This is a genomic window from Bradyrhizobium sp. AC87j1 (assembly GCF_002936975.1).
Taxonomy (GTDB): domain Bacteria; phylum Pseudomonadota; class Alphaproteobacteria; order Rhizobiales; family Xanthobacteraceae; genus Bradyrhizobium; species Bradyrhizobium shewense.
Window position 1 is genome coordinate 57,672 of the sequence record NZ_PTFE01000008.1, and the last position, 81,198, is coordinate 138,869.

The window sequence follows — 81,198 nt, forward strand, 5'->3', positions numbered from 1 at the left end:
AAGTGCCGTACTGCTCACCGAATATGTGCGCTCCGTTCTGAAGCGGCAGATCTGTCACCGCTATGCCAACGCCCATCGTGTTGTGGCGGCCTTTATCGTCGAGCGTGAGACCGAGGATATCGTGCGAGGTGCGGTGCGCGAGACCGCTGTCGGTCCCTACCTCGTTTTGGAGGATCGGCAAAGCGAGATGCTACTTGCACAATTTCGCCAGATCCATTCGAGCATCGCGCGCAGTCAGAACCAGCCAGTTATCCTGGGCTCGATGGATATCCGGCGCTTCGTCCGCGGCTTTCTCACCCGCAATGGAATAGATCTACCTGTTCTCTCGTATCAGGATCTCGCCTCGGATTTCACCGTCCAGCCGATTGGCTCCGTCAAACTTGCGCCTGGCAAGGACAAGACTCCTACAGGCGGGCATCGTGACCTCCTCCCTGCGGCCGGCTGACGAGCAGGTGTGGGGTCGTGAGATCGCTTATGAATTCATGTAAGATTAATGTTCTGCGGCGCTGGCGTAACTTTCGTCGCCATTCGTGCTCGGCCTTTCTCCCCATGCTTGCCATTGTGCTGCTCGCGGGTTGCGCTAACTCGCACACGTCGGGTCTTTCACAGCAGCCGACGTCTCCGGCAGAGCTGGTTAGGGCCAAGGAGGTCGATCCAGCTATGCGCGAGCGCATTTCTCACGCCCTCGGTCGCGATGCTGACGAGAAGGCTTTGCGCGATGCGCTGAAGCAACGACCGGACAATGTCGATGCGGCGATTCCTCTTGCGCGGGGCCTGCTGATGCGTGAAAGCCCTGATGAGGCGCTTGAAGTGCTCGACAACATCTTGCTTGCAGCACCCGGCGACGTGCGCGCACTGAACGCCAAAGGTGTTGTGCTCGATCACGAGGGCCGCCATCACGAGGCGCAAACGCTATACCGCCAAGCCCTGGCAACTGACCCAGAAAATCCGATGTTGAGCAACAATCTCAAGCTGTCGCTCGCCCTTGAAGGGACGAGGCAGAACGGCAATGCCGACCCACAACTGCAAGCGGATGGCCGGCACGCACCGTACCGTTAGAGGTAGTCAACGAACAAGAGCGGATCGCAGTTTCTCGGTGCCTGTCTGTCAGCTTACCGACAGCTAGCCGATTATCAGCCGCCGTGGAGGCTCAAGACTTAAATTCCCTGCGAAGCGACATCGTTCGTACAATCAAGCCGACATGTATAACCAGGATCAGTAACCCAACCACACGCCAAGTGTATCCGCGACGGATGAATGAGACGACCCACGAACAATGGCTCGTACTGAACTGATAATCAAACGTTTCAAAGGACATAGTCTCTACTAAGAATTCGGCGCCATCGAATTCTTCCTCCGGGTCAATCTTCGATGGCAATCCCGCCGTACTCGCTCATTTCCAAGCCGCCAGTGGTTGATATCTCAAAGTCTTGAGTTTGCTGGATGAGATGAAAGCACCTCGACGATACAGCGTCACTCATCCGCTGAGCGAGAGCGCACATGCGCCAGCCCATCGTTCATTCCCTAAAGGTTCTTCTGAACCCGCACCACGCAGCGTCATCGCCGAAATCTGCGCCAAGACAAAGATCACCGGTTCCGGTCGCTCGACGCCGGCTTCTTTTGACGGAGCGTCCTCGATATCGCTTCGCCACCGATGTTGAGCCGTCGGCCGCGCCCCCGCTCACCCTTCGATCTTGTTCTCCATGACACGTTAACCTCGCCTTGGCGCGAGCAGATGCATGCTTGCTATTTGCGTCACCAGCCCGCTTCAGCGCCCGCATATCTCGATATTCTTCAGCCGAGTGAGAGCTCGTCGTTCGGGGGGCATCCCTCGGTAATTGACGAGCCACTTCGCTATCTGCCGAAAAGACGATCTGATCCAGCACACCTTTGATCTGCCAAGCCACAGCCGAACCGCGTAGCACCGCCTTCATTGCGTTTCCACCGAGCTCGCAGTCTGACGCTACGTAAGATTCGGTCGCTTCATGCAATCTAGATAGCGGCACCGATGGATAACCTATGGCAATCGCAACGACCACCACAGACAGACAGTTGATTCGTGGTGGTGCATTTCCAGTTGCCCACAATCCTCACGTAGATCACCAGCACAAGTGATTTACTCCCCAATCTCAGCCTGCATCGTCGTTGCGATCCAACGACGTCACTTACTTGATGTTGAAAAAGTTCATCAGTTGCAGAGCTCTCGCATCGAAGGTTCATTGCCCCTTCTTTCTGCCATGTTCGCACCCAAAGCAGAGACGCGCCGGTTGCGCACTTTGCGCGCGGCAATAGCGAGTATCTCAGGAGATTTCCATGGTGAAGCCAGTTGTAATTGTGGTCGGCGCGGACAAGGGAGGAGTCGGCAAGACGACCGTATCACGAACGCTACTGGACTACTTCAGCGTCAACAACGTGCAAATACGCGCATTCGACACGGAGTCGCCGCGGGGAACGCTGAAGCGCTTTTATCCCGAGATCACCGAGATCGTCGACATGACGACGACGGCTGACCAGATGAAGATCTTCGATACCCTGAACTCAGGGCTGTCCGTCACTGTGATCGATGCTCGCGCAGGATTACTGTCCTCTGCGTTGGCTTCCTTGCGCGACATCGGATTTCTGGACTCGGCGCGGTCTGGCCAGATCACGTTTGCCGTGTTTCATATCCTGGGATCATCCATCGCTTCGCTAGACGAGATCGCGGAAACCGCGACCTTCATGAGCGGCGCAAAGTACTATCTGGTCAAGAACTTCATCAACGACACTCAATTCTTCCAGTGGGATCAAGCGACCTATAATTCCTACTTTCACCGCATCAAACATGCGACTGAGTTGGTCATACCGAAGCTTAACGAGATGGCTTATGAGCAGGTGGAAGTCGCATCCGTCCCATTCATAGACTTCGTCGCAAACAAGGGGCGGAACGATGAACCCGCGAACAACTCTTTCGTGCTGCGCGGCTATGTACGGCACTGGCTGGCAAACGTCTGGAGCGAGTTTGATCGCATCAACTTGACGGAATTGGCCGGCGCCAAGTCCGCAACCCGGGCCGGCGAGAAGTAGTCGCTTATTCGGCGAGCTCAGGTCGGGCCCACGTACGAAACAAAATTGATCTGCTGGCTATGTTAGCGACCCCCATCTACATCATCTGCTCTCCTAGCCCGCAGGTCGGTAAAACTCTCATCGCTCGGGCCATGAGCGAGTTCTTGTTGCTGAAAAACGGCACAACGCTGTCGTTTGATGTCAACTTGAAAGAGCCGTCGTTGCTCGACTACCTCCCCAATATCACGGAGACCGCGGATGTGATCGACACTTACGGCAAGATGCAGCTGATGGACCCCCTTGTCATCCACGATCGGGTACCCAAGGTAATCGATCTCGGCTTTCACGCCTTCGACGAATTCTTTAAGATGTGCGATGAGATCGGCTTCATGAAGGAGACGGCGCGCTGCTATGTCGCCCCTATCATCCTCTTCGTCGCGGGCGCTGACCGCATCTCGTTTCGCGGTTATGAAATGCTGCGGCGGCGAATTCCGCCGGCGTCGCTGGTCACCGTCCACAATGAATTCGTGCTGCGCGGCGAATTACCTGAAGCGATGGATGGCGAGCGGGTGCTTCGGATTCCCGCGCTTCCGCTGTTCCTCAAGAGATATATAGACCGGCTTAGCTTTTCCTTCACTGGATATCTGCGCAACGAGAAGGACTGGTCCACCGAGCTGCATCAATGGATCCGACGGAACTACAGCATGTTTCGCGATCTGGATTCGAGTGTGATGCTGCAAAAGGCCTATCGATCTCGAGGCACGGATATCGACAGCCTACGTTCCACAAGGGCTACTTGAGATTCCGATCTGCTTGCCAGCTATTCGTCCGGCTATGAGCAGTCTTCAATAGCGTGCTCAACGGGACGCGAACGCATGAATTGCGGCGTACGAATCTGCAGTGGATTGCCCATCTTTACCGTGATCGTCCGCACCGATCACGCGACCGGCAGTGACGGCAGCTCATTCGCCGAATAGCGCATGCAGACACGCCCGTCCTCGAAAGGATCGATGACTGTCTTCACCTTGTGAGCGGCTAGGCGGATCGACAGGCCCTTCCATCAGAGGACGCTCATAGATCAAGGCCGAGCTTCCCGAGCACCTGGTGCATGACCGCGCTTTTGATCTCGCGGGCGATCTCGTTTCGGATCTGGGCGCCGAGCACCCGCTCGGCATCGGCATTGCCTGTCAAACCTTCCTCGGCCAGTTGGAGACTCAGACGGGTTTGAAACTCTTCGCCCATAGCGTCGACGAGCCGCTCCTGCATGGCAGCATAATCTTCGGGCGCGATGCGCCTCGTCACGCTTTCCCACGGTTGCCAGCGCGTTGCCAGATAATCGGCAAATTCCGCCGCTTCCTGATTCCGCACCGATGCCCCAGCGCTGGCCACATCGTCCTCGGTCACGTGAGAGACGTTCATGAAGCGCATGTCGGGAGCCATGTGCCGCAGCTCGAGCGGGTCGCGCAGCTGGGTCTGGTAGGCAAGGTAGACCTCGATTTCATCGACGTCCGCGTCGGGATCGGCACGACGAAGCGAGTTGACCCTCTCGCGCGCGATTTCGTCTAGCGCTTCCAAGCGAAACATGACGCGGCCGTGCTGGAGCAGTTCGCCCAGTCTCCCGTCATAGACGCCGTCCTCGACATCAGCGTTCAGGCGTGCGGTCTGCATGCCGTTCCAGGCCAAAGTAATGCGATCCTCGCAGCTCGCGTTCGCTCCCGAAGCCAACTCGAAATATTGCTCGCGCAAACGCGGCCTGACGGCTGCCTGCCGCAAATCTTCGGCGACCGCCTGGCGGAACGCCTCGTTGCCATAGTTCACGGTGCCACGGAGCCTGTCGAGGAAGCGTGCATAGTCCGCGGCCCCCGCTTCATGGCCGAAGTGCTGCCAAGTGGCCATTGCCATGGGCTCGTCCTCGAGCCAGTCCGCGGCAACCTCTTGCAGGGACCGCGGCTGAATTTCCACCGCTCCGTCCGTCGTCGAGAAGAAAACCTGCGGGCCGGCATAGTGTCCGGCATGCATCGCTGTTGCAAGGCCGGCCTGCACCCAATCGGCGAGCGGATTATTCTCCAGATCAACGCTCGAGTCACGACTTAGCTGCGTCAGCAGGGTCTCGGGCACACTGGTCAGCTGGTTGTTGCTGGCGCCGAGCCACAGCAGCTCGGGCGGGACCGTCTCAGGCAGGCTGGTCAGCCAGTTGTGGCTGGCGCTGAGCCATTCGAGCTCGGCCGGAAGAGGCTCGGGCAGGTCCGTCAGCTGATTGTAGTCGACGTTCAGACGCTGGAGCCCGGCTGGAAGCCCGGGCAGGTGGGTCAGGCGGTTGCCGCTGACGTCCAACTCCTGAAGCGTTGCTGGAAGGCGTTCGGGCAAGCTGGTCAGCTGATTGTTGTCGACATTCAGCCGCCGCAATCCCGGCGGCAGCTCTGCGGGCAGGCGCGTCAGCCCATTGCTGATGGCATAGAGCCGCCGCAGCCCAGGTGGAAGCTCGGGTAGGCTGGTCAGCCGATTATTGCTGGCGTAGAGCCGTTGGAGGCTCGCCGGAAGGGTCTCGGGCAAGCTGTTAAGCTGATTATCGTCGACATTCAGGCGGCGCAACCCGGCCGGAATGGACGCCGACAAGGCGGTCAGGGACAGAGACGACAGATCTAACGGCTCATTGAGATCGCCCGCGCCCCGCCAAGCCCTCGTTACCGCCTGTTGCCGATCCTCATGTTGCCCCTGCCCGTTTTCGGCAGCCCAGTCCGTCAACATCTCGTCCTGCGAGGCAGCCGCCTCGGCAGCGGACGCCTGAACGTCCATTAAGGCCTCTCCCCATTGCGATGCGGCCGGAGAGCCCGGTTCGGAGCTTTCCGAATCGGACGTTGCGGAAGGAGTACCAGCGCCGAGCTGTTCTGCATTCATCGATGTCGTCTCTTCGGTAGCAAAATGAAGCAAACGCGCCGGGGCGGCGCATCTTAGAACTGGTTACCGGCCATGGAGAACGCTCCACCGGCTAACTGCAATGAGGTGCGATCACACAGCGGGGCCGTCACGCACCGCTGGCGCGAATACGCTGGCGAGTGCTACCGAGTAACTTCAGACGGGGCAGCGAACCCAGGCGAAGTCTCGCTCGTGGATCAGTTGATATTGGAGTCTATCCCGGTGGCCCCTGCCAGATCTAGCCCTTTGAGCCGGCTCTGCCAGCGATTAGCGATGTTCATGATACGAGAGCCAGCTGTCGATAAGCTGACAGACTGCGGAGCGACGAAATTGGACGGCTCCCATCAATTACCCGACCTTAGGCTCAGCGCGACGCAGATGAATTACATCGAGCTGGGTCGACTGGTGCCGGATGCCGGCACCCTGGCAGCGGGACGCTTAGGCTGGCAACTTTTCTGTCGCTTGCGGAGGCGGCCCCACTTCCCCCTGCGTTCAAACGCTTATGCTAAATAGCTGAGCTAAAAAGCTTGCAGCCCATCGCGCCTAATGCCGCTCGGCCTTCTACGAGACGCGGCGTGCATGCGATGTTAAGAACACGGGCTCGCTCAATTTCTCCGTTGCGAGTTCCCAGCCATTGACATGGCCATAAAGACCGGCCCTCCCCCCTCGGCTCACCGTCGCAGATCTCGACGGGCAAGCGCTGATGAGACGGCACTTGACCCGTACGCGTTCGACTGAATGATCGAACAGCTGCATCTGCACTGGTGCGAAGAATTTCTGTATGCCGAGCTCAATTTAGTCGATCCGCGCCGCGATCAATGAACTCGAGCATCGACTGCGCCTCGTTGATCTCGCGTGAAACACGTTTCAATATCCGTATTGCCATCTCCTCCGTCGCGATCAGTCCTGCTCTCTCGCAGGCTAGCCCAAAATGATGCATCACCTGCTCGTCAGAGGGCGCGATACGGTTCTGCAACAAGCTGGTCGTCAATGACGAGAGCATGTGCTCGACGACGTCATTCTCCGCCTGGATCAAGATCCTGATTTTCTTTTCGAATGGTCGACGTTGCGCAGTTTCTTGTCGCGCGTGACCACCACTATTGAGAATGCAACGATGTCGCTGGCGCGATCGATTTTGCCTAGCGCCCCCGTGAGGCTGGTTTGAATGGACATAACGACCTTCCGAGCTTTCACCGCAGCGCTCTGTGCGGCCATCAGTGCTGCCGGTCATCGCCTCTGGCCGGATATGAATAGTCTATTCGGTTGAAGTATTTGCTTGCGAGCGCGGGCTGTTCACCCAGCGTGCTTTCGCTGGACCGCTAAAAACGCGATAACGGCTGGGGTCAGCCATATTCTGCTGCCTGTATCGTTCCACGATCCAGGCCATCTCGCGACTCCAACTGGTCGGTGTACCTTAGCCCGACGTCCCGTGCAGACGATGCAAATGGCTCCCTGGCCATCGCCCGCAAGCGAGAAAACTGGCAATCGGCACGCCGTCCCCATCGGTCTCCACTTGCGATGCGCCATCAACGCCTGCCAAGCGGGCCTTTATCTTTTACGCATCAGCAAGCCTACAACCTGTCGCAGCGTGAGTTTCAAGCTATCAAATTGGTCTTCTGAGGCGGACTGTGCACAGCGGATGTCGATAGCAAGATTGTCCATGGAATGCTCATTTGGCTCGACACTGCGTCTAGCCGACATTTGCATCAGATTGCCAAGATCCCAATCCCGACGCATGCGTCTGTTTCATTGGATGGCGCCTGTCGGGGATCGCAGCCAGGCTGGCTCGTCTTCCTAGAACAATCGTCCCCATGGCTTTCTCATGTTGTTGATGTGGTCCACCTCGCTCATAATTTATTCATCGGGTAAGCGATTGCGAATGCCGGGTACCACCGCGGGACTGACCAGCATCAGAGAAGAGGCGTTCGCAAGAAGACGCCGCCGCTTTACGCCGCTTGGGCCGCTAGAGCTCGACATCGCTACGGTCCGACTCGCGAGCTGTGGCCCAAGTCAGGCCGCGCCCAGCGACTCAACAGGCAACGAAGCCGTCAAGCCCTTGCAAGTTCCACCGCCATCGACCATGGGGACATGCGTTATGCGTTAATAGTTCCTGCTTGAGCCGTGTGCGTGTCGTACATGAATTTAACTGCTCCGGTTCTCGGTGTTTCTTCGCGCACCAATCAATCCTGTGGAGCGCAGGAATTGTGCAAGGCACACGATCGCAGCGCCGTGAAAACGCGAGGATCTGCCTCGAATTCTCGTCGCGCGCGCGGTGTAGGGTGATATCGATGATAAGAGTGGCATACATCGAACTGCTCGCCGAAAGACGGGCGTGAAGTCGCAAGTCCTCGGATGCGGTTGTTCGGCAGGAATGCGGGGCCAAGGAATGGCCGCTCGATGACGATCACCATAATTGATGCTCCAGGGACGAAGTGAACTATATCTGTGATGACTTCAATTGATGATACATTGAGTGAGATTAGATGGCTGCGGAACGAAATCTGGCGCTGCCGTCGATTCCTTAAAAGGGACCTACCTGGCACGGAGCGCAAGGCCGTCGAGAAGCGTCTGCTTGAACAGCTTTCTGCCTTTGAACGGCTCTTGTCGACGGCGTTTCCTTTGACCTTGAGCCCTAAAGTGTATTCGGCCAAGAGCACCACGATCGGGCGAAGCGACTCCCCTGAAGCGCCCATCGAGAACGCCGCAATGGCATCAAGCGGTTCCTTCGAGAAGCCGATGGGCGGCTAAAAAAAGAGATTTCCTAGCTCAATCTGTACCTTGAGCCCGGCACTCGAGACCAAGCTAGTCCCCAGCTGAGAAATCTGAGGAAGACCGCGACGGAACAAACGTCCAACGCTAACATTCCGGCGATCTTTTGCCAGTTATAGCGATTTAGCCACCTGACGGAAAATACCTGGTTGCTGACCACAACGCCCTAGATTGATGGGCAGCACGGATTCCTGCAGATGTCCGGCCGTAACCACCACAGTTTGCGCAGATTGTCCTTCCGACCAGTTACAGTGAGCCGATGGCAATCTCACGACGGCCTCAAAGTCGGCGAATGACTGCAGCGCTGAATAAAGCGCAACTGCTGCAGTACGAAATAGAAGTTCAGAGCGCATTACAACCTCGTAACACGCGTCGGCGCACTATTGATCGGTGATCGAGGCCAGTCGATGCACGGAGCTCAGTCCCCCTGATAGATGAACTGCGCTCAGCAGCTTCCAGCGCGATCGACTTTCGGCCACCAAGCTGGCCAAATTCCGGCGCCGTCAGTCTGAACACCTCACTGTCGCTCGATTTCTGCAACTGCTGCTCGGACGCTTCACTCTCGATGGAGGACGATCGGAAGCCTGTTGAGACGTCGTCTCGGTCCGTCGCTTCTCTCCGCCGCGGTTGGCATCATGCGGCGGCATTCGCCGCGCAAGTTCTTGAAGTTGTCCCTAAGACAAAACATGGCTACGTCCACATCGCTACGCCCTGTAAAGTGGTCACAGAAGCGCTTCACGTCTGGTCTGCACGACGTGAAGACTTCCTCGGCCCGCCGATCCCGCGCACGAGCGTGTCCTGTGCACCACGTGGCTGCGATCGCGATCACGATCGCAGCTAGGGCGGCTGCACAGCGGTGCGCGTTGCAAATCCAGCTCATTCCCCGCTCTCGATTCACCAAACCTGTCTTAAGCCGCATATCCTTCACTATTATTCTTCGCCCCGCGAGCGTACTCTGTTTACCGGATGGGCGCCTCGGGAGCCACTGTCGCTGTTGCGGGGTAGCCGCAATGATGACGGCCTCTCGAATCATCTTCCCGCAACGCGCAACACGCTCATTGCGAAGAGCGAGATACAACGGAGATTGGCCGTTTAGCGCTTGTGTGGCGACTGGCTCCCAATATGGTGTTCTGCTACGCAATGCCTACAACCTGACGCTACGGTCGATTCAAGCACTTTGAGCGTCCGGCATGTGTGAATACGTTCTGAGACGGGCATACCCAGTAGGGCAGTAAGACGAACTCCCGACAACTGCAGGCCTGACCGGCTGCCCCGGGTAGGAAGGTCACCGATGTTGGTGGATGACGCTTGGCCTAGTGTAGGGTTTGAAGGCGAAAAGGGCACGCATCGAGACGATCGGCGACAAGCTGCGTCGACGCAGCTCGCTTTGTTCGCGTCCGAATCAGGCCTTGACGTGCAGAGTCAAAGAGATCGGTACGATGGGTTTCCGAGAAGCACAGAGGTTTGGACCGACAGGTCACGATACCGTAGCTGGATGGTGATTGCGGCAACCGTCACGTACCGTCGATTCGACAGCCTCAAACCGCCTGCTGCTGTTCACGGTGCGCAATTGCTTCAAACCAGCTCAGCAGCTTCTGCCTTGAGCCGCGCTGTCATGCCGGTTGCTACTAACACCGGCAGCGCGTAAGCCTGGGTTCAGCCTAGCCGGAACTCGGAAGACACCATTTGTCGTTGACTGCTGCAGGTCTTTCTGCGGACGGACGCGGACGCGCGCTATGTTCACGATTCCACTAGGACAGAAAGCGAGACTTCACATGAGGAAACTGTCGGTACGCGAGCTTTCCTTGGCCCGCAGCTTAAGTGTTGTGGCCGCAGCCATTCTGGTTTCGCCAGCAGCAGGCGCCGATGAGGATTTGATGAGCGCCGCCAAGCGGATTTTCAAGTCGATTCCCTCAATCGTTCCAGCGATGAAGGACAATCCTATAACCCATGAAAAGGTCACACTTCGCAAATCCTTGTTTTTCGATCCGAGGCTATCGGCGATGGAGACGGATATGCTCTCACTGAACAGCAAAAGCCGGGCTGAAGCTACGAAAAGGGATGCTCCTCTTGCCACAACGGAATCAACGTCGGTCGACAGGACTACTTCCCGTTCGGCATGATTGAAAGGCCAGCCGAAAGCTTGCTTCAGAGGGAGGATAAGGGTCGTTTTGCCGCAACCAAGGATCTTGGCGACGAGTATGTTTTCCGCTCGGCGCCGTTGCGCAACGTCGCATTGCGTCTCCCCTACTTCCATTCTGGTCAGGTTTGGAGTCTTAAGCAAGCGGTTGACGTGATGAGTGAGGTTCAGCCTGGCGCGAAGCTCAGCGATGAAGAAGCTGACGAGATTGTCGCCTTTCTGAATTCGCTCACCGGCCAGCTGCCAAAGGTCGATTACCCGGATACTGCCCACCCGGACCGTTGCAACCCCAAAGCGCTCCTTAGACAAATAGGCCTTCACGATAGCGGACACGCTTGTTGTGATTAGCGAGGAAGATAGCGCTGCCGCAGCGAAATCAGGCGATATCGCGGTCCAAGCTGGAGCATTCAGCAGACCCACATTGCGAGCCTCGAGCCCCAACCCGTTCGTCGGTGACGCAAGAATTCCTTAGGGGCCTGTCAAATTATCCATCTTGGGCAGCTCAATCCTGGGTCACCTCGCGTTGCAACGAAAGGCCCGTGCGCCCTGAAATGCGCCAGCAACCGGTGCTGCGAGGAAGACGCTCTTCCCTAGCTCGAGGGCACAGCATATCACCTCAGATCAGCCCTTTTTTCCAAGCGCCCGGCAGCCGACCTTCTCCTGCGCGCACATCGGAAGGTTCGCCAAATCGGATGGCATGGATTTGTGCATCATTGACGAGTTTTACGGCCGCGTGTTCGCCAAAGCACCATCTCCAATGCAAGAGGGGATGGATCTCCTCAGTTTCCATCTCCTAGATCCTGCATGTGCGGTTGGTGACGCGAGCGTACAAACCCCTACAATAAGATGCGGCGATTTAAGACGTCCGGTGGAAACCGTTACAAAGCCCCCCTTGCCGCTAGACGCGCAGATATTCCTTGAAACGGCACGCGGATTGCTGGGTAACGATGACCCAGTTGCCGCGAAGGAAGCGGCCGCGGCGGAGCCGGAGTTCCAATGAGGCTTATCCGATTCATCCTGATCGATCTGGCTTTGACGCTGCTCGCACCCGAGAATGCAGAGGCCATGACCATGGCTACCGGCGCAAACTTCAAATCGGCTACCAAAGCTGTGGGATCCTCGATGCAAATTTCCGGCTGCGAGCCAGTATTCAGCTCTGGCGTGAGCCGACATGTTTACCGTCAAACCTCTCAAGCCGCGCCATTTGGACATTCAGCAGAAGCCCTCCGCCCGGAGGAGCAGGCTCAGAACCTCGCGCTGCTGGACAGGCGCTTTGCCTCTCATTGGCAAGCGCACTGGGCAGCGTCCGATTGTCAAGATCCGCGCGGCGCGGGGATACTCAACAAGCCTCTGGTCTTAACACCGATCTGCAGTCCGCCGCCGCACCTTATACCCTCACGCGAGCAGAGACGCCGTTCTTGAGCGGCACAGACTGGATTGTCGGAGGCATGGCCATCATCTGCATTGCAGCGATTGTGTTCGTAACTTGGATAGGACGATACAGCACAGGCGCAGGTTCATGAGAGAAGCAAAAACGGGCTATATTGAGGTTGCGTTCAATGACCCTCTCGCAAATATCCCGCTTGATGCGCAATTCAGGCTACCCGCCAAAGGCGTCACAGCGATTTTTGGTCCGCCCGGGTGCGGCAAGACCACACTCGCGCGCTGCATCGCTGGCGTGCAGCGTCTGCCCAGCGGATTTTGTGCGGTCGATGGAGAGATTTGGCAGGATGAGACGACGTTTCGACCGCCTCATCTGCGTCCCGTCGCATATGTATTCCAGCTATCAATTCTTCCTTCTCATTGGTCTGTACGGCGCACCCTCCTATATAAGGCGTCAAAATCGACACCGACACTGATCGATTTTGATGGTGTGGTCGAATTGCTCGCCTTGGCGCCACTGCTCGAGCGCTCCCCATCACATCTTTCCGTGGCCGAGCGACAGCGACTTGCCCTTGGCAGCGCGCTGTTAGGCCAGCCTCGGCTACTTCTGCTGGACGATCCACTCATTGTGCTCGACCGCTCCGCCAAATGCGAGATCCTGCCATTTCTCGAGCGCATGCGGGAAAAGCTCCCATTGCCGATGATCTACATCAGTCATGATCTCGCTGATATCGAGCGCTTTGCCGATCATCTTGTCATGATGAAAGATGGCTTCGTGAGTGCGGCCGGGCCGCTCAATGTCGTTCAGAGCGATCCGGCGCTTGCCAGGCGCGGCGAAGCGGCAGTCTGTCTTGATACCTTGGTCGGCGGCTATGACGGACGCTATGGGCTGATCACGCTCCGCCTCAACGGGGCACGCCTTCTGATACCTGGAGTGCCGCTTAGACCGGGCGCGCAGCTGCGGCTGCGCATCGCAGCCAGCGATGTCAGCATCGCGTGCGAACCTCCACGTGCAAGCTCTATCCTCAATGTATTTCCGGCACGCATCAAAGCCTCTCTGCCGTTCGACGAGGCGGAGGTCACCTTGGTTCTGGCTCTTGAAACTGGCCGTTCTGGCGTGCCGCTTTTGGCGCGCATCACGCGCCGCTCCTTTGATGCGCTACGGCTCAGCAATGGAGCGGACGTTTTTGCGGAGGTCGCGCGCGCCGTTCCGCTCGGGGCTGCCGAGCGGTGCTTGCAACGCGTGCCATGATCAGCATGAGAGCGTTCGACAGCTATGCCCCGATACGAGAAACACATCAACAGGAACCCCGCCGTGATCGATAATCTGGATGAGATAGATCCGAATAGTGTGGGGGCTATTCTCTACCGTCCAAAAGATGATGTCGATAGGCTACTGGCCGATTTCGCTCGGGATATCGCGCAGCAAGGCGTACGCATCGGCGGCATCGTGCAGCGAAACTCGAGGTGCGCAAATGGCACGCATGTCATGCTCGCAATCGACGTTGCGACGGGACAAGAGATCTCGATTTCTCAGCCACTCGGCAGCGGAGCTATGTCCTGTAATCTCGATACAAATGGGCTTGCCAAGGCCGCAGCTGTCGTTTCCCAGGCACTTCGCAACGAGATCGATCTTCTCGTGATCAACAAATTCGCCAAACAAGAAGCAGCCGGCCGCGGCCTGCGCGCCGAATTCGTTGACGCGATCACCCGAGGCGTACCAGTCCTGACAGCCGTTCCGAAACAATGCCTTGCCGAGTGGCGAACCTTCACCGCGGGCGTTGGCACGCTGCTGCCTTGCGATCGTCAATCCTTGGAGCAGTTGGTGGCGCGATATTTCAACGCGCGTCGCGCGCAGCGGGGCCTTCAGCCCCAGCTGCGGTTATTTGGCGACGACGATACCGGACCGACGACAGTCAGACTGTCGAGCACGTCGTCTCCGACATCGCCAATCAAACTCTTCCACCACCTCCAAAAACAGCCTTAGCTCTGGCGTTCGCTCCGACGCTCTGTGCCACGTGACGCCTCGCGAACGGCCGATTGCGGACCTTCAATGGCCAGACGTCGCAGTTCAACCAGCCGCGCGCGCTAACCAGTTCAAGCCGACATCAACCCCTCAGTCGGTTCTGCAGTGCCTGCCGGTCGACTACGAGATTGCTAAGGTCCAGGTCTGGCTGTCGTCTCCCCGCCAACCGCCTGGCCAGCCCCGCGCACCGTCGAGCACGAAGACACCGCCATCGTAGCCGTTCCTCTGCTGGCGTATGGAGGCGTTTTGCAGGTTGGCCCCCACACGTTGTGCGAGCATGGCTGCAGGGCTATCATTGTGCCCCTTGGCGCAGTGGTAGTGGTTGGCTACGGGATTGTTGCGATCGCGGCGGTCCACCAGCAGCAGCGACCAACGGGCCGCGGTGATTGAGGTCCGTAGCGCTGGCATCGTCCACGGGCATGAAGAGGAAGTCCGCTGTATCCTTCCCATTCCGATCATCGTCAATGCGATGGAATGCGCGGAGCACATCCGCCTCGGCCCGTTCTCCCTTGATGACCTAACTCTTCATAGCCGCCCAGAGCCACACGCCGGTGCACCGTCCACAAGAGCCTCCAGCGCAAAAAAAGCCGGCCGACGAGTTGGATGCCTGAACAAAAGAGACCCCCATCGCACCGAGCTCGCGCATTACACACACTTGCCCAACCTTGCCTGCTGCAGCAGAGCGCCCGCCCCTGAGCGGCATCGCTAAAACGTCAGTCCAAGAGAAACGAAAGCCAACTTGCCTCATCCCGAAGAGCAACGGCGTTCGCGTACTCTCCCGGGCAAGGTCGAATGAGGCACATCGGGATCGAAATTGGGCTGATCCATCGCCGTTGGAAGAGCTACCGGGATTTGATACTTGCAACGCAACGTTCTGCTTCGCATTCGATTCTTCACGTTAATGCCCTCACATCCGCGACAAACCGCGTCAAGCCTGCACAGCCACATACCCTAAGATCTTGAGACATTGAGGTCTCTCACTTGACCATAAAGCTTCAGAGTGTTCGCCGCATGTATGCTCCGGACTGTACAACCTGACGCTACGTAGAGTCCAAGCCCCAATCGCCGCCGACGGCGAGCCTGGTTGGCTTTCAAGCGTTTCAGGATCCGGCAAACCCTCGAGCCTGGTGATCTACCGCCCCTTCAAGCGCCTCAATGCGCGAGGCGCCGTAGCCTATGATTACTCGCACCTTATTTGGCAACGGGGAGCATCTGACCTTACTAGCGCAATCTGTTGTCGCGGAGATACAGCCACTCTTGTTTGCGCCAGATGCTACGCACTGCACGCTTCGTCAGGTTCAGTATTTCCATTGGATCTCGGCAGGCCCACAGTCATTTGGCACGTTGATGGCGAGACGAGGCAGTTTGCTCTGAGGGACGCAGAACGGGCTCAGACCAAACGCTTGCAAGCGAACATCTCAGGCGGTCGCGCAAAGCAAGACTGTTTTCATGAATTCTGCCAAGGAATCGCTTGGCTACAGATTTTTCGCCGATCGACGCTCTAAGCGCGCGGGCTTGCCTGTATCAAAGCCGCTGGAATCCACTCCTGAGAACGGATGGCATATAGCTTGCTTCAACAGTGAAGTCACCTTCCAGAAAGCAAATTTGTGAGGACAGCATGCTCGGAATTGGAAGTCAGTTGCCGCCGTTCGAAATCACAGGAGTGAAGCCCGGTTTTCAAGCGCAGGAGGAACGAGGACAGAGTGCATTCGAGACGCTGACCGAAGCGAGCTTTCCAGAAAAATGGAAGATCATCTTCTTCTACCCGAAGGATTTTACCTTCGTCTGCCCGACAGAGATCGCTGAGTTTGCCCGGCTTTCCAAGGATTTCGCCGACCGCGATGCGGTTGTACTGGGTGGTTCGACTGACAACGAGTTCTGCAAGCTCGCTTGGCGGCGCTCACACGTCGATCTGCATAATCTACCTATATGGCAGTTTGCCGACACAAAGGGAACGCTCGTCGATGGTCTTGGGGTGCGTTCACCCGAAGGGGTTGCCTATCGTTATACCTTTATTGTTGACCCCCAAAACACGATCCAGCACGTCTATGCGACCAACCTCAGTGTCGGGCGCAGCCCTAAGGACACGCTCCGCGTTCTGGACGCGCTGCAAACCGACGAGCTCTGTCCCTGCAACCGCGAAATCGGCGGCGAAACATTGAAGGTTGCTTGAGGCATGTTGTCGATCGAACAAATAAGCGACAGGATTCCCGATTTCGCGAAGGACGTCAGGCTTAACTTGACCTCGTTGGTGGCCGATGAAACGCTTTCGCCGCAACGAAAATACGGGTTGCTGCTGGCGAGCGCGATTGCCACCCGCAATGCAGCCCTCATTGCCGCGATCGAAGCGGCTGCGTCCGCCGTGATGACGTCTGTGGCGATCGCCGCAGCGAAAGCCGCTGCCTCCGTGATGACAATGAACAACGTCTACTACCGCTTCGCTCACCTTGTTTCCAACCCGGAATACAAGATGATGCCTCCACGGCTTCATATGAACGTGATCGGCAATCCCGGCGTGGACAAGTCCGATTTCGAGCTGTGGTCGCTTGCGGTCTCCGCCATAAACGGCTGCGGCGCCTGCATCGACGCACATGAGAAAACACTGAGAGCCGCGGGCGTCAATGTCGAAGCGATCCAGACCGCCGTGCGCTTTGCCGCGATCACGCAGTCAGTGGCGATCGCAATCGAGGCCGCTGGGCCCAACCCTCTCAAGCGGGAGACTGATCCTTCCTCTCCCATCCGATCGACTGCGTTGTGACGCCACTCGGTGACGCCACAACCAGTCCTTCGTGGCTTCCGAAAGAGCCGGACATCGGCAAGTCATGTCTTGCCTGGCGTGCCCATGAAGAGTGTCTTGCTCGAATCCCAGGCGCCGTGCATGTGACGCGGAATGCGCTACAGATACGGTGAGATCCGGTCGCTTAACTCGGTCGCACCATGGCCCTTCGTTCCACCATCACCCAAACTTGAACAGCACTCCATATCCGCCGCGCGGATGGCTCCATTGGATGTCGCCGGTGGGCTCGGCGATCACGCGGCAGGTACCGCACTCGATGCAGCCGTCAACTGTTATCTCGACCCGGCCGTCATCGTTGAGCTCGTAGCACCGCGCGGGGCAGGCTTTCAAAAGTGCAAGTAGCTGCGGCGATGGCGTCGTGTGCGCCCGGACCTTGACGTGAGGGTAACCGACGTCAACAAGATAGCGGTTGTAATACAGCTTGTCTTCGACGCGCACCGGGGGTTCGACATTCATGCTTTGATCTTCCATTGTTGGACTTCACACACTGTTGCGATCAGCGCCAGGCCCGGGCGAAACGACAAGCATCGCCGAACAGACCTGTCCATGACCGCGCCTTGACAAAGGATTTCAGGGTCGCCTTCTCCTTCTCAGCCTTCGGCGTACCATCGACGCGCACAAAGTCTTGCATCGCCTTGGAGATGAGCTGCGGATAGGTGAGAAAGAAGTTTTGTGAGTGAGTATGCATCAGGGGCGGCAAATCCTTGTACTTCTTTAGATCTTTGACGACGAAGGAATCGTCCAGCATCTTCTTGTAGATCGACAGATTTGTTGCACTCATTGGCTCGCCGCGCGATTTCACCAGACCTATCGCTTCGGCGGCGATGCGGCCGGAAGTCATCGCTAGATTGGAGCCCTCACGATGAACGGCATTGTTGAGTTGGGCCGCATCGCCCACGACCACCCAGCCCTCCCCATAAAGCTGCGGGATCGACTTATAACCGCCTTCAGGAATGAGATGGGCCGAATATTCCTTGACTTCGGATCCTGCTATCAGGGGCACCACAGAGGGATGCCTCTTGAATCGATCGAGCAGGCCGTAGGGCGTCTGGCCCGTGCGCTGGAAGTCGGCGACGAGACAACCTATGCCGAGCGAAATGCACTCTTTGTTGGCATAGATGAAACCCATTCCGGTCATGCCGCGGGAAATGGTACCGGCAGCCTCAATCACGACGCCTTCATCGCCCTTGAGATTGAAGCGTTCCTCGATAGTCTCGCGAGGCAAGAAGTGCATCTCCTTTACCGCGAGCGCAACATTATCTGGTGTCGGGCGCGCGCGCAGCCCCGCGCGCGTCCCGAGCAGGCCATTGACCCCTTCGGCCAGCACGACGACATCGGCGTGTATTTCGCCGTCTCCGCGATCTGTACGAACACCGACGATCCTTTCACGCTCGTCCCGTGCGAGCTCGGTGACGGTCGTCTCGCACAGCACGGTCGCGCCAGCCTCCCGCACCTTGGAAGAGAACCATTTGTCAAACTGGGCGCGTATAATCGTGTAGCGGTTCGGCCGTTCCTCGTTGAAGTCCTCCGAGCGGTAATGCATGCCGACATGGGAGTGATCGTCCATCATCCAGAACCGCTGCTCGATCAGGTGACGTTCGAGCGGCGCCTCCTCTCGAAACTCGGGGACCAGCTTCTCCATCATGTCGGCGTAGAGGATGGCGCCCTGCACATTCTTCGATCCGGGATATTCGCCCCGCTCGAGCTGCAGCACCTTCATGCCGCGTTTAGCCATGGTCAATGCCGCCGCGTTGCCGGCCATACCGGCGCCCACCACGATCGCATCGAATCTCTCTTCAATCATCATCATCTCCTCTAGACTGCGATACGGGCGCGCGAATTCGGCAAAAGCCGGGCACGAAATGCGGCCGTCAGCGCCGGTAGCAATTGCATGGCGTCACTGACGATCGCGAGATGGGCGAAGTCGAAGATCGGAGCGTTCTTGTCAGTATTGACGGCGACGATCAGATCCGCGCCCTCCACGCCAACCCGGTGCTGGATCGCGCCGGAAATGCCGGCGGCAATATAGAGCTTCGGCCGAATGGTTTTGCCCGTCTGGCCGATTTGCCGGTCAGACGTAACCCACCCTTTTTGCACGAGAGGACGCGAGCAGCCATATTCAGCGCCAAGCAGAGTTGCGAGCTCGCGCACCAACCGAAAGTTCTCAGGCGATCCCAATCCTAGGCCGCCCGCAACCACTACATCGGCATAGGCCAGATTGGACGTTTCTGCATCGCGGTCGGGAAGGAACGACAATACTTTTGTTACAATATCATCTTCGACAATACCGAGCGGATGGACGATGATACGAGCGGCATCGCGTACGACGCGCTCAGGCATCGGCATGACCCGCGGGCGTACGGTTGCCATCTGCGGACGATAATTCAAGGTATAGATCGTGCAGAGCAGCGAGCCACCAAAGGTTGGACGCGTCGCCGCAAGAGAACCATCGGCGTCGACCTCCAGCGCGGTGCAGTCGGCAGTGAGCCCCGTCGACAGGGTCGTCGCCACGGAACCTGCGAGATCGCGACCGAGGGTCGTCGCCCCCAACAGTAGGATTTCGGGTTTGTAGGTGTTGACGAGTTCGGTTAGCGCTTTGGTATAGGATTCGTTGCGGTAATCCGACAAAACATTGTCGCTCACGAGATAAGCCAGATCGGCGCCATAGCAAAATGCGTCAAGCGCGGCGTTACGTGTGTGCTGCCCCTCCGGACCGATAACGACAGCGGCAAGGTTCACCTTTAGCCTATCGGCAAGCCTGCGGCCCGCACCCATGAGCTCCCAGGAAACCGGATGCACCTGGCCACGCTCCAGCTCGACGAAGACCCAGACGTGCTTGTACGCCTTAAAGTGCTCCGGCAGTTCTTTTTTGGCTGCTGCGCGGCCGGCCGCCGCCGGCATGGCCGTTCTGGTGACATTGCTCATGCTCTAAATTCCCCTCGAAAATAGGCGCGCCCGCGCCACACGTTGCTTTTTAGGTTCGTTAACTGAAGATCACTTTGGGTCAGCAAGTGGCCGGCTGCTCTGCCCCGTCTGCTTGGTCCGACCGGCCTCACAACAAGACGCGTCGTCGCGATAGACGTACCGGTCCCGCCGGATTTGGATAGGCCTTCCACGCTAGAGCCTTGCGCGCGAGTTTCGACGGGCGCCACCGCGGCGGCCAGGGCGTCGCGGTGATTCTGACCGGTCGCTTCTATGCCTGAGTTGACGAGTCCGTTCGCTGCGCAATACCTGCGCCTCACTTTCGGCCCAGCGGCACCACATCGACTGTGACGACGAGGGCGATCCTCGCAACGCACCTGTCACGCGATCCATGCCGAGCCTCCAGCGCGGACAGCCCGTATGGGCCGACGTTGGCCCTCTTCCTGACGCATGTTGCAATCCGCCATGAGATGGATACAAATCTGAGCGGAATCCGGGGCCGATTTGATGCGGACGACGCTGTGCATACCCTCTCCAGGTGTAGCGCGAACGGGCGACTTATCCATTGACCACCATCTCACCGTTCATACGGAGCCTTGATCGCGTCAAAGACAGTTTCGAACGGACCTGGCGCGATCGTATGCCACGAGATGATGGCGCAGGGCTCGGCAGGCATTAAAAGCAGCATCATGGGTCTTCCTTTAATCTCATCTCGGACGACTACCATCTATCGGCATCGATGATCGGATCGGCAGGACAACAGCAAGTGTCGTACCAGTTGCAAAAAACACTGAATGTCAGTCGAAAGTAATGGTTTGGCAGACACTTGAATATCCGCTGATACCGTGGACACGACCAGTCCAGACATGGGTCGGGAATACGACAGCCGCCGCTCGGGTGATAGCTGCAGAGAGTTGACCCGGAGAAAGACGAAGGCCGCACATCGGGTTGCCACGGTGCCCCGTCGGGCACACCTTGCTTGCAGTGGAACGCTAGATCACTTCAGCTCGCTCAATGGGACGAAGGCCGCCGCCTTCTTAGGGTCTGCGACCGCCGCCTTCAAAACCTTGAACACTCGCTGGTCGATCGGTGACGATGCCACGAAATCGGCATAGGCCTGCTCCAGCATCGCCTTGCACCGAGCTCTAATTTCCGGTTCTGCGGCACCAGCAAATTGCTCTTTTGCAAAATATTGTCCCATGCGCTTTAAGATGTGAAGGCGCGCGACATTCACGATTTTAGGGTCGTAATCGACGTCAAGTAGCGAAAAAAAATCCTCTGCCGACGAGGCCTTGCTGAGCCGATCCAGGATACCGGCTGCCGGGGATGAGTTGATCATGGAAAATCTCCTTCGGATTAGCTCTCGACGGTAAATGAGATGGGGTTGTCCCTGTTGACTGCTGCTGTCCTGCCTCGCACAGCTGGTGCACATCGCCAAAGCCTGACTCCGGAAAACGAGCCATCAACTTCGCTGCCCGATCAGCAGGTCCGCCGGTGACGACGTCGGTCCCGATGAAGATTTGGGATCAATGGCCAGACCACGATCGAGGTTGACGCTCGTCAGGCCGGTCGCCGGACCGGAAATCAGCCGCGCGAGAAGACGCCGATTGGCAGTCCGGGGACGGCTCGCCGTTGGGTAAGAGATCACAGCATGTATGGCGGAACGGCAAGTAAGATCTGGAGGTGAGATGGCGCCAGAGGATCTGACGTGCGAAAGCTGGACGCCGTTCGCGCCCATCAGCGATATCGAACACCGTCCTTGCGGCGCGTCGGTTTGCGAGTGGTCGACGCAAATATTGTTGGACACGGCTTTTCACGCGGGGTGGTTTGCCAGGCATCCGCACACGTCGCGCCAGATCGCCGCCACGGTTTCGCGCGCGACCGGCCGCTTGTGCTCGATGGCATATTTGCGGACTTGCGACAGAATCTGTCTGGCTTGATCGGGGCTGGCGACGAGCTTCAGTTCATCGAGTAACGCGGTGATCGCCCCAAGTCCGGAATGCTTGCCGATCACAAAGCGGTTGCAGCGACCAAGCAAAACGGGATCAAGCGATTGATAGGTGCGTTGATCCTTCAAAAGGCCATCGACATGGATGCCGGATTCGTGCGTAAATACATGCTCCCCGACGATGGCCTTGTTCGTAGGAATCGCACGTGCGGCCGCGGCTGCTACCACCGCGGCGACGTTCTCGAGCTCCGGGAGTATGATGCCGGTCTCGCGCCCGTAGAGCTGCTTGAGTGCGACCGCGATTTCCTCGAGCGGGGCATTTCCGGCCCGCTCGCCCAGCCCGATGACGGTCACTGAGGCGTGGCTCACGCCAGCCTTGATAGCGGAGAGCGTGTTGGCAGTTGCGAGTCCGAGATCATCGTGACCGTGAAACTCGAGTTCGAGATCGGTCGTCGCACGCAAATTCATGACCAGCGCGTAGGTTGCGTCGGGATCGAGCACACTGAGCGTATCTGCAATACGAAAGCGACGCGCGCCCGCGGCTTTTGCAGTTGCCATCAGTCTGATGAGAAAATCGATGTCGGCGCGGGAGGAGTCCTCACCACCGACGGCGACCTCAAGTCCGCGCGCACAGGCATAGCCTACCACTCGCTTCACCCGTTCCAGTGCCAGGTCGCGATGACCACCTAGCTTGGCCGCGATCTGTACATCGGAGGTCGGGACCGACATATTTATCATGGACACCTTTGCTTCGATCGCCGCGTCGACATCCGATTCCCGCATCCGACACCAGCCTATGGTGGTCAGCGGAAGATCTGCTTCGACAATGCCGCGAATGGCGGCGATCTCCTCGTTGCCCATCGCTGGCGTTCCCGCCTCGATCTCCGTGACTCCGGCCCGCGCCAGCGCCTGCGCGATCGCCAGCTTTTCCTCTGTGGTGAACGCAACGCCAGGTGCCTGCTCGCCGTCGCGTAATGTCGTGTCGTTGAGCACGGTGGGCTTGGCGCGCACCTGGTCGGACCAAGACGATTCGGCGGCGGTGCTGGCGGCAATCACGCGAGAGCTCCTCATTGTTTGACCTACCTAAGCTTCAGCAACCAGCATGCCAGCCTGTCGTCCCAGGCAACCCTCTGACTAAGCTAACGCTTCCGTCCTCGACCTTCTTCAGCAAATGGATTGTCGCAAATGCGACAGGCTCATGAAGCGGACGCCTTGCCTGTTGCCCCGCCGAGTTCGAACGTTAATGCAATTGCGGCGCGCAGGATGTGAGATTTGTCGCGGAGCACTTGAGCCCTCCGCCGCTTTGGACACATGGTCACTCGCTCGAAACGGCGTCAGCCGCGCCCTCAACCTTCCGCGCGGCTCACCAAATCCGGCGAGGCTTTCTCCGATGATGGTGCGATCGCGGACCCTTGTGGCAGTTCAGATGGCCAGTCGCCGGCAACGACCGGCCGAGCCGCCTGCAACAGAAAATCGCGCCGGCGCTCGGCCATCCGGCTCTCACCGCTTTCTTCGCCGAAGCAAAGGTTGAAGTCGACACATTGCGTGCACGCGGGTGTTGTGCACATCACGAGGCCTTCGTCCTCGCAAAGCATGCGGTAGAAGAAGCGCTTCCAGCGCATATTGTTGACATTGCGCGCGGCGAGCGGCGCGAAATGGCGGCTGAGCAGACGAGAGAGTTCGCCACGATTGCGCAAGCCGAGAGCTTCCCACAGATGGTCTGGCTCAATGGCGCGGCGCGCGATCATCGCAGCCAGCCAGCGGCCGATATCCCCTTCAGTCGAGCGTTGCTTGAGCAAGAAATCGCGCAGCATTGCGATCTCGTCGTACTCTTCGCACTTGAAAGCCGAGAGCTGCTCCGCGAGCTTGATCTCAAGGGAGGGAAAGTACTGCTCCAGCAAGGCCGCCAGGTCAAGGCCGCACAGGCCGGCCTTCTCGGGAAGGGAGCCACCATCCATTGTGGCAGCCGCCAGGATGGACGCCAGGACATGGCGGTCGAGATTGCTGTCAATGGCGATATCGGCATCTGCAGGAGGCACACCGGTGAGCAGGCTGTAGGTTGCAATTCCCCTGTGCATCTGGCTGTTGGCATCAACGGCACAAGCAGCCATCAACGGAAGGAAGTGCGCTTCGGACATAATTTTGCGGGTTTCCACAGTGGTCAGGTTTGCCCGCCGCATCCTGGTTTTGGTCAGGCTCGATCGTTAGAATGCCGGCCTCCCGGGATGGGCGGTTTGGGAGACCGGCACCCGTCGCGCGCCTTCACAAGGCTGCGACACGCGACCTTTACGACGCCGCGAACTCGGCGGCGGTCTTGCCGATGATGGATTCGTCTACGGCCTTCATAATGCCATGCTCCATCAGCATGTCCTCAAGCTCGTCCATGGAGATCGGGGTCGGGATGATGCCCTTGCCGCCATTATTGTGAACCTTGGTCGCAAGATTGCGATAGTGATCGGCCTGCTTGGACTCGGGTGCATACTCGAGCACCGTCATGCGGCGTAACTCGGCATGCTGCACCACGTTGTCGCGCGGCACGAAGTAGATCAGCTGAGTTCCTAGCTTCTTGGCCAACGCTTCCGCCAGTTCCAGCTCCTTGTCGGTCTGCCGCTCGTTGCAAATCAGACCGCCCAGCCGCACGCCGCCAGAGTTCGCGTATTTCAGGATGCCCTTGGAAATGTTGTTTGCGGCATACATCGCCATCATTTCACCGGACATCACGATATAGATTTCCTGCGCTTTATTCTCGCGGATTGGCATCGCAAAGCCCCCGCAAACGACGTCGCCGAGCACGTCGTATGAGACATAGTCAATGTTCTCGTAGGCGCCGTTCTCCTCCAGGAAATTGATCGAGGTAATGACGCCGCGCCCGGCGCAGCCGACACCCGGCTCAGGACCACCGGACTCCACGCAGCGAATGTCCTTGTAGCCGACCTTCATTACGTCCTCGAGCTCAAGGTCTTCCACGCTGCCGGCGCTCGCTGCAAGGCTCAAAATCGTGTCTTGCGCCTTGGCGTGCAAAATCAGGCGGGTCGAGTCCGCTTTCGGATCGCACCCCACAATCAGAATTTTCTGACCCATCTCGGCCAGCGCCGCCAGCGTGTTCTGCGAAGTGGTCGACTTGCCGATGCCGCCCTTCCCGTAGAACGCGATTTGTCTCAGTGAAGACATGTTGCTCTCCATCAACCGATTTGCCAAAAGTTGCGCGCTTCTTGCGCGCGAGCTTGTTTCTCTCTCAGAAACGGGGGCACACGGGTTCAAGGGAAGGAGCGCATCGCTCGCCTTACGCGTCGGCGTGCACTCAGCCCTCACTCAGTGTTGCTGCCGCTTATTAGCAACCGCCGTGCCAACGCTTGACCACGCTCCTTAAGCATCTGATTACGCTTCTAAAAACCAACCAGCCGTGGAGTGATCCTGGTTGTTTCTGATCCGACAGGATCTGCGCGGCTGTCAGAAAGCGAACAACGACCACAACCATTAACGCGAAAAGCCGATTTGGCGGGACCTGTTCCGATGCCTTCAGGTGTGGAACGGAACTTGCTGCTGTTCTCGCAAGTCGAGCGATTTGAGAAGCGTGAATATGCCGGTCGGGCTCAAAACCTGGCGGACCAGAGGCGAGTGTTGCAAATACAGTACAGCGCTTGGTGCGCTGACATTGGAAATGATCGGGCAAGAAATTCGAACCGGCTCACGAAAGCAGCAGCGCCGTGCCAATCGTTCAGCTCAGCGCGCTCACATAGGTATGTCGTGGCGACAATCATCTTTTATCAGAAGCTCGGCTGCGCCACTAACGCGCGTCAGATTCAAGCGCTGAAGTCCGCCGGCCACGACGTGATCGCCCAAGACATCTTGAATAAGCCATGGGATGCGGAGGAGTTGCGCCAGTTTTTCGGCAACATGCCCGTCGAGGCCTGGTTCAACCGAGCCGCGCCCCGTATCAAGTCAGGCGAAGTCAATCTCGATACGATCGACGCGGCAGGCGCACTTGCATTGATGGTAGGCGATCCGCTCCTGATACGACGACCGCTGATCGACGTAGACGGCGCACGATGTGCCGGACTCGATCATGAGCCCGTGCTGTCGCTGCTTGGCCGCAACACGCAAGATAATCTCGAGGAATGCTTCCACAAAGCAAACCGCACGCGTTGTCCACAGACGTGAGGAAACGGCGGAGCGTACCCCCAGGCCATCAAACGAGGCAAAGAATGACGTTCCCCACTTCCGGCTTCCTTCACCGGTAGTAACCGAGGGGATCTTCGCTGAGACGGCCGGCGCGAGTGGCTGCCCCGTAAGGCGGCATCGCCCATATTGCGCTCGCATGCTGCGCTTCTCGCCTTCGCAAGGTGTGAGAGGCCGCCGCAGTTGCCGCCTCTATCACCCATGACTCCGCGGCCTGGATTGGATCAGAGCACCAAGCCGAGAGACAGTTTCTTGAACACTTCGGCTCTCTTGACTGAAATATCGATCAGAACAGACCACCACGCTCCGCGGTCGTGATCCTTATGCAACTTAGCGGCATAATTGTGCGACGGTCGCTCCCATTTTGATCGGTATCAAATCCTCCGCCATTCCCCATGTGTGCAGAGATCTCGCCCGGCTCCTCGCGCGAACTTATGGAATGGAGACTTCGATGAGAACAAGGACAGTTCTGACGGCGGCATCGCTCCTCGCACTAGCGAGCTCGTTGGCCAGCATCTCCGTACGGGCTGCGGATCTGCGTCCGGCTCCGGTCTACTATAAAGCGCCTCCAATCGAACCCTTCAATCCATGGATGATCCGCCTGCGCGTGCTCGGCATTTTGCCGGATACCGCAGGAAGCTCGGTCAACGTTGCCGGGACGCCCTCGCTGTCCTCACCAAGTTCCGGGCTTTCGATCAGCTCTCAAGCCATACCCGAGCTCGACATCACCTATTTCTTCACGAAAAACGTTGCAGCTGAACTCATTCTCGGCGTGACCAGCCATCACATCAGCGGCAGTGGCGCGCTCACTGGGCTCGATATCGGCAAAGCCTGGCTGTTGCCGCCAACACTGACGCTGCAATATCACTTCACAGATTTCGGCCGGCTCAAGCCCTATATCGGCGCGGGCGTCAACTACACCGCATTCTTCAACCAATCGGCAGCGAATACCTCGCTCGCCGGACTTGCCGTGACGGATTTGCGCATCAGCAACCAATTCGGCGCGGCTGTCCAATTCGGCTTCGATTACATGCTTGATCGTCACTGGGGCCTCAACTTTGACGTGAAGAAGCTGTGGCTGCGGCCGGAGTACTCCGCGACCGTAAACAATGCAGTTGCCGTCACCGGGCGCGCCAACATCGACCCATGGCTCGTCGGCGGCGGCGTCACCTACAAGTTCTGAGGCTAGGACAGGACCCAGTTGATCAACCGGACGCGGCGAGCTCATCGAGCGCGTCTCTTAACCCCACCACAGCGCAAGGAAGGAGCGAGATGACGCGGTCAATTACGTATCATCTCGCGAGACGCAGCAGCCATTCGCAGCATTGCTCTCGCTGCGAGCTACGGATCGCGTGCCATGAGTGACGGTACACAAACAGACCGACCCAGTTTATGATCATATTCTTGTTTCATCGCGCGTTGCAAAGGCGCCATTTGCCTATTGGGCGGAGAAAAACGGCGGCACGCCGCGCCAAGGTCAATGACCTGCTGTTCGCAGACCCGGAGCGTGAGGCTTCCCCTCAACCTCAGACGATCTGAGCTCCGAGCGGCCCGCTCATGGACGGACAAGCCGTCCATGCTTGCTAGCTCGGCAAGTGGCCGCTAAGCGAAGCTTCTAGCCTCGCTTTAGCACCATCACAAGGCGGTCGACACGTTTGTCCTGCTTGAGGTGGGAGTTTACGATTTCGTCAACGTCCTCAGGCGTGGTCGCGCGATACCACACTCCGTCAGGATAAACGACCATCAACGGACCGGAGTTGCAAAAGCCAAGGCAGCCTGCCATTGTGAAGCCAATATCGTAGAGGCCTTGCGCTTCGATCGCCTTGCCCATTCGATCCCACAGGGCTTGCGCGCCGGAGGCGCCACAGCTGCCGTGCGGATGAGTTGGCGGACGCTGCGTGTTGCAGGCAAAGACATGATGCCTATAAAGTTGAGGAAGCTCGAATTCGGTTTCTGAGTTCATGCGTCTATCCTGTGATCAATGCGCTTCATCTGAAAGAGCCAAAGTGCGAGCACATTGCCCCCCACAATCTCTTAAGATTGAACGCCGCATCGACCAATTGCTGCTAGTGATTCCTACTCGCGCTTGCGAAAAGCGGCGAAATGAGCGGGCACCATCGTGATTGTCGTCGCTGAAGATCAGCGATAGATACCTTCGCGTCTGGAGCAGCCTCCTTGATCAATTTCAACCACTTCTCCCGTCATCGCGGTCTTTTCCCGTATCACTTGCTCACCATCCAACTTCTCCAAAGCAAGTCGCGCACCAGATACGTTACGTTCGTTTCTGCAACGATCCCTTGCTTTGCCCGGCTCGACTCACAACTATTGCCGAAGTTGTGACAAAAAATGTCGTTCGCTTCTGTTTCGGACACGACAAACGTCGGCATAGCGTTTGACCTCCCGCTTCAACCTTCTGCAGTTCGTACGCAGGATAAGCGAGAATCTCGGCTATTTTGCCCAGCTCTCACGCTAACATATCTTGGAATGAGCAGCGATCTTCATGAGCCTCCCGCCGCCTACCGAGGAGCCTTTATTCTCGACGATCGCGCGGTGACTCGAGCGCTCTGTTCTGCCATGGCGTGATCGGCTCGCCGCGTCGCCCGGCGCGAACCGACAGCAACTTTTCGCTGCCTGCTCGATTTTGCGAGCTAAGGCAAGAGCAGCTTCTTGGTGCGGCGAAGGTCGCGGAGCGCAAGGCCGTAATCCACGCCAAGCCCCGTTTTGTCTCACAAGTCAAAAGCCGTGACACCCATCTGCCAACGCTAACGAGTAGGACGGCCTCATCCGACGGCAAAGCGCCTCAGGCAGTTCGAGCACAACAAAGCGATGGGCTCGTTAGTGGGGATGGACCGTTTTATCCATGGTTTTGTCGCTGTCTCCGAACGGGCCGGCAAACCGGGTCCTCTAGCAGCTTGACGCCGCAGGCAGACATCACCTCCGATCACGGCGAGCGCTACCGGCTCAAGCGATAGTCTATCGCTGGGGCCGTCGATGCACATCACAGTGTCGATCTCGAATCTTGCACCGTGCCGGCCGCATCTGAGAGAGGAGCGGTCCACCGAAAAAACTCGCCGGAGCCGACGTTGAGCCGGACGCTCTCATGCGGACAATGATTGACGTAGCCAAGATAGTCGTTGCCGAAGGTGCGCACCACAATAACAGGAAACGGCCGGCTCTCGCCTCTATCATCGATCCGCGACAGCTAAACCCCATGGCGCCACGCCGCCCGATGGCATCGACCGGACAGACGGCAAACCCCTCGATTCGATCGCTCATCAGGTTGCCGTTGATCGGTTCGCTCATCCCAGCCTCGCAGTTTCCTGCTTGAAGGCTTCGATCGCAGTCCGGCTCAGCCGAAACGTCCCACGGCCACGAGCGAGCGGCCGATAAGCCGAGCTGGCACGGGCGTTGAGGACATCAAACCATTGGTTCGGCGTGAGCTTCGCCGGGCGCTCGCTGATTTGGATCACCCTCCCGTTCGGACCGAAGCGGACGTGGATGATGACTTGTTGCGAGTTCATATCGATCTCCTGTTCTGGTAACTCCAAGGTCCCGAGCGGACACTGACGATCTCGACTGTGAAGTGCGTGGTTTCGGCACCTTGGCGCGTGGGCCTCAAGCCGCCCATGGACGCGGCGCCTTTGCTATCGAGCAGGACCTCTTCGCGTCGCTTGAAGCATCTCTTAGGTTCCCTTGCTCATGGCTCGCGATGACAAACACTATGATCACCGCAATCCAATTCTCGTTCTTCCGTGTGTTGGATCACCATCATCTCAGTAAATCGCTGCACCGGCTCCCACGTTGATCGACGCATCTTTCATGGTCTCGACGACAAACTCGATCTGCTTGTTCGTGATATGGGTGTGAAACGGAAGCGCCAGGGCGCGCTCGGCTATTTTTTCCGTAACCAGGAAGTCGCCACGCCGATAGCCGAAGTCAAAGTAGTGACGTTGCAAGTGCAGCGGTTCGCTATAGGCGGCAGATTCAACCTGTGCTCCGCGCAGATCATCCATGATGGCGTCGCGCGCCGATCGCGTGAAGCGCGTCCCCAGATGAACGAGATAAAGCAACCAGTTCACCTCGGTCACATGGGGTCCAACATTAAGGCGGCTTGATGCCCTCAAATGATTGCATATGCGCTTTGTATAGCTGCTCGACCAACCGACGCCGCTCCAGGATTTCACCGAGGCGCTTGAGCTGCGCCAGGCCCAAGGCAGCCGTGAGATCGCTCATGCCAGCCTGGTAAGGTGCCGTGTTACCGACGACAAAATGAGGAGCGCTCGTCCAGACGATGCAGGCGATGGCGACGCAAGCCGACCGCGATGTCGACATCGTCGGTCACCACCATTGCGCCTTCGCCACAGGTTAGGGCCGCCGGCTGGGCAAAGTCGAACACCGCGAGGTCGCCCAATCGGCCGACGAGCTCACCCTTGTAGCTCGATCCGACCGCCTCGGTGGAATCCTTCAAGAGCAGCAGCTGATGGCGCTGCCCGATCGCGCGTAGTTCCGACCATGGCGCGGGATGACCGTTCGGATTGCCGGCGACAATTGCCCGCGTTTTGGCGGTGATGCACTCTTCGGCCTTCGCTGGGACTAATGCTCCGGACCAATAGTCAGTATCGGCAAATACCGTGCGTGCGCCTGCGAGACTGATGGTATGCGCGGTCTCACGAAAGGAGTAGGGCGAGGCGATAACCTCTTGCCCCAAGCCGATGTCGAGCGCCTTAAGCGCAAGCAGGAGCCCGATGGTACCACTCGAGACCGCAACAGCATATTTGCGGCCAAGATAGGCCGCGAAAGCGTGCTCAAACGCCTCAGTGATCTGCCCGTTGGAGATGCGCGGCGAACACAGCACCGTTCCAGCGCAGAGAGCTCGGCGAAGGCGATGTCGGGATGCGACAATGGAATGAATGATGTATTCTCCTCCAAAGTATGCGCGCTACCAAGACGATATTCTGCTAGTTCAGTGCTCATCGCCAACATTCCTTCTGGCCAATACGACGCCGGTCGCCAGCGACGGATCGGCCGTAATCCGCACGCAGTGATCCGATCCATCGATCAGATGAAGGTCGAAACACGGAAACTGCCGGAATGGCTGATCCGCCACATCCGACGCATCACAGCGCACCCAAGCAAGCTGCGGAAAGCGGCGCCGCAGCTCGACAAACGGACCCATCTCGGCGCCATCGGCTGCAAGCAGCCGCTCGATTTCGATCACTTCCTCCGCGGTGAGCGCCATCGTGGCTCCTCTATGACTGGTGAAAGGCGGGGCGTCATTGCCAAAACAGACGCTCCGGATCCGCATTCAATTCGTCGATTGCCGAAGTCAACCGGTAGTAAAGGCTGTGAAATTCCCAGATTTCTCTCGCGTGGTTCTTGCGAAACAGCTTCCAGACCCCGCTCACGGCATCATAAAGAACCAGCGCGACATCGATGAGAGCGCCATCCTTGTTGATGTTGCGCGAGCAACAGGGGCTCTCGACGAGGTAGCCGCCCCTCACCGGCGTCACGTTCGGCGAGACGTAGAGATAGCGCTGGCGCGAGCTCAAGCCGCGCTCGATCCGTTTGCGATCGAGCTCGTTGGGGTGAGGCACTAGCCCGGCCTTTACCTTTCTCATCAGCGCAGCATTCATGGCAAAAGCCTCCAATCAGAGCACTGTGATTTCTTTTTCAAGACAGCCGATGAGCAGCTGCTCACCAAAATCGACAATACAGATCGGCACGTTCGCTTCGGTATGGATCGCGACGTTGATGATCTCACCGGTCGCTCCGGCGGCGAGCAAGACTCCTTCGGGCTCAGTATCGGTAAATGAGCTGTCGTTGAGGAGGTCGACTGCGGTCTTGACCCGCCGGCACGTCGGTATTTCGGAAAGCCGGGCTGCGTCATGACTCGTCCGGCAATGGCAGATCATCGATCTCCTCGCAGGCATCCACCAGCTCCAGTTCCTTGCGCTTCATGCCAACGCGGTAGCCGCTTTCCAGATACTCGACGCCGTAGATGTAGAATTGTTGCAGGAACGTGCCGATCGATACGACGTAACCCACCTCTCCCTTCTTGACTAAAACGTCGCCAATCTCCTTGCCGCGATAGGTGCCATCATTGCGGATGGTGCGATTGGCCCGCACCTTTTGGCCAAAGCTGAAGACAGGCGGCTCGCTGAGCTCGACGACGTCGCTGTCGCGAACGATGCTGTTCATGTACCGCTCCTCATGCATCGCTCTTTAAAGATGCGGGATCTGCCTCGCCCACCGCAGGCGAGATCCTGCATCATGTCATCGTGGCGCGGCACTGAGTCACCTCGACGATGGCAGCGCTGCCGAGAAGGCCGCGCTCGGCATCGCGAAGCGCCTTTGGACCATCGCGCGCAATGAAATGGCCACCAGGGCCGTGCTGCCGACCAGCAACAGCACGATCGTAGGGCAATCCAGCGCTGTCGTCGTCCGTGATGGAGAACCGAACGTCGGGTCGACGCCAACGCGCAGCACGAAGCTTACGACGGTTTCAGCACCAGCCCTTGGCATGCCAATCATCGGCCTCACACTTTAGGCTGGCGCCTGGTAGCGAGGCAAGGATGTGTCAACCACGCAGGTATTGTCGACCGGACAGGCGGCGACACATTGCGGGTCATCGAAATGGTCAACACATTCAGTGCATTTCGCCGCTTCAATGACAAAGCTCCCCCCCTTCTCCGAGATGGCAACGTTCGGACATAACGGTTCGCAGGCTGAGCAGCTCGTACACTGCGAGGCGATGATCTTGAATGGCACATATTCCTCCTTACGCTGCAGAGATCAGAGATCCTTGCTGGATCACAGCGTCGCCGCGCTGCACGTGCTGGATCTCCCCGCGTTTCACCTTGTCCAGATAGGATTTGAACCAGGCGATCGCCGACTTCTCGATGAACTCATGGGCGTATTGATCGACCGGCTCGATCCCCGCCTTGATCAGATTGCTTTTCGGGCAGTCGCCAATCTTGGACACGAAGACCGCATGGCAGTCATGGATGCCACGCATGATGGCGGAAAGCCTGTCCTCCTCGCCATAACCGCCCTGGCAGTAAACGTCCACGCGGCGGTGGCCGACGAATTTGGCGCTGGATGTAGAAAGTTCGTAAACCTGGAACTCCTTTGCATGCCCAAAGTGCTCGTTGATCAACCCCGAGCCCTTGGTTGCGACCGCCACTAGAAGAGTGATCGCGCTGATCTCTCCGGCAAATTCCGCAAGCTCCTTTTGGGCGGCCGCGACGTTGGCGGCACGCTCATCCTCTACCCTGTCCTGATAACCCTTGCGCATCTCTAGGTCATATTGGACGTCCATTTTCATGACCTGGCCGGCGGTGAATTCTGCGCCGCGATCCTCCCCGAGTAGACCAACCGCATCGGCGCGGCACTGGCGGCAATGCCGCATCATTGTTATCTCCCCTTCACAAGCATCTTGCAGCGCCTTCAATTCCCACGCAGTCGGTCCGCGCTGACCGTTGAGGCCAAATACGGTGCCGTGCTCGGTCGCGGAGATCAGTGGCATGATATTGTGAAGGAATGCACCGCGCGACTTCACCGCCTTGTTGACCTCGACCAAGTGGCGGTCGTTGATGTTTGGGATCATCACCGAGTTGACCTTGCACAGGATACCCCGTTCGCTAAGCATCTCGAGGCCTTGCAGCTGGCGATCGGTGAGTATCCTTGCCGCGTCTATGCCAGTGTAGCGCTTGTGGTTGAAGAAGATCCACGGGTAGATCTTGGTGCCGATTTCGGGATCGACCATGTTGATGGTGATGGTGACGTGGTCAATTCTAGACTTGGCGATGGTATCAATATGGTCCGGCAGAGCCAGTCCATTGGTTGACAGGCACAGCTTGATATCTGGAGCCGCCTTAGCGACCAGCTCGAAGGTCTTGAACGTCTTTGCTGGATTGGCCAGGGGGTCGCCGGGACCAGCGATGCCAAGGACCGTCATCTGCGGAATGGCGGTCGCGACCGCGAGCACTTTTCTTACCGCCTGCTCAGGCGTGAGCTTCTCGCTCACGACACCCGGACGCGATTCATTGGCGCAGTCGTATTTTCGGTTGCAGTAGTTGCACTGCATGTTGCAGGCAGGCGCGACCGCGACATGCATGCGGGCGTAATGATGATGCGCTTCTTCGCTGTAGCAAGGATGGTTCTTGACCTTTTCCCAGGTTTCGATCGGCAGATCGCCTTGCCCTGCCTGCGAGCCGCAGCTCGCCTGCCCGGTGTTGGCCGAAGCGCGGCAGCCCTTATGGTCCGCGGCGGGCTTCATCTCGCCGCCATCCACTGCAGCTTTGACATACTTTCCGCGTCTGACGACCGCGTTCATTCTCATTCTTCCCTGTAGGCATCATCGGCCTCCCCGGACCATCCGTGAGCGAGCCTCGAGGAGCTGGGTAGCAACTTGCATGCCATGGCCAAGACGATGAAATTGCAGCCATACGGCAACGAGTTAGCAGAAACGATGGGCGCTGGCGCATGTAAGAACATGCAATGATGCGCTTGTTGAGAATGCGACAGATACTTCGCCATTCTCACGCAGCGCTCCATGGCTTGTGCATTCATTCTCGCGCGGAGCTCGCCGGAACCCGGCTCCACCTGAACGGGTCTTCTCGTGTTGCGGCTCTCGCAAATATGTTGACACGAGCTGGGGGATTCGGGCTTCACAAGGACGCTAGTTGGTGATCAGTATCTCAACCGCGCAAGAGAGCCCAATCGCAAGCGGTGTAAGGCCTTGCTCGAGTAGAAAGCGGAGCTCGTTGCGAGAGAGCGCGTCCGGATCAACGATCGCATAGTGGGTGTCGGCCGAGCGCTTGATGATCTGCCGGGCATAGCTACGCAAGAGCTGGTCGTTGAAGCGACAGCCGATGAAGAGAAAGGTCTGTCCGATTCGCCTTTCCTTGATGATGTCCGGAATTGGCGTCTGAATGTCGATTTCGGTCAACGCCTCGACATAGTCAGCGTCGGAGATAAGGAAGTTCTTGGCCGGCTGCACGCTGCCATGCGGCTTGTACAACACCGTCGCCCAGCTGCCGGCCACGGCACTGTCGACCTCTTGGCCAAGTGAATCGTAAAAGCGATACCAGCAATTCTCGCCAATGCCGATGCGGGTGATACCCTGCACTTCGCCCCATCCATCGCGCTTACCCAGCGCCGAGCGCATGGCGGCATCATACCAGGCGTCGACTATGACGGGCAGCGAAAGGGACGCAAGATGATGGTGCAACCGCGTCGGCTCGACCGGTCGAGCGAAGGCCTGCATCATCAATGCCGTCACGGAGGACCGGTGTTTGCTGATCTCGATATGCTGCGCCGACGCCCACGCATTGCCCCTAGCCCGCCGCGGCAGCGCAACCTTGCTCGCGAAGAAGCTGGCCAACGCCTCTGGCGTGGTCGGCATATCGGATCTGCACAACTCGGCGAGGCCAGGACCGAGATAGGGAATGACGCTCGCGGCCCTCAGGCCGGCAGCGATGTCCACGAGCGTCGCCTTTGCATCGGCAGCATCGACAAAGTCAATCTGCGGGGGCGCCTTCACGGATCGCCCCCGTTGTCACCCCGTTTTTTTGCGTTGATTGTGATCGGTAGCCGTGTGTCGCTCGCCATCTCGGGCAAATCGAGCACCCAGCCATTAGCTACTTTGATCCAGCCGCCCCATAGCGTCTCGTACTCGGATTCCACGATTGGCTCTTCGAGATCTTTTTTTGGCACGTAGATTGACAGGCCCGCGTCCGGAGACCGGCGGATCATGATTTTCACGAGGTCTACTCCCTGACTGCGACGGGGGAGGTGGCGCGCAGGCGAGCCGCGATGTCGGACACTGCGCACACGACGTTATCGACCTCCGCGAAGGAGGTTTCACGGGACAGGGAAAAGCGCACCGCGCCACGCATCCGCCACGCCGGCACCTGCATGGCACGCAGAACATGGGATGGCTGCATTGAGCCAGCGTTGCAGGCTGATCCGAGCGACACGGCAATGCCCACCCCATCGAGATGGTGGGCGATGGCTTCGCCTTCGAGATGATCGAAGGCAATATTGGCCGTGTTCGCTAATCGATTGCTGATATCGCCGAGCGCAACGCACTCGCCGTTGTGCAAAATTCCCTGCTCAAGGCGGTCGCGCAACGCGCCAATGCGAATGCGCTCCGGTTCGAGCCGCTTCGCCGCAAGCTCGGCGGCCTTTCCCAGGCCAACAATGCCGGGAATATTCTCAGTTCCGCCGCGGCGCCCTCGTTCCTGTGATCCGCCGCAGATCAGCGGCCGGAATTTTGTCCCTGTGCGCAAATATAGCGCGCCGATGCCCTTGGGCCCGTGCAGTTTGTGCCCAGATAGCGACAGCATGTCGATCGCACTGTCCTTTAGGTTCACGCGCACCTTGCCGACGGCCTGAACCGCATCGGTGTGAAACAGCGCGCCCGCCTCACGGGTCAACCCGGCCAGAAACTCCACGGGAAACATCGTTCCGGTCTCGTTGTTGGCCCACATAACCGAGGCAATCGCTGTACGTGGCCCGAGTGCGCCGCGAAACGCCTCGATGTCGAGCCGGCCGTGGGCATCTACGGGTACGATGCGCGTCTTGACTCCTCTTGCCGCCAATTGCTCGGTTAGCGCAAGAACGGCGGAGTGCTCAACTGAGGTGGTGACGATCTCGTCGCGGCCTTCCTGCATCGCAAGCGCAGAGAGGACCGCGGCGTTATTGGCCTCGGTCCCTCCCGAGGTAAAAACGATTTCATGTTCGTATGCGTTCCCTAGTAGGCCCCGCAAGCTACGCCGGGCCTGCCTCACAGCGACTGCGACCTCGCTGCCGAAGGCATGCGTGGACGAAGCATTGCCGAATTGCTCCGTGAAGAACGGCAACATGGCTTGCACAACGGATGGATCCGTCCGCGTCGTTGCATTGTTATCGAGGTAGATCGGCACTCGATTTTCGCTCAATGCACTGCCTCGCCTGCAGCAGCGACGGGGATCAGGCGAACCAATTCGCCGAGTTTACCGACCAGCCGCGCCTGAATGCCTTTCAGCGTCACGATCGAAAGCTTACACAACGTGCAGGCACCGGTGAGCCTGACCATGACCGTGCTGCCATCGATCCCCATCAGGTGACGGTCGCTATCGTCGCGTTGCAGATTGGGTCCGATCTCTTCGATTGCGCCGCGAATGCGACGCTCTCGGTCTGTCGCAGTGGACGACGATTGCCTCAGTTGTCCGGTTCCGCCGGCATACTCCGATGACCTTCTCAGCAGCTGAACGATTTGTCTCATCAGCTGAACGATTTTCCGCATGAGCAGTTCGCGGTGGCGTTCGGGTTGTGAAAGGTAAAGCCAGAACTCTCCAGCGCCATTACGAAATCGATGGTCGTGCCCATCAGATGCTCACAGCTCTTGTTATCGACGAACACCTTCAGCCCGTCGCATTCGATCACGGTGTCGTCAGGCTTCGGTTCTTCGACAAGACCCATCTTGTATTTGAATCCATTGCAGCCGCCTGCTTCGATCATGACGCGCAGACCGCCAGTCGGGTACGTCGAGGATGAAATCGCGCTCTTGATTGCATTCACTGCGCTATCCGTCAGGTTGATCACGGCTTTCCCTCATCAGCTTGGATATAGCTGCTAAGGGCAAGCCACGTGCCAGCGCGCAGGCGCTTCATGATGCTCACTTTTTCGGATCGCGCCTGTTTGCTTTGCAACCGGTGTCGCGTTCCCGACAAGGCTCCTTGATGCGATCGCAGCCACTGAGGCATTTTCTTTCTAAGCTACGGCGAAGGCCCCTACTCATGCGACGGCAAGCAATTTGCATCGCATCTGGGACCGGCAAAGGCGTCGGTGACGAGCTTAGATCGAGGACGAATTTAATGACTGCAATCGAGAACAGCGCACTCGGCAGACTTGAGAAGGAGGGCCGCTTGCTCAATGCCGTACTCAAAGGCGGGACTACCAAGCCGGGCAGGTTCGGCTTTCGCGGCGACGTCGCACTAAAATTCCAGACTCAGGTCGCGGACGAGAAACGGCCGCCAGAATATTCGATTGAGCAGGTGTTGACGATCGCGCAGGACGGCGAACGCACTATTCCGGTGCTGGCCGGCTACCTGCATTCCTTCGCCTATCTTGCTGACGTCGCGACCGTGCTTGACGGCGCCTTAAGCCCAACCGGCAGCTACTTCATGTTCTGCAACAACATTGACTTGCTGGCGAAGTACCGAGTGAAGTTAGGTGACATTAGGTTCCACATTCTACCGTGCGATGAATCCACGGTTTGGAAGGAGATGATGGACCTGGTGGGGCTCAACAAGGACGAAATCAAGAAGCTCGATCCGGGCGGCAAGCTTGATTACCTCCTCGATGCCGCAAAGGATCTCGACCTGTCCTACGAGGAGATCTCGTACGACGACGGGCTAAAGAGGATGGAGCCCGTGAAAAACCGCAACGAGAACCGGCCCGTCTGAGCGCGGTCTTCAGGTGTGGGCCGATGCAACTTCTTCGACAAGATGCACACCAACGACGCAGATATCACCATCCAGAACTGCCAACGCGATCGGCGTGAGCGCTCTACCTTGACATGGACCTTCGACGCACCGGCCGGTGCCGAGTTCGAAGGTCGAACCGTGCTTGCCGCACATCAGCCGGATACCGTATGGGTCGAGGAATTCGTTCCGCTCCCAGTCCAAGTTGACGCCGTTGTGCGGGCATTTATTGGCGTAGCCAAGCACCTTTTTGCCCCAGCGCACCACAATGATGGACCATGGCCGGTGATTGCCGTGCTCATCGGCGACCATAAGGTGGAATCCCACGGCCTGGCGGCTCGGAATGTCGTTAAAGCTGCAGATCGCGTAGATGGGATTTGGCTTCATTTATCGCCCATTTATTGCAAGACGCTTTTCATTGTCGCTTTGCAATCAACCTGCAAGAACCATACAAGTGCAGGGCTCACCCAATTACCCGACGCATAATTCAGAGCAATCAATTCGACAATTTGGGCCTTTGCCGTTTCCATGAAGGCCGTGCAGGTGCAGCTTTCGGGTCCAAGCCCTTTGCACCATTTGCCGGATAGCTGCCTGCGGTGGCTAGTCGTTGCTGCTCGTTGATGGCCACTCCGTAGGGAGCCCCCGCTACGCCCCCTCGGATCGCGCATCCCACCGCAGCTTCGTAAGCACCTTCGGAGCAAGGTTGAACGGACGCTCAGCCGGCGGGGGCGACGCAGCGAGCGTGCGCCCCTTTGAGTCCGTTGAGCCTTGGGGTAGAACGGTCAAATGTCCGTCATTTCAGGCCCGCTGCTGCTTCTGCAGCCAATTTACTCCATGTGCATCCCGCTAAGAGCGCGCTCCAAGTAGAATGAAGGGTCATCGTCCGACGAATCCTGAGGACCGACATCACTGCCCCCATCTTTGGAAAGATACTTCGTAGGCTTGCCGACCCGCTGCCACTCGTCGTTCTCGTTCTTCGCCCACACATCGGGGCGCTGGTGAGGATCAAGCGCCCAGTGGTTACGACCCACGTGAACAAAACCCATGTCCGCTAGACGTGGTTCCATGCCCGTCCGGGCCGGCTGCGACAAGATGAGCGGATGGTCCCCGTCCTCTCGCAGCTGATGTTCTAGCAAGATATCGCCAGCGTTCTCGACAAGCGGATGAGTCACCCTAAGATCTACGACGGATGTGATATCATTGCGCCCAAACTGCTGCTGAAAATGGTCTCCTTTAATCCGAGCCGGGCCACCTGCTCTTAGAAGCCCGACAACTTCGTCGCCCAACCGATAGCTGTAAAATCGTGCTGGCTTATTTGGATCGTCGTAGGTGTTGGCGTAACTTCCAGCAACCGTCGCTGCGCGCTCAGCCTTCTGGGAGACGAAGTCCGAGTACTCTTCTGGGCTCTCGGCGATCTGCCTGATATCATTGCGCAAGAATCTCTCAACTCCGCGCAAGAAGGACTCTCGGTCGATCTCTCTAATGGGCGGTTCGGAAACGAGAGAGTATGACGCCGCTGGTTCGGATGACGAGCCACCTCGCTCCATTCCTGCAACTGTTTCCGCAAAACGGGGACTATCTCCCGCTTCTGACGAATCGTCAGTTTGGTTACCGGTTGTGAACTGGCTGGATGAGCCAACGCTTCTGCCATACATGAGAGCACTCTCCTATCGGCAAAGTTGCACGCAACTGAGCTCGTGCCGTGCAAGCTCTGCCGGCTAGGATAGGATTCCTAGCTGACCACAACCTGACCAAAGCCTCGGCGCTTCGGCGTGACTACCCGACGCACTCTGCGCGTGAGTTACAGATAGTCGCTGCGACAAGCCGCGATCTGTGGGTAGAATCGCACGTAAGATCGCCGGCTGCCGATCCGTCAAAGAGACCGACGTCTAATGATAATGACTTGCAGGTTCCTATCAGCAGATGGGTATGCGGCCCGACCAGATGCCCGCCAACGACAATTAAAGACCTGCGTGCCAAGTGCTCCGTGTCCTGATTTGCGATGTGCTATCGATGTCCACGTGCTCTATTGCAACCACGGTGTCCTGGGCAGCGAAATGTCCTCCGCCACCGGGCGAGCGCAAAAGACCAACTAAGGTGTTTCCGGCACATCACGTTCACTATAGAGATCGACCATCTAGGAAGACATCACTATCCACGATCGGCGGCGCGGCGGACAAGTAAGCTTCTCCTGATCGTAAGCAGACATGCACAGCATCCCCTCCGATCAAATCGCCCGACGTACTGGCTACCTGCCTTGAACTATGCTTCTTCGGGCTTCGTCATGACGGGCATTTCGATCTACTTAGCGCTGCGGGAGGCGCGGCTCGCCTTCTACGAATAGGCAGACCTTGGAGACGAGCGGTTGTGAGCAACGGCGATTGCATCGGCATAACCTAGCCGGCGCCCAACCATCACCGGGCAATGCTTGCGCCTTAGCTCGCTCGATCTAGCCATTCAATGTTGATCGAGATCCTTCTGGCGCGCCGTCCCCACCATGAGTGCCGCGACAGAACGAGGTGTGCTCGCTCACGCCGCTTCAGAAACGGCTGAAGTGTGAGTCTGGCAGTTGGCCGGACAAACCCTGGCGCATGCACCGCACCCGATGCAGGCGCCTTGATCATTCAGAACCATAATCTTCTTTTCGATCTCACCGTCCTCGTCGCCATCGAGCTCGACAAGTTCGCCCTCATCGCTGATTCCTTTCAACGTCATGACATCTCGACCGCACACCTTGAAACAGCGACCACAGCCGATGCACTTCTTGGCGTCGATCGAGCTCAGGTATTGTGGCGTCCAGTCGCGGCCGTCGCGCGTTGCAAATGACATGCATGGCTCCTTTAACTATTTTCGAGCGTCTTCAAGTGATGACTCTTGCGCTCGAATTCGGCATAGGCATCGTGCGCCTTCTGCGCCACCACCATGATCGAGGTCCAATTGATGGGTAACTCTTCCGAAAGGTCGTGCAGATCCATCTTGGCCTGTATCGCCTTGGCCGATACTTTCTTTAGTTCGGCCTTCAGTGTTTCACGATCGCTCATGAGTATCCTCAATAGTTCGCCACGTCCGGAAATTTCCGAATCAGGTCGATTCCGTCGCTGACATATTTGTCGCCTTCCTGCGCGAGCTTTACGAAATTATCGAATCCGAAGCGATGCACGTCGCGCAACTGCTTGTTCACGGCGATCAGCCGGCCTGAGATGAGCACCATGCGGCCGAAGCCTTCATGATGCAGATCCAGAATCGGCTGGATCATCCCGCCGGTCTCCCTTTCGATCGAGAGCGCGACGGCATCGAAGAACAGCTTAAGCCGCCACAGTGTATCGGGATCAGGATCACCGATAATCGGCAATGCGCGCCTTTTCTGCTTGTCCAGGATATACGGTCCGAGCAGTTCAAGATCGCTCTTCGCCTCCCAAGCTCCGTTGGTATCCTGAGCGCGCCAAATCTTGATCAACTCCTTGAGGAACGGCGCGTCGACGGCGCTGTCCTGTTGCTCTATTTTTGCGGTCATATCACCTCATTCGTCGAACTCGAACGGACGCGCTCGGTCCTTTGCCATGGCCTTGCGTAGCCAGGGAGGTGGCGTGCCCTTCAGTACGCGCTCGAGTTTTTCGAGCAACACCAGAATGCTTTCTGGCTTGTTCACCTTGATAGGATGGATCTTGTTGGCCACCACTCGCGCAGCCCCGGCACCACCAATGGCGGCGACGTAAAGGATTGCGCAATCCTTGATCGCCTCGATCTTCGGCACCAACTTGTCGTCGTTGCCGTCTTCCTTAAGATCGCCCTCAAACTCAATCGCTTTGAGAAACAGGTGCCCTCCAGGCGTGACATCGTAGATTGCGATATTCTTTGCCCAACCAAAATGGGCATCGACTCGTCTCAGGTCCTGAGTGGCAAACGCGACCTTCATCCAATTGCCCCCCCAGCCGAGCCGTTGGAACTGTGATAGCCCGAGCAACGTGGCGGTCCGGACGCAGTCCGCCATCTATCGGGCGTAGGCTGATCGTTTTCCTCGCGGTGCGCGATCACGAGGTTGGCGATTTCGAAGATCAGATTGCGGGTACCACGATAGCCCACGGATAGTTGGTGTCCCGCACCAATTCGATCGAACATCGGAAAACCCGTACGATATAACGGCAATTTCAGCCGAGCCGCCGCTTGCCTGCCATGCGAATGCGTGATCAGCAGGTCGCAATGGTGTGTTTTGGCAAGCCCTTCCAAATCCTCGAGATCGCCAATGAGCACCTCCTTGGTCTTGATCCTCTCGATCACCTCCGACTGGGTGGTCGTCACAGCCGCTGTCACCTGCGCGCCCATGTCGTGCAGCATGCCGGACAGATCGAACAGAAGGTCTGGCTCAGCGCCGATAGCAACTTTGCGGCCCCCAATATGGAAGTGCGCGTCCAGCATTGCATCGGCGAGCTGACCTCGCTGGCGCCGATATTTCAAGGGTATGGGGCGGCCGCTGATCTCGCTCAAGAACGTCATGAATTCGTCGTTCGGACAGAGACCACACATCCGCTCGAAGACGCGAAAAGGCACGCCGGTCTTGACCTGCATGACCTCCGCCGCACGCTGCATCTGCGCCCCGATTGCAATCGTCCATCCGGCGCGGCCCATGCTCGCGATTTCGTCGACGCCGATGCCGCCGATGGTCGTGGGCGTAAACTCATCGGGGATATGCCCATCGAGCGATCCCGCCAGGTCAGGGAGGAAGGACGGGCACAAGCCGAAATCCTCCACTATGACACGGAGTTCATCAAGGTCGCCGGGCGTGAGGTGACATCCCGGCAGAACATTCACTTTCGACGGGTCCCGCAGGCCATTGGCGCTGGGCCCTTCCACCAGCACCTCCACAATGCGCGCCACAGCCTTCTCCCAGCCGTCCTGGAACGCGCCCTTGAAATCAGGCGTCGAGACATACACCAGTGGCAACTTTGCGAGTTGCGGATGCTTGCTCCGGATTAGCTTGAGGTAGGCATCCACATCGTCGCCGTTGGTCTCGGTGACACCGGTTGAGCAGATTCCGATGATCTTTGGCTTAGTACGGTTGTAGATGTTCAGTATCGCCTGCTCGAGATTCTCATAACCGCCAAGTACGGTCGCGACCTCGCTCATCGCGGTGGTCTGCAGCGGTACTGCCTCTTTGAAATGCCGGACGAAAAGCGTGAGTCCGAAGGACGTGCATCCCTGGGAGCCGTGCAGAAGCGGCATCGCCCCACGCAGCCCCATGAAGGCGAATGCGCCGCCGATCGGCTGGCTCATCTTCAGCGGGTTGACAGCGCAGGCTTTCGTCGGCGCCGTGACGATGGCCATGACGCCTCCCTACTCTGCGGCTTGTCGCATGGCAGACGGCTCGGACACCAAGATACCTTCGATGCGACTTTGGCAGCAGCCACCGACCGCATTGGTATGCTCTCTCACCGCTGCGACGCTCCTCAGGCCGTGCGCGTATATTGCATCCTCAATCGTGCCCAGATCGACCGTGTTACACACGCAGATCTTCCTCGCACGGCGCGCGGTTTCGGCGAGCGCCGGATCGGAGGCGATCGCCGCCACCGGCGATTGCATCTGCTCCATCGCCTTGGCCAATGCCTGCCATGGTGCCGGTCGACGTAGCTGCTCCCACATCGGACTGGAGAGCGACTTATCGATTTCCTCCACCAGCTTGACCATTCCGACATAGCCCATATAGGCGTGGCAACGCTCCTGGTTGATATCGAGCCAGGGCATCGCCGCCTTCAGCGCGACGAACTGCGACTTGCCGCCCGATAGCATGATGTCCGCTTTTGCGTCCTTCAACATCTTATACATTTCGCGCGGCGTCATGTCCTCAATCATGTGGGCATCCTGCCCCATCAGCTCCTTGATGCGCTCCTTGTCTTTCCTGGTTGATTTCTTGATGCTGGTTCCGACTAACTCAAGCCCGGCTTCCTGGAGTGCCGCAACGACCGACCATGACTTGACGCCGCCGGTAATCAACAAGGCCTTCTTGCCTTCCAAGCGGGGCTTGTACGGCTTGATCGCATCCCAGGCCCACGCTTCCTCGCGCGCGATCACCGCTTCGGTGCGTCCGAGCAGATCTGTCGGCGCGCCGCGTTCAACCAATAAGCGGGCAAGCTGACGCAGTGATTCGCTCGAATCTTGAATACCGTAGAACGACCCCTCGAAGAACGGGATCCCGTACCGCTGCTCCATCTTGCGTGCGACGTTCATCATGGACTTTGAGCACACCAACATCGCCGCCCGCGCGCGATGAGATGAAGCGACTTCGCAATACTTGCCATCGCCGGAGATACAGGAAAGAATCCGTACTCCAAGCTCGTCTAGCAATGGCTTCACTTGCCAGAGTTCTCCCGAAAGGTTGTATTCCCCGATCAGGTTGATATCGTACGGGGTGGTGTGGTCCGGCTCTTGCGTCCCGATCACATAATCGAGCAGCGCCTCGCCGGCGAGCTTGTTACCCAGGTTCTTCGAGCCGACGAAGCCCGGGGAATTGATCGGGATCACCGGCTTTGCGAACCTTTGAGATGCCGCCTTACAGACTGCGTGGATGTCGTCGCCGATCATCGCCGGAATGCAGGTTTGATAGACGAAGATGGCGGGCGGGTCGCACTTGTCGATGATCTCCTTGATTGCTTTGCAGAGCCGCTTCTCGCCTCCGAATACAATATCGGTTTCGCTCAAATCGGTTGTGAACGCGGTGCGCCACAGATTCGAGCCTGACGACGCCGCGCCGCGATTGTCCCAGGAATTACCTTCGCACGCGATCGGACCATGCACCAAGTGAGCGACATCGGTGAACGGCTGCAGCGCAACCTTGGCGCCATCGAAAGCACAGCCCCCGGCAGCGCTACCCGGCTGCAGTTGTTTTGTGCAGCCCCTCTTGCGTTCAGCCTCCGGCTTACTGCCGTTCTTGGCGCAGCCCGGCTCGTTGAAAACATTCTGGACCGTGGCCGCTAGTGAACTCATCCCTTTTTCCTCCGCAAATTAATTGCATGGTCAACCGTCGTGTGCTTGTGCCATCCTCGGGTGCTCGGGCGATGGCACGCGCACGGTCGCTCATCAACGAATGATGTCGAAGCTGTAATCAGTTTTGCCAAGAACGTTTGTCTTCTTGTCGATCTCATCGAAGATCTTGTCCAGGATCTTCACCAGCACATTCAGGCCACCCTGATAGCCCCATAGAGGGGAGCGGTGATGGTGATGCCGATCAAAAACCGGAAAGCCGATGCGGATCAGTGGCGTTCCTGTATCGCGCTCCAGATACTTGCCATAGGTGTTGCCAATCAGAAAATCGACTGGCTCGGTGAACAGGAGTGAGCGCATGTGCCAGAGGTCTCGGCCGGGATAGGCTTGGCACCCTTGCCCAAATGGCGAGCTTGCAAGCAGCACCTGCATTTTTTCGTGCCAGGCCTTGTTGCCGTTGGTGGACAGCACATGTGTCGGTTCGGCGCCGAGTTCGAGCAGAAACGCAGCCAACCCATAGCAAAGATCCGGATCGCCATAGATCGCGAACTTCTTGCCATGGATATGCGCGCTGGAGTCAGCGATAGCGTCGACTAGGCGGCCACGTTCTCGCGCGAGTTGCTCGGGAATCTCCTTGCCGCTGATGCGTGACAGCGCCACGATAAAGTCATCCGTTGCGGATAAGCCCACCGGGTAGTTGAAGGAGACGACCTCCTGCCCATGCCCAGCCACGAATGGCAGCGTTTTTTCGGTGCACCACTGCTGCATGGAGATTGTCGCCTTAGCGTGAACCGCGTTGGCCGCATCTTCCAGCGTCGTGCCCCCGTCATACATCCGGAATTCGCCGTCGGTCGGAGTATCGAAGACTTCAGAATTATCCGCGAGGATGGTGTGCTGGATGCCCATCAACGCCAAGATGCGCTTGATCTCGCGAAGGTTTCCGACGGTATAGCCATCGAACCCACCGATGATGTTGATCGCCCCGTTCTGCTTGCGCTTCAGCTTCGGCGCTGTTCCGGCCTTACCGTCCCAAAAATGCTCCAGAATGCCCTTGAGCGCATTGTCATAACCGGTGACGTGGCTGCCGACGAACGCCGGCGTATGGGCGAATGGCACATCGAAGTTCGCCGGAACCGACCCTTTTTCTTTCGACGTTTTGATGAAGGCGTTGAGGTCATCGCCGATCACCTCGGCCATGCAGGTCGTAGAGACCGCAATCATCTTGGGTTTGTACATGTTATAGCTGTTTGCGAGCCCGTCGATCATGTTGTTCAGGCCGCCGAATACGGCAGCGTCTTCCGTCATCGACGAAGAGACGCAGGAAGACGGCTCCTTGAAGTGCCGCGACAGATGACTGCGGTAATAAGCCACGCAGCCTTGCGAGCCGTGGACGAAGGGCAACGTGCCCTCAAAGCCAACAGAGGCGAACACGGCGCCAAGCGGCTGGCAGGCCTTCGCCGGATTTACCGCTAGCGCCTCCCGCGCAAAGTTCTTTTCCCGATATTCGGCCGTTTTCGTCCATTCCTTGATACGTTCGACCTCGGCGGGATCGCGAGGATTCTCGAATATCTTCTTCTTGGCCAGCATCTGCTGGTATTCTGGACCGCGGAAAAGCTCGAGATGATCGAGCACGTGTTCGGCACTCTGCGCCATTGTTGAAATCCTTCACTATCGAGATTGGTATCGCCCCGGCTTTCCCACAGAGCGAGATGAGTTGCTCTATTCTGCAGCCAGAAGTTTGGCCCTTGAAGCTTCCTTCCAGGGGGCCTTCGTTTTCTTCCAGATCGGCGAGTTGACGGCCATGTCCATGTCGCGCGCAAAGATCGCAAAGCCGTCATAACCGTGATATGGACCCGAATAGTCCCAGGAGTGCATCTGCCGGAAAGGCACACCCATCTTTTGGAAAACGTATTTTTCCTTGATGCCCGAGCCGACAAGGTCAGGCTGGAGCTGCTCGACGAAGCGCTCGAACTCATAGCCATTGACGTCATCGTAGATGAGCGTGCTGTCCTTTACGTAGTGCTGAGCTGTGCGCTGATAGTCGTCGTTGTGACCGAACTCGTATCCAGTGCCAATGACTTCCATCCCGAGGTCCTCGTATGCGCCAATCACATGACGCGGACGGAGCCCGCCGACGTACAGCATCACCGTCTTGCCCTCCAGGCGCGGGCGATATTTCGCGATCACGGCGTTCACCAGCGGTTGGTACTTTTCAATCACCCGCTCGGCGCCTTCCTTGATCTTGTCGTCGAAATAGCCCGCAATCTTGCGCAGCGACTCTGCGATCTTTGAAGGTCCGAAGAAGTTGTACTCGCACCAGGGGATACCGAACTTCTCTTCCATGTGGCGTGAGATGTAGTTCATGGAACGGTAGCAATGCAGAATGTTGAGCTTTGCTTTCGGCGTTGCCTCGAGCTCAGCCAGTGAACCGTCGCCGGACCACTGCGCGATCACCCGCAGGCCCATCTCCTCTAGTAGAATTCGTGATGACCAGGCGTCGCCGCCGATATTGTAGTCTCCGATGATCGCCACATCGTACGGCGTCGGCTCAAACTTTGGTTTACCATCGGACTCGAGCTGATCGAAAATCCAATCGCGCACCGCGTCGTTGGCAATGTGATGGCCTAGTGACTGCGACACGCCCCGAAAGCCCTCACAACGGACCGGCACGATGGTCTTGCCGCCATATTCCTTGGATTTCGCTCTCGACACGGCCTCGATGTCGTCGCCGATCAATCCGATCGGGCATTCCGATTGGATCGTGATGCCGTTGTTGAGCGGAAACAGCTCCTGGATTTCGTCAAGAATTTTGACCAGCTTTTTGTCGCCACCGAATACGATATCCTTTTCCTGGAAGTCGGAGGTGAACTGCAGGGTCACGAAGCTATCGATGCCCGTCGTGCCAACGTAATAATTGCGTCGCGAGCCCCACGAATACTGACCGCAGCCTACCGGGCCATGGCTGATATGGACCATGTCCTTGATCGGTCCCCAGACCACCCCCTTTGACCCTGCATAAGCGCAGCCTCTGATCGTCATCACGCCAGGTATGGATTTGATGTTGGACTTCACCCCGCAATCTGACTTGCCGGCTTGGTGAACGTTGAGGTGCTTGGCACGCCGTTTCGCGGTTTTCTCCGGATAGACCTTCAGCACCTCCTCGATCAGCTCTTTGTTGCGAGCCCTGATTTCTGCGATGCTCTGGGTCGTGGCGAGACTCATCTGATGTCCTTCAAAGGTTAGCTGTTGCGAGGGCGGCGTCTTGAGCAAGACTTTTGCAACCAGCATGCCAGCGCCTCGCGAGCACCAAAAAACACAGCAATCAAAATCGCTTAGCGCGCCCGGTGCGGTGACAGGGGGTGTTGTTGCGAACCCGACATCAGGCTTTGAGCAGAGAACGCTTGGTTTTGCCCTGTTCGAAATGGAACAAGGGCTGGCTACCTGTAAAATCGACCGCCCAATTCTCGAGGGCGTCCGATCGCAGTACTCTGCGCTCGCCGAAGGCGGCCGTACAGGAAGGCCGGTTCGCCGACACAGGCTTGCCAATGCTATTTATGCTTGCTGAGATCTACAGGTGCTTACCTGCTGTGATGTCGATGAGGTGCATGACCTCATCCTCCAGACCTCAATTCGAGCTATCTCGCCACCTGGACGTCGTAGGCCCGCCGAATTACGAGAACAGCTGCCGCGCCTTGATAAGCGCCCGCACGAGCACATCAATTTCTTCATGAGTATTGTAAAGTCCAAGGGACGCACGGCACGTCGCCAGCAAGCCAAATCGCTTGAGCAGCGGCATCGCACAGTGGGCCCCCGCCCGCATCGCTACACCGGCGCGGTCGACGACGGTGGCAATATCATGCGCGTGCGCACCCTCCATATCAAAGGAAATGATCGGACCCTTCTCGGCCGGGGTCCCGATCAAGCGCACGAAGTTGACGTCCGCCAGCTTCTCCTGCGCGTAAGCGAGCAGTACGCTCTCGTGCCTGCGGATCTGCACCTTGCCTATCGAATTGATGTAATCGATAGCCGCCCCTAAACCGATGGCTTCGACGATCGGCGGCGTACCCGCTTCGAACCGGTGTGACGGATCAGCATAAATGACGCCGGAACGCGAGACCTCGCGGACCATCTCCCCGCCGCCATTGAAGGGCGGCATCGATCCCAGATGCTCAGACTTGCCGTAAAGCACACCGATGCCAGTCGGACCATAGAGTTTGTGGCCCGTCATGACGTAGAAATCGCAATTAGTATCGCAGACGTCCGCGCTCAGATGGACGCAAGCTTGCGAGCCGCCGACCAGCACCGGGATACCACGAGCATGCGCGATCCTCACCACGTCTTTCGCCGGCAACACTGTGCCGAGCACGTTCGACATTTGTGTGATTGCAACCATCTTGGTGCGCGGGGTCAGCAGTCGCTCAAAATCATCGAGTAAGAAGTTTCCGTCATCATCCACTGGCGCCCATTTGATCACTGCACCGAATCGTTCCCTGAGAAGGTGCCATGGCACAATGTTGGAGTGGTGTTCCATAATCGAGAGAACGATCTCATCACCCGGGGTAATGCGTTCCCGGCCAAAAGTCTGGGCGACCAGATTGATTGCCTCCGTGGCGCTCCGAGTGAAGATGATCTCTTCGTTTAAACGCGCGATCACGAACCGCGCCACTTTGGTACGGGCGCCTTCATACGCCTCGGTCGCCGCGTTAGCGAGGTAGTGCAAGCTGCGATGAACGTTGGCGTATTCGCTGGAGTACACCTGCATCATACGGTCAAGCACCGCGTTGGGCTTTTGCGCGGATGCAGCGTTATCGAGGTAAACAAGCGGCTTGCCGTACACCGTCATGGCGAGCGCAGGAAAGTCCGTACGCAGACGGTTGACCTCGTAACTACCGCGAGCGTTGCTTCTATCCGACCAGGCCGAGAGGTTGGCACCACGGAGCCGAGATATTTCTGCACCAGTTCGGGATGCTCGCGGATCGCCTCCGAGATCGGCATGAAGATCACGCCGGCCTTCTTCAGCTCCGCCTTGAAGGTGGTCGCAACCGGGACCGAGTCGAAGACAGCATCGACCGCGATCTTGCGGCGCGCCGGATCTTCCTCGCCGGGCTTGGGTTCCACACCTTCGAGCATGGCGACTTCCCGCAGGGGAATGCCGAGTTTCTCGTAGGTCTTCAGGATCTCCGGATCGATCTCATCCAGCGAGGTGACCGTCTTCTTCGGCATCGGTGCCGCGTAGTAGTAGAGATCCTGGAAATCGATCTTGGGATAGTCGACGCGCGCCCAGTCGGCTCGGTCATGGTCAGCCAGCGCCGATAGGCTTCCAGCCGCCACTGGAGCATCCAGTCGGGTTCGTTCTTCTTCTGCGAGATGAATTTTACGATCTCTTCCGACAGACCCTTCGGGGCCTTCTCGGAGTCGATCAGGGTCTCAAACCCATAACGATACTGGTCGACGTCGATGCGCTTCACGCGCTCGACCGTCTCTTGTACGGCTACCATTGCCCGCTCCACTCGCGCAACGACAACTCCCGTTGGAGAGGATTCCGCCACAATCTATCTGAGCGGATCGCGCAAGTTGCCGCCGACTCGGGGTCAGCGAGTGAGAGAAATAGAAGACGGATCCAAAAGGCGGCGGCGGTCGACCGCGTTTTCATCATGTTTCGTGCCGGAGCTCCTCTCATCGGCTACTCCACCTACGCCGGCACGCAAGTATCGGGCACCGGACAAACGACGGCGCATTGCGGCGCGTCAAAGTGCCCCTCACATTGGGTACACTGGGTCGGATTGATCACATATATGTCTTTCTTCAGGTTGATCGCGGCATTGGGACATTCGAACTCGCATGCACCGCAGACGGTGCACTGGGATGCGATTATCTTGTAGGCCATCACTGCGATTCCATGAGCGAAAGTTGCGGGACAATTTCTTGCTTTCAAGTCTTGTGCCAGACAGTTTAACTTGATTTTGTCTGGGCTATTTTCGAGAACGCAAGTCGCCGTCTCGACACGGTGTCGCAAATCCTACACCGCGCATGACAGTAGCTTGAGCTCGATGCCGTGGTTTGCGATGGTCGATCTCACGGCAGCCAGTGATCAGGTGAACCGCGTTCGCCAGCCTCAAGGAACAATCTCCGATCCTTGCTAAGGCCGCCGTGCCGCGGCGATGGATGCGCCGCACGACTTCAAAAAGTTCTCCGCCGGTGTGTCGGGTCGACCCCGAGCCGCCTCTTGATGGATCCACTCACCGGGCAGCGGCGCCTTCAGCGACAGCACCACGGTAACCCGCGCAGTCATCACCGGCCCGGTTGGCGTCGCCACAGACAGTCAGAATCGCGGCGATCGGGCCAGACAAAGTCGGTCCGGTGATCGCGGGCCCCCAGCGGACCCGCAGGACGCATTCTCAGTTGCCCTGGATTACCCGGCAAAACCGGCATTCATATGCGCTGTATGGACCGAAAGTACATTGTCTCGCATCGTGCGGGGACTAAAGCCGGGCGTTCGTCTGGTGATCCTCCGCTTCGCTCCAAGTTCGAAATAAATGCCGGCGCCGGTCAGCAGATCGATGGAGTCAAAAAAAGCCACCCCGAAGGGTGGCCTAAGTCAGGGAGGAAACGCCCATAAGGGCCTCTGGGATCAGGCCGCAGCCTGTTCGATCGGTGAGAAGGGCAGCCCGAGGCTTTCGGCCACCGCTTCGTAAGTTAGCCGGCCCCGATGGACGTTGAGGCCTGCGCGCAAATGCGGATTTTCGAGCACGGCGGAAAAGCCCATGTCGGCCAGAGCCAAACCAAACGGCAGCGTCGCGTTGTTCAGTGCTTGGCTCGAGGTCAGCGGCACGGCACCGGGCATATTGGCCACGCAATAATGAATGATGCCATCCACTTCGTAAGTAGGATCAGCGTGAGTGGTTGGGTGCGATGTCTCAAAGCAGCCGCCCTGATCGATAGCGACGTCCACGAGCACCGCCCTCTTGCGCATCGAGCTCAGCATGCTCCGGCGGACCAGCTTCGGCGCGCTCGCACCTGGAACGAGCACCGCACCAATCACGACATCCGCCGCAAATATCTCTTCCTCCACAGAGCCGATAGTCGAAAACCTGGTGCGAGCGCGTCCTTCGAATAGCTCGTCCAGCTCGCGGAGCCGGAGTATCGAACGGTCGATGATGGTCACCTCTGCGCCCAGACCAACCGCCATGCGTGCCGCGTGCGTACCAACGACGCCACCTCCGATCACCACGATTCTGGCAGGCTGAACACCGGGCACCCCACCGATCAACAGCCCTCGTCCGCCTGCATTCCGCTTCAGGGCGCTGCCCGCCGCTTCGATCGCAAGCCTACCCGCGACCTCGCTCATCGGCGCCAGCAGCGGAAGACCACCATGCGGATCAGTTACGGTCTCGTAGGCGATCGCAGTGCATCCAGATTTCAGGAGGCCCTTGGCCTGATCCGGGTCGGGGGCCAGATGCAGATAAGTGAACAGGATCTGATCTTCCCGCAGCTGACACCATTCCGATGGCTGAGGTTCCTTAACCTTTACGATCATCTCGCTCGATGCGAATACCTCGGCTGCGGAGGTTAGAATCGTTCCGCCAACATTGCGATAATCGTCGTCGGTTGCACCAATACCAGCGCCCGCATTTGTCTCGATCATCACGCGGTGGCCCGCTGCCACGTATTCGCGGACAGCTCCCGGGGTAAGGCCCACGCGATATTCATGCGCCTTGATTTCCTTGGGGACTCCGACCTTCATTTGAAAACTCCCTGCCTGGAGCGCCTTTCTAATCGGAAGCGAGCAGCGATATTGCGACGCAGCCGTCGAAATGGCGCAGAAATTCAACGATATTTGACAAGCTTCGCAGGATTTCAAACCCACGGGGGTTCCGAGCGATCGTGTGACCATGCTCGCTGAGCTTAACCGGCGGAACTGCGCGATGGCGATGAACTGTCTCGAATTGCGTTCTCGGCTCGTGGAAAAGCTAACAACCGAAATTCAGCACGCCTAAAGAGCGAAACCGCAGTCTGCCGGTTGGGCAGATTGTCCATAGAAGGGATCGCTTTCAGAGCTAATGGGTGATGGGTGATGGCTCATGACGATTGATCATAAACTTGGTTGCAAAAACTGGATGATGCGCAGCGTGTTAACAGATGCGAGGCAATTGTTCGCCCCACAACCAGTCGACGACTCGTCGACCGCCGAAACTGGTCGCCATCTGCACAAATTTCCGATTGTCAGCCACTGCTTCGCCGATATCAGCTGCGTCGGACCCGAGCGGATGCGCCTTCATGGCTGCAAGCACGGCATCGGCCAAATCAGGCGCGACGATCGCAACGAGCTTGCCTTCGTTGGCGACATGGATCGGATCGAGTCCAAGGAGTTCGCAGGTAGCCGCAACCGCCGGCTTCACCGGAATGGATGCTTCCTGCAGACGGAACCCGAGCTCGGATTGATGCGCAATCTCGTTCAGGGTCGCGGCAAGCCCACCGCGCGTGGGGTCGCGCATCACCCGGATGCCGCTACCGCCGGCGGCAACCATGACCTCGACGAGGTTATGCAACGCTGCGGAATCCGAGACGACCTCGGTTTGAAAAACGACGTTCTGGCGTTTTGACATGATCGCCACCCCATGATCGCCGACGCTACCGGAGACCAGCACACGGTCCCCGACCCTAGCCTTGTCGGCGGAGAGATCGAGCCCATCGGCCACAATCCCGATCCCTGTCGTAGAGATGAACAGACCATCCGCCTTGCCGCGCTCGACGACCTTGGTGTCTCCGGCAATGATGTAAACGCCGGCACTGCGCGCTGCCGCGCCCATGGAATCCGCGATCGCCTTCAGATCAGAAAACGGGAAGCCCTCCTCGATGATAAAACTAGCCGACAGATAGAGGGGACGCGCGCCGGACATGGCGACATCATTGATCGTGCCGTGCACAGCCAGTGACCCGATATTGCCGCCGGGAAAGAACAGCGGCGAGACCACATAGCCGTCGGTCGTCATCACCATCCTGCCTGCCGCAACGTCAAACGCCGACTGATCATTGCAGCGGGCGAGCCATTCATTACCAAAGGCTTGGTGAAAAAGGCCGGAGATCAGCTGTGCCATGGCACGGCCCCCGGATCCGTGAGAAAGATCAACGCGTCCGTTCTCGACGTCGAGCTTGCGTTGGTAACCCTTTACACTCATGACGTCCGCCTCAACGGTTCATCGCGAACTCGGCCATAGGTCCAATAGGCCGCACAAGCGCCTTCCGATGATACCATGCAGGATCCTATGGGAGTTTCTGGCGTGCAGACGGTTCCAAACAGCTTACACTCGACCGGCCGCTTGGCGCCACGCAGGATCGCGCAGCACTCGCACGCCGGATTGTCTGCGACACGCAGATCGTGGATCGCAAAACGCGTCTCAGCGTCGAATTGCGCGTAAGCCCGTTTCAGCTTCAGTCCGCTGTTGGGTACGAGTCCGAGCCCACGCCATTCAAACTGCTCGCGCAGTTCGAATATCTGCGATACCTCGTCCTTGGCGCGCCGATTGCCTTCACGCGTCACCGCCCGACTGTATTGGTTCTCCACCTCGTAGCGGTCTTCGTTCACCTGCCGCACCAGCATCAGAATTGCCTGCATCACATCGAGCGGTTCAAATCCCGCGATCACGATCGGCTTGCCAAATTGTTCTGCCAGGGGCTCGTAAGGCTGCGTACCGATAATGGTGCTAACATGTGCAGGCCCGATGAAGCCGTCAATTGGAACCCCGCCGGTGTCGCGAATTTTGGGGTTCTCGAGAATGCTGTGCATCGCAGAGGGTGTAAGCACGTGGTTGCAGAACACACTGAGGCCCTTCAGCCGCTTCTTCTCAGCAATTCGGATCATCACCGCGGTCGGGGGCGTCGTGGTCTCAAATCCGATGGCAAAGAAAACCACCTCGCGGCTCGGCGCCTGTTCGGCGAGCCGGATAGCGTCGAGCGTCGAGTAGACCATCCGAATGTCGGCGCCGAGCGCTTTAGCTCGCAACAGGGACTGTCCTTGCGGCCCAGGCGCGCGCATCAGGTCACCGTAGACGCACAGAGTGACCTCCGGTCGATCGACAAGCCGGACCGCCATGTCGATTCGACTGGCGGGCAGAACGCAGACGGGACAACCGGGCCCGTGGATCATGCGGACGTTCGCGGGCAGCAGATCCTCCAGGCCATAACGGGAGATCGCATGAGTGTGCCCGCCGCAGAATTCCATGAACCGATAAGCTCTTTGCGAACTAACCTCGGCGCCAATCGCACGCGCAATTCCCTGCGCGATGGCCTTGTCGCGAAACTCGTCGGCATATTTCATGATCGGCGTTCCCCTGCGCTGCCTAGCTCCTGCAGCAGCTCCAGCGTGCGCTTGGCTTCCATCGGATCGATCTTGGCCAGCGCATAGCCGACATGGACAAGGACGCAATCGCCGACCTCGAGCTCGTCGACGAGGGCGATCGATATCTCCAGGCTGATGCCATCGATGGACACTATGGCCACGTCGTTGGGAAGAATTTTCGCAATCTTTGCCGGAACCGAAAGACACATATCAGGCTGTTCCTACCCTGGCGGATGAGTGTTGAGCTATCTGCAGGGCGGCAATCCAGGCCTGGCCAAGGCTCAAACCGCCATCATTGGGCGGCACCCGCCGTGGCACGAGCGGGGTAAGGCCGGCAGCGCTGCAACCGCGCGGGATTTCATCCGCCAGCACCGCGTTCAGGAAGCAGCCGCCGCTCAGAACGACCGTATCAACGCCCGTTGTCCGCGCGGACCGCGTGACCCAGTCGACGCAGGCGGCGGCGAAGGTGCCCTGAAACAGCCCGGCTCCGCCCACCGCGTCAATGTCATTTGCAATCAAGCGCGCAAACAGCGGACGAAGCGACAGCTCGCCGCCATCGATCGTCCAGCCGGCTTCGAGAATCGCGGTCCGCCGCGCCAGCGCCTCGAGCTTCATCGCCGCTTCGCCCTCATAGCTCTGCAAACTCGCAATCCCCAGCAGCGCCGCTGCCGCGTCGAACAACCGGCCCGCACTGGTCGTGGTGGCCCCGCCCGGCTGTTCGAGCAAGGCCGACACACATCCAGCCTGCCGTTGCGCCGCAAAGCGCGGCCCGATTTCGTTACCCCGGCCGAGCTCATGTAATACTGCGCTGGCCATGCGCCACGGCTCGCGGGCTGCACGATCTCCACCAGGCATTTGCAGGGGCGCTAAGTGCCCGATGCGTCGGCACCTCGTCCCTTCGCACAACAATAGCTCGCCACCCCAATTACCGCCCTCGGAGCCAAGGCCATGGCCATCGAGCACCAGGGCAAGCGCAGGTCCCGTATGGCCATGCTCGGCGATCACTGCGGCAGCGTGTGCGTGGTGATGCTGGACAGCGACCAGCGCGCGGCCATTTGCTTCCGCAAACCGGGTAGAAGCCATATCGGGATGCAGATCGTGGGCGATGGCGACAGGCTCCACATCGAGGCTCGATGTGAGGTGTCGGACCGTCTCCTCGAACGCACGGATGCCTTCGGCCGTATCCAGATCGCCAATATGCTGAGAGACGAACGCTTGGTTGTCCCGCGTGATGGTGACGGTCGATTTCAGTGCGCCGCCGACGGCGAGTACGGGCGGCACAGACATCACAAGCCTGATCGGTTCGGGAACATAGCCACGGGCACGACGAATGAATTGCTGCCGGCCAGCCACGACCGACACCACGGAGTCATCAGCACGCGTCACTATATCGCGATCATGGGTCACGATAAGGTCGGAGATCCCCTTGAGCCGCCCCAGCGCCTGCGCGTTGTCGATCAGGAGCGGTTCGCCGCAACGATTGGCACTGGTGGCGACGATGACCGGGCCGGTCCGCTCACATGCTCCTGCTGTGCGAAGCGCATGAAGGATGAGGTGATGAAGCGGCGCTACGGGCAGCATAACACCCACGCGCGATAAGCCAGGAGCTATGGCGGGCGCCAAATTGTTGCGCGAAGGCAGAAGGACGATGGGGCGTGCTACGGATTCGAGCAGCGCAAGCTCTGGCGCGTTCGCCTCCGCGATGTCACTGACGCGCTCTATGGACTCTACCATAACCGCGAACGGCTTCTGAAGGCGCTGCTTTCTCCTGCGCAAACGCTGCACCGCGTCCTGGTTACGCGCATCGCAAAGAAGCTGGTATCCCCCGAGCCCCTTGATCGCCACGATTTGTCCCCTCGTGATTGCCGCGACGATGGTGCTGATCCCATGGCTGAGCCGAGGCCCGCATGTCGGACACGCGATCGCCTCCGCATGAAACCTGCGGCTCGACGGATCGGCATATTCGGCCGCGCAGGCGGCGCACAGCCTAAAAGCCCTCATCACGGTGTTGCGCCGGTCGTACGGCAGCCGTTTGGCGATGGTGTAGCGTGGGCCGCAATGGCAGCAACTGATGAAGGGGTAAAGGTAATGCCGATTTTCTGGATCGAACAGCTCGCTGAGGCATTGCTGGCAGGCAGCAGCATCAGCGACGATCTGCGTTGACAATTTGCCGCCTTCGCTCGTGCCGATCGAAAAGCCTTTCGCCGCGAGCGCCGCAGTCTCCCGAACGCAGATATCGTCGATGCGTGCCAATGGAGGCGCCTCGAGCGGCAACGTGGCGACAAACTCCAACGCACGTTGGCCCTCGACCTCGATCGTAACGCCTTCGGGGCCATTGATGACAAATCCCGCCAATCCGTAGCGCATGGCGAGTCCATAGACGTAAGGACGAAAGCCGACCCCTTGCACGGCCCCACTCACGCGCACGCGCAGCCGCGTTCGGTCGCAGGTGGTTGGCACGCTCATCGCCTTATGTCCTCTAGGGCGCGCCTCTGATGCCCCGCCTGTCTATCGATCCAGGCGTAGAGCGCGTCAAAACCCTCACCCGTACGAGCCGAAACTACAAGCACGTCGATCTTTGGATTGACTCGTCTAGCGTATCCGATCGTCTTGCCCAAATCGAACTCAAGCAGCGGGGCCAGATCAATCTTGTTGATCACCATGAGCGAAGAAGCGGCAAACATGTCAGGATATTTGAGCGGCTTGTCTTCACCTTCGGTAGTCGACAGCACTACGATCTTGCAGGCCTCGCCAAGATCGAAGGCTGCGGGACAGATTAGATTACCGACGTTCTCGATGAAGAGAATGCCACCCGTGAGCAGCGGCAAGCGGCGATAAGCCTCGCCAATCATCGCAGCGTCGAGATGGCAACCCTTGCCGGTGTTGACTTGAATGGCTGGCACGCCGGCGGCCCGAATGCGTTCGGCATCATTCGAGGTCTGCTGGTCGCCTTCGATGACCCCGACCGGCCGGCTACGCTTGAGCTCAGACACCCCGCGGACGAGCAGCGTCGTTTTACCTGCACCGGGACTGGACAAAAGATTAAATACAAGCAGGTCATCGGCGACGAAGAGCGCGCGGTTGTCCGCCGCAATCCCATTATTCTTGCCAAGAATATCGCGCCCAATCTGGATGACCCGCTTTCTGCCTATGCCCGCGACCTTCAAGCCAGCCGGCCCGGCGCCGCCGCTCAGAAGCGCCTGCCCACCGTGAGCCTGGTGATGGGCAGAGCGACGATGGCGACTATGACTATCGCCAGCATGGTTTGAACGCTGCGGACCTTGGTCCTCATGCGGACGGGCACAATAGCGATCGCAATCGTTCTGCACATGGGCATCGGATCGCTCATGGCTCTTCGCATCATGCGCCTTGGCGCGTTTGCTCGACGGCGTCTCTTCGGTGCAGCCGCAAACAGTACACATCAATCGATCTCCAGTTCTTTCACGCGCATCTGTTCGCCCGCGGTTACCTGCAACTGATAGCTGCCGCAGCAAGGACAGCATTCACCACGTCGCGCAATCTCGACGCTCTTTGAACAGCTCATGCACCAGGCAACGCCTGGCAGTTCGACGATATTAAGGACTGCACCCTCGGCAACGGTCCGCCTCGCAACGACCGCAAAGCAGAACCTGATTGCTTCAGGCGCGGCATGACTCAGCGCTCCCATCTCTAGACAGACGCTCCGCACCCGCGAAAGCGATCGGTGACGTACCTCCTCCTCGACGATTTGAATGATGCCAAGACAAATCGCCATTTCATGCATCGCCAACTTCGCGAAAATTGAGTGTGAACCCGACGCAAGGATCGAGCGATGCAATCACGGCATCGACCGCATCCCGACGTCGCCTATCCGTCAGCACCGCGCCCTGCAGGCTGCGGACAAGCGGTCCGCGCGGGTGGAAATTCCACTCCGTCGGCGCAAGGAATTCGAAGAGCGATATCCGGCCCTGAGGATCAAGCTCAACCGCGTGGTAGAGACGCCCCCTGGCGCATTCGACCGCGGCCGCCGCACGGCCGGGCCCTAACTTATATCTTTCGATAATTCCATGCTCCGCCGAGTCAATCTGAGCACCGGCCTTGAGCCAGGCACATAACCGGAGGGCTTCGGCAATTCTGGCCCTCAGCCGCTCGGCCGCACCGGAGGGGCTCGGCGAGAGCCGATCACGCGTCATTTGGCGCGCCCATGGGCCCGTCTCGGGCACCTGGCCGTCAATATCTGGACAATAGCAAAATGTCGTGCCATCCACGAGCAGCCGTTTAATGATGTTGAGGTCGTCAGCAACGGACAGGAACGAGTGCTCCGCCGGAATTGACTTCAGGCCGATCTCATCAAGCCTTGCAATGCGAAGCGCCAATGGGCTATCGGACCTCACTGCGCCCCCCTCATTCGACATGCCGAGCGCGTTCAGCGCAGCCACGATCCGCACTGTTGCTTCGCATTGAGCTGAGCTCCAGGCTGGCTGTGCGCTACCGACAAGCGCTGACATTCCCCGCATAAGAGAGCGAATCGCCGCCGCACTGGCGATGTCTTGCGCAAGATGTCCGACAAACACGCCCCGTAGCAACTCCGCGATGCGCTCGATAACGATAAGCGCAATACGATGCTGTTTTGTCGTACGGGTGATCACTTCGTCGCGCGCCGTCTCGACCGCGGACAGCAGTGCAGTTTGCTGCGCAGCGGCACACAACGCGAAGAGCCGCGGCAGCACCTTGAGCAGCAACGAGGCCTGTTTGCCAGCGAACAACCGCGCCAGCGGCGGCCGGACTCGTGGCAGGATCTCGATCGCGGCGACTACGTCGGCAGCTACTGATACGGTTACATCGATTTTGTTCTGGGCAGCGAGGCTCATGCGCACCGCTCCGCCAACATCCTGCGCGAGTTATGCCGGCGATCGCTGCGCCCGCGCCGTCTACGGGATCCCACCCGACGCCGAACGTTCTCCAAGCTCTTCATGTGAAATACGCCTTAATAATTTCCTGCATGCGCTCAGCAGAGTCCTGGAAATCCTCGTCGGCAGCCAACGCAACAATCGGAACGCCGCCGACCTCCAGCGTATCAAGGATGATATTGTCCGTAGAACTGAAGAACTGCACCGACCAGACGTTCCTGATCCCGGTCGCCTGCACTCGGCACGTGCTGTAGCCACGGAAGATGAGTTGGACCGGGCCATTGCCCACGCTTTGCTGCAGGAATGCCAGGTCGATAACGCTCATCGGCAGCAAGGTGAGATTGATGACATGCGCGCGCATGCCAAAGCGCCAGACGCGCGCCCGCTCGCGTATCTCGGCGAGCAACGGTTGCACGTTCATCGCGCCGTCCGGCGCCGCGCCGATCGCAAGATCGGCGGACGTCAGGTCAGTTGCGGCGCGCCGGACGATCTGCGGGATCGCTCCGACCTCAAGATATTCGTGCGCCGGCTCGCTCCCGATGTGCACGCGCCAGATTCCCGCAAGCACCGACTCCTGGATTTGCGCCAAGGAGCCATCTGGCAGCGCAACCACGCCGGCGACCTCACCTTCTCCGAGCACTTCGCCTATCAGCTTGCGCTCGGGATCGGTGAGATTCGCGAGTCCGTACAGTTGTGTCCGAGCGCTGCTTCTCTGGCTGCCAACGGCAGCAGCGGTACTCGATAACAGCGCCATGGCATTCGGATAGTTCCTTGCAAGCTCGTCGCCTTCGCGCCAAGCGCGCTTGGCGAGCCCAGTCGCACTCGTCAACCCACTATAGAATACATCGAGACGTCCAGAGCCCGTGGCAAGGTTACTCGCTGCCCCGTCGGCGCCGTCGGATACAACGCGGATCGCTGTTTTCATGATGCGATGTTCCGTTGGCTGTATCGAGAGGCAGTGCACGTGCCGACACAAGCGCTGCCGGCGTGTGGCCAAACAATCGGTACCGAGATGCGATCGATCGTGGCCAAACGGACCGGTCTCCTGCCGATCAGGCGGAGCGTATCGTGCCGATGGCACAGGATCGGCGTCGACGGGCCTCGCAGGCCGAGCCACTCAACCAGTACGCCACCTATGCCGCGCTCAGGCACTGTACCTTTCATGCGCCGCCGAAACGCCTTGACGATTTCAGGAAGTAAGAATGCGACGTAGATGATCCGGAGCAAATATAGGGGATCGACCGCCCGCAGCGGCATCACGGCCGCCCTCAAGGGAGCGTGCGCGACCAGGCGCGCATCGACGCTGACGCCCTCCACGTCGGACAGAGCGGGCCGCGCCAGACCATGCTGCGTCGGCTGCAACTTCATCACACGCCTTCCTGATCATGTTCGGTTCTGCTAGCAGGGCATTAGCAAGGCGCATGCCAATCACCGCCTGGACGCGACTCGCGCTCGAACCAACGGCTCGAAACGCCTCACATTTTCGATGCAAGGTTACATGCGGCTGGGATACGTTTTTGTGAGCAAGCCTAGTCGGCGCAACCGGCGAGCGGAACTGCTAGCGTAGGTGCTCCGGCAATTGCGGCTCATGACCGATCAAGTCCGCAAAGAAGCGATCGCAGTCCTGGCCGTTGAGACTTGCCTCAAGCCCGGCAAGTGCTTCCGAGATCAGCCTTGCTTCATTTTCGTCCAAAAGCCGCACCGCGCTGTCGATATGAACGAGCACCTTGGCGCCGGCCGAGGCGTCGGAGAGCAGCATGACCGAGACGCGCCGTTGTTCATTGCCATACTCGCACAGCGCCGTGATGCCGTCGGTCTCGACAATCGTCATTGGCAAGCCAAGGCACATGGTCAATCGCAGGCCGCTAGATCGGCTGCGCCCCCATCTCATAGTTTGCATGGTCGATATTGTTCGCCAACAGCCGTTCTGAAGCAGGCAGCGGCGCGGTCCGCGGCTTTGCCGGCGAGTCCCATTGCGCTAGGAGTTTGCAAGCCAGTTCAATCGCAGGCGCAATCTGAAAGCGTACCGGGGCGGTCAGCGGACCACCCCAATGCTCCAAGTCCAGCGGCTGACAACCGATGAGAGCGAGCTCTCGCGGGCGGCGGCCAAGCAGGACGGCCGCACTCAAGACCTCCTGAAAGCCGGTCTGATGCAGGCTCACCTTCTTGGCGGCGGTAAATGTTGGCACTTCCTCATCTCGCACAAGCTTCAACTGCCCGGGCAGCAATCCATAGTCGACGGCATCGAACACGATCAGGCAATCGGCCTGCTCAAGAAAACTAACGAGGTAGAGACCCTGTGTGCCGCCATCGAGGACGGTTACGTTGTCATCGATCGCGTAGCGGCGATGAAACTCCTCGACCACCCGCACGCCGAATCCCTCATCGGCCCACAGGATATTGCCGATGCCGAGCACCAGGATCCTTTTCTTGTTTTCCGGATTCAGCATCCGCTTGCCAGTCAATCGTAAAATCCGCGCTCACCCGAGATCACAGTAGAGACGCTCCGGCGCGACCTAAGTCTTCCCGGACCGCCGCGTAGATGTGGACCAGCGCAAAGGTCAGGATCACCCACAGGCCGAGATGATGCCAGGTATGGACGTCCTGGCTGTTCGGCCAAATTGAAAATACCCAGCCGAACAGCTTGTACTGCCAGCTGTCAGTACCGGAACCTTGCCCATAAAGTGCAAAGCCTGTGACGACCATGAACGTGATCGTCTGCGTAAACATGAAGAACATCGCGAGCTGAGCAAGACGGTTGTGCCCGACGCGCGGCTCGGGCTCAACTGTAAGGAACGCATACCAGCGAATCTCGTGGTACACCTCGCGCCAAAAGCACTTGCGCCAGAGCGGCACCCAAAAGATCTGCATGGCATGCGCGTTTCCGATCAACGCCCAGTAGATCCGCAGAAGAAAGCCGATACTGAGCACATATCCCCACGAGAAATGAGCAAAGCGGATATAGCCGAACAGGAAATCGCCGCTTGCCTCTACCGAAATCGCCGGTGTCCCGGTTCCAATGACATAGCCGGTTAAACTCAGCATCAGAATGGCCGCCGCATTAACCCAATGCCACAGTCGCACCGGCGCGTAAGCGATACCAGCGCCGATGCTCCGTTCAGTGGGTTCCGCATCGACGGCAGCAAGGAGCTTTCGAGCTCTGTCCAGCATGTCGTTAACGAACATTGATTGAGGCCATTTCCTGGCCGTCAGGACTCATCACGTGGGTCGAGCAAGCCAAGCACGGATCAAAGGAGTGGATCGTGCGCAAGATCTCCAGGGGCCGCTGCGGATCGACCATCGGGGTACCGATCAGGGAGGCTTCAAAAGCGCCAATATTGCCCTTGTGATCGCGAGGAGATCCGTTCCACGTCGTCGGCACGACACATTGATAATTGTCGATCTTGGCGCCTTTGATCTTGATCCAGTGCCCAAGTGCACCGCGCGGGGCCTCACTGAACCCGAAGCCCTTGGCCTCCTTGTGCCAGCTTTCCGGCTTCCATCTACTGACATCGGCAGTTGCCGTATTGCCTGCCTTGATGTGGATTACGAGCTTATCTTGGAAATAACGCATCTGATGCGCCGCCCACTGGCATTCGAGCGCCCGCGCTGCAGTACGGCCAAGCGTCGAGAACAGCGCAGTCAGGGGAAGATTGAGCCCCTTGAGCAGTCTCTCGGCCGGCTCCTTGAACTCGGCTTTGCCTTGCGCATAACCGATGATGTATCGCGCCAACGGCCCGACCTCCACGGCGTGGCCGCGCCAGCGCGGCGCTTTGATCCAGGAATACTTGCCGCCTTCATCGAGTTCCTTGATATCTGTCTTACTGCCTTTGAGTTTTGGCCCAAGTTCAAAACGCGGCTCGGTGATACCGTCCCAGGGATGCAGTCCACAGCAATCGCTGGGGTATTTATACCATGAATGCGCGACGAATTCCTGGATCTGCTCGGGATCACCATGGTCGATCGGCAGTATCTCCTTGAGATTGCCACCGAGAATGACCCCACGCGGCAGCTTCAAACTTTTGGCGGAACAGTCATTTGCGATTTCGGGGATGTCGCCATAGGACATCACGCTCTTGCTCGAAAGTCCGCCGCCATGAAGCCAGTCCTTATAGAACGAGCAGATCGCGGCAATGTCGGGCAGGTAGACCTGCTCGACAAATTCGATCGAACGGTCGATGATCGAGGACACGATGTTCAGACGCTCAATATTGATCGCACCCACCGCACCAGTTCCCTCGATGTTGATCGCACAGGGCACGCCGCCGACCAGCCAGTTCGGATGCGGGTTCTTACCGCCATAGATAGCTTGGATCTTGACGATCTCCTTCTGGAAGTCCAGCGCTTCCAGATAATGCGCTACAGCCATCAGGTTCGCTTCCGGTGGCAGCTTGTAGGCCGGATGCCCCCAATAGCCATTCTTGAACGGACCGAGTTGTCCTGATCCGAAGAATTTGGTGAGCCGGATCTGCAAATCTTTAAAATAGCCAGGAGACGACAGCGGCCAGGGCGAGATAGACTGCGCGAGCGCGGAGGTCGACTTGGGATCGGCCTTGAGCGCGGAGACCACGTCGACCCAATCTAGCGCGTGCAGGTGATAGAAATGTACGAGGTGATCATGCACGAGCAGGCACAACTGCATGATGTTGCGGATCGAATTGGCATTCTCCGGAATCGCAATTCCAAGTGCATTTTCAACCGCGCGCACGGAGGTGAGCGCATGGGTGCCGGTGCAGACTCCGCAAATCCGCTCGGTGAACGCCCAGGCGTCGCGCGGATCGCGCCCGCGCAGGATGACTTCGATGCCGCGCCACATCGTCCCGCTTGAGACCGCATTGCGGATCACATTGTCGGAATCGAGATTGGCTTCGACACGCAGGTGGCCTTCGACCCGCGTCAGCGGATCGATGACGATTCGCCTGCCTGAACGATCGAGATTGAACCCGTTCGGTGTCTGGACGGCCACCGTCGCCCCTCCTCAACTCGGTTTGCTTTTTTGGGCTTGGCGATCCGGCTTGTGGGTCAACCGCTTCACGGCGGTGACCGCCGCATGGGCAGCGACGGCTAGCCCAACTACGCCGGCAGCGGCCATGCCGATCTGGTCGGCGTTCTCCTCGATGCCGAACTGCCTGATGGTTGTGAGTCGGTCGTAAAATGACCCCTTATCCCAGAAGCCGTCTTCCGAGCAACCGAAGCAGCCGTGGCCGGATTGAATCGGAAATGAAACGCCGCCGTTCCACCGCAGGGCCGAACAGGCATTGTAGGTGGTTGGCCCCTTGCAGCCCATCTTGTACAGGCAATAGCCCTTGCGTGCGTACTTATCGTCCCACTCTTCGACGAATTGGCCAGCGTCGAAATGGGAACGCCGATAGCACTTGTCGTGAATGCGCTCGGAATAGAACATACTTGGACGCCCTTGGCTATCGAGCTCCGGAAGCTTTCCGAACGTGGTGATGAAAGTCACAAGGCCGCTCATGACCTCTGCGATAGGCGGGCACCCGGGCACCTTGATGATCACCTTGTTGGTGATCACCTTATCGATCGGCACCGCGCCAGTCGGATTGGGCTTGGCCGCTTGCACGCACCCCCATGACGCACACGTGCCCCAAGCGATGATAGCCATGGACTCTTCCGCCATGGACCTTAGCTTTTCGACGAACGGCTTGCCGCCGTCAATGCAGAACATGCCACCCTCGTTCAGCGGTGGATTGCCTTCGACGGCGAGCACATACATGCCTTTGTACTTGGCGCGAGTTTCCTCCAGGATGGCTTCGGCCTGATGTCCCGCCGCCGCCATGATCGTATCGTCATAGTCGAGCGAAATCATCGACAGCAGCGCGTCCTTGATCAAGGGATGGGCCGAGCGGATAAAGCTTTCCGAGCAGCAGGTACACTCGAGCCCGTGCAGCCAGATGACGGGCACACGCGGTTTGGTCTCCAGGGCGTTGGCAATACTGCTTGCGGCGAGAGGACCAAGCCCCAAGCTCGCGGCAGTCAAACTACAGAATTTGTAGAAACTACGACGCGTCATACCCTGACGTCTGATCACGCTGTAGAACGTTTCCGTTGCACCACCCATGACGCCTTCCACGCGAGTTGTCGTCGGCCGTAACGAATTACTGACGTTCAGCAAGAAACAAGCCACCCAAGCGATGCACTTAACAGATACCAAGCCAGCGCTTCGGGAGTGGCGGACTGGCGAAACCAGCCAACGAGCCGCAAGCTGCCATTGATCTGTCATGCTAGTGGTGTTCGGTTTTGGACGTTCATGTGAGCACTTCGACAGAGCAGCACGATGGTTCACCACTGCATGGCGGCTACGTCATGCTCACTCTCGCACGACCGCGACACTCACGTGTCATGCCGGTTGTTGAATAGAATTGGTGCAGTTGACGGGCACCGGACTGCCCTCCAGTCTTAATCAGACTTGCCGATTGCTTACCAATGGGGCGTTAAAGCCGCTCATGGTCGCAACTGCGCAAGCAGCCCGCACGAAAGCGGCTGTCGAGCGACGAAGAGAAGCCGCAATGTGAGCCGGGATGCGCACATTGCCTTCGCTTTCTAGGTCTGATCGATGCCTTTGATTCAAAAGCGCCTCGCTGCACGGCATCGCTACAAGATCGTGGGCGAGAGGCTGGACGTTCAGAGCCATCACAGGATCGTTCATCGCGCGAGCCGTGATAGCAAAGCGCGATTGTCTTGGCGCATTGCGACACCAAACCCGCTTGGAAGAGTTTCTCCGCGATAGCGGAGGCGATCTCATTGTTGAAGCACTAGCGCGATCCGCGTCAACCCGGATAGCAGGTAGCGGCCCCGACTTTCAGTCGACATCGATGCGTAGTAGCAGCACTGTCTGCCGACTACCCAAAACGGCTGGCCGAGCCTTTCGGAGCAAAGAGGACTATCGGATTATTGCAGCATAGACGATATACTGGACTTGTTCGCGGTAATACTTCCGGATTTCTCCGGGCGCTGCCGTTCCGACCACCACGACGAGACGCTCCTTTGGGTCGCAGAAAAATTGTGTCCCGTAGGCGCCAGTCCAGCTAAACTCACCTGGATTGCCCGGAACCGCCGAGAGACCCTCGTTTATGCGTACAGCTCCTCCGAGCCGAAGCCGGCACGGTGCGCCTCCACATTGGCGACCTTATTTTTTATCTCTGCCCCGAGGTGGTCGGAAATCATGTGGCCCACCGTCTTAGGACCGAGAATGCGCTTCCCATCGAGCTCCCCGCCGTTGAGCAGCATTTGTCCGAAGCGCACGTAGTCACCAACTGTCGCAAATGCGCAGGCTCCCCCACAGTCAAACTTCGTCGGACTTTCGAGGAACTCAATATCTTGTGGCTTTCCCGTCAGCGGGTCGCCCGGAAATGGATGTGCGAGGCGCTCGCGTTGTGATTCCGACAAATGGAAAGTGGCATCCTGCATTTCGATGGGCTTCCACAGATTGCTGGCAAGATAGTCGCCCAATCGCTGTTCGCTGACCTGTTCCACGACAGCTCCCAGCACATCGTTCGAGAAGCCGTATTCGAATTCCGTCCCCGGTTGGTGCGCTAGCGGCAGCTTGGTGATGGCTTCGATGAACTCCTGCTTATCGCCCCTCAGTGGCGGAGCGGCGAAATGGGGATAGAGACGCGCCACTTGGTCTGAGCTGTCGAGGCGCACACCATAGGTGAGCCCGGATGTGTGGCGATATAGATCGTGGATGTAGATCGGAGAACTCTGCGCTTGAAATTCTAATGAACCGTCATGCTGTGGCACTCCCACCTTCATGTTTGCGAATTCCGGGTAGTAATCCGTGAGCCGGGCCTGTAGAGGCAGCCGACCCTGCTCCATGAGGATAAGCCCGGCAACGGCCACCATCGGCTTGCTCATAGACGCAAGCGCGAACATCGCGTCGAGCCGCATCGACTTTCCTTTTGCAGGATCGAGTTGCTCGTACGCCTTGTAGTGAATCAGCTTGCCGTCTCTGGCGATTGCAATCACTGCACGCGGCACGCGTTGACTCGCGATTTCGCGAGCGAAGAACTCGTCTAGTCTAGCGAGGCGATGCTGAGAAACGCCGACGTCATCGGCCGTCGCTTCGGGCAGAGGCGCGGAGTGCAAAAGCCAATTACAGCAGCCGCCGCGGTCATAACAAGCTTGTTCATTGTAGCCTCGCAAGGATTGATGGATCCGGCTTGCAATACTGTCGCTCGGTCGAGATCGGATATGTCTGGCCGGCAAGCCTAAGACGGTTCGATGCCTCTCCTGGCACGGTGTCTGTCGATGAGGGATAAGGTGCAGATGGCCGCAAAGGCGAACATCACCATACCGCCGGCAAGCACACTCGCCTCGCGCCAGCGCGATGCTTGGACGTAGTCTACGACGTAGGCTGACAACACCTTGGTCCGCCCAGGAATGTTGCCGCCGATCATCATCACGACGCCGAATGTGCCGATCGTATGAGAAAAGCCAACGATGGCGGCCTTAACAAACTCCAATCCCGCCAGTGGCCCTCTGATGGTAATGAAGACATACAGCGACGAAACGACCCCCGTAGTTCCAACGGGCGATCCCCTATCCCGACAAAGGCGGTACGGATCGGCTGCACAACCAACGGCAGTGCCGAGAGGACCGATCCGATCACGATTCCTGCGAAGGTAAAAGCGAGCGTGCGCTCGCCCCACAAAGAGGCGAGAACGCTACCCGGTCCGTCGGGGCCGAGCAACACGAGTACGCAGAAGCCGAGAGCCGTCGGCGGTAGCACTAGCGGCAGGGCGATCAGCGTCGCCACCGCCTCGCTCAAAAGAGTCTTTGAGCGCGCTTGCCACCAAGCGAGGGGCTCACCAATCACGAGGAGGATCACGGTCGTTACGCTGGCGAGCTCAATCGTGAGCGCAACGGATTGCGCAATCTCTGCCGAAAAGACATCCATGTGCGTCAGCCCAAAAGTGAAAGCAGATCGTCTTATGGGCCCAGTAATCGCCTGCACGTCCGGCTCGCGCAGGTATGTAGCGCGGACCGCCCTCTAGTCGCGCAGCACTTCGTGGCGGCCGCCGCATTCACGCGCGTCGTTTCTACGAGCAAGAGCAGCATCGCAAGTTTCATCGGCAACTCCTGTAACAGGGCCGCTCCATCCATCTGACGGCGGCACCTCCTCGTTCGCAATCAGCAATTCCTGTGCCGCGTGCTACTGTGGCACTCTAATGCGCAACGTGGGAGAAGTTCGCATAGACGTCGACGTCGCTGTGGCGTGGATCTAACGCTATGTCAGATTTCTAGCATCTTTGTTGCCGAGCAGACAGCGACAGCCGCGTAACGGAACGGCAGAATTTGACGCCGCCAGAGATGCCTATTTAGTTCTGTCGGTAGCTCAAACGCCGCACTCGCCGAGCCGGTAATGGAACGGATCGCAGGAAGCCTGCCCTTTGGCAACAGCGCGAACGATCTAGCTGAGTAATCATCGTAACGCTGCTTCTGCGACGCGGCAAACGGCGCGAAGGGGCGAGAGCCAAGGCCGCCGGTCGACCAACCTGCCTAATTCGCATCGTTAGCTCAGACCTGGAGACAAATGCCCCGTGCACGAACGAGCTTTGCCGCTAGTGACAACGCAGCGCATCGATTCAAGATTATTGCCACGAAATCGAGCTCCTAAATCAGGGACTTCCACCGCGTGGATGAGTACAATCCAAAATATCAATATTACCAATGTCATCTACTCTTGTATCCATTTCAGAAGTCGGCGCATATCGATCACGCTCGGGTTTCCATCCCGAGACGGGACTCCGCTAATGCGCCCAGCCGATCAAGATACGCGTCTCGCTGCAACTTTTTGTTCGACCTTGCGAACGCGGGCCGAGCGCTCAAGCCGGTGCCGCCAAGAGACAGACGGTTTGTCCGAGACTGCCAATCGGGCGCACTTTGGGCATCTGGTGCATATCTTGCTTAACGAGAAGGGATAACGCAACTAAACGCCTGCCTTTGGAACGACGCGCCCGCTCTCGGAACCGTTCTTCAATCGGACACGGCTAAAATGATGAGTCTCGTATGACGCCGTCATCTCTCAACGACGCGGCGGCTCACATTCGAGTATATTCGGGAAGGAAGCGTCATGACCACCATGGCAACAGCGGCGCCCGCACGCGCGTCGCAAGCTTGGTATAAGATTCTCTACGTGCAGGTGCTGATCGCGATCTTGCTTGGCGCCGTGGTCGGCTGCCTATGGCCGTCTGTCGCGACCAATGACTGGGTCAAGGCGCTCGGTGACGGGTTTATCAAGCTCATCAAGATGGTGATCGCGCCGATTATTTTCTGCACCGTCACATCTGGTATTGCGCATATTCAGGATGCGAAGAAAGTCGGGCGCGTCGGCGTCAAGGCGCTTGTCTATTTCGAGATCGTCTCCAGCTTTGCCTTGGTGTTGGGCCTTCTTATGGGCAATCTGGTCCAAATCGGTCATGGTCTTGCGGTCAAGCCGGATGCTGCGGCGGTCGCCAATTACGTCAAGCAGGCGGAAGCCTCGAAGACCGTCGATTTCTTTCTCAACATCATTCCCGATACCGTGGTCGGCGCCTTCGCCCGCGGCGATGTTCTGCAGGTTCTCCTGTTCGCGATCCTATTCGGCTTTTCGCTGATGGCGTTGGGAAGCCGTGGGGAGCGGCTGCGAGGCATGATTGACGACGTCGCGCATGCGGTGTTCGGCGTGATCGCTATCATTATGAAGGCGGCCCCGATCGGCGCCTTCGGCGCCATGGCCTTCACTATCGGCAAGTTCGGGCCGGCAGCACTCGGCAATTTGATCGGTCTAATCGCGCTGTTTTACGCGACGGCGGCGTTATTTGTCGTGGTGGTGCTCGGTTTGATCGCGCGCCTCATCGGCTTTTCAATCTTCAAGTTCATTGTCTATATCAAGGACGAGATTCTGATCGTGCTCGGCACATCGTCCTCTGAAAGCGCGCTGCCTCAATTAATGGAGAAGCTCGAGCGGCTGGGCTGCTCCAAGCCCGTGGTCGGCTTGGTGGTGCCAACTGGCTACTCCTTCAACCTCGATGGCACCAATATCTATATGACACTTGCGACATTGTTCATTGCTCAGGCGCTCGGGGTCGATCTCACCTTTGGCCAGCAGCTCACGATCCTGCTCGTAGCAATGCTAACGTCGAAGGGAGCAAGCGGCGTCACCGGCGCGGGCTTCATCACGCTCGCTGCGACGTTGTCGGTGGTCAACCCAGCGCTGGTGCCGGGCATGGCAATCGTATTTTCGATCGACAAGTTCATGAGCGAGGTGCGTGCCCTTACTAACATCACCGGCAATGGCATCGCCGCCGTGTTCGTATCCTGGTGGGAGGACGAGCTCGAGCACGCGACGCTGCAAGCTCGGCTCAACCAGCCCAACGTTTCCACCACTATCGACACACGATGAGATAAGTTCCGGATCCCAACCGCCGCCATTCGAAGACGCGTCGAATGCAAGCGAAGCCACATTTCTCGTAGTTGAATCGACATAGCCGACTTGACACGGAGCCGGACCTTTCACGCGCGATCTCCAGTGCGCAGCCCTTGCGCAGCGCCGCCCGCCGGCAGCCGCTCTGAAAAGATGCCCGCCGAGCAAAAGAGTAGGGGCTTTTCTAACAGTCATTTTCAAGCGCGTCTTTCGCCGTCAAGCTCCCGGCTATCCGAACACTTTTGCGACATTTTGCCGTGCCAGATAACAGGACTGCGACACAACGTGTCCGGCATGACGGACCTAGGTGTTGCTCCGCCTACAATTGCCCATGTGCGCTTTCACTGCGCTTACCTCGTCCGATCAACGACGTGGTAGCGATCTTGCTGACGCAACTCATCATCCCTTGTTACGGTCCGCGCTGCTGCATTAGAGCATGATGGGTGTGATCAGCACGGATTAGATGGCACCTCGACAGAGCCGTGGCGGCTCGCACACGGCTAGTGTCGGCTCGGCGTCGCTGCGCGCGCTCATTCCGGCCAACCACTCGGAGACAAGTCCTCCGCACCTAGGCGTGATGGCCTAGGGCATACAAAGCAGTCGCGTAACTTCGCCTTCGTATCTCGGCACATGACCATTGCGCTTTCTTCCGTATGACCGATCGTACCGGCGAGACCGGCAGCTTGTCCTTGTTCTTTCCGGTTCGGCGAGGCGCGCCTGATTGTTCCGGCTCAACGTCTTAACTGAACTGCAGCCGCTGTCCTCGTGCGGCTGGCGTAATTGAGTTGTCCTCGGCTGCAGCCTCGAGCGGCTGCCCGGAGTGATCGGCAGCGGAGGAAAGCGGACATCTGAGCATCGATTGCAGGCGTGTCAGCGCGCCATATTGAAAGGTTTAGGGCAACTATACGTACGTCTGTGATGCAATTATCCTCGGCGCGTGCTCAGTTCAGAAACAAGCAATTGATCTCGGAAGCGCTCGCCAGCGGGTGCTGGTGCCGAGTATTGCCCTATTTTTGCCTAAAATGTTATAGCTCTCCCGCCGGAGAACAGGCCGGACGGTGTCAAAATGCGTAGCCCGATCAACAGTTTAGAACGCTCAGCCCTTCAGTTTACCTTCGGCAGCATAATGCTGGCCGTGGTAACACTGGCTTGCCTGTATCTTCACGCGCATTTCGCCGCGACGGCCTTCGCATATTTGTTAGTGGTATTGCTGTTGTCCCTGATAGGCAGCATCATCGCGTCGTCCGCGCTTTGCATCGTAGCCATCGCTGCTCTCGCTTACTACTTTGCGCCGCCGGCATTCAGCCTGCGAATCGATGACCCCCAAGACCTGCCGGTGGTTGTTGCATTCTTTATTGCCTCGATTGTCGGAGCGCACCTGATCGCAAGGCTCCGCCAGGAAAGAGAGGCTGCGCGTGTGGTTGCGGCCAAGCTTCAGCGGAGCGCGGCCGATTTGGAGGATCGCGAAAAACGGTGGCGCGCCATCTTCGAGCACAATCCGGCCATGTACTTCATGGTCGATGAAGCCGGCACTGTGCTCAACGTGAATACATTGGGCGCGACACAACTTGGCTATGCTCGTGCTGAACTGATCGGTCAATCCGTGCTGGACGTATTTCTTGAGGAGGATCGCGCGTTCGTTTGCGAATGCGTTCGGACATGCCTTGAGGATGTCGGACAAACGCGCACGTGGGACGTCCAAAAAGTCAGGAAGGACGGCTCGGTGTTGTGGGTACGTGAAAACGCCAAAGCCATGCTCTGGGCCGATGAGCAGCCCATTGTCCTTATCGCCTGCGAAGATATCACGGAGCGGAGGCGGACCGAACTTGCCCTGCAGCGGAGCGAAGCACATCTGGCCCAGGCGCAGGAGTTGAGTCACACAGGCAGCTTCAGCTGGAACGTCACTACGGGCGAGGCCTTCTGGTCAAAGGAAACATTTCGAATTTTCCAACTAGACCCTCAGACGGTGCCACCGGGGCCGCAGCTCGTCGTTGAGCGCACGCATCCAGATGATAGGGCTTCGGTTAGAGAAATTATCGATCGCGCGATGCGAGACCCGAGCGATTTCGAGCACGAATACCGCCTTCTGCTACCGGACGGCTCGGTAAAGCACATTCATGCGCAGGCACGAGGGACGAGGACAGCCTCTGGTGACATCGAGTTTGTTGGGGCAGCTACGGATATTACGGCGGCGAGGCGAGCAGAACAGCAGCTGCGCCGCAGCGAGGCCTATCTGGCCGAAGCCCAGCATCTCAGTCACACGGGCAGCTGGTCCTGGGACGTCTACGGTCTAGATTTCGTGTATCGCTCCGCCGAGGTCGATCGTCTGTTTGGCTTTAGCCCACAAGAGCCGGTATCGATCGAGACCATTCGATCGCGCATCCATCCGGACGACTTGCCGCGGCTACAGGAGGTGCAGCGTCAGGCGATTGAAAACAAGGAGGGGCGGTTCGAATATGATTTTCGCATCCTTCGACCAGATGGCGGGATAAGACGCATACACTCCGTTGCGCACGTGGTGGTCGGCAGCGACGGTAATGTCAGCGAGCTGATCGGAACACATATGGATGTGACCGAGCAACACGCAGCTAGGGAACGCCTGGAAAACACACTTGCCGCGCTGCGCGAAAGCGAACAGCGCTTCCGCGACTACGCCGAAACAGCTTCCGACTGGCTCTGGGAGACCGGGTCGGATCATCAGGTCACTCACTTATCCGAGCACACCAGCGCTGCGGGAATTTTGGCGACAGGATTGATGGGCCTGCTTCGCTGGGACATTGCGCGCGACGTCGAAGAGGAACCTGAGAAGTGGCGGCAGCATCGGGCGACGTTGGAGGCCCATCTTCCGTTTCGGGATCTCGTCTACCGCACGGTGAATCGGACAGGTTCTCCGATTTACGTCCGCACGAGTGGCAAGCCTTTTTTCGATGGAAAGGGCAATTTTCTCGGCTACCGTGGCGTCAGCACTGACATCACCGCTACCATTCGCGCCGATCAAGCCGAACAAGAACTACGAAAGGCACAGGCGGAGCTTGCGCACGTGACGCGTGTAACGACGTTAGGAGAGCTGACAACTTCCATCGCCCACGAAATAAACCAGCCCCTCGCCGCTATTATCAGCAACGCCGATGCGTGCCTAGGTTGGATGGGGCGAGAAGCTCCTAATCTTCCCGCCGCGCGCTCTTCGGTGGAGTGGATTATCGAAGACGCAATCCGGGCAAGCGAGGTGATCCGTCGTGTTCGCGCGCTCGCGAAGAAAGGCGAGATTGAGATGGTGCCGCTCGATATCAATGAGGTCGTCAAGGACGTCATTGCACTGGTAACACGAGAGCTGGTGAGCCACCGAGTGATGTTACGAACCGAGTTGACGGCAGGGCTGCCTACGATCCTCGGCGATCGGATTCAGCTGCAACAAGTGATCATCAATCTGGTGATGAACGGAATCGAAGCCATGGACGCAGTTACAGACCGGACGCGCGAACTGCTGATTCAATCATCGAAGGACGATGTGGGGCACGTCCAACTTGCCGTGACCGATTGCGGCGTCGGCATCGCCGAGAACGACGCCGACCGCGTCTTGGATCCCTTCTTCACCACCAAATCGACTGGCCTTGGAATGGGTCTTTCGATCTGCCGGTCGATCGTGGAAGCTCATGGAGGACGACTGTCAATGGCCCACAAAAATGGACCGGGCGCGACGTTCCAGTTTGCTCTGCCGCTGCATAAGGAGGCCGTCTCGTGACAGGACGATTTGAGTCGCCACGTGAAGGCAGCAACGCCAAGGCCTCGACAAAGGCGATCGTCTTCGTCGTCGAGGATGACATCTCCATGCGTCGCTCGCTTACGAACCTTTTTCAATCGGTAGGGATGGATGTCGTTGCATTCGGATCGGCTCGCGAAATGTTGCAGAGCACAATTCCGGACGTTATTAGCTGTCTAGTTCTTGATGTCCGGCTGCCAGGCTTGAGCGGCCTTGACTACCAGACCGAGCTAGCAAGGTTGAACATACATATGCCGATCATTTTCATTACCGGCCATGGCGACATTCCCATGACCGTCAGGGCCATGAAGGAAGGAGCGGTCGATTTTCTCAGCAAACCGTTTCGCGATCAGGAACTGCTTGATGCCGTGGTTGCGGCGACCGAACGCGATCGCAAAAGACGGGACGCTCAGCAGATCGTCGCGAACCTGCAGTCTCGATTTGAGACCTTAAGCCCGCGCGAGCAGGGGGTGATGAAACTGGTCGCTGCCGGCCTGATGAACAAGCAGGTAGCCGCCGAGCTTGGGCTCGCCGAGATTACGGTCAAGATCTACCGGGGACACGTAATGAAGAAGATGCGTGCACGGTCGCTGGCCGACTTGATTAGAATGACTGAGACGTTGGGAATTCGCGCCAATCGTCCTGAACAAACCCAAGTATGATTTTACAATTTCATCAGTCGAGCCCACTTTTCGCCGAAGGTGGCTGATGCTTGCAGCCGCTATTCCCCGTTCAGGAGTGCTCGTCTTGTCCACGCCTTTGATTTCCGTCGTTGACGACGACGCCTCAGTCCGTGCGGCGACAGAGAATCTTTTGAAATCGCGTGGCTACATCGCCCAAATATTTGCGTCGGCCGAGGAACTCCTGAGGTCCCCGCAATTGGACGAGACATCCTGTGTGATTACCGATGTACAGATGTCGGCTATGAGCGGCCTGGAGCTATTGGCAGAGATGCGGACACGCGGTTACGACGCACCATTCATTTTCATTACGGCTTTCCCCGACGACCGCGTGCGCGCGTCAGCGCTGGGCGCCGGAGCGATTGCCTTCCTCGCCAAACCCTTTACCGGACTAGCGTTAATCGAGTGCCTCGACAACGCACTGAACGCGTATGACGGCCGAGGCGGCATCTGATGCAATCAACCTGCGGCTTGATTTGATGTCCGATCTAAACGGTCCACGGGTCGATCTCGCCACCGATCAACCCCTTCGCGGTCAAACACGCTACTTGCTTTAAAACGCGAGCGAGAGGCCAATTGTTGCCTTGTCCATGCTTCACCGACTATCGCCGGGCGGCTACATTGGTGCAGAACAACCTTATCGCTGCGAGGGCCGGAAGCGCAGGCTAGCTCGACTCATTCTGTAGGTCGACGTTAAAGATAAATGCTGACCCAAAGCAATCGACGACCCTAAGCACTTCTTAACTCGTCTAGATCGAGGTTATATACTCTATTGCAGAGCGGAGCTGGCGCGAGAGCGCTCGACAAAAGCAAGAGATTGGCTGTTCGCAGCCCGACTGCAGTGACGATGATAACGGAGCTTCGCCAGGACAACCGCCTCGCGTGTGTGTTGAGGCTTATCTGGTGAATGAGCTCTGCACGATCCTCGTGCTCCGGCGTCGTTATATCGGTTGACAAATGCCGGCCGTCTTGTCCATCGAGCGCCGCTTCGCTGTACATTTCTTTGCCCACCGACACACGGCAGGCGCCCACGCCGTTACTACTTCGTAGGCCGTGATCTGTAGAAGACTTCTGCCTCCAAGCCGTCCAACGTGCTCGGCGCAACACGCCCGGCCCCTCGGCGGCCGGGCGCACTTTGGCGGCACCCCATGCAGGTCCTCGCCGCAGCGAGCATTGCCGCAATTGCCTTGCGCAGTGAGCTCCTACTTCCAACGCTCACACAACTCAGCAGCCGCTAGGCCAAGGAGCACTCTGGGGGCAGTCTTCTGAGACAACTCAGAGGAACTCTCAGCCGCAAACGCTATAAACAGAGAGGAGCCGGAGCAGGCTAGATTAGCCTACTCCATCGGGCCCAATCACCCGTGATCTCATGGTCACATAAAATCATCCTCATAATCGTATGTTGGGCTCGCTGGGATCTCGGCATCACTACCTTCACTGTCGTCCGCTTTGGAAAGATACCGCGTAGCAGTGCCCTTTCGCTGCCATTCGCCGTCGCTATTTCTTACCCACTTGTCTGACTTCTCTGGATCGAGAACCATGTTGTCGGCGTCAACCTCGATGAAGCCCATCTTTGCCGCACGGGCTCTTGCTTCCCGATTAGCCGGTCGCAAATTGAGCAGCGGCTGTTCGCCGTCTAGTCGAAGCTGGTGCTCGAGCAGGATATCGCCAGCGTTCTCGACAAGTGGATGAGCGACTTGAAGATCCACAGTAGAGGTAGTCCCGTGGCGTCCAGGAAATAGCTTCTTCCACCTTTTGACGTCGAACTCGGTCATGCTGTCGCCGCCTTCCATTCTTAGAAGTCCGACGCTCTTGTTGCCCAATTGGTAGCTGAAGTACCGCGCATTCTCGGAATCTCGGGTCGTCCCGTAGTCTTTGGCAACTTCTGCAGTTCGCCTCGCCTTGGCGGAGACGAAGTGGGAGTACTCATGGGGGTTGTCGGCGATGTACTTGATTTCGTCGCCATGATAGGCCTTCGCGGCTTCTCGGAATGAGTGACGATCCTTGAACTCTATGATGGGAGGGGTTGAAACGAGCGAATACGGTCTTGTTGCCGAAGATGAACTGCCACTCGAGCCGGATTCGGCTAAGTGCATATTGGCGAACGCATCCGCAAAGTTGGCTGCGTCCATTTGCTCATCAGTTTCTGCAAAGTGAGAGGATTGGAAGTAGGACGAGCCATTGATCCGATTATACATGGCGATTGGTGCTCCCGTCGGACATACATTTCCGCATCTAGTTTAGGCTTGGTAGGCCCAGCGGTGCTGATAGGGAGGCTGGCTTACCAAAACCTGACGCGGCCGCCCTCACGTTGGCTTGTCATAGGGCTTCCTTCTAAACGACACGGCGGTGCGCTCGTGCCATCGGCATTCATCAGGTTTGATGAGAGGCCGCGAACAGCTCCGAGGAAGCTCCTTGATTAGGGAATTTGGTTGATCGCTGATTGACCTGCCGACGCCAATCGGACCGTACTCTTTTCGGAGTTCCGCCGCGCCGCCTTATGTCCAGGTTTTCTTTTGAACGCCCCAGTGGAGCTCCCGGACCGCCTTCCATAGACTGGCCGATTTCCAGACTTTGAGCAACGATATCGCCTGCCCCAGAAACGTAGTCTAACGTCGACTCGAGGAAGCGCGACCGCGCGTTCGGCGTCAACGCTCATTTACCCAAATCCGCATTCCGCGGTTAGCCCAGCTGAACCACGGAATGAATGTCAGCCGCTGCGGTTCTAGCTGTCCAGGCACTTTGTCGTATTGATAAAGCGCCGCTTCTTCAGAAATGCGTGTGTTGCAACCGCGCCCCGCCGGCCTGCAGCAAGATCTTGCCACTAAGGAGACCAGTTCCTTCGATAAGGGAAAACCGGCTGTCTGCATTAAGCCAAACGTTGTTTAATTCGGTCCCGTTGTCGGCCTCCTCAAGACAATGAATTAAGGGCCACGCTTGATGGCCACCTTGCCGGCCAAATCGCGAAGTTGTGGATGGCCGTATGCGCGACGCACTTGCATTGGCAGCGATAGTTTGATGCGATCTCCATGGCGCCACGTTCGGCGAACGTGCAAATAGCCCTTGCGCGGCTCGCAATTCACAGGCTCGCCTGCGGCGCGCTGCACCATTCCGGCAGGCGCAGGGCGAGGTGTGGGCAATTGGCGGCGCAGATTCGACGGTGATTTCCACCTCGTCTCTCTAGGGATAGCTGCCGCTTATGAGCAACCGCAGCGCATGTCCATCAACGGATATTGCCACCCTATTACCAACGTAGAGATTTACATAGAGCGGGTCGGGCTGGGCGTGTAGATGTAATGACCAATCGATGTGAAAAGGCGCGCGATGTTCGGTGGACAGCACGCGCAGCCAAACCAGCGTCGTCGCACCGGCGAGACGTGATTGTAGATGCCATTAGACCTCAGCGTTCTGGGATGCACTTCGAGCGGGTTAACATAGAAATAGTGACGCCCGTCGAACGCGATACTGCCGAGAACGGTATTGTAGAGCGCGCGCCCCATCACGTCGGCATAGCGGCCGTCCAGTTCCGTCTCCAGCATACGGCGCGCGAACATCATCAGACCAATCGATGCGCAGCTTTCCGCGTACGCCGTATCATTTGGCAAATCGTAATTGCTGCTGAACGCTTCGCCCGCGCCTTGCTAGCCGATGGCTCCGGTAATATAGATCTGGCGCTGGACCATGTTTTTGCGATAGCCGGAGGCAAGTTTGGCGCTGCTGCTCGTTCTGACTCAGACGCGCGAGATGAGCTACTGCCGTCATGAGGTACTACAAAACGAACTGCATGACCGTTGCAGTCCGCTGCTCCGAAAGCGGCAAGTGCGCTTGGCTATACGCTTTGCTTTTTATCATCCAAGGCGTGCCGTCGGATTTGGGGACGCAGGATTGCTGGCGCTTCTCGTACTCAATGTCGAAGAAGTGTGGCTCCCTGCCGCATTGCTCCACGAAATAATTGGCTAGCGTGAGATATCCCTGCTCCTTTGTCGCTTCGTAGAGGCGTGTCAACGCAAGTTCGATTTTCGGATGGCCATCATAGCCGTGCAACTGATCGCGCTCTGGGCCGAAAACTGTGCAGAGGTGGTCAGCAAGCCTGCAAACGACATCCAGCAATCGCCGTTTGCCAGTCCCCTGAATAAAGCTCGTGGCACTCCGTTAGGTTGGTCCAGCGCTCCTGAGGCGCGTTCAGTATGAAATAGGTGTTGAGATAACCGTCGCCGCATTGGGCGGCCGCAATCAATTCAATCAGCTCATCGACGGCTTTCTCGAGCTCTGGATTTGGTGCCTGGCATAGCGACCATGCAGCCGCCTCAAGCCATTTTGCGACGTCACTGTCCTGAAAACCCGTGCCATGGAACTCGCCCCCCGCACTTCCGGCAGCAAGGCGGAAGTTCTCTACCCCGTGACTCGGTATCACCGTAAGCGGCAAAGAGACCCCATCTGGCAGAGTGGCGGAGAGATTGGCTATCGGCTGCGGAGTCTGTGAGCCGATGTGAGCTTCTATGTCTGCGCCTAGTTCTGAAACTAGAACCTTCCATATG

At 58.2% G+C, this 81,198-nt stretch carries 70 protein-coding genes and 7 pseudogenes (1 of these 77 cut by a window edge); 16 read left to right on the forward strand and 61 right to left on the reverse strand.

The genetic code is table 11. From position 1 onward, the window contains the following. The 4 genes from sctV to CV770_RS07255 form a co-directional block, all read left to right on the forward strand. Positions 1-445: the 3' portion of a type III secretion system export apparatus subunit SctV gene (gene sctV, locus CV770_RS07240; RefSeq protein ID WP_104461820.1), read on the forward strand. The gene continues 1,673 nt to the left of window position 1, outside the view; only the last 445 of its 2,118 coding nucleotides appear in the window; its start codon lies beyond the left edge, outside the window; its stop codon occupies positions 443-445. Positions 446-660: 215 nt separating this feature from the next. Then, positions 661-1,059: a tetratricopeptide repeat protein gene (locus CV770_RS07245; protein WP_245453692.1), complete on the forward strand. Its 399-nt coding sequence runs from the start codon at positions 661-663 to the stop codon at positions 1,057-1,059. Between the two features lie 1,254 nt (positions 1,060-2,313). Next, positions 2,314-3,063, forward strand: coding sequence for a P-loop NTPase family protein (locus tag CV770_RS07250; protein WP_091956594.1), 750 nt, complete (start codon positions 2,314-2,316; stop codon positions 3,061-3,063). Between the two features lie 59 nt (positions 3,064-3,122). Continuing rightward, positions 3,123-3,842, forward strand: a complete 720-nt coding sequence (locus CV770_RS07255) for a hypothetical protein (protein WP_104461822.1) — start codon at positions 3,123-3,125, stop codon at positions 3,840-3,842. 271 nt (positions 3,843-4,113) lie between these two features. Here the strand turns inward: CV770_RS07255 and CV770_RS42480 are convergent, their stop codons facing one another. The 5 genes from CV770_RS42480 to CV770_RS42085 form a co-directional block, all read right to left on the reverse strand. Continuing rightward, positions 4,114-5,940, reverse strand: coding sequence for an NEL-type E3 ubiquitin ligase domain-containing protein (locus CV770_RS42480; protein WP_146101258.1), 1,827 nt, complete (start codon positions 5,938-5,940; stop codon positions 4,114-4,116). An 808-nt stretch (positions 5,941-6,748) separates the two neighbouring features. After that, a complete protein-coding gene (locus CV770_RS07265; RefSeq protein WP_245453693.1) occupies positions 6,749-6,994 on the reverse strand; it encodes a hypothetical protein in 246 nt (81 codons plus the stop codon). Next, positions 6,991-7,131, reverse strand: coding sequence for a hypothetical protein (locus tag CV770_RS42485; protein WP_201759741.1), 141 nt, complete (start codon positions 7,129-7,131; stop codon positions 6,991-6,993). The genes CV770_RS07265 and CV770_RS42485 overlap by 4 nt, the downstream gene beginning before the upstream one ends. A 3,367-nt stretch (positions 7,132-10,498) precedes the next feature. Beyond that, positions 10,499-11,188: a hypothetical protein gene (locus CV770_RS44020; RefSeq protein ID WP_349627967.1), complete on the reverse strand. Its 690-nt coding sequence runs from the start codon at positions 11,186-11,188 to the stop codon at positions 10,499-10,501. Between the two features lie 295 nt (positions 11,189-11,483). Next, positions 11,484-11,657 carry a hypothetical protein gene (locus tag CV770_RS42085; RefSeq protein ID WP_161499979.1) on the reverse strand — a complete coding sequence of 58 codons (174 nt, stop codon included), beginning with the start codon at positions 11,655-11,657 and terminating at the stop codon, positions 11,484-11,486. 206 nt (positions 11,658-11,863) lie between these two features. Between CV770_RS42085 and CV770_RS41510 the strand changes: the two genes are divergently transcribed. From CV770_RS41510 to ahpD, 5 genes are all read left to right on the forward strand, one after another. Beyond that, entirely contained in the window at positions 11,864-12,289 is a 426-nt protein-coding gene (locus tag CV770_RS41510) for a hypothetical protein (RefSeq protein WP_146101259.1), read from the forward strand. Positions 12,290-12,386: 97 nt separating this feature from the next. Then, positions 12,387-13,502, forward strand: coding sequence for a molybdenum ABC transporter ATP-binding protein (gene modC / locus CV770_RS07285; protein ID WP_104461877.1), 1,116 nt, complete (start codon positions 12,387-12,389; stop codon positions 13,500-13,502). 63 nt (positions 13,503-13,565) lie between these two features. Further along, positions 13,566-14,237, forward strand: coding sequence for a DUF2478 domain-containing protein (locus CV770_RS07290; RefSeq protein ID WP_349627968.1), 672 nt, complete (start codon positions 13,566-13,568; stop codon positions 14,235-14,237). A 1,657-nt stretch (positions 14,238-15,894) separates the two neighbouring features. Next, on the forward strand, positions 15,895-16,449 hold the full coding sequence (locus tag CV770_RS07295; protein ID WP_104461824.1) for a peroxiredoxin: 555 nt from the start codon (positions 15,895-15,897) through the stop codon (positions 16,447-16,449). 6 nt (positions 16,450-16,455) lie between these two features. Further along, a complete protein-coding gene (gene ahpD, locus CV770_RS07300) occupies positions 16,456-17,034 on the forward strand; it encodes an alkylhydroperoxidase, AhpD family (RefSeq protein ID WP_502693590.1) in 579 nt (192 codons plus the stop codon). Positions 17,035-17,232: 198 nt separating this feature from the next. On the opposite strand, the gene CV770_RS07305 is transcribed toward ahpD, so the two are convergent. From CV770_RS07305 to nifH, 7 genes are all read right to left on the reverse strand, one after another. Continuing rightward, entirely contained in the window at positions 17,233-17,529 is a 297-nt protein-coding gene (locus tag CV770_RS07305; RefSeq protein ID WP_104461878.1) for a ferredoxin family protein, read from the reverse strand. Positions 17,530-17,569: 40 nt separating this feature from the next. After that, complete coding sequence (locus tag CV770_RS07310; RefSeq protein WP_104461879.1) at positions 17,570-18,877, reverse strand: FAD-dependent oxidoreductase; 1,308 nt, start codon at positions 18,875-18,877, stop codon at positions 17,570-17,572. Positions 18,878-18,888: 11 nt separating this feature from the next. Beyond that, complete coding sequence (locus tag CV770_RS07315) at positions 18,889-19,998, reverse strand: electron transfer flavoprotein subunit alpha/FixB family protein (RefSeq protein ID WP_104461826.1); 1,110 nt, start codon at positions 19,996-19,998, stop codon at positions 18,889-18,891. Positions 19,999-20,992: 994 nt separating this feature from the next. Continuing rightward, a complete protein-coding gene (gene nifW / locus CV770_RS07320; protein ID WP_104461827.1) occupies positions 20,993-21,334 on the reverse strand; it encodes a nitrogenase stabilizing/protective protein NifW in 342 nt (113 codons plus the stop codon). A 474-nt stretch (positions 21,335-21,808) separates the two neighbouring features. Continuing rightward, entirely contained in the window at positions 21,809-22,999 is a 1,191-nt protein-coding gene (nifV, locus tag CV770_RS07325) for a homocitrate synthase (RefSeq protein WP_502693589.1), read from the reverse strand. 290 nt (positions 23,000-23,289) lie between these two features. After that, positions 23,290-24,081, reverse strand: coding sequence for a nitrogen fixation protein NifQ (locus tag CV770_RS07330; protein ID WP_104461881.1), 792 nt, complete (start codon positions 24,079-24,081; stop codon positions 23,290-23,292). A gap of 148 nt (positions 24,082-24,229) precedes the next feature. Further along, positions 24,230-25,114, reverse strand: coding sequence for a nitrogenase iron protein (gene nifH, locus CV770_RS07335; protein WP_104461882.1), 885 nt, complete (start codon positions 25,112-25,114; stop codon positions 24,230-24,232). A gap of 576 nt (positions 25,115-25,690) precedes the next feature. Here nifH and CV770_RS07340 point away from each other — a divergent pair. After that, positions 25,691-26,104 carry an ArsC/Spx/MgsR family protein gene (locus tag CV770_RS07340; RefSeq protein WP_104461828.1) on the forward strand — a complete coding sequence of 138 codons (414 nt, stop codon included), beginning with the start codon at positions 25,691-25,693 and terminating at the stop codon, positions 26,102-26,104. Between the two features lie 457 nt (positions 26,105-26,561). Further along, positions 26,562-27,305, forward strand: coding sequence for an OmpW/AlkL family protein (locus tag CV770_RS07345; protein ID WP_201759731.1), 744 nt, complete (start codon positions 26,562-26,564; stop codon positions 27,303-27,305). Positions 27,306-27,737: 432 nt separating this feature from the next. On the opposite strand, the gene CV770_RS07350 is transcribed toward CV770_RS07345, so the two are convergent. The 15 genes and pseudogenes from CV770_RS07350 to CV770_RS07425 all read right to left on the reverse strand — a co-directional run bounded on the left by CV770_RS07350 (position 27,738) and on the right by CV770_RS07425 (position 37,711). Continuing rightward, entirely contained in the window at positions 27,738-28,085 is a 348-nt protein-coding gene (locus CV770_RS07350; protein ID WP_104461830.1) for a (2Fe-2S) ferredoxin domain-containing protein, read from the reverse strand. Between the two features lie 1,336 nt (positions 28,086-29,421). Further along, a complete protein-coding gene (locus CV770_RS07360; RefSeq protein WP_104461883.1) occupies positions 29,422-29,643 on the reverse strand; it encodes a hypothetical protein in 222 nt (73 codons plus the stop codon). A 252-nt stretch (positions 29,644-29,895) separates the two neighbouring features. Further along, positions 29,896-31,096 (reverse strand): annotated as a pseudogene (locus CV770_RS07365) (DegT/DnrJ/EryC1/StrS family aminotransferase). Beyond that, positions 31,086-31,361: a DUF6129 family protein gene (locus CV770_RS07370; protein ID WP_104461831.1), complete on the reverse strand. Its 276-nt coding sequence runs from the start codon at positions 31,359-31,361 to the stop codon at positions 31,086-31,088. The pseudogene CV770_RS07365 and the gene CV770_RS07370 overlap by 11 nt, the downstream one beginning before the upstream one ends. Before the next feature lie 34 nt (positions 31,362-31,395). Beyond that, complete coding sequence (locus tag CV770_RS07375; RefSeq protein WP_104461884.1) at positions 31,396-31,755, reverse strand: DUF3024 domain-containing protein; 360 nt, start codon at positions 31,753-31,755, stop codon at positions 31,396-31,398. Between the two features lie 15 nt (positions 31,756-31,770). After that, positions 31,771-32,034, reverse strand: a complete 264-nt coding sequence (locus CV770_RS07380; RefSeq protein WP_245453694.1) for a nitrogen fixation protein NifZ — start codon at positions 32,032-32,034, stop codon at positions 31,771-31,773. Beyond that, positions 32,006-32,320: a nitrogen fixation protein NifZ gene (locus tag CV770_RS07385; RefSeq protein ID WP_104461832.1), complete on the reverse strand. Its 315-nt coding sequence runs from the start codon at positions 32,318-32,320 to the stop codon at positions 32,006-32,008. Before CV770_RS07385 ends, CV770_RS07380 begins: the two co-directional genes overlap by 29 nt. 96 nt (positions 32,321-32,416) lie before the next feature. After that, positions 32,417-32,653, reverse strand: a complete 237-nt coding sequence (locus CV770_RS07390) for a hypothetical protein (protein WP_210203157.1) — start codon at positions 32,651-32,653, stop codon at positions 32,417-32,419. 12 nt (positions 32,654-32,665) lie between these two features. Beyond that, positions 32,666-32,890, reverse strand: coding sequence for a 4Fe-4S binding protein (locus CV770_RS07395; protein ID WP_104461834.1), 225 nt, complete (start codon positions 32,888-32,890; stop codon positions 32,666-32,668). 10 nt (positions 32,891-32,900) lie between these two features. After that, positions 32,901-34,400 carry a nitrogenase cofactor biosynthesis protein NifB gene (gene nifB, locus CV770_RS07400; protein WP_104461885.1) on the reverse strand — a complete coding sequence of 500 codons (1,500 nt, stop codon included), beginning with the start codon at positions 34,398-34,400 and terminating at the stop codon, positions 32,901-32,903. Positions 34,401-34,802: 402 nt separating this feature from the next. Beyond that, positions 34,803-35,666, reverse strand: coding sequence for an SIR2 family NAD-dependent protein deacylase (locus tag CV770_RS07405; RefSeq protein WP_104461835.1), 864 nt, complete (start codon positions 35,664-35,666; stop codon positions 34,803-34,805). Continuing rightward, a complete protein-coding gene (nifT, locus tag CV770_RS07410; RefSeq protein WP_104461836.1) occupies positions 35,663-35,887 on the reverse strand; it encodes a putative nitrogen fixation protein NifT in 225 nt (74 codons plus the stop codon). Before nifT ends, CV770_RS07405 begins: the two co-directional genes overlap by 4 nt. A gap of 5 nt (positions 35,888-35,892) precedes the next feature. Then, entirely contained in the window at positions 35,893-37,065 is a 1,173-nt protein-coding gene (nifS, locus tag CV770_RS07415) for a cysteine desulfurase NifS (protein ID WP_104461837.1), read from the reverse strand. Next, positions 37,062-37,412, reverse strand: coding sequence for a NifU family protein (locus CV770_RS07420; protein ID WP_245453695.1), 351 nt, complete (start codon positions 37,410-37,412; stop codon positions 37,062-37,064). The genes nifS and CV770_RS07420 overlap by 4 nt, the downstream gene beginning before the upstream one ends. Further along, complete coding sequence (locus CV770_RS07425) at positions 37,391-37,711, reverse strand: HesB/IscA family protein (RefSeq protein ID WP_104461839.1); 321 nt, start codon at positions 37,709-37,711, stop codon at positions 37,391-37,393. Before CV770_RS07425 ends, CV770_RS07420 begins: the two co-directional genes overlap by 22 nt. Positions 37,712-37,983: 272 nt before the next feature. On the opposite strand from CV770_RS07425, the gene CV770_RS07430 reads away from it, so the two are divergent. After that, positions 37,984-38,574 carry a hypothetical protein gene (locus tag CV770_RS07430; RefSeq protein ID WP_104461840.1) on the forward strand — a complete coding sequence of 197 codons (591 nt, stop codon included), beginning with the start codon at positions 37,984-37,986 and terminating at the stop codon, positions 38,572-38,574. Between the two features lie 9 nt (positions 38,575-38,583). On the opposite strand, the gene CV770_RS07435 is transcribed toward CV770_RS07430, so the two are convergent. The 30 genes and pseudogenes from CV770_RS07435 to CV770_RS07585 all read right to left on the reverse strand — a co-directional run bounded on the left by CV770_RS07435 (position 38,584) and on the right by CV770_RS07585 (position 69,712). Then, positions 38,584-38,979 carry a Rieske (2Fe-2S) protein gene (locus tag CV770_RS07435; protein ID WP_104461841.1) on the reverse strand — a complete coding sequence of 132 codons (396 nt, stop codon included), beginning with the start codon at positions 38,977-38,979 and terminating at the stop codon, positions 38,584-38,586. A 440-nt stretch (positions 38,980-39,419) separates the two neighbouring features. Further along, positions 39,420-40,139: a host specificity protein gene (locus CV770_RS07440; protein ID WP_104461842.1), complete on the reverse strand. Its 720-nt coding sequence runs from the start codon at positions 40,137-40,139 to the stop codon at positions 39,420-39,422. Between the two features lie 982 nt (positions 40,140-41,121). After that, positions 41,122-41,421 (reverse strand): ferredoxin III, nif-specific, encoded by a 300-nt coding sequence (gene fdxB / locus CV770_RS07445; RefSeq protein WP_104461843.1) that lies wholly within the window; start codon positions 41,419-41,421, stop codon positions 41,122-41,124. 11 nt (positions 41,422-41,432) lie between these two features. Then, a complete protein-coding gene (locus CV770_RS07450) occupies positions 41,433-41,633 on the reverse strand; it encodes a CCE_0567 family metalloprotein (RefSeq protein WP_104461844.1) in 201 nt (66 codons plus the stop codon). 8 nt (positions 41,634-41,641) lie between these two features. Next, positions 41,642-42,106: a NifX-associated nitrogen fixation protein gene (locus CV770_RS07455; protein ID WP_104461845.1), complete on the reverse strand. Its 465-nt coding sequence runs from the start codon at positions 42,104-42,106 to the stop codon at positions 41,642-41,644. Between the two features lie 6 nt (positions 42,107-42,112). Next, a complete protein-coding gene (gene nifX, locus CV770_RS07460) occupies positions 42,113-42,508 on the reverse strand; it encodes a nitrogen fixation protein NifX (RefSeq protein ID WP_104461846.1) in 396 nt (131 codons plus the stop codon). Next, positions 42,505-43,914 carry a nitrogenase iron-molybdenum cofactor biosynthesis protein NifN gene (gene nifN / locus CV770_RS07465; RefSeq protein WP_104461847.1) on the reverse strand — a complete coding sequence of 470 codons (1,410 nt, stop codon included), beginning with the start codon at positions 43,912-43,914 and terminating at the stop codon, positions 42,505-42,507. The genes nifX and nifN overlap by 4 nt, the downstream gene beginning before the upstream one ends. A gap of 9 nt (positions 43,915-43,923) precedes the next feature. Next, entirely contained in the window at positions 43,924-45,570 is a 1,647-nt protein-coding gene (nifE, locus tag CV770_RS07470; protein WP_104461848.1) for a nitrogenase iron-molybdenum cofactor biosynthesis protein NifE, read from the reverse strand. Between the two features lie 93 nt (positions 45,571-45,663). Then, positions 45,664-47,220 (reverse strand): nitrogenase molybdenum-iron protein subunit beta, encoded by a 1,557-nt coding sequence (gene nifK / locus CV770_RS07475; RefSeq protein WP_104461849.1) that lies wholly within the window; start codon positions 47,218-47,220, stop codon positions 45,664-45,666. Positions 47,221-47,286: 66 nt separating this feature from the next. Beyond that, positions 47,287-48,789: a nitrogenase molybdenum-iron protein alpha chain gene (gene nifD / locus CV770_RS07480; protein ID WP_104461886.1), complete on the reverse strand. Its 1,503-nt coding sequence runs from the start codon at positions 48,787-48,789 to the stop codon at positions 47,287-47,289. Between the two features lie 448 nt (positions 48,790-49,237). Further along, positions 49,238-50,410, reverse strand: a complete 1,173-nt coding sequence (locus CV770_RS07485; RefSeq protein WP_245453697.1) for a cysteine desulfurase — start codon at positions 50,408-50,410, stop codon at positions 49,238-49,240. Positions 50,411-50,487: 77 nt separating this feature from the next. Further along, positions 50,488-51,065 (reverse strand): annotated as a pseudogene (locus CV770_RS07490) (SufB/SufD family protein); the annotation flags it as partial. Between the two features lie 194 nt (positions 51,066-51,259). Then, on the reverse strand, positions 51,260-51,454 hold the full coding sequence (locus CV770_RS07495; protein ID WP_104461851.1) for a 4Fe-4S binding protein: 195 nt from the start codon (positions 51,452-51,454) through the stop codon (positions 51,260-51,262). A 744-nt stretch (positions 51,455-52,198) separates the two neighbouring features. Further along, positions 52,199-53,311, reverse strand: a complete 1,113-nt coding sequence (gene ald, locus CV770_RS07500) for an alanine dehydrogenase (protein WP_104461852.1) — start codon at positions 53,309-53,311, stop codon at positions 52,199-52,201. 388 nt (positions 53,312-53,699) lie between these two features. Further along, positions 53,700-54,746 (reverse strand): hydrogenase expression/formation protein HypE, encoded by a 1,047-nt coding sequence (hypE, locus tag CV770_RS07505; protein WP_104461853.1) that lies wholly within the window; start codon positions 54,744-54,746, stop codon positions 53,700-53,702. Next, entirely contained in the window at positions 54,743-55,885 is a 1,143-nt protein-coding gene (hypD, locus tag CV770_RS07510; RefSeq protein WP_104461854.1) for a hydrogenase formation protein HypD, read from the reverse strand. Before hypD ends, hypE begins: the two co-directional genes overlap by 4 nt. Continuing rightward, a complete protein-coding gene (locus CV770_RS07515) occupies positions 55,882-56,058 on the reverse strand; it encodes a HypC/HybG/HupF family hydrogenase formation chaperone (RefSeq protein ID WP_312014118.1) in 177 nt (58 codons plus the stop codon). The genes hypD and CV770_RS07515 overlap by 4 nt, the downstream gene beginning before the upstream one ends. A 58-nt stretch (positions 56,059-56,116) precedes the next feature. Next, a complete protein-coding gene (hypF, locus tag CV770_RS07520) occupies positions 56,117-58,372 on the reverse strand; it encodes a carbamoyltransferase HypF (protein WP_104461856.1) in 2,256 nt (751 codons plus the stop codon). Next, positions 58,369-59,328 (reverse strand): hydrogenase nickel incorporation protein HypB, encoded by a 960-nt coding sequence (hypB, locus tag CV770_RS07525; RefSeq protein WP_201759733.1) that lies wholly within the window; start codon positions 59,326-59,328, stop codon positions 58,369-58,371. The genes hypF and hypB overlap by 4 nt, the downstream gene beginning before the upstream one ends. Continuing rightward, a complete protein-coding gene (gene hypA / locus CV770_RS07530; RefSeq protein ID WP_104461857.1) occupies positions 59,328-59,669 on the reverse strand; it encodes a hydrogenase maturation nickel metallochaperone HypA in 342 nt (113 codons plus the stop codon). Before hypA ends, hypB begins: the two co-directional genes overlap by 1 nt. Continuing rightward, complete coding sequence (locus CV770_RS42490; protein ID WP_146101260.1) at positions 59,662-60,756, reverse strand: nickel-dependent hydrogenase large subunit; 1,095 nt, start codon at positions 60,754-60,756, stop codon at positions 59,662-59,664. Before CV770_RS42490 ends, hypA begins: the two co-directional genes overlap by 8 nt. A gap of 100 nt (positions 60,757-60,856) precedes the next feature. Further along, complete coding sequence (locus CV770_RS07545; protein ID WP_201759734.1) at positions 60,857-61,720, reverse strand: hydrogenase expression/formation protein; 864 nt, start codon at positions 61,718-61,720, stop codon at positions 60,857-60,859. Next, the gene (locus tag CV770_RS07550) at positions 61,717-62,163 is read right to left on the reverse strand and encodes a hypothetical protein (RefSeq protein WP_201759735.1); all 447 of its coding nucleotides are present in this window, start codon (positions 62,161-62,163) and stop codon (positions 61,717-61,719) included. The genes CV770_RS07545 and CV770_RS07550 overlap by 4 nt, the downstream gene beginning before the upstream one ends. 190 nt (positions 62,164-62,353) lie before the next feature. After that, the gene (locus tag CV770_RS07555; protein ID WP_104461859.1) at positions 62,354-62,644 is read right to left on the reverse strand and encodes a HypC/HybG/HupF family hydrogenase formation chaperone; all 291 of its coding nucleotides are present in this window, start codon (positions 62,642-62,644) and stop codon (positions 62,354-62,356) included. Positions 62,645-62,660: 16 nt separating this feature from the next. After that, the gene (locus CV770_RS07560) at positions 62,661-63,245 is read right to left on the reverse strand and encodes a HyaD/HybD family hydrogenase maturation endopeptidase (RefSeq protein WP_104461860.1); all 585 of its coding nucleotides are present in this window, start codon (positions 63,243-63,245) and stop codon (positions 62,661-62,663) included. A gap of 11 nt (positions 63,246-63,256) precedes the next feature. After that, positions 63,257-63,966: pseudogene (gene cybH / locus CV770_RS07565) on the reverse strand (Ni/Fe-hydrogenase, b-type cytochrome subunit). Positions 63,967-63,970: 4 nt separating this feature from the next. Beyond that, positions 63,971-65,761, reverse strand: a complete 1,791-nt coding sequence (locus CV770_RS07570; protein ID WP_104461862.1) for a nickel-dependent hydrogenase large subunit — start codon at positions 65,759-65,761, stop codon at positions 63,971-63,973. A 12-nt stretch (positions 65,762-65,773) separates the two neighbouring features. Then, positions 65,774-66,874, reverse strand: a complete 1,101-nt coding sequence (locus CV770_RS07575; protein WP_104461863.1) for a hydrogenase small subunit — start codon at positions 66,872-66,874, stop codon at positions 65,774-65,776. A gap of 822 nt (positions 66,875-67,696) precedes the next feature. Beyond that, positions 67,697-68,945: pseudogene (locus CV770_RS07580) on the reverse strand (serine hydrolase domain-containing protein). 78 nt (positions 68,946-69,023) lie between these two features. Further along, positions 69,024-69,712: pseudogene (locus CV770_RS07585) on the reverse strand (molybdate ABC transporter permease subunit). A 1,176-nt stretch (positions 69,713-70,888) separates the two neighbouring features. Between CV770_RS07585 and dctA the strand changes: the two are divergent. The 4 genes from dctA to CV770_RS07605 all read left to right on the forward strand — a co-directional run bounded on the left by dctA (position 70,889) and on the right by CV770_RS07605 (position 77,114). Next, the gene (dctA, locus tag CV770_RS07590) at positions 70,889-72,199 is read left to right on the forward strand and encodes a C4-dicarboxylate transporter DctA (protein WP_104461864.1); all 1,311 of its coding nucleotides are present in this window, start codon (positions 70,889-70,891) and stop codon (positions 72,197-72,199) included. Positions 72,200-73,286: 1,087 nt separating this feature from the next. Next, a complete protein-coding gene (locus CV770_RS07595) occupies positions 73,287-75,962 on the forward strand; it encodes a PAS domain S-box protein (RefSeq protein ID WP_104461865.1) in 2,676 nt (891 codons plus the stop codon). Beyond that, positions 75,959-76,642 carry a response regulator transcription factor gene (locus CV770_RS07600; RefSeq protein ID WP_104461866.1) on the forward strand — a complete coding sequence of 228 codons (684 nt, stop codon included), beginning with the start codon at positions 75,959-75,961 and terminating at the stop codon, positions 76,640-76,642. The genes CV770_RS07595 and CV770_RS07600 overlap by 4 nt, the downstream gene beginning before the upstream one ends. A gap of 46 nt (positions 76,643-76,688) precedes the next feature. After that, on the forward strand, positions 76,689-77,114 hold the full coding sequence (locus CV770_RS07605) for a response regulator transcription factor (RefSeq protein WP_104461867.1): 426 nt from the start codon (positions 76,689-76,691) through the stop codon (positions 77,112-77,114). Between the two features lie 919 nt (positions 77,115-78,033). Here the strand turns inward: CV770_RS07605 and CV770_RS07610 are convergent. From CV770_RS07610 to CV770_RS43185, 4 genes and pseudogenes are all read right to left on the reverse strand, one after another. Then, complete coding sequence (locus tag CV770_RS07610; RefSeq protein ID WP_104461868.1) at positions 78,034-78,858, reverse strand: Effector protein NopP; 825 nt, start codon at positions 78,856-78,858, stop codon at positions 78,034-78,036. Between the two features lie 726 nt (positions 78,859-79,584). Continuing rightward, positions 79,585-79,770 carry a glycoside hydrolase family 127 protein gene (locus CV770_RS44195; protein WP_201759736.1) on the reverse strand — a complete coding sequence of 62 codons (186 nt, stop codon included), beginning with the start codon at positions 79,768-79,770 and terminating at the stop codon, positions 79,585-79,587. A 150-nt stretch (positions 79,771-79,920) separates the two neighbouring features. Continuing rightward, positions 79,921-80,286 (reverse strand): annotated as a pseudogene (locus tag CV770_RS42500) (beta-L-arabinofuranosidase domain-containing protein); the annotation flags it as partial. Between the two features lie 142 nt (positions 80,287-80,428). Next, positions 80,429-81,074, reverse strand: a pseudogene (locus CV770_RS43185) (beta-L-arabinofuranosidase domain-containing protein). Positions 81,075-81,198 lie beyond the last annotated feature (124 nt).

Coding starts and splice junctions, on each gene's coding strand:
- CV770_RS07245 (WP_245453692.1), top strand. CDS start 661: ATGCGCGAGCGCATTTCTCACGCCCTCGGTCGCGATGCTGACGAGAAG.
- CV770_RS07250 (WP_091956594.1), top strand. CDS start 2,314: ATGGTGAAGCCAGTTGTAATTGTGGTCGGCGCGGACAAGGGAGGAGTC.
- CV770_RS07255 (WP_104461822.1), top strand. CDS start 3,123: ATGTTAGCGACCCCCATCTACATCATCTGCTCTCCTAGCCCGCAGGTC.
- CV770_RS42480 (WP_146101258.1), bottom strand. CDS start 5,940: ATGAATGCAGAACAGCTCGGCGCTGGTACTCCTTCCGCAACGTCCGAT.
- CV770_RS42485 (WP_201759741.1), bottom strand. CDS start 7,131: ATGTCCATTCAAACCAGCCTCACGGGGGCGCTAGGCAAAATCGATCGC.
- CV770_RS42085 (WP_161499979.1), bottom strand. CDS start 11,657: ATGGAAACTGAGGAGATCCATCCCCTCTTGCATTGGAGATGGTGCTTT.
- CV770_RS41510 (WP_146101259.1), top strand. CDS start 11,864: ATGAGGCTTATCCGATTCATCCTGATCGATCTGGCTTTGACGCTGCTC.
- modC (WP_104461877.1), top strand. CDS start 12,387: ATGAGAGAAGCAAAAACGGGCTATATTGAGGTTGCGTTCAATGACCCT.
- CV770_RS07295 (WP_104461824.1), top strand. CDS start 15,895: ATGCTCGGAATTGGAAGTCAGTTGCCGCCGTTCGAAATCACAGGAGTG.
- CV770_RS07305 (WP_104461878.1), bottom strand. CDS start 17,529: ATGAATGTCGAACCCCCGGTGCGCGTCGAAGACAAGCTGTATTACAAC.
- CV770_RS07310 (WP_104461879.1), bottom strand. CDS start 18,877: ATGATTGAAGAGAGATTCGATGCGATCGTGGTGGGCGCCGGTATGGCC.
- CV770_RS07315 (WP_104461826.1), bottom strand. CDS start 19,998: ATGAGCAATGTCACCAGAACGGCCATGCCGGCGGCGGCCGGCCGCGCA.
- nifW (WP_104461827.1), bottom strand. CDS start 21,334: ATGATCAACTCATCCCCGGCAGCCGGTATCCTGGATCGGCTCAGCAAG.
- CV770_RS07330 (WP_104461881.1), bottom strand. CDS start 24,081: ATGTCCGAAGCGCACTTCCTTCCGTTGATGGCTGCTTGTGCCGTTGAT.
- nifH (WP_104461882.1), bottom strand. CDS start 25,114: ATGTCTTCACTGAGACAAATCGCGTTCTACGGGAAGGGCGGCATCGGC.
- CV770_RS07345 (WP_201759731.1), top strand. CDS start 26,562: ATGGAGACTTCGATGAGAACAAGGACAGTTCTGACGGCGGCATCGCTC.
- CV770_RS07350 (WP_104461830.1), bottom strand. CDS start 28,085: ATGAACTCAGAAACCGAATTCGAGCTTCCTCAACTTTATAGGCATCAT.
- CV770_RS07360 (WP_104461883.1), bottom strand. CDS start 29,643: ATGAACTCGCAACAAGTCATCATCCACGTCCGCTTCGGTCCGAACGGG.
- CV770_RS07370 (WP_104461831.1), bottom strand. CDS start 31,361: ATGGCGCTCACCGCGGAGGAAGTGATCGAAATCGAGCGGCTGCTTGCA.
- CV770_RS07375 (WP_104461884.1), bottom strand. CDS start 31,755: ATGAATGCTGCGCTGATGAGAAAGGTAAAGGCCGGGCTAGTGCCTCAC.
- CV770_RS07380 (WP_245453694.1), bottom strand. CDS start 32,034: ATGATCTGCCATTGCCGGACGAGTCATGACGCAGCCCGGCTTTCCGAA.
- CV770_RS07385 (WP_104461832.1), bottom strand. CDS start 32,320: ATGAACAGCATCGTTCGCGACAGCGACGTCGTCGAGCTCAGCGAGCCG.
- CV770_RS07390 (WP_210203157.1), bottom strand. CDS start 32,653: ATGATTGGCATGCCAAGGGCTGGTGCTGAAACCGTCGTAAGCTTCGTG.
- nifB (WP_104461885.1), bottom strand. CDS start 34,400: ATGAAGCCCGCCGCGGACCATAAGGGCTGCCGCGCTTCGGCCAACACC.
- CV770_RS07420 (WP_245453695.1), bottom strand. CDS start 37,412: ATGCGGAAAATCGTTCAGCTGATGAGACAAATCGTTCAGCTGCTGAGA.
- CV770_RS07430 (WP_104461840.1), top strand. CDS start 37,984: ATGACTGCAATCGAGAACAGCGCACTCGGCAGACTTGAGAAGGAGGGC.
- CV770_RS07435 (WP_104461841.1), bottom strand. CDS start 38,979: ATGAAGCCAAATCCCATCTACGCGATCTGCAGCTTTAACGACATTCCG.
- CV770_RS07440 (WP_104461842.1), bottom strand. CDS start 40,139: ATGGAGCGAGGTGGCTCGTCATCCGAACCAGCGGCGTCATACTCTCTC.
- fdxB (WP_104461843.1), bottom strand. CDS start 41,421: ATGTCATTTGCAACGCGCGACGGCCGCGACTGGACGCCACAATACCTG.
- CV770_RS07450 (WP_104461844.1), bottom strand. CDS start 41,633: ATGAGCGATCGTGAAACACTGAAGGCCGAACTAAAGAAAGTATCGGCC.
- CV770_RS07455 (WP_104461845.1), bottom strand. CDS start 42,106: ATGACCGCAAAAATAGAGCAACAGGACAGCGCCGTCGACGCGCCGTTC.
- nifX (WP_104461846.1), bottom strand. CDS start 42,508: ATGAAGGTCGCGTTTGCCACTCAGGACCTGAGACGAGTCGATGCCCAT.
- nifN (WP_104461847.1), bottom strand. CDS start 43,914: ATGGCCATCGTCACGGCGCCGACGAAAGCCTGCGCTGTCAACCCGCTG.
- nifE (WP_104461848.1), bottom strand. CDS start 45,570: ATGAGTTCACTAGCGGCCACGGTCCAGAATGTTTTCAACGAGCCGGGC.
- nifK (WP_104461849.1), bottom strand. CDS start 47,220: ATGGCGCAGAGTGCCGAACACGTGCTCGATCATCTCGAGCTTTTCCGC.
- nifD (WP_104461886.1), bottom strand. CDS start 48,789: ATGAGTCTCGCCACGACCCAGAGCATCGCAGAAATCAGGGCTCGCAAC.
- CV770_RS07485 (WP_245453697.1), bottom strand. CDS start 50,410: ATGACGGTGTACGGCAAGCCGCTTGTTTACCTCGATAACGCTGCATCC.
- CV770_RS07495 (WP_104461851.1), bottom strand. CDS start 51,454: ATGGCCTACAAGATAATCGCATCCCAGTGCACCGTCTGCGGTGCATGC.
- ald (WP_104461852.1), bottom strand. CDS start 53,311: ATGAAGGTCGGAGTCCCCAAGGAAATCAAGGCGCATGAATATCGCGTG.
- hypE (WP_104461853.1), bottom strand. CDS start 54,746: ATGAGTGTAAAGGGTTACCAACGCAAGCTCGACGTCGAGAACGGACGC.
- hypD (WP_104461854.1), bottom strand. CDS start 55,885: ATGAAATATGCCGACGAGTTTCGCGACAAGGCCATCGCGCAGGGAATT.
- hypF (WP_104461856.1), bottom strand. CDS start 58,372: ATGAGCGTGCCAACCACCTGCGACCGAACGCGGCTGCGCGTGCGCGTG.
- hypB (WP_201759733.1), bottom strand. CDS start 59,328: ATGTGTACTGTTTGCGGCTGCACCGAAGAGACGCCGTCGAGCAAACGC.
- hypA (WP_104461857.1), bottom strand. CDS start 59,669: ATGCATGAAATGGCGATTTGTCTTGGCATCATTCAAATCGTCGAGGAG.
- CV770_RS42490 (WP_146101260.1), bottom strand. CDS start 60,756: ATGAGCCTCGCTGCCCAGAACAAAATCGATGTAACCGTATCAGTAGCT.
- CV770_RS07545 (WP_201759734.1), bottom strand. CDS start 61,720: ATGAAAACAGCGATCCGCGTTGTATCCGACGGCGCCGACGGGGCAGCG.
- CV770_RS07550 (WP_201759735.1), bottom strand. CDS start 62,163: ATGAAGTTGCAGCCGACGCAGCATGGTCTGGCGCGGCCCGCTCTGTCC.
- CV770_RS07555 (WP_104461859.1), bottom strand. CDS start 62,644: ATGTGCCTTGGCTTGCCAATGACGATTGTCGAGACCGACGGCATCACG.
- CV770_RS07560 (WP_104461860.1), bottom strand. CDS start 63,245: ATGCTGAATCCGGAAAACAAGAAAAGGATCCTGGTGCTCGGCATCGGC.
- CV770_RS07575 (WP_104461863.1), bottom strand. CDS start 66,874: ATGGGTGGTGCAACGGAAACGTTCTACAGCGTGATCAGACGTCAGGGT.
- dctA (WP_104461864.1), top strand. CDS start 70,889: ATGACCACCATGGCAACAGCGGCGCCCGCACGCGCGTCGCAAGCTTGG.
- CV770_RS07595 (WP_104461865.1), top strand. CDS start 73,287: ATGCGTAGCCCGATCAACAGTTTAGAACGCTCAGCCCTTCAGTTTACC.
- CV770_RS07605 (WP_104461867.1), top strand. CDS start 76,689: ATGCTTGCAGCCGCTATTCCCCGTTCAGGAGTGCTCGTCTTGTCCACG.
- CV770_RS07610 (WP_104461868.1), bottom strand. CDS start 78,858: ATGTATAATCGGATCAATGGCTCGTCCTACTTCCAATCCTCTCACTTT.
- CV770_RS44195 (WP_201759736.1), bottom strand. CDS start 79,770: ATGGTGCAGCGCGCCGCAGGCGAGCCTGTGAATTGCGAGCCGCGCAAG.